The organism is Ruegeria sp. BC5 (assembly GCF_056539205.1).
This window is the reverse complement of sequence record NZ_JBQFUN010000002.1, coordinates 173,015-288,357: the sequence shown is the minus strand read 5'-3', so window position 1 is coordinate 288,357 and position 115,343 is coordinate 173,015. Positions and strand designations below refer to the sequence as shown.

At 56.8% G+C, this 115,343-nt stretch carries 88 protein-coding genes and 1 tRNA gene (2 of these 89 running past the window's edge); 43 read left to right on the top strand and 46 right to left on the bottom strand.

The genetic code is table 11. The features are described from left to right. The 4 genes from ACR0LY_RS09380 to ACR0LY_RS09365 form a co-directional block, all read left to right on the top strand. A protein-coding gene (locus tag ACR0LY_RS09380) for a nucleotide sugar dehydrogenase (RefSeq protein WP_170350079.1) crosses the window boundary here: on the top strand, positions 1-236 show its final stretch. The gene continues 1,135 nt to the left of window position 1, outside the view; only the last 236 of its 1,371 coding nucleotides appear in the window; the start codon falls outside the window, past its left edge; its stop codon occupies positions 234-236. Between the two features lie 104 nt (positions 237-340). Continuing rightward, positions 341-1,777, top strand: coding sequence for a UbiA family prenyltransferase (locus ACR0LY_RS09375; protein ID WP_170350078.1), 1,437 nt, complete (start codon positions 341-343; stop codon positions 1,775-1,777). A gap of 29 nt (positions 1,778-1,806) precedes the next feature. Further along, positions 1,807-2,163 (top strand): DMT family transporter, encoded by a 357-nt coding sequence (locus ACR0LY_RS09370; RefSeq protein WP_170350077.1) that lies wholly within the window; start codon positions 1,807-1,809, stop codon positions 2,161-2,163. Between the two features lie 348 nt (positions 2,164-2,511). Then, positions 2,512-2,715 carry a hypothetical protein gene (locus ACR0LY_RS09365; RefSeq protein WP_170350076.1) on the top strand — a complete coding sequence of 68 codons (204 nt, stop codon included), beginning with the start codon at positions 2,512-2,514 and terminating at the stop codon, positions 2,713-2,715. Between the two features lie 135 nt (positions 2,716-2,850). On the opposite strand, the gene ACR0LY_RS09360 is transcribed toward ACR0LY_RS09365, so the two are convergent. After that, positions 2,851-3,738, bottom strand: a complete 888-nt coding sequence (locus ACR0LY_RS09360; RefSeq protein WP_170350140.1) for a DMT family transporter — start codon at positions 3,736-3,738, stop codon at positions 2,851-2,853. Positions 3,739-4,091: 353 nt separating this feature from the next. Next, positions 4,092-5,195, bottom strand: a complete 1,104-nt coding sequence (locus ACR0LY_RS09355; RefSeq protein WP_170350075.1) for a Hint domain-containing protein — start codon at positions 5,193-5,195, stop codon at positions 4,092-4,094. Positions 5,196-5,630: 435 nt separating this feature from the next. Here ACR0LY_RS09355 and ACR0LY_RS09350 point away from each other — a divergent pair, with 435 nt between their 5' ends. From ACR0LY_RS09350 to ACR0LY_RS09320, 7 genes are all read left to right on the top strand, one after another. Then, on the top strand, positions 5,631-6,566 hold the full coding sequence (locus ACR0LY_RS09350) for an ABC transporter substrate-binding protein (RefSeq protein ID WP_170350074.1): 936 nt from the start codon (positions 5,631-5,633) through the stop codon (positions 6,564-6,566). Positions 6,567-6,626: 60 nt separating this feature from the next. After that, entirely contained in the window at positions 6,627-7,706 is a 1,080-nt protein-coding gene (locus ACR0LY_RS09345) for a quaternary amine ABC transporter ATP-binding protein (protein WP_170350073.1), read from the top strand. Positions 7,707-7,710: 4 nt separating this feature from the next. Beyond that, a complete protein-coding gene (locus ACR0LY_RS09340; RefSeq protein ID WP_170350072.1) occupies positions 7,711-9,774 on the top strand; it encodes an ABC transporter permease in 2,064 nt (687 codons plus the stop codon). Between the two features lie 177 nt (positions 9,775-9,951). Continuing rightward, entirely contained in the window at positions 9,952-11,157 is a 1,206-nt protein-coding gene (locus ACR0LY_RS09335; RefSeq protein ID WP_170350071.1) for a YcaO-like family protein, read from the top strand. Next, the gene (locus ACR0LY_RS09330; RefSeq protein ID WP_170350070.1) at positions 11,154-12,464 is read left to right on the top strand and encodes a TfuA-like protein; all 1,311 of its coding nucleotides are present in this window, start codon (positions 11,154-11,156) and stop codon (positions 12,462-12,464) included. Before ACR0LY_RS09335 ends, ACR0LY_RS09330 begins: the two co-directional genes overlap by 4 nt. Positions 12,465-12,506: 42 nt before the next feature. After that, positions 12,507-13,802 (top strand): gluzincin family metallopeptidase, encoded by a 1,296-nt coding sequence (locus ACR0LY_RS09325; protein ID WP_170350139.1) that lies wholly within the window; start codon positions 12,507-12,509, stop codon positions 13,800-13,802. A gap of 153 nt (positions 13,803-13,955) precedes the next feature. Further along, the gene (locus ACR0LY_RS09320; RefSeq protein WP_170350069.1) at positions 13,956-14,849 is read left to right on the top strand and encodes a hypothetical protein; all 894 of its coding nucleotides are present in this window, start codon (positions 13,956-13,958) and stop codon (positions 14,847-14,849) included. A 62-nt stretch (positions 14,850-14,911) separates the two neighbouring features. On the opposite strand, the gene ACR0LY_RS09315 is transcribed toward ACR0LY_RS09320, so the two are convergent. Together ACR0LY_RS09315 and ACR0LY_RS09310 are read right to left on the bottom strand one after the other, a co-directional pair. Further along, on the bottom strand, positions 14,912-16,687 hold the full coding sequence (locus ACR0LY_RS09315; RefSeq protein WP_170350068.1) for an adenylate/guanylate cyclase domain-containing protein: 1,776 nt from the start codon (positions 16,685-16,687) through the stop codon (positions 14,912-14,914). A gap of 86 nt (positions 16,688-16,773) precedes the next feature. Continuing rightward, positions 16,774-17,418 (bottom strand): GNAT family N-acetyltransferase, encoded by a 645-nt coding sequence (locus tag ACR0LY_RS09310; protein WP_170350067.1) that lies wholly within the window; start codon positions 17,416-17,418, stop codon positions 16,774-16,776. A 288-nt stretch (positions 17,419-17,706) separates the two neighbouring features. On the opposite strand from ACR0LY_RS09310, the gene ACR0LY_RS09305 reads away from it, so the two are divergent. Beyond that, positions 17,707-18,549 carry a fumarylacetoacetate hydrolase family protein gene (locus ACR0LY_RS09305; RefSeq protein ID WP_170350066.1) on the top strand — a complete coding sequence of 281 codons (843 nt, stop codon included), beginning with the start codon at positions 17,707-17,709 and terminating at the stop codon, positions 18,547-18,549. A gap of 6 nt (positions 18,550-18,555) precedes the next feature. Here the strand turns inward: ACR0LY_RS09305 and phnY are convergent, their stop codons facing one another. Beyond that, the gene (gene phnY / locus ACR0LY_RS09300) at positions 18,556-20,004 is read right to left on the bottom strand and encodes a phosphonoacetaldehyde dehydrogenase (RefSeq protein ID WP_170350065.1); all 1,449 of its coding nucleotides are present in this window, start codon (positions 20,002-20,004) and stop codon (positions 18,556-18,558) included. A gap of 231 nt (positions 20,005-20,235) precedes the next feature. Here phnY and ACR0LY_RS09295 point away from each other — a divergent pair, with 231 nt between their 5' ends. Then, positions 20,236-20,910 (top strand): GntR family transcriptional regulator, encoded by a 675-nt coding sequence (locus tag ACR0LY_RS09295; protein ID WP_170350064.1) that lies wholly within the window; start codon positions 20,236-20,238, stop codon positions 20,908-20,910. Between the two features lie 6 nt (positions 20,911-20,916). Here the strand turns inward: ACR0LY_RS09295 and ACR0LY_RS09290 are convergent, their stop codons facing one another. The 7 genes from ACR0LY_RS09290 to ACR0LY_RS09260 all read right to left on the bottom strand — a co-directional run bounded on the left by ACR0LY_RS09290 (position 20,917) and on the right by ACR0LY_RS09260 (position 28,732). After that, positions 20,917-21,873, bottom strand: coding sequence for an ABC transporter ATP-binding protein (locus ACR0LY_RS09290; RefSeq protein WP_170350063.1), 957 nt, complete (start codon positions 21,871-21,873; stop codon positions 20,917-20,919). Next, positions 21,870-22,847, bottom strand: a complete 978-nt coding sequence (locus tag ACR0LY_RS09285; RefSeq protein ID WP_170350062.1) for an ABC transporter ATP-binding protein — start codon at positions 22,845-22,847, stop codon at positions 21,870-21,872. The genes ACR0LY_RS09290 and ACR0LY_RS09285 overlap by 4 nt, the downstream gene beginning before the upstream one ends. A gap of 4 nt (positions 22,848-22,851) precedes the next feature. Further along, positions 22,852-23,754, bottom strand: coding sequence for an ABC transporter permease subunit (locus ACR0LY_RS09280; protein WP_170350061.1), 903 nt, complete (start codon positions 23,752-23,754; stop codon positions 22,852-22,854). Continuing rightward, positions 23,754-24,761, bottom strand: coding sequence for an ABC transporter permease subunit (locus ACR0LY_RS09275; protein ID WP_170350060.1), 1,008 nt, complete (start codon positions 24,759-24,761; stop codon positions 23,754-23,756). Before ACR0LY_RS09275 ends, ACR0LY_RS09280 begins: the two co-directional genes overlap by 1 nt. Then, positions 24,761-25,855, bottom strand: a complete 1,095-nt coding sequence (locus tag ACR0LY_RS09270; RefSeq protein WP_170350059.1) for a M24 family metallopeptidase — start codon at positions 25,853-25,855, stop codon at positions 24,761-24,763. Before ACR0LY_RS09270 ends, ACR0LY_RS09275 begins: the two co-directional genes overlap by 1 nt. 69 nt (positions 25,856-25,924) lie before the next feature. Next, the gene (locus ACR0LY_RS09265) at positions 25,925-27,508 is read right to left on the bottom strand and encodes an ABC transporter substrate-binding protein (RefSeq protein WP_170350058.1); all 1,584 of its coding nucleotides are present in this window, start codon (positions 27,506-27,508) and stop codon (positions 25,925-25,927) included. A gap of 303 nt (positions 27,509-27,811) precedes the next feature. Beyond that, positions 27,812-28,732, bottom strand: coding sequence for a LysR family transcriptional regulator (locus tag ACR0LY_RS09260; RefSeq protein WP_170350057.1), 921 nt, complete (start codon positions 28,730-28,732; stop codon positions 27,812-27,814). Between the two features lie 340 nt (positions 28,733-29,072). On the opposite strand from ACR0LY_RS09260, the gene ACR0LY_RS09255 reads away from it, so the two are divergent. From ACR0LY_RS09255 to ACR0LY_RS09245, 3 genes are all read left to right on the top strand, one after another. Then, positions 29,073-32,276: a beta strand repeat-containing protein gene (locus tag ACR0LY_RS09255; RefSeq protein WP_170350056.1), complete on the top strand. Its 3,204-nt coding sequence runs from the start codon at positions 29,073-29,075 to the stop codon at positions 32,274-32,276. 61 nt (positions 32,277-32,337) lie between these two features. After that, positions 32,338-34,080: a type I secretion system permease/ATPase gene (locus ACR0LY_RS09250; protein WP_170350055.1), complete on the top strand. Its 1,743-nt coding sequence runs from the start codon at positions 32,338-32,340 to the stop codon at positions 34,078-34,080. Then, positions 34,077-35,447, top strand: a complete 1,371-nt coding sequence (locus ACR0LY_RS09245; RefSeq protein WP_170350054.1) for an HlyD family type I secretion periplasmic adaptor subunit — start codon at positions 34,077-34,079, stop codon at positions 35,445-35,447. The genes ACR0LY_RS09250 and ACR0LY_RS09245 overlap by 4 nt, the downstream gene beginning before the upstream one ends. An 86-nt stretch (positions 35,448-35,533) precedes the next feature. On the opposite strand, the gene ACR0LY_RS09240 is transcribed toward ACR0LY_RS09245, so the two are convergent. Beyond that, entirely contained in the window at positions 35,534-36,151 is a 618-nt protein-coding gene (locus ACR0LY_RS09240) for a TetR/AcrR family transcriptional regulator (protein WP_170350053.1), read from the bottom strand. Positions 36,152-36,333: 182 nt separating this feature from the next. Here ACR0LY_RS09240 and ACR0LY_RS09235 point away from each other — a divergent pair, with 182 nt between their 5' ends. The 5 genes from ACR0LY_RS09235 to ACR0LY_RS09215 all read left to right on the top strand — a co-directional run bounded on the left by ACR0LY_RS09235 (position 36,334) and on the right by ACR0LY_RS09215 (position 40,877). After that, positions 36,334-37,263 carry an AEC family transporter gene (locus ACR0LY_RS09235; protein WP_170350052.1) on the top strand — a complete coding sequence of 310 codons (930 nt, stop codon included), beginning with the start codon at positions 36,334-36,336 and terminating at the stop codon, positions 37,261-37,263. Positions 37,264-37,364: 101 nt separating this feature from the next. Then, the gene (gene fghA / locus ACR0LY_RS09230) at positions 37,365-38,198 is read left to right on the top strand and encodes an S-formylglutathione hydrolase (protein ID WP_170350051.1); all 834 of its coding nucleotides are present in this window, start codon (positions 37,365-37,367) and stop codon (positions 38,196-38,198) included. Between the two features lie 3 nt (positions 38,199-38,201). Continuing rightward, positions 38,202-39,659 (top strand): Si-specific NAD(P)(+) transhydrogenase, encoded by a 1,458-nt coding sequence (gene sthA, locus ACR0LY_RS09225; RefSeq protein ID WP_170350050.1) that lies wholly within the window; start codon positions 38,202-38,204, stop codon positions 39,657-39,659. Next, entirely contained in the window at positions 39,656-40,111 is a 456-nt protein-coding gene (locus ACR0LY_RS09220; RefSeq protein ID WP_170350049.1) for a YaiI/YqxD family protein, read from the top strand. Before sthA ends, ACR0LY_RS09220 begins: the two co-directional genes overlap by 4 nt. 145 nt (positions 40,112-40,256) lie before the next feature. Next, the gene (locus tag ACR0LY_RS09215) at positions 40,257-40,877 is read left to right on the top strand and encodes an HAD family hydrolase (protein ID WP_170350048.1); all 621 of its coding nucleotides are present in this window, start codon (positions 40,257-40,259) and stop codon (positions 40,875-40,877) included. Between the two features lies 1 nt (position 40,878). On the opposite strand, the gene ACR0LY_RS09210 is transcribed toward ACR0LY_RS09215, so the two are convergent. Then, on the bottom strand, positions 40,879-42,120 hold the full coding sequence (locus ACR0LY_RS09210; RefSeq protein ID WP_170350047.1) for an MFS transporter: 1,242 nt from the start codon (positions 42,118-42,120) through the stop codon (positions 40,879-40,881). A gap of 150 nt (positions 42,121-42,270) precedes the next feature. Between ACR0LY_RS09210 and zapE the strand changes: the two genes are divergently transcribed. Then, on the top strand, positions 42,271-43,329 hold the full coding sequence (gene zapE / locus ACR0LY_RS09205) for a cell division protein ZapE (RefSeq protein ID WP_170350046.1): 1,059 nt from the start codon (positions 42,271-42,273) through the stop codon (positions 43,327-43,329). Between the two features lie 78 nt (positions 43,330-43,407). On the opposite strand, the gene ACR0LY_RS09200 is transcribed toward zapE, so the two are convergent. Genes ACR0LY_RS09200 through ACR0LY_RS09185 form a run of 4 tightly spaced genes read right to left on the bottom strand, consistent with a single transcriptional unit; the run spans position 43,408 to position 49,660 of the window. Continuing rightward, entirely contained in the window at positions 43,408-44,682 is a 1,275-nt protein-coding gene (locus ACR0LY_RS09200; RefSeq protein WP_170350045.1) for a bifunctional folylpolyglutamate synthase/dihydrofolate synthase, read from the bottom strand. Further along, positions 44,679-45,611 (bottom strand): acetyl-CoA carboxylase, carboxyltransferase subunit beta, encoded by a 933-nt coding sequence (gene accD / locus ACR0LY_RS09195; protein ID WP_170350044.1) that lies wholly within the window; start codon positions 45,609-45,611, stop codon positions 44,679-44,681. Before accD ends, ACR0LY_RS09200 begins: the two co-directional genes overlap by 4 nt. Before the next feature lie 58 nt (positions 45,612-45,669). Beyond that, positions 45,670-46,560 (bottom strand): CPBP family intramembrane glutamic endopeptidase, encoded by an 891-nt coding sequence (locus ACR0LY_RS09190; RefSeq protein ID WP_170350043.1) that lies wholly within the window; start codon positions 46,558-46,560, stop codon positions 45,670-45,672. Continuing rightward, the gene (locus ACR0LY_RS09185; RefSeq protein ID WP_170350042.1) at positions 46,553-49,660 is read right to left on the bottom strand and encodes an ABC transporter transmembrane domain-containing protein; all 3,108 of its coding nucleotides are present in this window, start codon (positions 49,658-49,660) and stop codon (positions 46,553-46,555) included. The genes ACR0LY_RS09190 and ACR0LY_RS09185 overlap by 8 nt, the downstream gene beginning before the upstream one ends. A gap of 241 nt (positions 49,661-49,901) precedes the next feature. Between ACR0LY_RS09185 and ACR0LY_RS09180 the strand changes: the two genes are divergently transcribed. The 3 genes from ACR0LY_RS09180 (at position 49,902) to ACR0LY_RS09170 (ending at position 52,634) form a co-directional block, all read left to right on the top strand. Continuing rightward, positions 49,902-50,663, top strand: coding sequence for a DUF6478 family protein (locus ACR0LY_RS09180; RefSeq protein ID WP_170350041.1), 762 nt, complete (start codon positions 49,902-49,904; stop codon positions 50,661-50,663). Positions 50,664-50,674: 11 nt separating this feature from the next. Next, on the top strand, positions 50,675-51,028 hold the full coding sequence (locus ACR0LY_RS09175) for a hypothetical protein (protein ID WP_170350040.1): 354 nt from the start codon (positions 50,675-50,677) through the stop codon (positions 51,026-51,028). A 79-nt stretch (positions 51,029-51,107) separates the two neighbouring features. Further along, positions 51,108-52,634: an MFS transporter gene (locus ACR0LY_RS09170; RefSeq protein WP_170350039.1), complete on the top strand. Its 1,527-nt coding sequence runs from the start codon at positions 51,108-51,110 to the stop codon at positions 52,632-52,634. 43 nt (positions 52,635-52,677) lie between these two features. Here ACR0LY_RS09170 and ACR0LY_RS09165 read toward each other — a convergent pair whose 3' ends face one another. From ACR0LY_RS09165 to ACR0LY_RS09135, 7 genes are all read right to left on the bottom strand, one after another. Continuing rightward, a complete protein-coding gene (locus ACR0LY_RS09165; protein WP_170350038.1) occupies positions 52,678-54,018 on the bottom strand; it encodes a S41 family peptidase in 1,341 nt (446 codons plus the stop codon). Between the two features lie 6 nt (positions 54,019-54,024). Further along, positions 54,025-55,155 (bottom strand): murein hydrolase activator EnvC family protein, encoded by a 1,131-nt coding sequence (locus tag ACR0LY_RS09160; protein ID WP_170350037.1) that lies wholly within the window; start codon positions 55,153-55,155, stop codon positions 54,025-54,027. Further along, a complete protein-coding gene (gpmI, locus tag ACR0LY_RS09155; RefSeq protein ID WP_170350036.1) occupies positions 55,152-56,669 on the bottom strand; it encodes a 2,3-bisphosphoglycerate-independent phosphoglycerate mutase in 1,518 nt (505 codons plus the stop codon). Before gpmI ends, ACR0LY_RS09160 begins: the two co-directional genes overlap by 4 nt. 88 nt (positions 56,670-56,757) lie before the next feature. Beyond that, positions 56,758-58,446 carry a sulfatase-like hydrolase/transferase gene (locus ACR0LY_RS09150; RefSeq protein ID WP_170350035.1) on the bottom strand — a complete coding sequence of 563 codons (1,689 nt, stop codon included), beginning with the start codon at positions 58,444-58,446 and terminating at the stop codon, positions 56,758-56,760. A 64-nt stretch (positions 58,447-58,510) separates the two neighbouring features. Then, positions 58,511-58,753, bottom strand: a complete 243-nt coding sequence (gene nqrM / locus ACR0LY_RS09145) for a (Na+)-NQR maturation NqrM (RefSeq protein WP_170350034.1) — start codon at positions 58,751-58,753, stop codon at positions 58,511-58,513. Between the two features lie 15 nt (positions 58,754-58,768). After that, entirely contained in the window at positions 58,769-59,794 is a 1,026-nt protein-coding gene (locus tag ACR0LY_RS09140) for an FAD:protein FMN transferase (RefSeq protein ID WP_170350033.1), read from the bottom strand. A 66-nt stretch (positions 59,795-59,860) separates the two neighbouring features. After that, positions 59,861-60,046, bottom strand: coding sequence for a hypothetical protein (locus ACR0LY_RS09135; protein WP_170350032.1), 186 nt, complete (start codon positions 60,044-60,046; stop codon positions 59,861-59,863). Between the two features lie 125 nt (positions 60,047-60,171). Between ACR0LY_RS09135 and ACR0LY_RS09130 the strand changes: the two genes are divergently transcribed. After that, on the top strand, positions 60,172-60,696 hold the full coding sequence (locus ACR0LY_RS09130; RefSeq protein ID WP_170350031.1) for a CBS domain-containing protein: 525 nt from the start codon (positions 60,172-60,174) through the stop codon (positions 60,694-60,696). A 75-nt stretch (positions 60,697-60,771) separates the two neighbouring features. Here ACR0LY_RS09130 and nqrF read toward each other — a convergent pair whose 3' ends face one another. The 6 genes from nqrF to ACR0LY_RS09100 are packed head-to-tail and all read right to left on the bottom strand — an operon-like array spanning position 60,772 to position 66,644. Then, positions 60,772-61,995 carry an NADH:ubiquinone reductase (Na(+)-transporting) subunit F gene (gene nqrF, locus ACR0LY_RS09125; protein WP_170350030.1) on the bottom strand — a complete coding sequence of 408 codons (1,224 nt, stop codon included), beginning with the start codon at positions 61,993-61,995 and terminating at the stop codon, positions 60,772-60,774. Positions 61,996-62,005: 10 nt separating this feature from the next. Beyond that, positions 62,006-62,614: an NADH:ubiquinone reductase (Na(+)-transporting) subunit E gene (gene nqrE, locus ACR0LY_RS09120; protein WP_170350029.1), complete on the bottom strand. Its 609-nt coding sequence runs from the start codon at positions 62,612-62,614 to the stop codon at positions 62,006-62,008. Continuing rightward, positions 62,614-63,267, bottom strand: a complete 654-nt coding sequence (locus ACR0LY_RS09115; protein WP_170350028.1) for an NADH:ubiquinone reductase (Na(+)-transporting) subunit D — start codon at positions 63,265-63,267, stop codon at positions 62,614-62,616. The genes nqrE and ACR0LY_RS09115 overlap by 1 nt, the downstream gene beginning before the upstream one ends. Next, entirely contained in the window at positions 63,267-64,094 is an 828-nt protein-coding gene (locus ACR0LY_RS09110) for a Na(+)-translocating NADH-quinone reductase subunit C (protein WP_170350027.1), read from the bottom strand. The genes ACR0LY_RS09115 and ACR0LY_RS09110 overlap by 1 nt, the downstream gene beginning before the upstream one ends. Continuing rightward, entirely contained in the window at positions 64,087-65,295 is a 1,209-nt protein-coding gene (locus ACR0LY_RS09105; RefSeq protein WP_170350026.1) for an NADH:ubiquinone reductase (Na(+)-transporting) subunit B, read from the bottom strand. The genes ACR0LY_RS09110 and ACR0LY_RS09105 overlap by 8 nt, the downstream gene beginning before the upstream one ends. Positions 65,296-65,300: 5 nt before the next feature. Further along, complete coding sequence (locus ACR0LY_RS09100) at positions 65,301-66,644, bottom strand: Na(+)-translocating NADH-quinone reductase subunit A (RefSeq protein WP_170350025.1); 1,344 nt, start codon at positions 66,642-66,644, stop codon at positions 65,301-65,303. Between the two features lie 288 nt (positions 66,645-66,932). Between ACR0LY_RS09100 and ACR0LY_RS09095 the strand changes: the two genes are divergently transcribed. Then, entirely contained in the window at positions 66,933-68,048 is a 1,116-nt protein-coding gene (locus ACR0LY_RS09095) for a THUMP domain-containing class I SAM-dependent RNA methyltransferase (RefSeq protein ID WP_170350024.1), read from the top strand. Between the two features lie 114 nt (positions 68,049-68,162). Further along, positions 68,163-68,239: transfer RNA gene (locus ACR0LY_RS09090), tRNA-Pro, on the top strand. 820 nt (positions 68,240-69,059) lie between these two features. On the opposite strand, the gene ACR0LY_RS09085 is transcribed toward ACR0LY_RS09090, so the two are convergent. The 3 genes from ACR0LY_RS09085 to ACR0LY_RS09075 form a co-directional block, all read right to left on the bottom strand. Next, entirely contained in the window at positions 69,060-69,956 is an 897-nt protein-coding gene (locus ACR0LY_RS09085; RefSeq protein WP_170350023.1) for an EamA family transporter, read from the bottom strand. A 58-nt stretch (positions 69,957-70,014) separates the two neighbouring features. Next, on the bottom strand, positions 70,015-70,638 hold the full coding sequence (gene wrbA / locus ACR0LY_RS09080) for an NAD(P)H:quinone oxidoreductase (protein ID WP_170350022.1): 624 nt from the start codon (positions 70,636-70,638) through the stop codon (positions 70,015-70,017). 106 nt (positions 70,639-70,744) lie between these two features. Then, positions 70,745-71,617, bottom strand: coding sequence for a LysR family transcriptional regulator (locus ACR0LY_RS09075; protein WP_480640803.1), 873 nt, complete (start codon positions 71,615-71,617; stop codon positions 70,745-70,747). Between the two features lie 835 nt (positions 71,618-72,452). Between ACR0LY_RS09075 and ACR0LY_RS09070 the strand changes: the two genes are divergently transcribed. Continuing rightward, positions 72,453-77,570 (top strand): RecQ family ATP-dependent DNA helicase, encoded by a 5,118-nt coding sequence (locus tag ACR0LY_RS09070; RefSeq protein WP_170350020.1) that lies wholly within the window; start codon positions 72,453-72,455, stop codon positions 77,568-77,570. A gap of 242 nt (positions 77,571-77,812) precedes the next feature. On the opposite strand, the gene ACR0LY_RS09065 is transcribed toward ACR0LY_RS09070, so the two are convergent. Beyond that, positions 77,813-78,214 (bottom strand): helix-turn-helix domain-containing protein, encoded by a 402-nt coding sequence (locus ACR0LY_RS09065; RefSeq protein ID WP_170350019.1) that lies wholly within the window; start codon positions 78,212-78,214, stop codon positions 77,813-77,815. Positions 78,215-78,354: 140 nt separating this feature from the next. Further along, positions 78,355-78,843 carry an Lrp/AsnC family transcriptional regulator gene (locus ACR0LY_RS09060; RefSeq protein ID WP_174820500.1) on the bottom strand — a complete coding sequence of 163 codons (489 nt, stop codon included), beginning with the start codon at positions 78,841-78,843 and terminating at the stop codon, positions 78,355-78,357. Positions 78,844-78,925: 82 nt separating this feature from the next. Between ACR0LY_RS09060 and ACR0LY_RS09055 the strand changes: the two genes are divergently transcribed. Both ACR0LY_RS09055 and ACR0LY_RS09050 read left to right on the top strand, forming a co-directional pair. After that, entirely contained in the window at positions 78,926-80,125 is a 1,200-nt protein-coding gene (locus tag ACR0LY_RS09055; protein WP_170350018.1) for a methionine gamma-lyase, read from the top strand. 14 nt (positions 80,126-80,139) lie between these two features. Next, a complete protein-coding gene (locus ACR0LY_RS09050) occupies positions 80,140-82,512 on the top strand; it encodes a 1-deoxy-D-xylulose-5-phosphate synthase N-terminal domain-containing protein (RefSeq protein WP_170350017.1) in 2,373 nt (790 codons plus the stop codon). 291 nt (positions 82,513-82,803) lie between these two features. Here the strand turns inward: ACR0LY_RS09050 and ACR0LY_RS09045 are convergent, their stop codons facing one another. The 4 genes from ACR0LY_RS09045 to ACR0LY_RS09030 form a co-directional block, all read right to left on the bottom strand. Then, complete coding sequence (locus tag ACR0LY_RS09045) at positions 82,804-83,910, bottom strand: lyase family protein (RefSeq protein ID WP_170350016.1); 1,107 nt, start codon at positions 83,908-83,910, stop codon at positions 82,804-82,806. Then, entirely contained in the window at positions 83,903-85,417 is a 1,515-nt protein-coding gene (locus ACR0LY_RS09040) for a tripartite tricarboxylate transporter permease (protein ID WP_170350015.1), read from the bottom strand. The genes ACR0LY_RS09045 and ACR0LY_RS09040 overlap by 8 nt, the downstream gene beginning before the upstream one ends. Before the next feature lie 6 nt (positions 85,418-85,423). Next, positions 85,424-85,891: a tripartite tricarboxylate transporter TctB family protein gene (locus tag ACR0LY_RS09035; protein WP_170350014.1), complete on the bottom strand. Its 468-nt coding sequence runs from the start codon at positions 85,889-85,891 to the stop codon at positions 85,424-85,426. Positions 85,892-85,956: 65 nt separating this feature from the next. Beyond that, the gene (locus tag ACR0LY_RS09030; protein WP_170350013.1) at positions 85,957-86,916 is read right to left on the bottom strand and encodes a tripartite tricarboxylate transporter substrate binding protein; all 960 of its coding nucleotides are present in this window, start codon (positions 86,914-86,916) and stop codon (positions 85,957-85,959) included. A gap of 103 nt (positions 86,917-87,019) precedes the next feature. Between ACR0LY_RS09030 and ACR0LY_RS09025 the strand changes: the two genes are divergently transcribed. The 3 genes from ACR0LY_RS09025 (at position 87,020) to ACR0LY_RS09015 (ending at position 91,298) form a co-directional block, all read left to right on the top strand. Continuing rightward, positions 87,020-87,937 carry a LysR family transcriptional regulator gene (locus ACR0LY_RS09025; protein WP_170350012.1) on the top strand — a complete coding sequence of 306 codons (918 nt, stop codon included), beginning with the start codon at positions 87,020-87,022 and terminating at the stop codon, positions 87,935-87,937. 324 nt (positions 87,938-88,261) lie between these two features. Next, positions 88,262-89,992: a type I secretion system permease/ATPase gene (locus ACR0LY_RS09020; RefSeq protein ID WP_170350011.1), complete on the top strand. Its 1,731-nt coding sequence runs from the start codon at positions 88,262-88,264 to the stop codon at positions 89,990-89,992. After that, the gene (locus tag ACR0LY_RS09015; protein ID WP_170350010.1) at positions 89,982-91,298 is read left to right on the top strand and encodes an HlyD family type I secretion periplasmic adaptor subunit; all 1,317 of its coding nucleotides are present in this window, start codon (positions 89,982-89,984) and stop codon (positions 91,296-91,298) included. Before ACR0LY_RS09020 ends, ACR0LY_RS09015 begins: the two co-directional genes overlap by 11 nt. Before the next feature lie 12 nt (positions 91,299-91,310). On the opposite strand, the gene ACR0LY_RS09010 is transcribed toward ACR0LY_RS09015, so the two are convergent. Continuing rightward, positions 91,311-93,350: a beta-propeller fold lactonase family protein gene (locus tag ACR0LY_RS09010; RefSeq protein ID WP_170350009.1), complete on the bottom strand. Its 2,040-nt coding sequence runs from the start codon at positions 93,348-93,350 to the stop codon at positions 91,311-91,313. A gap of 156 nt (positions 93,351-93,506) precedes the next feature. Here ACR0LY_RS09010 and ACR0LY_RS09005 point away from each other — a divergent pair, with 156 nt between their 5' ends. The 5 genes from ACR0LY_RS09005 to ACR0LY_RS08985 all read left to right on the top strand — a co-directional run bounded on the left by ACR0LY_RS09005 (position 93,507) and on the right by ACR0LY_RS08985 (position 103,067). Further along, positions 93,507-97,403: a beta strand repeat-containing protein gene (locus tag ACR0LY_RS09005; RefSeq protein WP_170350008.1), complete on the top strand. Its 3,897-nt coding sequence runs from the start codon at positions 93,507-93,509 to the stop codon at positions 97,401-97,403. A gap of 56 nt (positions 97,404-97,459) precedes the next feature. Beyond that, the gene (locus ACR0LY_RS09000) at positions 97,460-98,278 is read left to right on the top strand and encodes a SapC family protein (RefSeq protein ID WP_170350007.1); all 819 of its coding nucleotides are present in this window, start codon (positions 97,460-97,462) and stop codon (positions 98,276-98,278) included. 106 nt (positions 98,279-98,384) lie between these two features. Next, positions 98,385-99,629, top strand: coding sequence for a TolC family protein (locus tag ACR0LY_RS08995; RefSeq protein ID WP_170350006.1), 1,245 nt, complete (start codon positions 98,385-98,387; stop codon positions 99,627-99,629). Further along, positions 99,626-101,773 (top strand): type I secretion system permease/ATPase, encoded by a 2,148-nt coding sequence (locus ACR0LY_RS08990; protein ID WP_170350005.1) that lies wholly within the window; start codon positions 99,626-99,628, stop codon positions 101,771-101,773. The genes ACR0LY_RS08995 and ACR0LY_RS08990 overlap by 4 nt, the downstream gene beginning before the upstream one ends. Continuing rightward, entirely contained in the window at positions 101,757-103,067 is a 1,311-nt protein-coding gene (locus ACR0LY_RS08985; protein ID WP_170350004.1) for an HlyD family type I secretion periplasmic adaptor subunit, read from the top strand. The genes ACR0LY_RS08990 and ACR0LY_RS08985 overlap by 17 nt, the downstream gene beginning before the upstream one ends. Positions 103,068-103,133: 66 nt before the next feature. Here the strand turns inward: ACR0LY_RS08985 and ACR0LY_RS08980 are convergent, their stop codons facing one another. The 4 genes from ACR0LY_RS08980 to ACR0LY_RS08965 all read right to left on the bottom strand — a co-directional run bounded on the left by ACR0LY_RS08980 (position 103,134) and on the right by ACR0LY_RS08965 (position 109,364). Next, positions 103,134-104,900, bottom strand: a complete 1,767-nt coding sequence (locus ACR0LY_RS08980; RefSeq protein WP_170350003.1) for an ABC transporter ATP-binding protein — start codon at positions 104,898-104,900, stop codon at positions 103,134-103,136. A 270-nt stretch (positions 104,901-105,170) separates the two neighbouring features. Beyond that, entirely contained in the window at positions 105,171-105,872 is a 702-nt protein-coding gene (locus ACR0LY_RS08975) for a response regulator transcription factor (RefSeq protein ID WP_170350002.1), read from the bottom strand. After that, complete coding sequence (locus ACR0LY_RS08970) at positions 105,872-107,737, bottom strand: hybrid sensor histidine kinase/response regulator (RefSeq protein WP_480640796.1); 1,866 nt, start codon at positions 107,735-107,737, stop codon at positions 105,872-105,874. Before ACR0LY_RS08970 ends, ACR0LY_RS08975 begins: the two co-directional genes overlap by 1 nt. A gap of 94 nt (positions 107,738-107,831) precedes the next feature. Continuing rightward, on the bottom strand, positions 107,832-109,364 hold the full coding sequence (locus tag ACR0LY_RS08965) for a sulfatase-like hydrolase/transferase (RefSeq protein WP_170350000.1): 1,533 nt from the start codon (positions 109,362-109,364) through the stop codon (positions 107,832-107,834). 262 nt (positions 109,365-109,626) lie between these two features. Between ACR0LY_RS08965 and ACR0LY_RS08960 the strand changes: the two genes are divergently transcribed. The 4 genes from ACR0LY_RS08960 to ACR0LY_RS08945 are packed head-to-tail and all read left to right on the top strand — an operon-like array spanning position 109,627 to position 113,537. Next, entirely contained in the window at positions 109,627-110,751 is a 1,125-nt protein-coding gene (locus ACR0LY_RS08960) for an ABC transporter permease (protein ID WP_170349999.1), read from the top strand. A 1-nt stretch (position 110,752) separates the two neighbouring features. Further along, positions 110,753-111,568 (top strand): ABC transporter ATP-binding protein, encoded by an 816-nt coding sequence (locus tag ACR0LY_RS08955; RefSeq protein ID WP_170349998.1) that lies wholly within the window; start codon positions 110,753-110,755, stop codon positions 111,566-111,568. 5 nt (positions 111,569-111,573) lie between these two features. After that, on the top strand, positions 111,574-112,890 hold the full coding sequence (locus ACR0LY_RS08950) for an MlaD family protein (RefSeq protein WP_170349997.1): 1,317 nt from the start codon (positions 111,574-111,576) through the stop codon (positions 112,888-112,890). Beyond that, entirely contained in the window at positions 112,887-113,537 is a 651-nt protein-coding gene (locus ACR0LY_RS08945) for an ABC-type transport auxiliary lipoprotein family protein (protein WP_170349996.1), read from the top strand. Before ACR0LY_RS08950 ends, ACR0LY_RS08945 begins: the two co-directional genes overlap by 4 nt. Positions 113,538-113,583: 46 nt before the next feature. Here ACR0LY_RS08945 and ACR0LY_RS08940 read toward each other — a convergent pair whose 3' ends face one another. After that, a protein-coding gene (locus tag ACR0LY_RS08940) for a vWA domain-containing protein (protein WP_170349995.1) crosses the window boundary here: on the bottom strand, positions 113,584-115,343 show its 3' portion. It continues 190 nt past the right edge of the window; only the last 1,760 of its 1,950 coding nucleotides appear in the window; its start codon lies off the right edge, out of view; its stop codon occupies positions 113,584-113,586.

The window sequence follows — 115,343 nt, the reverse complement described above, 5'->3', positions numbered from 1 at the left end:
ACCCGTATTTCCCCCGACTGCCGGAAGGCGGTGAATACCCGCAGCTTGCGGGCCGGGAGTCTGTGCCGCTGGCGGCCGAGAACCTGAGACAATATGCGGCGGTGGCCGTCATCACCGATCACAGCGCCCCGGATTACGATCTGGTCGCGCGCACGGCGACGCTGATCTTCGACACACGCAACGTCTTTGAAAAAGCAGAAATTACCGTGACAAGCGGCAAGCTCGTCAAACTCTGAACACATCAGCCCTGTGCAACGCGTCCGGCAATTTTGAAACAGAAAAAAGGTTACTAAAATTACGTACTTTCAATGAGGTAAAAATCAAAAGTAGAATTCTTGTAATGAGTGAAAAGCCCGAGAAAATTTTTGTTGATCTGGACGGGACGCTGATCAGAACTGATCTTTTTGTCGAGGCCATTCTTCAATTCCTGAAAAGGAACCCGCTTAATATCTTTCCCCTCCTTTTATGGCTGTTCAAAGGTATTCCCTACGCCAAGGAACGCATTGCCCAGGAGGTCACCCTCAGAGCCGAGACGCTGCCATACGAAACCCCGCTTCTTGAATACCTGGAACAGCAGAAAGCGGATGGCAGGCAGTTGGTTCTCGCGACAGCTTCGCACCGCATATATGCCGATAAGGTTGCCGCACATCTGGGGATATTCGAGTCCGTGCTGGCAACGGATGCAGATCACAACCTGAAAGGCGCCAACAAGCTGACCGCGATACGCGCCGCCGCCCATGGTGATGCATTTGCATATGCCGGAGACAGCGCCGCCGACAACCCAATCTGGGCCGCCTCTGCGTCGGACATATTCGTAAATGCTCCTGAATCCGAGGTGGCAACGGCGCAGGCGGCGGGCACAGCCGAGAAAGTCATCACATCACGCCCGCCGCTGTGGCGCGCCTTTCTCAAATCAATGCGGCCGCATCAATATGCAAAGAACGCCCTGATCTTTGCGCCGATCTTCACCTCTCAGCAGTATCTGCCTTTTTCATCGGTTCTTGCCTCTCTTCTGGCCTTTATCTGCTTCAGCCTCTGTGCGTCGGGTGTGTATTTCCTGAACGATCTGGTTGATCTGGCCGCTGATCGCCAGCACACAAGCAAACGGCACCGCCCTCTGCCATCGGGCGATCTGTCCCTGCATACAGGCATTGCCGGGGCCATCGCGCTGCCCGTTATCGCCTTTGCCCTCTCACTGACTTTCCTTCCACCCGTCTTTACGGTTGTGCTGATTGCCTATCTGATCATCACCATGGCCTATTCCTTCTGGCTCAAACAGATTGCAACAGCGGATGTCATGGTGCTGGCGTCGCTTTACACGCTGCGTGTCATCGCGGGGTCTGCGGCCACCGGAATTGTCCTGTCATCCTGGTTTCTGGCATTCTCGATGTTTGTCTTTGTCAGCCTCGGCTATCTGAAACGCTACATCGAAGTGGCCGCGGCACCTGAAGATGACGGCAATGTCCATGGCCGGGATTATTCCTATGCCGACAGCGAAACCATGTTCAGCCTGGGCGTGGCCAATATCACCGCAGCCGTTGTCATTCTGGCGCTTTATATCAACAGCCCCGAAGTGCAGGAGATTTACCGGACACCCGAAATCCTTTGGCTGCTGTGTCTGCTACTGCTGTACTGGGGCAACCGCATCTGGGTCGGTGCCCGGCGCGGACGGGTCGCGGACGATCCGGTCCTGTTTGCCCTGCGCGACAGGATCAGTCTTATGGTCGGTGGCGCGTTTGTTCTTGTGACCCTGGCTGCGAAATACCTGACCCTTTGATGATGGCCGCGAAAACGAAGGAGAATACTATGTCGTTATACTGGTCTGCGTTGCTATTTGCGGTCTGCGCGAACATTTGCACAAACGTCTCGTTCAAACTGGCTGTGCAACAGCTTTCAGGACCTTTCGATATTCGTGCCCTTGTGGTTTCGCCCTGGGCCTGGGCCGGGTTGATCAGTGGTTTGCTGTTGCTGAGCAGCTTTATTGTCGCCATCCGCGGCCTTGAACTGAGTATCGCCTACCCGGCCGTCACCGGATTGGCGATGGTCGGCATTCTTGTCGTCGGATATTTCTTGTTTTCCGAGACACTGAACCTGCAAAAAATCGTTGGCATCGGGCTGGTCATCGCTGGTGTTTTTGTCCTGTCACAGGTGAAACAAGCCTGAGGCCTGGTCTAAACAAGCCCGGTGCGACTGGTCCAATCCCGCAACAGATCTATATGTTGGCAAGCAAACCTTCGCACATTTTTCGAGGTCTTTTTCAGAAAGCATTGCCGCAGCACGGAATTTAAGGAATAATTGGGTCAGGCTTCTTTTGGCCTCAAAAATACGCAGTGTCGAACGAGTAGTGGGGCGTTGCCCCGTCAGGTAACAATAATCAAATTTTAACCCAAGGTGGTTCACAGTTTTGCCATGATTTAGGCGCGGAATCATCGTGGGCGCTCGCTCCAAGGCATCACTCTTGCCAGTTTGGAGGGGGACACGACCAAGGTCACAGCCGGAGGGCCGAAAGAAATGATGGGAATTTTCGGAATAGCCATCCTTGTTGGCCTATGTGCTGGCGGTTTTGCCTTATATTCCGGTTCTTCTATCCTGATGGCATTGGGGGCCTATATTCTGTTTGGCTGGCTGTTCATTCTGGCAGCTCTCATCGTGATTGGGGTGGCCAAATTGTTGCACAATCGACTCCGCAAACACGATCACGCCTATTCCGGCTAAACTCCGCTGGGCGGTTTCCATGTTGCCTAGTGTCCTGTTGCACTGAAACTTCCCTCATTCCATGTAGAAGTTATCCATATTCGAACTTCGTGTTTCTCGCGCCTGCCATTATGCGGTGAAATTCAAAGATGCGTCTCATTCCGCTTGTCTGGGCTTGCCTTTAGCGATGCGTGAAAAAAGTCGACCGTCGGTCACGGCAAAGCCCAAAGCAATGATGGCGAACCCAATCCACGCGCTCGGCTCTATCCTCTCACCAAGGAATGTCACGCCAAGACCGATAGCAAACGGTGGGATCAGCAGCGTCACCAAAAGAAGATTGGCCGCACCCGCACGCGCAAGAATTGCAAAGTAAAGAACATAGGCCAATGCCGTTGACAACGCGGCCATCCCAAAAAGCGCAGACCAAACGCCTAAAGACAAAGCAAAATTGGGGGCGCCATCCATCACAAGAACAATTGGGATCATAAGCACGGTGCTGCCAATCAGCATACCGAGCGCATTCACAAGCGGCGGTTGGCCTGAAAGAGCAGTTCTGCCCCAGACGCCGGCAAAAGCATAGGAAAGTGTGGCCCCAAGGATAGCCAACTGTGCCAGGTTGCTGGGATTGAACTCAGTCAACGCACTTGGCCCCATGATGAAGGCCACACCCAATATACCTAGCGCAGCACCTGCTATCTTCTTTGGCGTCAACGGCTCATCCTTGAGAAGCAAACCAGCCACAACTGCTGCGAACATTGCCGTCGTTGCGTTTAAAATTGACGCAAGTCCACTGTCGATCTGCGTTTGCCCCCAGAAGATCAGCGAGAATGGGATGGCATTGTTGAGCGCGCCCATAACAAGATAAGCGCCCCATATCCGAGGAGTGCGCGGCACGCTCAATCCTTTGATTATGACGATCAAGGCAAGAATAGGAACCGCCCAGATCACCCTGTGCAGCGTAATTGTCAGTGGCGGCACTTCGGTCAGGGCAACCTCGCCGAAGAAAAACGAACCGCCCCAAACGGCCGCAAGCAACAGCAGCATGGCAGTGGCCTTCAAATCCATCGATGGCATGGGCTGCGGAGTCATTTGTTGCCGGTTCCTCGTTAATGCTTCTCCCAAAAAACTAGTCCGCGCGCCCCCAACACCGCGACCCGTTTCTTGCGGAAAGCTCTCTAATAATGGTCACTCGAACAACACCGCGACTGCCAAAAAGGCGATGGATCACCTTGTTGCGCATAGCCAGGCATTTGCGAGATATCGCACGTTCGCGCTTCTACTTCTCTACACGCCTGAAATTGAGAGATATTTCGGGGGTTTTTATCCTGATCCGCAAGACGCAGAGGCTTAAATTCCCCGATCCGTGCCATTCTAAAACAGGAAATTATTCCGCCGCCTCAAGCAATCTTTCTAAGGGCACCTGGATTTTCCGTTGAACGCCCAGCGGCCATCAACGACGCCTCATAAGCTCTCAAAACCGGGCGCGCAGCCTCAAGACCCCGCCCTGATGGCAAATCAAGTTCTGGAAACAACGTCTGGATTTCCGAAACATCCTCTTCATCCAGCGCGGCTGTCCCCGCTTTGCCAAGAAGAAGGCTTTCTGACGCGACGCCATTGGCCCAGACAATCTGGTGATCATCAAAAAGCAGATGGAAATATTCGACTTCGCCACCGATGCGCACAGATATTCCGTCACCGTCAACCAGATACTTTGCTGCTGCCAAAACCTCTGGGCTGGCAAACTGCAACTCGATATCGGCGCCTTGTAACAGAAGGCGATGTTGCGGGCTGACCTCGAATGTGTCCTCGGCGCCCAAAACACCCGCGCGGATTCGGATGGGTGCGAATTTTCCAATAGCCGCCATCGTACGTCGACCGATCCAACGAATTGGTTGTGCGCCGCTATCCATGGTCAGCACCTGATCTCCCGCTTTCAGGGACTCGATGGGCCTGGGTCCGTCCGGGCAGGCAATCAACGCCCCCCGCACAAAACACAACGGATCGGAGTCTGCCCTTTCCCCGAACAGCGAGTATCCGGTATTGAAGCCGTTCGCATAGATCGGCGAGACCAATTGAATCGACTCGATCGCGCTTGCGTCGATCGCGTCCTGATCCGCGTTATCCTGAAATTCCGGTGCCCAATAGGTGTTGCCGTTGGTATCTTGAAAAACAACAGCTGTAATACTTACGGTCGAGCCATCGGTATATGTAATGACAGCATCGAATTGCATTGCTGCATCAAACGACTGCGGCGACCCACCGTCGATGCTGAACTGATCGTTCGAGACGTTGTTGTCCAGATCATAGGCCGTAGAATCCCCGCCGCTGAAACCAGACCCTGCCTCGGCGAAAGTCTGTCTACTGTCAAACAGAGGATTTCCCGCAGACCCATAGGTGCCAAGGGACGAATTCACTGCGCCGGTTGAAAGGGTTTGGTTGCCTTCAGCCGTGTCCCAGATTTGCTGGTTGCCAAGGGAAAAGACGGTAAATGTTGTCGGCATGGAAAACTCGTAAAAAACAAAAAAACGAACGTACAGCAGTCAAATAACCTTCGACTTCTTAACAATTCAAGAATTTTTATTTGTGGATCGGGTTTGGTGGTCAAAACAAATACCGAAGCGTGTCTTATTGGTATCTGGGTCGGGCTGGTCAATCATCAGCAGAGTACAGATCTTTATCGTGTAGTGATGCGCAAAAGAACCGAACCCGTGTTGCGCATCAATTACTTACGGTGCAAATCCTTGATGGTCTGTTTTCTCATGTTAGGATCGCGTTCATGCTCAGCTTGGTGCAAGTGAAGATCGCATTCGAAAGAGCTAATAAAAACACTGTTGATAGAAAGCAGTCTGTTGGGCCAAATACCTGCAACTGTACTGTTTTTCGATACAGCAAACAAAAAAGGCCAAAATGGCCAGTCCACCAACGGAGGTCACACAATGACTATTTCAAACTCTCTGAAGCCTGCTTTGCTGGCTTCAGCCGCACTGCTGTTAAGCCAGGGCGCTGCTCTGGCCGATCCCATCAAGATTGCTGTCAACGAATGGACCGGTCAGCATATCTCGGCCCATTTTGCAGGGGCGCTGTTCGAACAGCTGGGCCACGAGGTCGAGTACGTGACCGCCGGTGCCGTGCCGCAGCTGGCCGCCATTGCCGAGGGCAGCCTGCATTATCAGCCGGAACTTTGGACCAACAATGTCGGCGACATCTACCCCAAGGCCGTTGAGGCCGGGGATATCATTGTTGTTGGCGGCCTGGGGCTTGAGCCGCAGGAAGGTTGGATTTATCCGCCATACATGGCCGAAAAATGCCCGGGTCTACCGGCCTATGAGGCGCTGTATGACTGCGCGCAGGCCTTTGCCGCCGCGGATACCTTCCCGGATGGTCGTCTGATCACCTACCCGGCAGACTGGGGCACTCGGTCAGCCGACTTGGTTGAGCTGATCGATCTGCCGTTCAAGCCGGTTCCGGGCGGCTCCGAAGGGGCGATGCTGGCCGAACTGAAAAGCGCCGTGGCCGCCGAGCAGCCGATCCTGATGATGATGTGGCAGCCGCACTGGGTCTTTGCCGAAACCGATGTGAACTGGGTCGAATGGGACACGCCGCATGGCACCTGCGACGAAGCCAGCCAGAAACGCGGCGAGGCGTGCGGCTTCCAGCAGGCGACTGTCGACAAGATCGTCTCGAAAGATTTCGCGGCGACCTATCCGGATGCGATGAAGATGGTTGAGCAGATGAACCTGACCAACGACGTACAGAACGTACTGATCCTGGAAGTGGATCAGAACGGGCGCGAAGTCAAAGAAGTCGTGGCCGAGTGGATGGGCGCAAACGAAGACGTGTGGCAGCCTTGGGTTGCAGCGGCAAAACAGTAACCCGTCTCTGACCATGGTGGAGCGCGACATATGCGCTCCACCCTTTGTAAGGCTGCTAAAATGACTGCATCTTCCCCACCCAGCACCCCGAAACTGTCCTGCAAACATGTTTGGAAACTTTACGGTAAAGGGGCGGATCAACATCTGCGCAACATCGGTGTGGCAGGTCAGGACTCAAGCGAGGCCAAGGCCCTGGCTCAACACATTCGCGATGACGGCGGCATTGTCGCCTCGACCGATGTCAGCTTTGATGTCATGCCGGGCGAGATTTTTGTGATCATGGGGCTTTCAGGTTCGGGTAAGTCCACCATCGTGCGCTGCCTGTCCCGTCTGGTCGAACCCACCGCCGGGGAAATATTGCTGGATGGTGAGGATCTGCTGAAGGTCTCGGCGAAGGAACTGATAGACATTCGCCGTCACAAGATGGGGATGGTGTTCCAAAGCTTTGGCCTGATGCCGCACCTGAACGTTCTGGAAAACGTGGCCTTTCCGCTGAAGTTGCAAGGGTTGGACGACAAAGAGCGTCTGGAGCGCGCCGAGCGCGTGATCTCATTGGTCGGCCTAGAAGGGCGCGAAAGCAGCTTTCCCAGCCAATTGTCTGGCGGGCAGCAACAGCGTGTCGGCATTGCACGGTCGCTGGCTGTAGAACCAGAGGTATGGTTTCTGGACGAACCCTTCAGCGCGCTGGACCCATTGATCCGACGCCAGATGCAGGACGAGTTTCTGCGGCTACAGCAAGAGCTGCACAAATCTATCGTCTTCATAACCCATGATTTTCTTGAAGCACTGCGCATTGCCGATCGAATGGCAATCATGAAGGATGGCGCAGTGGTTCAGATCGGGCGCCCAGTCGATCTGATCCTGAACCCCGTCGACGATTATGTGCGTGAATTCACCAATGACGTCCCGTGGGAGCTGATCCTGACGGCGGGCGATGTGGCTTCGGACAACGTCCCGCCGAGCGGGATCAAAGAGGTTCCGGCCTCAACCAATGTGGCCGATCTGCTGCCCTATCTGGCCTCTCACGACAACGGGGTGGCCGTGCGCAAGGACGACAATGCGCTGGTACACATGACCAGTCAGAACGTGATTGCCGCTTTGGCCAGCGGTGTATCAGACGCCTCAGCGGTCAAGGACTGACCTAATGGATGCAGTTTCGAATAGATCGCTGGTGGTCTGGCTTGCGGTCACGGTGCTTGTGGCCATTTGCGTCGTCTTTGCCAAAAGCCTTGGGCCACTGGTCACCTATCCTGATGCACTGGTTCTGCCGGTAACCGACCCGATGAATATCGCGATGCGGTGGTTTGTGGTGACCTTCGGCTGGTTTTTCAAAGCCATTTCTTGGCTTTTGGATTGGCCCATCCTTTTGGCCAAGACGGTTCTGCATGCGGTGCCATGGGTGGCGTGGTTTACGCTGTGGGTCTATCTGGCCCTTCGTGCAGGGGGTCGGGGGCTTGCGATCTTTACTGCCGTCAGCCTTCTATACATGGTCACGTTTGGGTTCTGGACACAGTCCATGAACTCTTTCGCGCTTGTGGTTGTTTCGATTCCAATGGCGGTGGCACTGGGCTTTGCGCTGGGAACCTGGGGGTTTCTGTCTGACCGAGCCTATCGGATCATCATGCCAGTCCTGGATCTGATGCAAACCGTTCCGGCCTTTGCCTATCTGCTGCCGATCCTGCTGTTGTTCGGATTTGGCACTACGGTCGGTTTGGTCGCTTCCATCCTGTTCGCCTTTCCTCCAATGGTGCGCAATACCATCGTTGGCCTGCGCGGTGTTCCGGACGAAGTGATCGAGTCCGGCCTGATGAGCGGTGCCACCCCTTCCCAGCTATTCTGGCGCGTGCGGGTTCCAACGGCGCAGCGGCAAGTCCTGCTGGGGGTGAACCAAACGACGATGGCATCATTGTCCATGGTGATCATTGCATCGATCATCGGCGGCACAAACGATATCGGCTGGGAGGTGCTATCGACCATGCGCAAAGCGCAGTTCGGTGAAAGCCTATTGGCAGGGATCGTGATCGCGTTGATGGCCATGGTGCTGGATCGGATCACCTGGGGGTTCGCGGTGCAGTCCAGTTCAGCTAAACGCGGGGCCAAGGGCTGGATCATCTGCGCTGCGCTGTTTGGCGTTGCTTGGGCGCTGGCCATGGTTTTCCCACCCCTCAAAGACTGGCCCGAAGCGTGGGTGCTGAACCCCGCCCCGGCTATGAACGCGGGGCTTGAGTGGATCTTTGTCGAATTCCGCACCACGCTTGAAGCAATCAAACGGGTCGCACTGTTCTACCTGATGCTGCCAATCAAGATCGGGCTGTCTCAGGCCGTCAGCCCGTTTACCTGGGGTTTTGCCATGACACCCGCCGTGACCACGGGGTATGCACTGATCGTCGCGGCAATAGCTGGGTATTTCGCGTTCAAAGGCAAGCAGTTGCAAGCTCTTTGGGTGATCCTATTCGGGCTGGTCCTGTATTCCGGCCTGACCGGGCTGGCCTGGATTGCGCTTTGCGCCGTGATCCTGGCCCTGGCCTGGCAGGCCGGAGGAAAGAACCTTGCACTCTGGGCGCTGGCCGGGGTCGCTTTTTTGCTTCTGACCGGAATTTGGGAACCGTCAGTCATTTCCTTGTACCTCTGCGGCGTAGGCGTTCTGCTGTCATTTCTGTTCGGCAGCGCCATCGGCATCTGGGCGTCCGAGAATGACACTGTTTCCCGCATAGTAAGGCCCGTTATCGACACGTTGCAGACCATGCCGCTATTCGTGATCCTCATTCCCTTTGTGATGGTGTTCAAAATTGGTGAATTCACGGCTCTTCTGGCCATTATCGTCTATGCGATTGTTCCGGCGATCCGATACACCGAACATGGGCTACGTAACCTGCCGCATGACGTGATCGAGGCGGCAACAGCCATCGGAACGACGCCCCGGCAGTTGCTGTGGCAGGTGAAATTGCCACTTGCGGTGCCATCAATCATGCTGGGCCTAAACCAGACAATCATGTTCGGGATTTCAATGTTGGTGATTACCGCCCTAGTGGGCACTGACGATCTGGGCCAGCAGATTTATATCGGCCTCGGAGATGGCGATTTCGGGGTCGGGATGACTGCCGGTATCGGCATGGCCATCATCGCAATGATCGCCGACCGCATCACGCAGGGGTTCAGCCAACAGATTCAAGCACGTCTGGGCGTGAAACTGAACAACGCACTTTAATCTCCAGCGGTACGATATACTGGACACACGGCCTGACAATGTTACGCGGCAGCTCCCGAAAGGTCCAAAGGCCGCAACGGTTGACCGACAGGGTATGATCTATCATCCTGCCCCGTAACGGACTGGCCCGGCGCAATTATTTTACGTTGAGCGAAATTTTCAAATAAGGCTCTCAACATGCCCGATGGATCGCAGAAGCAATATGTGCTGGACACGCATCGGCTGCGCGACCCCGAGCACACCTTGCAAATCGTCAAACCATTTCTAAAAGGCATGGGCATCACCCGGATCGCAAACCTGACCGGTCTGGACAGGATCGGATTGCCCACTGTGATGGTCGCCCGACCCAATTCCCGGTCGGTTGCTGTGTCACTGGGCAAAGGGTTGTCACTGCGCGCAGCCGAAGCATCAGGCGTCATGGAGGCGATTGAATCCTGGCATGCTGAACGGGTGCATTTGCCTCAGCGTCTGGCCAGATATGCCGAATTGGTCCAGAACGCGACCGTTGTTGAAGTGGCGGAACTGCCGCGCGTGACCGGCGGGCATTTCGACCCGCATGCCAACATGCTGTGGGTTTTGGGTCGTGATCTGGGCACGGACAACGCATGCTGGGTCCCACTTGAGATGGTCGATACCGACTATACCACCGCGCCGGTTGGCGGTCAGGCTGCCTTTCCTCGCACGACCAACGGTCTGGCGTCGGGAAACAATGTGGCCGAGGCCAGCTGTCACGCCATCTGCGAGTTGATCGAACGGGACGCCACAACATTGTGGCATCACCGTGCGAGCGCTCCCCGCCTTGATCCAGACACTGTGGATGATCCGCGCTGTCGTCAGGCCATCGAAATGATAGCCACAGCCGGGCTTGAGATAGGGTTGTGGAACACGACTTCAGATATAGGTATTGCCAGTTTCCGCTGTGTGATTTGCGAAGGCGGCGGACAGCCCGGCCATATCGGTATTGGTGATGGTTGCCACCCAGACCGTGCGATCGCCTTGCTGCGGGCCCTGACCGAGGCGGCACAGACGCGACTTACCTATATCTCTGGCGCACGGGATGATCTGGATCCAGAGGAATTCACCGATCAGGCCAAGATGGATCGGGGGCGCTATGTGCATGACCTAATTGATAGTGTCGCAGCGGATCAAAGATTTGACGATTGTCCGTCTCATGTGACCGGGTCCTTTGACGAAGACCTGGAATTGCTGCTGCAACGGCTTGCCGCCGTGGGCATTTCACAGGTGGTGACGGTTGATCTGTCGCGGCCTGAAATTGATATCGCCGTGATCCGGGCTGTGATCCCCGGGCTGGAGGCTCCGCATGACGATCCAGATTATGTGCCCGGCCTCCGGGCACAGCGCATAGTGGATGGTTTGGCATGACGGCAGTTGTTTTTGTGGGACCTACCCTGACGTCTGACGCAGTGGCCGAACATCTGGATGCGACCATTCTGCCACCCGTTCGACAAGGCGACGTCTATCGTGTCGCGCGCGAAAAACCGACCGCAATCGGGATCATAGACGGATTTTTCGAAGGGGTTCCATCGGTATGGCACAAGGAAATCCTATGGGCGATCGAACTGGGTATTCCGGTCTTTGGCAGCGCCAGCATGGGCGCGTTGCGCGCGGCCGAGCTGGCTGATTTCGGAATGATCGGGGTTGGTCAGATCTTTCAGGACTATTACACCGATGTCCTGCAGGATGACGATGAGGTTGCCGTGCTACACAGCCCGGCCGAACTGGGGTTCCAACCTCTCAGCGAGCCGATGGTGTCGATCCGCGCAACTGTGGAGCAAGCGCAGGCTGCGGGTGTCCTGCCTACGGACACGGCGTCTGAGATGCTACATCTCGCCAAGGTCATGCACTATCGCCAGCGAATTTGGGCGGATATTATCTCTGCCGTGCAGGACTTGCCAGGAGTGGACGGTTTCGCGGATTGGCTGCCGACGGGTCGGGTCGACGCCAAGGCGGTTGACGCATGCGCCATGCTGACCCGCATGTCGGATCACTTGAATGGTACACCTTTGCCCGCGACCGAGGTGACGCGTACCGAACCAACCCTGATGTGGAAAGCCTTATGCGCAAGGGTGGATGGCGGTGAGCCGAAAGCTGATCGCGCCATTGTCGACGAATTGCGTCTGAACCCTGACTTATACGCGCAATTGAAAGATCGCGCCGCGTTGGCGCTGCTGTCGCGCGAAGATGCCTCTAGACGGGATCGTACCCCTACACGCGCTGATCTGGTCCGGAAGATGGACGATCATAGGGCGGCAACAGGCTTGTCACGGCGGTCTGACCTGATGGCGTGGATTGAGGCGAACGATCTGAACCCCGAAAGCTATGAGGCTATGCTGGCAGACGCTGCGCGGATCGACGCCACCGTTGCATCCCGCGCGAGCTATTTGGACACACAACTGCTGTCAGAATTGCGTCGCACGGGTCAATACACCCTGTTGCGGGATCGGGCCGCCAGCAAGGGACAGAACGCCATTCCGGCGGGCTCATCCGGAGTGGATCGTTTGCGGGTGCTAATGTGGTATTTTGAATCTCGTCTTGACCAACAGGTGCCTGATGATCTTGACTCCTACGCAGTGGCGCTTGGTCTGACCGGGCGCGATGCGTTTTATGACCTGATAGAAGCCGAGTTTTTATATTGCCATAAAAGTGCCGACGCCGGAGCCGCCGATTAAAGGCCGCCGGAATTGACCGGGCACGATACCGGAGGGCGTTTTGTGAACTACCCCGAACAGATCGAAGACGAAGAACCCGGCACTCGATTCCTGCTGTATCCGCAGTCGCCTTTTCTGGAACCTGATGCCCCATTGGAACTGGTCGAAATCTCTGCCCCTCAGGGCAGTATCGGCCCGGGGCCGTCCGGGCCGCGCATGTATACGGTGAACCCGGTGGGAAAAACCACGCCTTACGGTGCCATTATACCGGGGCCGAACGGTCCGGGCATGTACCTGCCACCATGGGACGGATATATCCATCCGCCGGCAATGCCGGATGAGTTCGGAAATTTCATCCATATCGACCCAACCGACCCGGCCTTTGAGGCTGCGCATCTGTATGGTTCAGCCCATTTCACAATGGATGTCTGGCAGGGGTATTTCGACCGTCAGATCCCTTGGCACTTTGCCCGGGACTTCGACCGTCTGGAACTGTCACTTCTGCCCAGCCTCGACAACGCGCATATCGGTTGGGGTTTTCTGGAAACCGGTGGCACCCATGAACACGGGAATGAATACCGCCCTTACAGCCTGAATTTCGACGTGGTCGCGCATGAAGTCGGCCATGCGATTATTTACAGTGTGATCGGAATGCCAACAGACGGAGATGCCTCGGGCGAGTATTACGGGTTTCACGAATCCGCTGCCGATCTGGTGGCTCTGCTGGCGTCATTGCACTTCGGTTCGGTGGTGGACGCGTTGCTCGAAAACACGCGGGGGAACCTCTATACTTTCAACCGCCTCAGCCGTTTTGCCGAACTGTCGGACAACGCGCAGATCCGGATTGCCGCCAATGATCGGACTATGTCGGAATTCGCCGCCGGATGGTCCAGCGAGCACGCGTTGTCCGAACCCCTGACCGGTGCGATGTTCGATGTGTTCGTCGACATCTACCACGAACGATTGCTGGTGCATGGCCTGATCTCGGCGGAAGAAGAGGACCTGTCGGACCAACTGGAAGGCACGCCAGAATACAGCCAAGTGATGCAGGGTATTTTTGACAAGCGATACGCCGAAAACCCCGAAGGGTTCCGCATCGCCCTTATTGAGGCGCGCGATTATCTGGGCACCTATCTGGCCGACGCGTGGGAGCGACTGGACGCGGATATGCTAAGCTATTTCGGTGTCGAAAAGGCTTTGCTGGCCGTGGATCAAGAGATTTCCGGCGGCGCATTTCGTCGCATCATCGAAGGCAATTTCCGCATGCGCGATATCGGCCTGACAACGGCCGGTCCTCGCGTGCCGGACCCCGATGAAGACAGTCATTCCGATTCAGTTCGCACGCAGGTGCCGGGTTAGCGCCTAAAATCCTTTATTTTTAAACGGTTTTATGGCATGCAATCTTGGGGTGATTATTGGAATGTATTTGCTCGAATTATTTGTTCGAGTCTAATTTAAAGGGGGGAGATGAGGGTTCAAACTCCGTCGATCCCATAGTTGGGAGAAAATGAGATGTCCGAATCTTTGCTCAGTTTTTCAGAAGTGTTGTTGTTTGGCCGTTTGTTGAATGATCTGAAGGTCGCAGCTTCGAAGAATGTGACGCCGGCTAAAACCGTAAAGCTTGTTGCGAAGAAAAAGGTCAAAGTGAACAAGACTTTGTCCGTCGCGGATGACACTATCGACGGTGAAGAAGTTGCGAACGACGAAAAGGTTCTGATTACCGGAAATCGTCCGAAAAAGAATGGTATCTATACTGTAAAAGTAACGAACTCCAACTATACACTAGAGGATCAGACACGGGTGAAAGAGGGCGCTCTTGTTAAGGTCGCCGATGGGGACAAATACGCAGACAGCTATTGGGAACAGACTTTGCCCACGCCGACTGGCTTCAATAAGCAAGAGTTTGTATTCCGCAAGGAACTTTCAGAAAAACTTGGAGCCAATCAGCAGCTCAAAGATCAATATGGCGATGACGCCAGATTGGCGCGTATCTATGGGTTCTCTTACGAGGGCACCTATTATGAGTTGCCGGAGCCCACTATTTTCCTGGTTCACGGAAAGGGTGAAAGCCCAACTGAAGGTAACAAACCCGGTAACCTTGCGTCCAGAGCCCCGAGTGACCCAACCCTCTCTGGCGTTGCTTCAGCTGATTATCAGATCGCCAACGACATCAAGGTGTGGGACTATGACAAGGCCGATTACACCGTCCGGATGGATGTAATGACTGGTCAGTTTGAACAGGTTCTGCTGGATATCTTTTTCGGCTTTGACAGCCCGGCCGTTGGCGGAGCCCGCGTGAGTGGCGCGCGTGTCAGCGGAGCTCGTGTCAGTGGGGCGCGCGTCAGCGGTGCCCGTGTGAGCGGAGCCAGGGTCAGCGGTGCGCGCGCACGAGGCTCAGAAGACTGACGCAGTTTTACAGTATCGGGAAAGAACACGGCAGGCCCTTGCAAAACAGGGCCTGTCTTTATTTAGAAACCTGCCTTTTTCAGGCCCCCAACAAAATGTTGCGTGTCTTCTTCTAACTTGTCCGGCTGCACTGTTTCCCAACGTGCCAGTGAAAAATTAGGATGCGCGACACGGTGCTTATCCGCGATCTGACGCGCAATGTCGGTTTCACCAAGTTGTGCATAGCTTGCTGCCAGCAAACGTTGCCCTTCTGTAGGGTTGTTCATCTTGTTTACGGCGTCGATGGCGTCTTGATACTGCCTGAGATTGAAATATGCCCCACCCAGATGCCATAAGTATTGGTCCGGGAAGTATGGATTCAACCGCATCGCCTGCTGCAGATGAGTGATTGCCGTTTCGTTGTCACCGTAGTGAGCCAGCGCGTCGGCATAATCTGAATGCATATCGGCGTCGTTGGGATTCAATGCCAACGCCCGCCTATACGACTGTAGGGCCGCGTCATGTTCCTTGCGGTATAGGTGGACATACCCCAATTCACCAAAACCGCGCGCGTCCGTGGGATCCAGTTCAATCGCCCGCTGTGCGAAAGTCAGCGCCTGATCCAGGGCTTGCGTAGGATCTTCGGACCAGGAATAGCGCCAGTCGATATTCAGCGTTCGTGACAGGGCAGCCGCAGCGCGTGCATAACCCCCATCCCGGTCAAGCGCACTCTGATAGAAGTTTTGCGCCTTCCGGTTGTCATTCCTGGTGTATTTGAAGATGTGATACTGGCCCTGCAAAACAGAGCCATAAGCCTCGAGGTCGGATGGGACCGACTGGATCATCCGCTGCTTTTCATGCGACTCGATCATCACCGCGGTTGCGGCCACGATGCACTCGGTCACCTCATCCAGAATATCGAAAATATCGTCGATATTACGATCAAACCGCTCACCCCAGATGGTGCGTTCGGTTGAGGCATCGATCAGTTCCGCCGTGATCCGAATGCGGCTGGCCGAGCGACGCACGCTGCCCCGCGCGATATACCGCACGTTGAGCTTTTGCGCGGCCTCTTTCGGTGGCATCCCCTGCGTCTTGAAGAAAAAGGACGAGTTCCGCGCGATTACGAACAGATTGCGGAACTTGGACAGGTTCATGATGATGTCGTCGGTCAGCCCTTCGGCAATCCAGCTGTCGGATTCGTCTCCGCCATTACTGCTGAAGGGCAGAACCGCCACCGAGGGTGTATCGGGACGTTCCAGAATATTTCCTGGCATATCCGGCCGCATCGTTCCAGCCATCGTGGCGCCAGCGACTTCGCTGCGGACACAATAGGTCGAGACAGGCGCAAGGATGTTCTTCAGGTGTTGCGGACCGAGAAATTCATAACCATAGCGCAGCCGGTTACAGACCTGATCATAAACGGCGGAACTGACGTAAACCCTTTCTGGCTCAGCAATTTCCTGAAGACGCGCCGCGATATTCACATTGTCGCCATGAATGCCGCGATCGTCGATCAGGATTTCGCCCAGATGGACGCCCGCGCGAAAGTTGATTCGTTGTTTTTCGGCGCGATCCTGATTGTGCTGGCTGGCAATGCGGTGCAGTTCGACGCCGAACTCCACGGCACTGGTGGCAGTTTCGAACAAAGCCAGAATACCATCGCCGCGCACCTCGACCACCCGGCCCTGAAAACGCGCGCAGGTCTCTTCAAGATGAGAAATCAACGATTTCAATGCGTTATAGGTGTCCAGCTCGTTCTCACTCATCAGGCGGGAATACCCGACGACATCGGCAAACAAGACTGCACCCAGCTTCTGCGTTATGGAAGAGTTTGGACTCGTGGTGTTCACATTCATAACTCGTATTAGGGGCTGCGTTCGAACCCTATGGTCACCTTATAGCAAAATGTGCCTCTGCGCTTGCAGAGCAATTGCACACCCCGTTAGTCACACTTATCAACCTGTGGTGGCCAAGACCAGCTTGGGCACCCGTTCTCTCCGAAAGTCACAACTGTTTCTGAGCTAATGCTTTTTGCCAGGGTCGGACGAGTATTCATCCAATCCTGACGGAGAAGTCCAACAACAATCATGTCATGAAACGTTCCGTCTGCATACCAGGCTTGCCGCATGGTACCTTCGACCTGACATCCCAGTCTTTCCACAAGGTCGCGGCTGATATGATTATCCTGCCTGTAATATGAGGTCAGCCTGTTCAAACCCAGTTGACGGAATGCAAAATCCGCCACCAGTGCCGTCGCTCTGATGGCAAGGCCCAAACGCCGAACCGATTTTTCGACAAACATGGCGATGACCGCGTCCCGGTTTACCGGGGAAATCGCCTCGAGCCCAACAATCCCCACCACTTGTCCGCTATTGGAGACGACAACGAACCAGCACTTTCCGCTGCCGCCTGACGCGCTAAATGCATCGCGCCAGACGTCTTCGGTTTGCGCAAGGTTGAACGGAATCCGCGATGTACGATCAAATCGGCCGAGGTCCTCGATATCCTGAAACCAGGGTGTGATTACCTCCAGATCTGCTTTTTCAAGTGGGCGCAGTTTGAATACGCTGTCGGACTTGTCTGACAATGGACCAACTACCTTTAACTAATATCAGAAAATATACACCCCAGAGCCTAACATACATAGGCAGCAAATACGAAATGAGAAAACAGCGGCCCGGCGATTATATACCTATGGTTGCGAAGATCAGACCCCGACGTGCCGAAGATCAACATGCCCTTGGTCGCACGATCCTGAAGTATGCCCCGCACCGGTTTGTCTATTGCACGCCCAAGGCGGCGGTGATTTGGTCACATCGAACAGCCTATTGCCGTCGTCGGCGGCTGGACCAACTGAGTTGAAAGGGAACAGGATATGAAGCTGTTACGCTATGGGCCGGTTGGCGCGGAAAAGCCCGGTATTTTGGATGAGGCCGGTAAAATCCGCGATCTGTCGGGGATTGTTGACGATGTAACTGGCGCGATGCTTGGCGATGAAAGCATGGCGCGGCTGCGTGGGCTCGACCTTGGAACATTGCCTGTCGTCGACGGTGATCCGCGGATTGGGGCATGTGTCGGGAATGTTGGTAAATTCGCCTGCATCGGCCTGAACTATGCCGATCACGCAGCCGAAAGCGGTCTGGACCTGCCCGACGAGCCGGTGGTTTTCTTCAAGGCGACCTCTGCCATCGTAGGTCCGAATGACACTGTCGAAATCCCGCGCGGTTCGGTTAAGACCGATTGGGAGGTTGAACTGGGCGTCGTCATCGGTAAGCACACCAAATATATTTCCGAAGCCGAGGCGCTTGACCACGTAGCCGGATATTGTGTGATCAACGATCTGTCCGAGCGGGATTTTCAACTCCACCGCTCGGGCCAGTGGGTCAAAGGTAAATCGGCCGACACGTTCGGCCCGATCGGACCCTGGCTGGTCACCCGGGACGAGATCGCCGATCCACAGAACCTGCAGATGTATCTTGAGGTGAACGGGCATCGCTATCAGGATGGTTCCACCAATACGATGCATTTCAGTGTGGCCACAGTCATTTCGCATCTGTCGCAGTTCATGTCACTGCAGCCGGGGGATGTGATTTCAACCGGAACACCACCGGGTGTGGGTATGGGACGGACCCCTCAGATCTATCTGAAACCCGGTGACAAGATGGAATTGGGCATCCAAGGGCTGGGCGTGCAGCGACAGGACGTAGTGCAGGGCTGAACACCCTTACTCTGGCCAGGGCAAGGAATAGGTCTTGACGTTGGTGAAGAATTTCATCGCCTCGATGACCCCTTCTTTGACCCCGTTGCCGCTGTCCTTGATGCCCCCAAAAGGCGACATTTCGATCCGGTACCCGGGCTGTTCCCAGATATTGCAGGTTCCGACATGCAGACCATTGATATAGGCAATCGCGCGGTTCAGATCGTTGGTGCAGACGCCCGAGGACAGGCCAAACGCAGTTCCGTTTGAGATTTCCATGACCTTGGTGTCATCATCCGGCACGCGGACGATGGGTATGATGGGACCGAAGGTTTCCTCCATCACCAGCTCGCTGGTGTGGGGAACCTTGTCGACGACAATCGGCGGCAAAAGCGCGCCCTGACGACCGGGATGGTAGAGAATCAACGCGCCCTCGCCTTCAGCCATGTAAACCCGTTTTTCGAACAGTTCCGCAGCCTCGGAATGGATCACGCAGCCCAGTTGCGTTTCAGGGTCCTGCGGATCGCCAAAGCGAATGGCCTTGGCTTTTTCCAGAACCAACGGCACAAATCTATCCGCCACGCTGTCCTGTACGAGAATACGTTTAATCGCCGTGCAACGCTGCCCGGAATTGCCAGTGGCCCCGGCCACGGCGATGGCTGCGGCCCGGTCCAGATCGGCCTCGCTCAGATCGTTCAAGACGATCAGGGGATCGTTGCCGCCCAACTCTAGCGCTTGCCGTTTAAACCCCGCTTTTTCAGCAATCATTTTGCCCACCGGCACCCCACCCGTGAAGGTGATGATGTCGATGTTTTCATTGGTGACCATTTCATCACCAATGTCCTGTGGCCAGCCAGTGACCACCTGGAACATTTCGGGCGGCAACCCTGCCTCGTACAGGATGTCAGCCAGTGTCAGTGCTGTCAGCGGGGTCAATTCGGTCGGTTTGCAGACCATGCAATTGTTGGTGGCAATCGACGGGGCAACCTTGTGGCTGACCATGTTCAGGGGGTGGTTGAAGGGCGTGATCGCGCTGATGGCTTTGACCGGTTCGCGTTTAGTGAAAATCTTCCGCTGCTTGCCATTATGGGTCAGATCGCACGAGAACACCTCACCATCATCCTTCAGCGCTTCGGCTGCGGCGAACTGAAATACATCCTGCGCCCGCTTGGTTTCGTAAATCGCATGCTGGTGGCAAATGCCAAGTTCCAGCGTCAGCCACTTCGCCAGATCGTCGCGTTTTTCACCGATCAATTCACCTGCGCGCTGCAGAATCTGGCTGCGTTCGTACCGGGTAAGCTTGGGGGTATAACTTGCAGCGACCTCAAAAGCCTTGCGTGCGTGTTCGGCGGTGCCTGCTGGCACCGTGCCAATAACCTCGTTGGTATAAGGGTAGTGAACGGGAACCGTAGCCTCGGTAAAAACGATCTGCCCCCCGATGCGCATGCCTTCGTTGCGAATGTCGGATGTATTCATGATCCCGTCCATTTTTCTTAAGCGCCGCTGTTGTTTCATAGATAAATACGTCAATTATCCTGTATATCGTTTCGTACCCTCAGAACGCCATTTTCGTACCAAAGAAATCCCTGCTCATGGTCCGTCAGAATCTTTGCGACAGCTAATTGTTATCCTTATTGCAAAAGGCTTGGAAATTGTTCAGGCATTTTGTATTTTGGATACAAGTTTCCAGTACCCGAGACGAAGTGAATGCCCAGAACGCGTGCGATCCCCCGACAAAGCCTGCCCGACGTCATCACCAACGATCTGCGCGAGCGGATTCTGAGCGGTGAAATCGCCGAAGGTGAAACCATTCGTCAAGAGGCACTGGCTGAGGATTACGACGTCTCGCGCATGCCGATCCGCGAGGCGCTGAAACGGCTGGATGCCGAGGGCCTCGTGCAGCTAACCAACAACCGAGGTGCTGCGGTCACATCGCATTCCCTGTCCGAAATCGGAGAGATTTTCGACCTGCGGGTCTTGCTTGAGGTGGATCTTTTCAAACGCGCCATTCAGCAGATGACTGCCGCCGATTTCAACGAATGCGATCGGATTCTGGATGCGATGGAAAAGTCCTATGATGCATATGATGTGGGCCGCTGGGGCAGCTTGAACAATGAATATCACATGGCGCTTTACGCCGCTGCCGGTCGCGGGCTGAGCAACGAAATCCTTCAGCGGGTAAACGTGCAGTCCGACCGCTATGTTCGCATGCATCTAAGTGTCATGGAGCAACGCGAACCCGCCAAGAAAGACCACCGCGAGCTATTGTCGCTGGCCCGTGCGGGTCGGGTCGATGATGCCTGTGACCTGCTGACCCGGCATATCCAGCGCACCAAGGAACAATTGCTAGCCATGATTACGGCGACGCGTAAAACCGAATAAGTGGGTTTAGTCCAACGGATGCAGGCAAGCGACCTGATGCCTGTCTCCGCTCAGCTCGGGCGGCGCGGCGCGGCATTCTTCGGTGGCCAGCCAGCACCGCTGCGCAAAGGCACAGCCCTTGGGGATATTCATTGGGGACGGCAATTCACCTTCCAGCTTGATCCGCTCTTTCCGGGCCTCAGGGTCAGCGCGGGGTGTCGTAGACAACAGAGCCTTCGAATAGGGATGACGGGGCGCGGCGAATAGCAACTCTTTTGAGGCTTTTTCAACCGCGCGGCCCAAATACATGACGATCACATCATCTGCGAAGTGTTTTACCACCGACAGGTCGTGCGAGATGAACAGATAGGCAAGGTTCAAACGCTCCTGCAACTCGACCAGCAGGTTCAGAATCTGCGATTGGATCGACACGTCCAGCGCCGAGACCGGTTCGTCCAACACAAGTACTTTGGGGTTTAGCATCAGCGCGCGGGCAATGGCGATGCGCTGGCGCTGACCGCCTGAGAACATGTGCGGATAGCGGTCGTAGTGCTCGGGGCGCAGGCCGACAAGGTCAATCATCTCACGCGCTCGGGCCTCGCGGTCGGCGGCAGACATGTCGGGGCGGTTGATGATCAGCGGTTCCTGCAGGATCTGCCCGATCCGCTGACGCGGGTTGAGCGAACCATAGGGGTCTTGAAACACGATCTGCACCGTCTCGCGCATTTGCGCCCATTTCGACGGGGTAATGTCGACCCCATCAATGGTCAGGCTGCCCGAGGTCGGTTCTTCGATCATCGTTACCACGCGCGCCAGCGTGGATTTTCCGCAGCCGGATTCTCCGACAATCGCCAGTGTTTTGCCGGGTTGCAGGTCAAAATCCACACCTGACAGAGCCTTGACCGTTGCCGGTTTCGACAGCAATCCGCCTTTGACAGAATAGAATCTGGCCAATGCGCTGGCCTGAACGATGGGGGCGGTCATGCCAGTTCTCCGGCGGTTATCTTTTCAACATAATGGCAACGGGCCTTACCGAAATCCGCGCTGTGCGGGGTTGGCGGCAGAGATCGGCAGAGGTCGTCCGCATATTGGCATCTGGGGCTGAACAGGCAGCCTTTGGGCCGGTCGAACTGACCGGGCACGACACCAGGAATAGTCGGCAACAGTTTCGAGGTCGCCCGTTCTGGCAACGCGCTCAGCAAGGCAGCCGTATAGGGGTGGCGCGGGGTGCGGAACAAGTCCTTGACTGGCTGCTCCTCGACCTTTTGACCGGCATATTGCACCTGAACCCGTTCAGCGGTTTCAGCGACCACACCCATATCGTGCGTGATCAGTACCAGCCCCATCCCTTGTTCGTCCCGCAGCCGAACCAACAGGTCCAAAATTTGCGCCTGAATGGTCACGTCCAGCGCTGTTGTCGGCTCATCTGCGATCAGCAGCTTGGGATTGCAGGCAATGGCCATGGCAATCATGACGCGCTGGTTCATCCCGCCCGACATCTGGTGCGGAAAGGTGTTCAGGCGGCTTTCGGGGGCCGGGATACCGACCTGATCAAACAGCTCGATGGCGCGCTGGTGGCGATCCCTGCGATTCAGGCCGAGGTGAATCCGCAAGGCTTCCTTGATCTGGAAGCCGACTGTGAAACAGGGGTTCAGTGACGACATCGGCTCTTGAAAGATCATGGCGATGTCTTTGCCGATGATCTTACGGCGGTCACGAGCCGAAATTTTGGTGAGGTCGATGCCTTCAAAACTCAGTTGATCGGCGGTGATCGTAGCCGTCCATGGCAGCAGGCCCATCAACGCCAGCATCGACACGGATTTACCCGAGCCGCTTTCGCCGACGATGGCCATAAGCTCACCCTTGTCGACGGACAGATCGACGCCATCCACGGCGCGGAATTTCCCTGAAGCGGTGGCGAATTCGACGGTGAGGTTTCGGATGTCCAACAGGCTCATGTCGTCAGCTCCGCTTTAGTTTCGGGTCCAGCGCGTCGCGCAGACCGTCGCCCATCAGGTTGATGGCCAGCACGGTGACCAGGATGGCCAGGCCGGGGAATGTCACAACCCACCATGCACGAAGAATGAACTCTCGCGCTTCGGCTAGCATGGTGCCCCATTCCGGCGTGGGCGGCTGTGCGCCCATGCCCAGAAAGCCAAGGGCTGCGGCGTCCAGAATGGCGGTCGAGAAGGACAGCGCCGCTTGCACGATGATCGGGGCCAGGCAATTGGGCAGCACGGTCTTAAACATCAGCCGCGCTTTGCTGGCACCTGCCACGCGGGCCGAGGTGACATAATCCTTCTGCCGTTCAGACAAGACCGAGGCACGGGTCAGACGCACGTAGTGCGGCTGAAAAACGATGGCGATGGCGATCATGGCGTTGGTCAGCGAGGGCCCGAGTATGGCGACCAGAACCAATGCCAGCAGTAGCGACGGGAAGGACAGAATGATATCCATCACCCGCATGATCATCGTATCAACCCATTTGGGTGCAAAGCCGGACAACAGACCAATGATCACACCGCCTGTCACGGCCACACAGACCACAACGATGCCGACAAAGAAGGAATAGCGGGATCCCATGATCAGGCGCGACAGCATATCCCGGCCCAATGGGTCAGTGCCCAGCGGAAAGGCCCAGCTGCCACCCTCTTGCCACGCCGGGGGCTGCAGGATGTGATTGCGGAACTGTTCCGTCGGATCGTAAGGCGCCAGCAGCGGAGCGAATGCGGCGCACAAGACAAACGCGGCAAAAACCCAAAGCCCCATAACCGCGCCGCGGTTTTCGCTGAAGTAATACCAGAACTCGCGCAATGCGCTGGGGCGGTCTTCGGTTTTGGGTGGGGTTGCGGATAGTTCAGCCATCACCGCCTCCGGATTTTGGGGTTGATGATGCCGTAGAGGACATCGACCAGCAGGTTCACCAGCATGACAATCACCGCGATCATCAACAGGCCGCCCTGCACCACCGGATAGTCACGGCGAAAAATGCTGTCGACCATCCACTTGCCGATACCCGGCCAGCTAAAGATCGTCTCGGTCAGAATCGCCCCGGCAAGCAAGGTACCGACCGACAGGCCGATCACGGTAATCACCGGGATCAGCGCATTGCGCAGCGCATGCAGCCCGTTGATCCGTGTCGGCGCCAGACCCTTGGCGCGGGCGGTGCGGATGTAATCCTCGCCCAAAACCTCAAGCATGGCCGAGCGTGTCTGACGGGCAATGACTGCCAGCGGAATGGTGCCCAGTACGATCGTCGGCAGGATTAGGTGCCTCACGGCCGACCCAAACGCTCCCGGCTGCCCAGACAGCAGGCTGTCGATCAGCATGAAACCGGTGACACTGGGGAAATAATACAGCAGGTCAATCCGACCCGAGACTGGCGTCCAGCCCAGATTGCCCGAGAACACGATGATCAGCAGCAGCGCCCACCAGAAGATCGGCATCGAATACCCGACCAGGGCTGACGACATCAGCGCCCGATCGAAGAACTTGCCCCTGTTCACCGCCGCGATCACGCCAGCAGGCAATCCCAGTGCCACCGCAAAGATCATTGCACAAAGCGACAGCTCCAGCGTGGCAGGGAACAAGGCGAAGAACTCATCCCAGACCGGCTTTTTGGTGACAAAGCTCTCGCCCAGATCGCCATGCAGGACGCCGACAAGGTAATCCCAGTATTGTTGCAGGACCGGTTTGTCGAAGCCTAGCTTCTCGACCATCTCCTGATAGCGTTCCTCGGTCATGCCGCGTTCGCCAGCCATGACGATGATGGGATCACCGGGCAGAACCCGGATGAACATGAAGGAAATCAGCGTCACGCCCAGAAATGTCGGAACGAACATGCCAAGGCGTGTGAGTAAGTAGCCAAACATCAGCGACCTATGATTGTGAGATCTTTGGGAAAGCGGGTCAGCGACCGGCAGCCATCCCGTGTAACAAGCACGTCATCTTCTATGCGAACGCCGAAATTGTCCAGATCATAAAGGCCCGGTTCGTTGGTCCAAACCATTCCGGGCAAGATTTTCTGGTCATTCCCGCGCATGATATACGGCGCCTCGTGCACGTCCCGGCCCAGACCATGTCCGGTCTTGGTGCGGATGCGGTCGGCATAAGGCGAGGCCTCAAGCACACTAATCACCGCATCGTCGATTTCGTGCGCGGTCACGCCGGGGCGGCAGGCCTCGAAACCGGCGAGATTGGCGCGCAGGACTGTATCGTAAACCGCCCTGCCCTCGTCCGAGACCTCTTTGACGAAAAAGGTCCGGGTAATATCGGCGGCAAAGCCGTGTTTGCGGGCACCGAAATCAAACAGCAGCGCATCGCCAGGTTTGATCCTGTAATCTGCTCGCGCCTTACCATGCGGCTGCGCCGAGTTATCGCCCGCGGCCACAATCGGCGCAAAAGCCAGCGAGGCAGCACCTTCTGCAAACAACGCCTGGATCAGGGCCTGTTCGATCTGAACCTCGGTCTGGCCGACACGCACATCTTCGATGACCCGCTGCAACGCCCGTTCCGAGATATCAATTGCCGCCTGCAGCGCTGCGATGTCTTCATCGGTCTTGAAGATGCGCAAGCCGGAAATTTCACGCTCGCCATCCACAATGCGCAAGTTGGGCATCGCGCGGGTCAGCGCCTTTGATACGAAAACCCGCATCACCTGACCTTCGACCGCCAGTGACGACAGAGGCATATGCGCGGCCAGCGCCGCAAAGGCTTCGTCATAGCCTGCTTGATCGCGCCAATCAAAGACAGCGCCGTCAAACCCGACCAGCGCCCATGACCCCAGCTCAAGATTTGGCACAATCGCGGCCGGGGCACCTTCGGCTGGGATCACAACCACGAAAGGCCGTTCGTGGCTCATGAAGGGTTTTCCCAAAGCGCGGGTGAAATTCGGGCCAGGCACCAGCGCCACGGCGTCTACTGACATGTCCTTTGCCAGTTGACGGTACTCGGACAAATCCGGCATTCGCGCCGACCTCCAGAAATAGAAAACCGGAGCCGCCAATTTGGGCGGCTCCGGTCAGTGAGTGGTGATTTATTCGACGCTCACGCCATAGAAGATGTGGCCACCCAGCGGATGCACCTTGTAGCCCTGCACCTTATTGCTCATCGGCATGTAAACGACCGAGTGTGCGATGGTGGCCCATGGCGCCTGCTCTTTGAAGACGACCTGAGCATCCTCATACAGCTTGGTGCGTTCAGCCTGATCGGTGGTTTGCTTGGCTTTCAGGATCAGATCTTCGAACGGTTCGTGGCACCATTGTGCCCGGTTCGATGCTTCGCGACCGTCACAGCCCAGAAGCACGGCCAGGAAGTTGTCTGGATCACCGTTGTCACCGGTCCAGCCCAGCAGAACAGCGCCATCGCGGTTCAGTTCTTTCGAGCGCGACAGATACTCGCCCCATTCATAGGACACGATCTCAACATCCACACCGACCTTAGCAAAATCCGCCTGGATCAACTCCGCCATGCGGCGTGCGTTCGGGTTGTACGGACGCTGTACCGGCATCGCCCAGATCTTCATCGACAGATCGGAAACACCTTCGGCTTCCAGCATCGCCTTGGCCGCTTCGGGATCATAGGCATCATCGGTGATGGCGTCGTTATAACCCCACATGGTTGGCGGGATCGGGTTCTTGGCCACCTGGCCTGAGCCCTGGAACACCACATCGATGATGGCGTTTTTGTCGATCGCCATGTTCAACGCCTTGCGGACGTTCGGATTGTCGAACGGCTCCATAGTGGTGTTGTAGGCCAGATAACCGACGTTTAGGCCTTCCTGCTCCATCATGTTGATGTCGCCGTCATCCTTCATCGCCTGAATGTCAGCCGGGTTCGGATACGGCATGATGTGGCATTCGCCAGCCTTCAGCTTTTGGTACCGAACCGAAGCGTCTGGAGTGATCGCAAAGATCAGGTTTTCCACGTCCGCCGGGTCTTTCCAGTAGTCCGCATTCTGCGCATAGCGGATTACGGCGTCTTTCTGATAGGCCACGAACGAGAACGGACCAGTGCCGATGGGCGCAGTGTTCAGCTTTTCAGGTGTTCCTGCTGCCATCATCGCATCGGCATATTCGGCCGACAGAATCGAGGCGAAATCCATCGCCATGTTGGCCACAAACGGCGCCTCAGGCTTGGTCAGAGTGAACTTGACCGTATAGTCATCGACCTTTTCGATGGACTCGACCAGATCTGGCATGCCCATACCCTGGAAGTATTCCCAGGTGCCGCCGGACACCTGATTGAACGGGTGACCTTCGTCCTTCTGACGCATGAACGAGAAGATCACGTCATCGGCGTTAAAGTCACGGGTCGGGGTGAATTCGTCGTTGGAATGGAACTTGACGCCCTGACGCAGTTTGAACGTGTACTCCAGACCGTCATCGCTGGCTTCGACGCTTTCGGCCAGACCGGGAATGACGTTGGTCGTTCCGGTTTCGAATTCCAGCAGGCGGTTGTAGATCGGGTGCGAAGACGCATCAAAAGTCGTCCCGGCGGTGAACAGGGCCGGATCGAACCCTTCGGGCGATCCTTCAGAGCAATACACCAGAGTGTTTGCCTGTGCCGCGGCAGCCGACAAGGCGATCGCAGCAGTTGCGGCCATCAATTTCAGTTTCATGTGGGTCTCCCAGAAATGAATTTATTCAGACATTCGCGTTGCTCTTTGTGGTCAGAGCATTCCTAGACGACTCGTGTCATCGCGATATCTCTGCCCAATGTATCCAAAATACAAAATCCATTGTCAACTGACTTGCACACGCTAATTTGAACAACCCGTTAACAAGGCGGATACCCCCACACGTTCGGCCTTTTGGGTCGTTCGGGCAAGAGGATAATCACCATGACCTAACGGCCCATGTCTTGCTACGTGACAGCGTGCCGGCCGCCATCGCAGGTCAAGATACAAGAGATCAGTTGGCGCTCAGTGCGAAAAAGTGGGCGTAACCCCGACAGGTGGCCGTTCATTGATATAGGCACCGATACGGTCCAAAAGCGGTCGGCGGGGACAGCCCGGACGCGTTGCCGCGCCCAGGTTTCGCAGATTGCCCGGGCCTTCGAACGGGACAAAGCACAAAGGCCACTTGTCCCGTTTGAACTGTTCCGCCGCCAATGCCGAGACGATGGTGCAATCATCAGAGTGGCAGATATGGCGGCAGATCGTCTCGAACCGAAGCGCACTTAGATCAAACCGCTTGCTGGCCCGGTTCGAGGGGTCTGATTCAGGCAACCGGTCTTCCAGTTCATAACCAAAACTATGGGGAAGCCGGATAAAATCATGCACCGGCACATCTTCTGGTGCGATAGATGGCAACATGCACAGCGGGTGGCCCTCGCGTACGGCCAGAAACAGGGGTTCAGACCAGATCGAGGTGAAATCCAGCGCTTCGCTGTTGTTGACCTTTGCCACCAGGGCGACGTCCAGCGTATGATCTTCAACCATTTGCAACATGTTCTGTGGCAGATCTTCAACCATGGTGACACGCATGTTGGGAAAAAGCGCGCTGAACAGCTCGGAAAAATACTGCGTCAGATAGGGGGCCAGTGTCGGGGTCATACCGATATTGAAAGGCACTGCCTCGGGGTTGCGAAACTGAGTCGCGGTATCGCGGATGTTCTGTGCGTCTTTCAGGATGCGCTCGGCAATGGCGATCACGCGATTGCCACAGGCAGTGGGGCGCACTTCGCTATTCAGGCGCAGGAACAGATCCGTTCCCAATTCCTGTTCCAGCTTCTTTACCTGATTAGACAAAGCGGGCTGCGAGACATTGCAGGCCACAGCCGCCTGACTGAACTGACCGTGTCTGGCAATGGCAAGCACATATTCCAGGTCTCTGAAATTCATGGTTTTGGGCCCGTGATCCGTTTCCCGATCCCGCTGGGGATGCCCTTTACATACGCCAACCGGCGCGCCGCTGCAGGAAATCGGCATCACAATCACTGACAAAACCGTCAATCCGCGCCATTGAATAGAAGGGCACTGCGGAGACACGCCACGTAACCAATTGAAAAGAAACGAGGCACGGTGGCCAGATATCACGCCATCCGTGACTATTTGTATTGGTTATACCGCCAATTCGAAGGATGAATTTTAGCTGCGCCGTGGTGGTGACTACCCCTTTGCTACGTGGAATGCCCAGACCAGCGGGCGGACCGCATTACGCAAACCCATGATGGAGTCCCCCATGCTGTCCCAACTTATGGAAAGCTTACGCGCACGTCTCTTAACCACGTCCACATTGGCGCAAGAGACCAGCCGCGATGGCCAAACCCTTTTGAACAACTTTTTCCAAAGCACGGTTGTCGATGACACTCCGGCCTTTGTGCTAGCCAATGATTTCTCGCGCCTGCTGAACTTTGGTGAGATAGTCACCAACAACGCGGTGGCCGCGGTGAAGGCGCAGGGTGAAGATGTCGACATCTTCAACTTTGCCTCGGGCCGGATCGAAGCAAATAACGGTCCCGAAGTTCTGGCCACCGGCGTTCAGGTGACCGGCAGCGCCGCAGTCCGAAACTTCGGAGAGATAGCCGGGGAATTTAACGGAGTGCAGTTTGCCGGGCCTGACAGCTCTGGCAGCCTGGATAATTTCCGCGGCGGCGTGATCAGTTCGGACAGTCGTGCGGTTGATATTCAGGGTCAGGGCATTGATGTGCGCAACTTTGGCGACATCATCGGCACCGGCGATCAGCGCAACGGCACGATCTATACCAACAGCACCGCCGAGGATGTTTCGATCTCGAACTTCTCAGGCGCCACGATTGATGCCGGTGACGGCAATCAGGGCGCCGGTATTTCGCTGCAAGTCGGTGATGAACTCGGAGACCGCGTGGAAACCGACGTGTTCAACGGCTTTGGCGCGACCATTCAAGGCCGCGGTCAGGCGGCGGCAAATACAGGTCTGGCCGGAGACGGCATCCGCATCGATGATGGTGCAGAAGGTGCCATTCTTGAAACCGAGATCAACAATAGCGGTCTGATTTCGACCGAAAGCAATCAAGGCACCGCCGCCGGTATTCGCATTGCCAATGGCGCAAATGCCGAAGGTGAGATTCTGAACACCTCGACCGGTGTGATCGAAGGACCTCGCAACGGTCTCTATATCGGTGAAGGCGAACATGATCTGGATGTGCTGAACTTTGGCACCATCCAATCAGGCAGCCGCGCGGTTAATATCGACGGCTCCGGCGTTGATCTGGTCAATGGCGGTGACATTCTGGGCTCTGGCGATCAGCGCAACGGCACGATCTACGCCGACGACACCGCGACTGATTTCTCGATCAACAACCTGGCAACCGGCTCAATCGATGCGGGCGAAGGCAACCAAGGCGCTGGCGTTTCACTTTCCCTGTCTGCCGAAGGCAATGGTGAGGTCGAAGTGACCAACGCAGGCTCCGTCGCCGGTCGCGGCAATGCAGGCGCTGGTCTGGGCACCGCCGGAGATGGCATCCGTCTGGAAGGCGCCCGGCTGGAAGGCGGCGGCTTTGGCCCTGCTCTGTTCACCGGAACGATCACCAACACAGGTTCGGTCTCGTCCGAAGGTGCAAATGGCACTGTCGGCGCGTTCCGCGCTGTTAACAACGTCAATTTCCAAGGCCAACTGGTCAACGAGGAAACCGGCGTCTTTTCGGGTGGTCAGAACGGTGTCTACTTTGGCACAGGCGATCATTCGGGCGGGTCCTTCGTCAACCGGGGTACTGTCACCTCGGACAGCCGCGCGCTGAATATTGACGGAGAAGGGCTCGAGGTCATCAACGAAGGTGACATTCTGGGCACCGGCAACCAGCGCAACGGTACGGTTTATGCCGATGGTACCGCCGACAACTATACCTTTACCAACACAGGTCTGGTTGACGCAGGCGAAGGCAATAACGGCTCAGCCGTCTCGTTGCAAACCGGCGATGTGTCTGGGGATGTGGTCTCGGCCGCTGTCGTCAACGAAGGCACGCTGCAAGGCCGCGGAGACGCCGCAGAGGGCAACCAGGTGGGCGATGGCTTGCGCCTGTTCACCAGCCAGGATGACGCGTCCTTTGCCGGAGTTGTCGTCAACGAAGGTCTGATCGCGGGATCCGAGGACTCGGACGCTGCGGCGGGCTTGCGCGTTGATGGCGGTCTGAACCTTGTTGGTGCCGTCCTGAACGAGGGTGAAATCCGCGGCACGGTCAACGCAATCGACGCCTCGGACGCAGGCACCGTCACCATCGTTAACGACGACGAAGGCGTGATCAACGGTGACGTTCTGCTGAGCGATAGCGACGATATCTTTGTCGATCTGGGCACTACCAATGGTGACATCGACGGCGGCGCAGGTGATGACGTTCTGATTGCCGGCGATGCCGACAATGTTCTGACCGGTGGTCTGGGCAATGACTTCATCGACGGTGGAGACGGCATCGACACGGCCGACTTCTCGGATCTGGACGTCGCGGTCGAGGTTCGTCTGGACGCCAACGGCAATGGCACCGCCACCCGCGATACCGGGTTCAACATCTCGGTCACCGATGCGGTTATCGCGGCACCGGATCAGTTCGGGTCCAACATTGCCGATGGTGCCGGTTTTGTTGAGCAGGCGGTTCAAGGCAACCTCTACTACAACATCCACACCAACCAGTTCCCGGCGGGTGAAATCCGCGGGCAGCTATCGGTCGACAGCGACGTGACCGAAAACGGTATCCGCACCGTTAGCCTGAGTGGCGGTTTGGACGCGGCGCAAGAGCCAGGGCCGCTGTCAAACAGCGAAGCGACCGGTGAGGCCACCGTTGTCATCACGCAGAACCTGAACACTGGTGAGGTCACCTATTCCAGCGAGCTGAGCGTTGTTGGCATCAGCGAAGCAGAGCTGGGCACCCCAATCCCCGGCACCGTTTCGGCGATCCATCTGCACAATGCTCCGGCGGGCGTGAACGGCCCGGTGGTGCAGGACACTCTGGTCGACGCAGGTGCAACGCTGGATGTGAATGCGACCGGCGGCACCGGTGTCCTCGGTCAGGACGTTGTCGAAAACCAGTTCGAGACCGACGTGCTGCAGTCCATTGAAAACGTCATCGGGTCCGATGATGGCGACGTGATCGTCGGCAGCGATCTGTCCAACGTGCTGAATGGCGGCGCGGGCGGAGACCTGATCTCGGGCGAAGGTGGTGATGACATTCTCATCGGCGGGCTGGGGCGAGACACGTTCTCGTTCGGTGAAGACTTCGGCAATGACGTGATCAAGGACTTTGAGATCGGTCGCGATCAGCTGCAGTTCGGCGACCTCGGCCCCGATTTCGGCGGCGCGGTGAATGTTGCGCAGGATGGCAATGACACCCTGATCACCTTTGGCAACGAAGGCTCGGTCCGTCTGGCTGGAATCAACAGCGCAGACCTAACCGAAGACGACTTCGTCGCCTAAGCGATCCACAACGGGGCGGTCTTGTGGCCGCCCCGCTTGCCAAACCGGAAAGGGCTATCCGATGTTCCAGAATTCCAATCCCGTCAAAACCGCCTGGGGATCGCTGCGCAAAGGCTTTGTTGCGGTTGCGATCTTCAGCCTGTTCCTGAACCTCTTGATGCTGGCCGGGCCGCTATACATGCTGCAGGTCTATGACCGGGTTCTGACCAGCCAGAACATAGACACATTGATCGCCTTGTCCGTGCTGCTGGCGGGGGTATTCATCGTCATTGCGTGCCTCGACCTGATGCGGATGCGCATTCTGGGCCGCCTGGCCGCCCGGTTCGAACTCAGCGTCGGCGCGCCCGTCCTGAGTGCCGCCATGCGCCGCCGGGTTCAAGGAGAAGCTGAGGCAGGCGAAAACCTGGTCGAGGATGTGAACGGGTTCCGCGAATTCATTTCCGGCACCACCCTGACCGCCTTTTTCGATGCTCCGTGGATACCCATCTATCTGATGGTTCTTTATGTGCTGCACCCGTTTCTGGGTCTGTTGGGTCTGGCCGGAGCGCTGACCTTGACATTGATGGCGCTGATCAACAACGCCCGATCCCGAGGCCCGATGCAGCAGGCCGCGCAGGCACGAGGGCGGTCGGATGCGCTGTTCAAGATCAGCGACAGGAATGCCGAACTGGTCCATGCGCTGGGTATGAAATCCGATCTGGTACGCCGCTGGACCGCGCTGCAAACTGACGCGCATCAACACAAAACCCGCGCCGCTGATCGGGTGGCCAGCTTTTCCGTATTGTCCAAGACCATACGTATGGGCCTGCAATCAGCGGTTCTGGGGATGGGTGCGGCACTGGCCGTGATCGGCGAGTCCACCGCAGGCGTCATGATTGCCGCCACGATTGTTCTGGCTCGTGCACTTGCGCCGATTGATCAGTTGATCGGGCAGTGGCGCACTTTTCTGGCTGCACGCGGGTCCTATAGCAAAATCAAACAATTGACCGAAGATTTTGCCGAGGCGCCTCCAAACCTGAACTTGCCGCGTGCGTTCAAATCGATGGACGTCCGCATCGCTCAGGCAGGCCCTCCGCTTGCGATCAATGCCACCATCCGGGCGATTGATTTCAGCCTCACGGCCGGGGACGTTCTGGCATTGATTGGCCAGAGCGGTTCGGGCAAGACCACGCTGGGCAAGATGCTTGCGGGCATCTGGCATCCGCAACGGGGCGAGGTTCTGCTGGACGGCAGCCCGATGTCGAAATGGAACCCCGAAGACTTGGGCAAACAGATCGGATACCTGCCACAGGATGTCGAGCTGTTCGATGGCACAATCCGCGAAAACATTGCCCGGTTCTCCACCGCGATCGACGATGCCGAGGTCCTGCGTGCCGCGCGCGAAGCAGGGGTTCACGAACTGGTCAGCGGTTTGCCCGACGGGTACGAAACCAGGCTTGGCCGCGGTTTTTTCCTGTCCGGCGGTCAGCGTCAGAGGCTGGCTCTGGCACGTGCGCTATACGGTGATCCGTTTGTTCTGGTTTTGGATGAACCCAACTCGGATCTGGACGCCGAGGGCGAACAGGCCCTGCGCGATGCTTTGCTGGCCGTGCAGGAACGCGGCGGGATTGCCATTGTCATGACGCATCGCCCAGCCACGCTGCAGGCGGCGAACAAGGTGATGGTGTTGCGCAATGGCAATCAAACCCAATTCGGCGACAAGCAAGACGTTCTGAAAGTCAATCGCCGCAACGTTCTGGACAAACCAACACAACCGGCACCCAGCCGGGTGGATGAAACTCAGATCACAGGAGCGGCCCAATGACTGACCTGGTCAAATACTCAGCCCCTCGAACTGCCGTGGGATTTCACGAGGCACAACTGAAAGAGATTTCTGACAGTTCCCCTGGCATCGCCCGCTATGTCCTGTTCGGCCTGTTCACCCTGGCGGTATTCGTCGGCGGCAGCGCCTATTGGGCCTTTGCCTCGAAACTCGATGGTGCCGTGGTTGCACCCGCATCCTTTGTGGTAGAGGGCCAACGCAAAACGGTCGAACATCTGGACGGCGGCATAATTCAGTCGATCCTGGTCACAGACGGCCAATTTGTGCAGGCAGGGCAGCCTCTGGTTCAGCTCGACAGCACCGAGATTAACGTGGATCTTAGCGTTCAGGGTAGCCAGTTGGGTGAGCTGTCGGTTCGCCGCGCGCGCCTGCTGGCGCAAATGAGCGGGCAGAGCCAATTTGAAGAAACCACCGCCCTGGCGGGATTCCGCGAAGGAATGGACCGCCTACATTGGGTGTCGCCCTACCTGACCCAGAAACAACTATTTGACGCCGAAGCCCGTGCCCGCCGGACCGAAGCGCAGATCAACGCGCAACGTATCGCGGGCCTACGCAACCAGGTCACGGGTCTGGACGAACAGCGCCGCGCGGCCCGGAACCAGATCAAGATCACGCGGGTTGAGTTGTCCAACTTAGAGACGCTGTTGAATAAGGGTCTGGTCGCCGTCACGCGGGTCAGCGCACGGCAGATCGAGTTGGAACGGCTGGCTGGCGTTGACGCATCATTGCGCACCCAGATCGCCCAGGCCGAAGATCAGGTGCAAGAGTTGGAGCTGTCCCTGCTCAGCCAGCAAAAACTACGCGATGAGGTCCTCGCCGGAGAGTTGGCTGTTGTTGAGGCCCAGCTTGATCTGGTTCGACCGCAATTCGCGGGCACGCTGGCACGCCTGAAGCGAACACAGGTTCTGGCCCCGACCAGCGGACGCGTTGTGAATTTGGAAGTGTCAACCAATGGCGGGGTGATCCGCCCGGGTGCGCCGATCATGGATATCGTCCCAGCCGATCAGGCCCTGATCGTCGAGGCACGGGTCAAGACCGGCGATATTGACAAGCTGCGGATCGGTCAATCCACGCGCATCCGCCTGTCGGCCTTTGCGCAAGCGGACGTGCCCGAAGCTGTGGGGCATATCTTCGACATCTCAGCCGATGCGCTTGAGGATGAACGCACCGGCGAAGCCTATTACAAGGCGCGGGTAAAGCTGAATGCCGAACAACCGCGAGACGTGGCCGCATTGGAACTGGTGCCCGGCATGCCCGCAGATTTGTTCGTCAATACCGGCGAACGCGCCGTCATAAGCTATCTGTCGCAACCCATAAGCGACCGGTTGGCCAAGACCTTTATCGAGTGATTTTAGCCGCCTGCGTCCGAGACTTGGGCGCAGGCATTTCTGAGATCGTTGTCCCGATCCAACCAGTATCAATGCGTGCTTAAGTGTCAGACGCCGTAACGCGCCATGAACATGTCCACTGCGTGCAACGCGATCTCATCAATCTCGGATTGTTTGAAATTGGTCTGGATGCCCAACGCGGCTTTGGTCCAGAAGCGAACCTTGCACAGTTCTGAGAACTGTTCGGCTGCAATCTGAACATCTTCGATAACCAATTCGCCTTTTTGAACGGCCTTTTCCAAATATTCGACCATATGACGCTGGCCATTCTGAGGTCCGGATTCGTAAAACGCCTGGCCCAATTCAGGGAACCGATCCCGCTCGGCCACGCAGATACGAAACACCTGCTGCGCGAAATCGGACACTAGAAATGCGGTTAGTTGCGTCGCCGTGATCGTCAACACTTCGCGCGCAGGTTTGGAGTCGTCGATCATCGAAATGACTCTTTCAGCCATACGCTTGCATTCGGTCTGGGCGACTTCCATGAACAGCAGACGCTTGTCGGGGAAATAGCTGTAGAGCGTCGCCTTGGAGACGCCCGCCGCCCGCGCGATGTCATCGACGCTGGCACCTTCGAACCCATCCGCCATGAAAACTTCTCGGGCTCCGCGCAAAACCTGATCGAATTTGCGGCCCGTGCGAAGGATGGCGGCTGTCTGAGTCATGAGCTCTCCTAGGGTTAGTGTTCTCCTCAAACTATAAACCGATCAGTACAGATACAACGATTCGCGTTGTCCCGTTGCGTAACGGAATGTGAATTCTGAATGTTTTGCCCCGCAAACCCGCGGCTTCCGGTCGTTGTCGTTCAAGGCTTGCTGCGCGGTCAAACGATGCTAACACTTTGGGCATGGTCGAAATATTTCTGCGCACGCTTCCGTTTTTTGCAATCATCGGCCTGGGATACTGGGCCGGGCGCAGCCGCTTTTTCACCGAAGACGCGACAGCCTATCTGACAAAGTTCGTGTTCTATTTCGCACTGTCGGCGATGCTGTTTCGCTTTGCCGCCACCCTGCCCTTTGCCGACATTTTCAACGGTCGGCTGATGGCGGGCTATCTGCTAGGAACTCTCGCCGTGTATGGTCTGGCAACTGGAGTGGCCTGGGTTCGCAGGCTTGATATTCCTACCGCGGCGGTCGAGGCCCAATGTGCCGCCATCGGAAATGTCGGCTTTCTGGGACTACCGATGCTGGCGCTGTTGTTGTCCGAGGCCGCCATTGGGCCGGTCATGCTGGTTCTGACCGTTGATCTGGTGGTGTTTTCGTCCTTGATCGTGATTTTGATCAACGCGGGGCGCGACGGACGGCTGACCCCGGCAACGTTGCGCCTGATTGGGTTGGGATTGTTGAAGAACCCAATGATCGTTTCGATTTCCGCAGGGCTTCTGTGGTCGGCTGTGCAAGTGCCGGTTCCGGCGGCACTCAATGATTTTCTAACCATTCTGGGCGGGGCGGCCACACCGGGGGCTTTGTTTGCAATTGGGGCCTCTTTGGCGTCCAAGTCCGCCGAACGCATTCAGGTTGCGGCATGGCTGAGTTTTTGCAAGTTGGTCATTCACCCGGCTTGTGTGGCCGTGGTGCTGCTGTGGTTGATGCCCGTCGATGCCTTTTCCGCCACGGTCGCAATTGCGGCAGCGGCGCTACCGGTGGCCGGAAATGTTTACATGCTGGCGGCCCACTACCGTGTGGCCCCGCACCGGGCCTCGGCAGCGATCCTGCTGTCGACTGCGGTCAGTATCCTGACCGTGCCGGTGGTCATCGCCTGGGTTGGGACGCTCTGAGCCAAAGCATTCAAAAAAACGCGCACCGAAGTCGTGCGGCCTTTACGCGGCGTCCTTGGATCGTTAGCCATAACGCGATCTAAATTTAAGGACTCTGCCAGATGGAAACCCTTTCGGAAAACGCCTGTTTCGGTGGCGTGCAGGGCGTCTACCGCCATGCGTCGTCAGCCTGCCAATGCGACATGACCTTTGGTCTGTTTCTACCTGCCGAGGCAAAGGACGGCCCGGTTCCCGTCCTGTGGTATCTGTCTGGACTGACCTGCACCCACGAAAACGCCATGACCAAGGCTGGTGCGCAGGCCTGGGCAGCCGAACAAGGCATTGCCGTTGTGTTCCCCGATACATCGCCCCGGGGTGAAGGCGTGGCCGATCACGATGACTATGATCTGGGTCAGGGCGCTGGATTCTACGTGAATGCAGCGCAAACCCCTTGGGCGCCGCATTTCAACATGTGGGACTATGTGGCCGAGGAACTGCCGAACCTGCTGGCGGAAAACTTCGCCATCGACATGGAGCGTCAGGCGATCACCGGTCATTCGATGGGCGGCCACGGGGCGCTGACGCTGGCGATGAACCTGCCGGGTCGGTTCCGGTCGGTTTCGGCCTTCGCGCCGATTTCGAACCCGACCGGCGCGGATTGGGGACGCAAACAGCTGAGCGCCTATCTGGGCGATGACGAAGCTGCCTGGGCCAAGCACGATGCCTCGCTGATGATGAAAGAGGTTGGCTTTGACGGTCCAATCCTGATCGACACCGGTGCCAGTGATCAGTTCATCGACCTTCTACGCCCCGAGGCGCTGGCGACAGCCATCGCGGAACGACGCCAGCAGGCAACCTACCGTTTACAGCCGGGCTATGATCACTCGTATTTCTTTGTATCGACCTTCATGGAAGACCACATCACCTTCCACGCCGAAGCGCTGTACGGGGACTGACGGATGAGCAAATTTGACTATGACCTGATCATCATCGGGTCAGGGCCATCAGGGCGTTCTGCGGCAATCCAGGCGGGCAAACTGAAACGTCGTGTGCTGGTGATTGACCGCAAAGACCGATTTGGCGGCGTGTCGGTTCATACCGGCACAATCCCCTCGAAAACCTTGCGCGAAACGGTGCTAAACCTGTCCGGCTGGCGCGAGCGCAGTTTTTATGGCCGGTCTTACCGGGTCAAGGATCAAATCCGCGCCGAAGACCTCAAGGCGCGTCTGCACATGACGCTGGATCACGAGGTTGACGTGCTGGAACATCAGTTCAACCGCAACCACGTGGAAACCCTGAACGGTCTGGCCAGGTTCGTCGGCCCCCATGAGATTGAGGTCGCCACTGATGCCGGTGAAACCACACGCCTGACTGCAGCCAAGTTCCTGATCGCCACCGGGACCAAAACCTACCGCCCGGATTACGTGCCCTTTAACGGCAAAACCGTGGTCGACGGCGATGACTTTCTGGAAATGGCCGAGATTCCGCGCTCGCTTGTCGTGATCGGCGCGGGGGTAATCGGCGTTGAATATGCCACGATGTTCTCGGCACTGGATGTGCGCGTGACTCTGATCGAGCCGCGCGAAACCTTCCTTGATTTCATCGACAAGCGGTTGATCCACGATTTCACCCATCAAATTCGCGAAAACGGCGTCGATCTGCGGCTGGGCTCTGCCGTGGAAAAGATCGAGGACACAGGGGATCATGTCGAAGTCACACTGGATAATGGCCGCCATGTCCGTGCTGAAATGCTGCTGTTTGCGGCCGGGCGCATGGGTGCGACCTCGGCGCTGAATTTGAACTCAGTTGGTTTGGAGACGGACCATCGCAACCGCATCAAGGTGGACCGTAAAACCTATCAGACCACTGTGCCGCATATCTATGCCACCGGCGATGTGATCGGGCACCCGTCGTTGGCCTCAACTTCGTTGCAACAGGGCCGTGTCGCGGCCTGTCATGCGTTGGACACCCCCACACTGCCAGAAAGCCCTTGGTATCCATATGGCATCTATTCGGTGCCCGAGATTTCCACCTGCGGTATGTCCGAGGAAGAATTGGAGGAACGCGGCATCCCATATGAGGTTGGTGTCGCACGATTCCGCGAAACCTCGCGCGGGCATATCATGGGGTTGGAGCATGGCATGCTGAAAATGCTGTTCTCGCTGAAAACCCGCCGGGTGCTGGGCGTGCAGATCGTTGGCGAAGGGGCGACTGAGTTAATCCATATCGCGCAGGCGGTGCTGAACCTGAAAGGCACGGTGGACTACTTCGTGCAGAACACGTTCAACTACCCGACCTTGGCCGAAGCCTACAAGATCGCCGGTCTGGACGCGTTCAACCGGATGCCGATCCCCGAAGAGTTCAAGGTGCGCAAGAAACCCGCAGAACCCGCCAAGAAACAGGCCAAGAAGGCGTGACCACCCTGTATGTCGATGGCGATGCCTGTCCTGTGAAGGCCGAAGCCGAGCGGGTGGCGACACGCCACAAGGTGCCGATGGCGTTGGTCTCGAATGGTGGGTTGCGGCCATCGGCCAATCCCCTGGTGCAGGTCGTCATCGTTGCGGAAGGCGCAGACGAGGCGGACAAGTGGATCGCCGAGCGTTGTGGGCCTGGGGATGTGGTGGTGACCTCGGATATCCCTTTGGCCGCCAAATGCGTTGAAGCCGGGGCACGCGTGCTGCGCCCAAATGGTGAAGCGTTTACGGCAGCCAATATCGGCCAGCAGCTAGCCATGCGCGATCTGATGGCCGACCTGCGGGCAGCCAATCCGCTGGGGGCTGGTGGCGGAGGCAAACCTTTTGGCAAGGCGGACCGATCGCGGTTTCTGGATGCGTTGGAACGTGAACTGCGCGCAGCGCGACGCCGGTAACTCTCCCGCCCGTTGGCGACGCATCGATGATGCGCCTTCCCCCGTTGGGCCGGGCAGCGCTGCGCGCTGCGGTTCCGACTTGAAAGTCCTGCCCGGGATTGGTTCAGTCGGGCGCAAGCAGAGATTGATTTGACAGGGGCGTAATATGCCGATTGAAGCCGTAATTTTCGACATTGGAAATGTTCTGATCGAATGGCAGCCAGAGCGTTACTATGACAAGGCCATCGGAGAAGACCGCCGCCGCGCCATGTTTGCCGAGGTTGATCTGCACGGGATGAACGATCTGGTTGATCAGGGCCACCATTTTACCGATACGATCTATGATTGGGCTGAGAAATACCCCGAATGGCGCGACGAAATCCGCTTGTGGCATGACAAGTGGATCGAATTGGCCACGCCGGAAATCCCGCATTCCGTTCGCCTGCAACGAGCTTTACGGGCCAAGGGCGTTCCAGTTTTTGCGCTCACTAATTTTGGGGTGCAGAATTTCGACTATGCCACCACGATTTATCCGTTCCTGAACGAATTTGACCGGCAATATGTCTCGGGCCGGATGAAAGCGGTCAAGCCGCACGCCCCGATTTATGAGATGGTCGAAGATGATTGTGGCCTACCGCCCAGCAGTTTGCTGTTTGCCGATGACCGGATCGACAACATCGAAACGGCACGCGCGCGGGGCTGGCAGACGCATCACTTCACTGGCCCTCAGGGCTGGGCGGAAAGGTTGGTGGCCGAAGGTCTGTTGACCCCGGACGAGGCCAAGTAGATCAGGCCGGAACCGCCGTTCCGCTGCGGTTTTCTCGAATGGGCAGGTGAACTATAGCGCTGAAGGCGCCAACGGCTACGCCAATCCACCAGACCATCGTGTAATCGCCATAGACATCATACATGCGCCCGCCCAGCCAGACGCCCATGAAACCGCCAATCTGGTGGCTGAGGAAGATGAAACCGTACAGGGTACCCATATAGCGCAGCCCGTACAGATGCGCGACAAGACCCGAGGTCAGAGGCACAGTCGCCAGCCAGAGCGAGCCCATGACAATCGAAAATACGATGACCGACATTGGTGTAATCGGCATGAGGATAAAGACCGCAGCCGCCAATGTGCGGGCGGTATAGATCGACGCCAGAAGGTATTTCTTGGGGAAGTGATTACCGGCCCAACCGGCCAGTAAGGTGCCACCAATATTCGCCAGCGCCACCAGCGAGATTGCCACAGCCCCCAGGGCCGAGGTGGTGGTGATGCCCAGCGAATGCAGCACGCCACCGGGTTGGATCGGGCTGCACATCTCGGTCACGAAGGCTGGGAAATGGGCGGTGATGAACGCCAGTTGATAGCCGCAGCTGAAGAACCCCAGAAAAATCATCGCATAAGAGGGGTCGCGGAACGCACGGCTCAGAATCTGGCTCATGCTCTCTTCCAGTTCGGCCTTGCTGACCGGTTGTGGTGCACGCATGAAAGGCAGCGTCAGCACAAGGGCTAGAATCGCAGCTGCAAAGACAAGAAACACCTGTTGCCAGGGCAGGAAGCTGAGCAACCATTCTGCCGTCGGTGCGCCAATCACCTGTCCGAAACTGCCCGCCGCCGTGACAATCGCCAAAGACATCGAGCGGTTCTTGTCGGACGACGCACGCCCGACCACCGCCAGTACGACACCAAAACCCGTGCCCGCGATGCCAAATCCAACCAGCCACGCATACATTTGATGACCAAACGGCGTTACAGACCAAGCCGACAGAACCATACCAGCCGCATAGGTCAACGCGCCAAGAATGATGGCTTTTCGGTCGCCAATCTTTTCAGCCATTGCAGCAAAGATCGGCTGTCCAATCCCCCAGGCCAGGTTCTGGATCGCGATGGCCAGCGAGAAATCGGTGCGTAGCCAACCAAACTCAGTGGCAATTGGAATCTGGAACACTCCGAACGACGCCCGCACGGCAAAGCTGACCGTGATGATAATACATCCTACGATCAGGATCGGATTCAGCAGGCGCGTAGAATGCGACATAGGGACCTCGGGGGTATCAGTTCGACGGACGGTAGCGGATTTGAACAGCTGGTCAAATCAGCAGATTTGCGGTCACGGATAAGTAAATTTGATGGGTCGTGGGAAATGGCCGCTTTTCAAGGCTCAACGTGGGCGCTATGGCTCGGTCCCATGACGGATCTGATTTCGATTTACAACGCCCGCATTGCCGAGGGCAGCCTGACCCGGGACGATGCGCAAGAGGCCGTCCTACCCCATTTCGAACGTATCCGCGCGGCGCTGTCCGCCCCGGTTAAACGCGGGTTGTTCCGCAAGGCTCCGCCCCCGCCCGAGGGGTTGTATCTTTGGGGTGGCGTGGGGCGCGGGAAATCCATGTTGATGGATATGTTTGTCGATGCGCTGGAGGATATTCCTGCGCGTCGAGTGCATTTTCATGCGTTCATGCAGGAAATTCATGCCGGCATGCACAAAGCCCGTCAGGATGGGGTCGAGGATGCCTTGGCTCCGGTGGCGAAAGAGGTCGTGAATTCGGTCAGGCTGCTTGCTTTTGACGAGATGCAGATTATCGATATCACCGATGCCATGATCGTCGGGCGTCTGTTCGACCTGCTTTATGAAGGCGGCGTTGTGGTTGTGACCACGTCAAACCGGCACCCTGACGATTTGTACAAGGACGGGCTGAATAGGCAGTTGTTCCTGCCTTTCATCGCCCGCATCAAGGAACAGCTTCAGGTGTGGGAGCTGGTATCTCCCACAGATTACCGCCAAAACCGGCTGGAGGGCGCACCGGTATACTTCACCCCAATCGGACCCGAGGCACGGCAGAACATTCGTGACGTCTGGACCGATTTGTCGGGCGGTGCGGCGGAACCGCTAGTCTTGCAGGTCAAAGGCCGGTCGGTCGAGCTGCCGGCCTTTCGGAACGGAGTTGCCCGGGCCACGTTCTACGATCTGTGTGGTCGCATGTTAGGCCCGGCGGATTACCTGGCAATTGCAGATGAGTTGAAGGTTCTGGTGCTAGAGGACATCCCGCGCTTGTCGCGCAACAACTTCAACGAAGCCAAACGGTTCGTCACATTGATTGACGCCTTGTACGAGGCCAAGGTTCGGTTGATCTGTTCCGCCGCGGCTGAGCCCGAGATGTTGTATGTCGAAGGCGAAGGGACGTTCGAGTTTGAACGCACTGCCTCGCGACTGCGGGAAATGCAGGATCAGGATTGGGGGAAATAGGGGGCTCAGCCCCCGCCGCGCTTTGCGTGGCTCTCTCGAGGTATTATTGGCCAGATGAAGCCCCTGCGGGCAGAGAATTTAGCCGTTTTCGCGCAAGATGTTTCCCGCCAGATACAGCGAGCCGCAGATCAGAACGCGGGCTTGTGAGTTTTCCCCGACAATTGCTTTCAGAGCGTCGGCAACACTGTCGGCGGTTGTGGCGGTTAGGTTGACTTTAGCCGCGGCAGCGGCCGTGTCTTCGGCACTCAGCGTTGCGGCCTCGCCAGGGATCGATACTGCGGTCAGGCTTTGGACCTGTTTCGCGAGCGGTGCGAGGTAACCCGTCACGTCTTTAGTGTTGAGCATTCCGCAGATCAAATGCGTCGGGCGCTCTGGCAGTTTGGTCAAAACATCCGCCAGTGCTACTCCAGCAGCGGTATTGTGGCCACCATCCAGCCACAGCTCAGCTTGTGGCGCAGCCTCGACCAGGGGACCGGTTTTCAGGCGCTGCATACGAGCGGGCCATTCGGCACGGGTCACTGCGGCCTCGTAGGCGTCGTCGCCCAGATCAAGGTACCGTAGAACGGCCAGCGCGGCACCAGCGTTCTGAATTTGATGCGCACCCAGCAGGTTGGGCAATGGCAGATCACGTAACCCGGTTTCGTCCTGATAGATCAGGCGCCCGTTTTCCTCATGCACATGCCAGTGCTGACCGTGGACCAGCAGCGGCGCTCCCAGGCGTGCGGCGGTGTATTCGATGACCTCTAGCGCCTCGTCCTGTTGCGGGCCGACGATACAGGGCACACTAGGTTTGATGATGCCCGCCTTTTCGGCTGCGATCTTGCCCAGCGTATCTCCCAAAAACTGTTCGTGGTCGATCGAAACTGGCGTGATCACCGTTACTGCCGGTTCGTGTATGACATTCGTGGCATCCAGACGGCCACCCAAGCCGACCTCAAGCAGCGTGTAATCTGCCTGCGTCCGTGCAAAAGCCAGCAGGGCCGCGCAGGTCGTGATCTCAAAATAAGTGATGTTTTCGCCATCATTGGCGGCGTAGCATTCATCCAGAACGGCGGTCAAAGCGGGTTCCGAAATCAGCTCTCCGGCCAATCGGATGCGTTCGTGAAACCGCGCGAGGTGGGGCGAGGTATAGGCGTGGACTGACAGCCCCGCGCCCTCCAACCCGGCACGGATCATCGCCTGGGTCGAGCCCTTGCCATTGGTTCCGGCGATATGGATCACCGGTGGCAGCTTGACCTGCGGATTGTCCAAAGCTGCCAGCAAACGCCAGACACGATCCAAGGTCAGGTCAATGATCTTGGGATGCAGCGCCATCATCCGGTCGAGGATGACGTCAGATGTCGGGCTGGTCATTCTTCGACCGTTTCCTCGGCTGGGGTTTCGGCCTTGGCCTCTTCGGGCTGAGGCGCGGGAAGATCGCCTTTGACCGCTGGCGGCTGGTTCATCAGCATCCGGGTAATGGTGATCAGTTCCTCACGCATCTCGGTCCGTTTGGTCACACGGTCCAACATGCCATGATCCAGCAGGTATTCCGCGCGCTGGAACCCTTCGGGCAGTTTTTCACGGATGGTCTGTTCAATCACGCGCGGCCCTGCAAAACAGATCAGCGCATTGGGTTCCGAAATATGGACATCGCCCAGCATCGCGTAAGATGCGGTCACGCCACCGGTAGTGGGATGAGTCAGCACGACAATATAGGGCAGGTTCGCCTCTTTCAGCATCTCAACGGCCACGGTTGTACGCGGCATCTGCATCAGGCTGAGGATACCTTCTTGCATCCGTGCGCCACCAGCGGCTGAGAACAGAACCAACGGGCGCTTCAATTTTACCGCCTCTTGTGCGGCGGCGATGATGGCGTTGCCGACATACATGCCCATCGATCCACCCATGAACGAGAAGTCCTGTGCGGCAGCCACAATCGGGGTGCGCCCGATTTCGCCCCGAGCAACCAGCATTGCCTCAGACTCGCCGGTCTTTTTCTGGGCTGCTTTCATGCGATCCGGGTATTTCTTCTGGTCCCGGAATTGCAGCGGGTCAGCTGTTGGTGCGGGAACTTCGACCTCGGTGAAAATACCACCGTCAAACAGGTGTGCGAAACGGTCCCGCGGGGTGATCGCCATGTGGTGATCACATTGGGTGCATACATTCTGGTTTTCCGCAAGCTCGCGGTGGAACAGCATCGTGCCGCATTCATCGCACTTGTGCCAAAGGTTTTCGGGCACTTCCCGGCGCGAGAAGATCGAATTGATCCGGGGACGGACGTAGTTTGTGATCCAGTTCATGTCGGAACCTTGTTTTGCGGCATTGACGTCAAATAAGACGCAACGGAAAGAAATGCAATCAACGCCTGAGCGCAAGACGTGCAGTTAACCAGCTGACAGTCATTACCGCAAAATCAACGAACAGCCATTGCCGTAACGAGCCGGTTTCGGACATGTCGTAAGGCAGCAGATACAATGCCAACCCGCTTAACGTTTCAGGCAGCGAAATGAACAGAAGCGCGACCGCATTGTTCAGAAAATGCAATGCAATAGCAGGTCCTAATGTTCCCGACCTTGCGGTCAAATCCGCCGCCAGCAGGCCGAAAATACACGCCCAAATGGCCACCAGAAGGGCATTCTCGCCGGTGACACCGGGCGCATAATGCCCTGCTGCGAACAGTACCGAAGGTACTCCCATCCAGATCGCCGGAGATCGGAATCTAGCCGCCAAGCATTGCTGGATATAGCCGCGAAACAGCACTTCTTCGGCGCTGGTCTGAATCAGGACCGCAATCACCGACACTGGCAGCAAAAGCAACCATGTGGACAGGGCCAGGTTTTGCGTCAGCGTCTCACCCATACCATAGGGTGGCAGGGCCGCCATGATCAGGCCCAGAATCACCAAGGCACGCAGGACCATCCAGAATTGTTGCAATAACAGGCGGCGCGGGCCAAGGATCGCGGCCAGAGACCGGTGCTGCATTTGACGGGCGGCGATAGCCACGCCCAGCGTCAGGAAACCGAAACTCAGCAGCAGAATCAAAGCGGCCGACGTTGAGGTTCCGTGCAAGAGACCCTGCGCCTGATCTGGTTGAAGCAATTGCCCGATAAAGGCAAACAACACTGCGTTCAACGTCACATAGAGAACAAGGACAATACCCAGACCCGCCGCGAGGCGCCACAGTTCGGGCCGGGCGCGTGCGTCGCCCACAAGCCCCTCATGGGCGGCATATGCGTGAGGGTCAGGCATTGTTGCCAGAGCTTTCACCTTCGATGGATTGTGGGATTTCAGGGAACACCTCAGATGCGTGTTGGATGGTGTTGATCCTTGTGGACAACGTGGTCAGATACCCGGCAACGGTTTGCAGCAACTGAACCGCGACCGACGCATCGCTTTCGATCACAGCGCGCAATTCCTCTGCTCCGATGCGCAGGAACGTACAATCTGTGGCCGCTGTCAGATCCAATTGACGGACATCGCCGGTGATAATTGACAGATCGCCGATCAACCGACCGGGTTCAATGATCGATATAGTGCGCGTGCCACCGCTTTCATCGGTCCAGTCCAGATTGGCCTGCCCCTTGATGCACAGATACGCCGCGTCGGGTGCTTGCCCACGGGAAAAGATCATCTGCCCCGACGCAGCCTCGTACCATTGTGCCGAAAAGGCCAGCAGCCGCTGATTGCGCGCATCCAGCCCCGAAAACAGCTCGGTCGAGGATATGATCTGCAGCTTGCGACTCAGATCAGCCGAGGCCCCGTCTTCGTGGTGGGTTTGGGTGCGCGAGACACCGTCAATCCGACCATCCTTGATCTCGATGAACAAGTCATAGGCCTCAGGGTGCGCAAAATGATCCTCCATGAAGATCATGATCGATTCGGGCAACAATTCGCGCAGCCGCAGACGTGTGCGCAGACGGCTTTGGGAATCGTGGCTGGCCAATGCCTTGTCGAGGATCAGGATATCGGGACGTTTGATCCCCGCGCGGGAAAACGCCGCGCGCTCTTGAAACACGGTTGGCAGGTTGTTTCCGCCCAGCCCGGTCGGTAGATCGTACAAAGTCGACGCAGCCCGACGGCGCAGACCAGCCTCGTTCACGGCCTGAGCAACGACATCTTCGATCTCATCGGCATGGGCTCCGGCCATCAGGGACACCCGGCCATAAATCGCATTCTCCATCACCGTCAGGCGCGGGATGTAGCTGTCGGGCGACAGAGGCACGAACATACCATCCAGCGCCCCACGCAGCCGTTCGGCCTGATCCTTGCGGATTGACAGAATCTTGTCCTTGTATTCCTCGGGGAAGTCCGGGCCAATCTGCTCAGCCGTCAGCAGGAACGGCAGCGTCAGCAGCAAAGCGCGCTCATCCTCGGAAATTCCGTTGTCTCCTCTCGACTTACGCCGATCCTTGATGTCGAGCAGACGGTGATACATGTCCTTGGACATCCCCAGACGCAGGAACAGCGGGTGATCGGTGCCGTCGCGGCCAAAGGCCTGATCCAATGTTTCCATCACGGCGCTGGCCATGGACATGGCGTCATCGGCAAGATCATGCATCCCAAGCATGTTCTTGAACCGCCGATCATCCGCCATAGACTCGGGCGTGATATCCCGAGACGGAGTCGCATAGAGCAGGTTACCCCCCAAAGGAACAGCCGGGTTAAAACGATCCGGGTCGAACCGATAAACGTGTTGGTCCAGCCCTTTTTCCTGCAGCTTTTCCGCAATCGTCCCCCGCAGGTTGACCACGTCCTGCGCCAGATCAGGATGCAAAATGGGATCAAATTGTGTGCGCAGGGTACGGCGCAGCATAAGTTCGTCAGTACCCATCGCTTCGACCAGTTGGAACCACCAGGCGCGAATGTCATCAACATCGTCCAGCCCGGCAAGCCCCGGATCAATCCATTCATCCGTCAGCGAATCCGTCGGATTTCCAGCGCGGGCAGCTTCGATTTGCCAGCGAGTCGGCGCCACGGCGGCATCGGCCTCATGCTGAGGATGCGGACGCAGGGGCATTAACAGATTGTCGCCCAGCGTGCCGTCGAACAGATAGGGCCGCGAATAGGCATAGCCGATCCGGGCCGCAATCACGACCTGATGCAGGTCTTTCAGATTGTGACCCGCCATGATCACGTCGCCCTGCACCGGCAGGACTTCGCGGGTCAGGACCTGCGCCAGCGCATTTCGTTCCGCGGCATGGGTCGATTGGATGGCGACCCGCGCACCCTTGGGAATGGTCAGGTCGATATCTTCCAGAATGGTCTTGCCGTCATCATCGCGCACGGTGACGTTTCGCAACTCGATATCGCCCGTCAGATGCGGAATAGTCTCGGGCTCACCCACGAACAGATTTTCAGGGATCATGTTTGAAGGCGCAAAGCGTTCGGTCACGACCTCCCACCGCAGGGACATGTCCTGTACCTGATTGTAATAGGTCAGCAGGTCCTTCCACGGGCCGCTCAGATCCTTATAGGCCCCAAGTGCAGCAACCAGCGCCCCGACTGTCACCTCACCCGTGATCGCCAGATAGCCGCCTACCGAATAGAACAGGAACGGCGTCATCTGCGTGATCAGATTGTTGAGGAACTTCATGAAGAACTTTTTGTTGTAGATCTTGAACCGGATCTCGAACAAAAGCCCCAAACGATGACTGAACTGCGCCTGCCGATACCGCCAGCCGCCATTGGTGCGCAGATCGCTGATCCCAGCCGCACTTTCGCCAATTTCTGAACTGAGGTTGCGGACCTCTTGAATACGTTCCTTGTTCAGCAGGTTGATCTGGCGTTGCAACTTTGGAATCAGCCAGGCCTGTAGAGGGATTAGAGCCACACTGGCAAGGCCGAACCAGACGCTCTGCATGAACAGGAAGGTGACGATGGTCATCATCTGCCCGAACTGGAACACCGGCTGCGCGATCGCGTCGCCCATCAGGCCACCCATCGGTTCGGCCTCAGAGGTGATCATCGACACCAGCTCACCCTGACTGGTGGTGGCGAAATAGGATTTCGGAAACCGCATGGTGCGATGGATCAAAGTGAACCGCAAACGGCGCAACATACGTTCAGCAAGGATGCCCTTCATCGTGTTGATGCGCATTTTCATCAACCCGCTGGCAATCACGGTTGCCAAAAAGGCGAAACACAGGATCAGCAAATACTGCACCTGCGTTACCGAGAATCCCAGGATCGTTACCGTATTACTTGGCGCGCCAATGGCCCCGTTGATAATCTGCTTGGGCAACTCAAGCGAGGCATAGAGGAACGGGAATGACAGAACCGTCAGAAACAGCAGCACAAGCTGTTGTTTTTTCGAATGTTTCCATATGAAAGCGAATAGAGTGGGTTCCATGCCCCGGCCTTGCCTCAAATCTATTGGATGCGTTTTCGGATGATCCACTGCAATCAGGTATCAGACGGTACGCACTGATCTTTACGATTGCAAGAATGGCTGGGCTAACAGGTTTCAAATCGATTGCCCATCCGCCCCATCAGTCACAAATTCGCGAGATTTGCCCCTCAGTATCGTTTATTCTCCTTTAAACCCTGCGTTGTCTTTGACTAAACAGGGTCACACTCTGAATGATGGGGCCATGGGCAGACTTCTGGATCGCTATATTCAACGCCGCGCCGTCGAACGCTGGCGTCAGGCCCTGCGTGGCGCACCTGCTGCACCTGAACCGCAACTGCGGCAACAGCGCGATGATGCGCGCAAGCTGCGCACGCATCTGCAGATGCTGATTCATGAGGCCGACAGCCGTCTGGCCCGACCTCGAATTGGGTCGACCCAATTCCCCAAACCCCTTGGCACCGATTGGTGCTGGCGACCGGATCTGTGGCGCGGGCCATTGGCGCGTCCGGGTGTGGCCTCGGCTGCCCGTAAGGCACAGATGGACCGGCAGGTGACCTTGTTCCACGACTGTTCGCTGGCCGAAATAGCAATGCGGCAGACCCGGAATTCCCGCGACAAGGATCTGGCCGCATATGGGATGACAGTCGAGGTGTTCGGGTTTTCGGGCTCTTTCCTGTCCCTGTCTGTGGAATTGCCGTACGAGGCTGCTCAGGGCCTGACCAAACAGCATCTCATGCGTGTGGATACCCTGATCGAGGCCGAGCAGCCGCTTGAGATATTCGCCCGTCTCAACATCCAGCACGGACCCAACGCTGAACAGGTTCTGCGCAAGCTGGACCTGTCTGCAAGCTCCTGCTCAGTCGATTTCGATCTGGCACATTTGCCCTTGAATGAGTCGCGGATCGAGAAGATCTGGCTGGACCTGATCTTTGAAAACCCGCAGATGAACCGCGTTTCCCTGCGCGATCTGACCTTCTGCCGCCACCATCGCGCCGATTTGTAAGAGGTCCGGCCATGACGCAACCGACATTGACACCCATCCGGTTCGAGAACGGCCTCTGGCAGGGTCACCTGCAGGCCGAGGTGACTGTTGAGGTTCTGTACCTGGGCGAACCTTTGGAAGACGTACGCGTGACACCAGCAGATGACGGATGGGCACTGACTGTCCCTGTACCCGTGAAGGCACTGTCCGATGGCGTGCATTGCTTTGTCATCGTGGACGCAGGCACGTCCGAAAAACTTGGCGATTTTACCATTATCGCAGGCGCCCCGGCAGCGGATGATCTTCGCGCTGAGGTCGAGCTGCTGCGCGCGGAACTGGATATGCTGAAACGGGCATTTCGGCGGGCGCAGAGCGTGGGCGAATAGCCCGTATAGGGCCAAGTCCCTATCTTTTCATCAGAATCCCGTGCATCCTTGAGCGACCCGCAGCAACTTGGGCAAGCTCATGGACCGCAGCAGCATCATTAAACTCATCGCGCTGATGGTGACGGGGTTCGGGATCGGCATCGACTTTACCGGCGCGTTGATCCTGGTTCCGGCTATCGAAAACGGTTTCGACGCCGATATCACCAGCACCCAATGGGTTTTGAACATCTATGCCCTGTTCTTTGCCATGACGATGGTCGCCGGAGGGCGGCTTGGCGACATGTACGGGCACCGCAAGATGATGCTGATCGGCCTGTCGATCTTTATGTTTTCCTCAGTCATGTGTTTTGTATCGCCTAGCCTGGATTTTCTGATTGTCTCACGCGCATTACAGGGGATCGGCGCGGGATGTGTCTGGCCCTGCACGCTGGCCTATGGCGCCACCAAAGTCTCGCGCCCCGAACATCGCGCCATGATCATGGGGCTTATTCTGGCAGGCGTCACATGCGGTAACGTCATTGGCCCGCTGATCAGCGGTACGGTCGTGAACCTTGGGGATTGGCGGCTGTTTTTCCTTGCAAACGTTGTGTTTGCGACCATTTCAATGGTCACCGCCCTGGTGTTGATGGAGCGCGAAACCCAGCACAAAAAAGGCGAACACATCGATGTCGCAGGTATGGGTGTACTGTCTGTGGCTGTCCTGCTGTTGCTTTATGGGTTGGACGTGGGTGCAGATTGGGGCTGGACCTCATCGCCGTTGCTGATGCTGTTCTTCGTCTGCGCTGTTTTGTTCGTCTTGTTCCCACAAGTGGAAAAACGCGTGAAAGAACCCCTGTTGCTGCCCCAGATGATGGCGAACAGAGAGTTTCGCATCACGCTGGGCCTGAACATGTTCAATGTCTCAGCAGCGTTCGTAGGGTTGATGTATTTCCCCCAATACATGCAAAAGGTATTGGGCTGGTCGACGTTGCAATCTGCATTCGGGTTGGCCCCGCTTACTGTTCTGCTTGCCGTGGGGTCCATCTTGTCGGGCAAACTGTACAACGATTTCGGTCCCAAACGGCTTTTGTTCTGGGGTTACCTGTGCGCCACTATCGGTGCGGCCAGTGTTGTCGTGTTGCCCGCAGGGTTGGGCTATTTTCAGATTCTGCCCGGTATGGCGATGATTGGGTTGGGGGCCACGCTGACGGTTGGCCCATCAGGCACCGCTGCGGTTTGCGCGGTGAAACCGGAACGGGCCGGGTTGGTCGGTGGGCTGAGTTTCATGACTCACCTCGTCTATGGTGCCATCTCGGTGGCCTGCGCGACCGCGATCATGTATCTGGCCAGTCTGCGTAGCCTGGGCGAACGTCTGGCGACCGCCGGGATTGATATGTCGGAATCCGATCAGCGAGCCATCAACGGTGGGACGCTGACTACATCCTCTGCACGCGCGATCATGGACAAACTGAGCACGGCCGAAGCCGAAAAGGTCAAAACCGCCATCACCGCAGCGTTTGACACCGGCATGAACATGGCGTTCATTTTCGCCACTGTGTCAGTATCTGTCGGCGTCTTATTGGCGATGTTGCTGGATGAGGAAAAGCTGCACAAAGTGGAAAGCTGATCCACCAAAGAAGAAGGGCCGCCTGTCTGGCGGCCCCGTTTGTTTACTGCGACGGCCCGTTCGGGTTGAAGGCCGACAAACCTTTGAGGATATCGATAGCATAGGCCATTTGATAATCTTCTTCCCGTAGCTCGGCTGTGGCTTCGGCCCGGGCTCGGTCTTCCTCGATCTGACGAATCTCATCTTCGCTGAGGCTGTCATTGTTCAGGCTGCCGCGCAGGTCGGCTTCGGACCGGGCGGGACGGTTCGAATCTTCCTCTTCCGAATCCGGCACCGGGCGCGGTTGCTCGACAATGATGTCGGGGCTGACGCCAAGCGCCTGGATCGAACGACCCGACGGTGTGTAATACCGCGACGTAGTCAGGCGCATGGCCCCGTCGCCACGCAGCGGCATGACCGTCTGAACAGAACCTTTGCCAAAGCTTTTGGTGCCGACCACGATGGCGCGGCGGTGATCCTGCAAGGCACCGGCAACAATCTCGGACGCCGAGGCCGAACCCCCATTGATCAGAACCACAATCGGCTTGCCTTCGGCCAGATCGCCTGGGGTTGCGTTGAACCGCTCACCCTCGCCCGGATCGCGGCCACGGGTAGACACGATCTCACCCTCGTTCAGGAAGGCATCGGAAACCTTGATCGCCTGCGTCAGCAGACCGCCCGGGTTGTTGCGCAGGTCCAGAACAAAGCCATTGACCTTTTCGATGCCACCAGCCTCTTCGATCTGTTCGTTCAGCCCTTCCTGAAGGTTGGGGAAGGTCTGGTCGTTAAAGGTGGTCACTCGCAGCACGACGCTGGTGCCTTCGGTGCGGGCACGCACAGCGGTCAGCTTGATCGTGTCGCGAATGATCGTGACGTCAAAGGGTTCCTGTTCCCCTTCGCGCACGACCGTAATCACGATTTCCGAACCCACAGGTCCGCGCATCAGATCCACCGCCTTGTCCAGCGTCAGGCCCAGAATGCTTTCGCCATCGACATGGGTGATGAAGTCCCCAGCCTCGATCCCAGCCGCATCCGCCGGGGTGTCATCGATCGGAGAGACGACTTTCACAAAGCCCTCTTCCTGCGTGACTTCGATACCCAGCCCGCCAAATTCGCCGCGTGTCTGCACGCGCATCTGTTCGGCATCGTCAGGCGACAGATAGCTGGAATGCGGGTCCAGCGATGTCAGCATGCCATCAATCGCGGCTTCGATCAGCTCCTCGGGCTCAACCTCTTCAACATATTGCGCACGTATGCGTTCGAAAATGTCCCCGAACAGATCAAGCTGCTCATAGACGCTGGCCTTGTTCTCAGCCTCTTGTGCCAACAGGGGTCCTGCGATCTGAGTAGTTGCGAGTATGCCTGCCACGGTTCCGGCCAAACCGGCCATCACAAATTTCTTCATATGTATTTATCCATCCTTGCTGGTCCGAAACCACGATTCCGGGTCCACGGGGCTGTTATCCTGTCTTACCTCTATATAGAGCGTTTCTGACCGATCAGTTCCAGTGCCATCACTGCTTGTTGACAAAATAGCGCCGATTTCGGGCGTTTCACCAGGCATCAAGCCGACCGGAGTGCCCTCGGGGATCACCTGACCGGGGTTGCCGTAGACCTCTTGCAGCCCCGAAAATACGAATAAAAGACCGGGTTGAGGCTCTAGGATGACCAGATTCCCCAAATCCAGCAGTGGCCCGCGATAACGTATCGTAGCCGCGGTAGGCGATGTCACAATCGCGCGTGGACGTGTGCCCAGCACCACACCCGGGCGCTTGACCCCTGCTGCATCCGTGTCACCAGCGCGGTGCAGCACAACACCCTGAGCGGGCAAGGCAACTTCACCCTTGCGCTGTGAAATATCCGCGTTGGTTTCAGCAATCTCCCCTTCTGAGATTTCCGACAGTCCGCTGGCAAACCCTTCCAGCGTTTCTGTGGACGAGATCAGGATCGCCGTTCGAACCGGATCTTCGACAAAACGCACCGGCAAATCGGTCCGATCTGCTATGGCGGTACTGAGCTTCGTGCGCGCGGTCTGCACACCGGTCAGGCCTTCGGTCAGAGTATCAGCGGCGCTTTGTTGTAGCTGCCGCAGGGTTTGGACCTCTTGCAGGTCGTGGGCCAGTTCTTGCGCGTGAGCGTTCAAACCTGGCGTGACCTCGGACAGCATCATACCTGCGCGGGCCGATCCCAACGGGCCAGAGGGGTGCAGCATCAAAACCGGCGGCGCGGTTGTTTCGATGGTTTGCAACACGCCCAGCAACTGCGCGATTTCATCCTCGCGGCTGCGCAATTCAGTGGTCAACTGTGCCTCGCGCGTGGCGGCGCGGCGCAGGCCCTCGCGCATGGCGGTCAGACCGGCCTCATAGGCCTGAATGGTTTCGGTCAGGGCACGCACGCGGTCACGGGCGCTGTCGGCCTCAGTCAAGGCAACGGATGCGTCTTCCAGCATTTGCACCGCATTCAGCGCCGCTGTGGACGGGTCGGTCTGGGCGTGGACCGGCGTCGCAAACAGCACTGCCCAAAGAAGCGCGCGCAAGGTCATAACAACAGACTCTTGCCGGTCATTTCGGGTGGCTGTTCAAGGCCCATCAACTGCAACAGGGTCGGTGCCAGATCGGACAGACGCCCATTGCGCAACGTGGAACCTTCCGGCCCACCCACCAGCGCCACGGGAACGGGATTCAAGGTATGCGCGGTGTGCGGTCCGCCGGTTTCGGGATCCACCATCATTTCACAGTTGCCGTGGTCGGCAGTGATGATCATCGCACCACCTGCCTTTTTCAGCGCGGCAACCACCTGTGCCAGGCCCTGGTCCACCGCCTCGCAGGCTTTGATTGCGGCTTTCAGATCACCGGTGTGACCCACCATATCCGGGTTGGCATAATTGGTGACGATCAGGTCGTACCCGGCCTCGATCGCCTCGACAAACTTGGCGGTAACTTGGGCCGAGGACATTTCGGGCTGCAAATCATATGTCGCCACTTTGGGCGATTTCGGCATATAACGATCTTCGCCCACTTCGGGCGTTTCTTTGCCACCGTTGAGGAAAAACGTAACATGCGGGTATTTCTCGGTCTCGGCGAGGCGGAACTGACGCAGCCCCTGTTTAGCGACCCATTCGCCCAGCGTGTTCACGATATCGCGCTTTGGGAACACGGTTGTCATGAAGGCATTGTGACCGTCCGAGTATTCCACCATACCCAATAGCGCAGACAGGTGCGGGCGCGGACCAGTGTCGAAATCAGCAAAATCCGGCTCGCCAATCGCGCGTAGAATCTCGCGCGCCCGATCAGCGCGGAAGTTGAGGCAGAAAACACCATCGCCATCACTTACGCCGCCATAGCCTTGTAGAACCGTCGGCACAATGAACTCGTCGGTTTCCGACTGGTTATAGGCGTGATCAATCGCGCCATGCGCTGTGGCCGCAGTCCGCCCCTGCCCCTTGATCATCGCCTCAAAGGCCTCACTGACGCGTTCCCAGCGGTTGTCGCGGTCCATCGCGAAATAGCGCCCGCTGACAGTCACAACGCGCGCACCTTCGGGCAGTCGGTCCTCAAGCTCGGCAATGTAGGTGAAAGCCGATTTCGGGGCCACATCGCGCCCATCCGTGATCGCGTGCAGCGCGACAGGAACGCCCGCATCGGTGATGGCTTTGGCCGCTGCGATGATGTGGTTCAGATGCCCATGCACCCCGCCATCCGAAACCAGCCCCATCAGATGCGCTGTACCACTCGCGGCCTTCACCTTGGCGATGAAGGTCTGCAGGGCGTTGTTGTCGAAGAATGAGCCATCTTCGATCGCCAGATCAATCTGACCCAGATCCATGGCCACGATGCGGCCCGCGCCAATATTGGTATGGCCGACCTCGGAATTGCCCATCTGACCGCTGGGCAGGCCAACATCGGGCCCGTGCGTTATCAAAGTGGCATGCGGCCCGTTGGCCATGATTGCGTCGAACGTAGGGGTATTGGCCAGATACGGCGCGTTGGCTTTAGCGTCCTCGGACAGGCCCCACCCATCGAGAATGCACAGGACAACGGGTTTGGGGGCGGTCATTATAGCTCTCCGGATTTCTGCTCTTGGTCGATCTTTTACCGCCTGACCATCGGCGGGTGAACCGCCTTTTGGCCTGTGGTGGGCAGATTTAATGCCGGGGCGGTTTTTCCTTGCCGATATATTCGGTGAATGGCCGAGCCTTGCGCCCCCGGTACTTGACGGTCAAATCCAGCGGAGCATCGTTTTCGTCATAGACCCCGACAACAACACCCCTGCCGCGGCTTTTGGTCCGCATATCGATCAGTTGTTGTTTCGAACGCGTGGTCCGTTGCGAGGCGCGGCGCGTCCACGCGAAAAGGTAATCGTACATACGGTCGATAATTTCGGCATGATCCGCGCTTTCACCAAGATCAATCAACTCGTCCGGGTCGTATTCCAGATCAAACAGGATCGGCCGGTGGTCACCTTCACAATGGATCAGCTTCCACTTTTTGTCGGCAATCATGAACATCACCGCATCCCGGACCGAGGCGTTCAGCGTATCGGCAATCGGTGAGGCCGAATAATCATATTCACAGATCACCACATCGCGCGCGGTCTCTTCCTGCTGCCCGTATAGGATCGGCAGCAAGGAATGCCCTTCGAGGATGTGCAAAGGCGCATCGCCCCCCGCAACCTCCACAAAAGTCGGGGCAAGGTCGATGGATTCGACCAGCGCATCACTGACAGTGCCGCGCGTGGCGTCGGCCTCGGGTGACGGGTCGTAGATGATCAGGGGCACTTTGGTCGAGGCATCGTGGAAGAAGGTCTTCTCCCCCATCCAGTGATCGCCTAGAAAATCCCCATGGTCCGAAGTCAACACGATCATCGTATCGTCCATCCGGCCGGTTTTCTCCATCCAGTCGAACAGGCGGCCCATCTGGTCATCGGCCTGTTTGATCAGGCCCATATAGGCGGGGATCACCGCCTCGCGCACATCCTGGCGCGAGAATGTCTGGCCGATCTTCGTGTCCATAAAGGCCCGCAGCACCGGGTGCGCTTTTTGGCGCTCGACCTCGGATCGCACCACAGGCAGCACATGTTCGGGACCATACATCGAGGCATAGGGCTCGGGCACGATATAAGGCCAATGCGGCTTGATGAAGCTCAGGTGACAACACCATGGGCCGTCCTGCGATTGCATAAAGTCTATTCCGCGACCCGTCAGATACGGGGTTTCGCTGTCTTCTTCGGCTATATTGGCGGGTTCGGGGGAATTCTTCAGGAACCAGCCCGACAGGACGTTGCCATCCGCATCTAGCCCCGAGTTGGCAAAGTCGTGCCAGGGGTTGTCGCTCTCATATCCCTTGGCGCTGAGGTATTTGTTGTATTCCCTGGCCCCGTCCGGATCGTAAAACCCGTCCGGCCCCTCGGGACGCATCCCATCATCGCGTTCAAACACGTCAAAGCCGCATTCTGCCACGCGGGCACCGATCAGGCTGTCGGGTTCCAGCCCCAGCCGTGCCATGCCTTCGGCATCCGCACGCATATGGGTTTTGCCGACCAGCCAGCACCCCATCCCGGCCTTGCGAAGATGATCGCCCATCGTCATCTCGCCCACTTTCAACGGGATGCCATTCCAGGACGCACCATGCGAATGCACATAGCGCCCGGTATAGGTCGACATGCGTGAACTACCGCAAATGGGGGACTGGATAAAAGCCCGGTCAAACCGCACACCCCGCGCGGCCAAACGATCAATGTTCGGAGTGTGCAGATGCGGATGGCCGTAGCAACTCAGGTAATCCCAGCGCAGCTGGTCGAACATGATGAACAGAATGTTTTTGGCTTTGGCCAACGCGGCACCTCCCCGATAGTCAGGGACTTAGTTAGCCAATTCCCGGCCCGCAGCGAAGCGTAATTTACGCTTCGGCCTGCCGCTCCATCTGTTCCAGCATCTTCTTGGCGCGTTTGCACTGCAACTGATCACGCAACGGGCTGTCAGGATCAATGTCCTTGTGGCAGACCACACATTTGTCCGCGCCCGAGATCGCGTTCAGGCCACCACAACTGCCTTTGATGGTTTTGCCCATCAGCATAACACCCAACGACATACCTACCATCACAAGGGCAAGCAGAATAAAGGCCAGAATAAAGGTGCTCATTGTGGTACCTACCAGTCAGTTGGTCTCAAGCGCGTCTTTGAACGCGGTGCTGTGTACCGTGATATAGGCTTCTTCGCCACCCGTCACATCCCGCGAGATGAAATACACAGCAAGTTTATGTTCTTCGGCCAGCTCAAGGCCCTTTTCCTGCCCCAGCGCCAGCATCGCAGTTGCCCATGCATCCGCCATCATAGCGTTTTCAGCCAGAACAGTCACCGATGTTGTCCGATGCGTGATAGGGCGCCCGGTTGTTGGATCGATGATATGCGAATACCGCACACCGTCTTGTTCAAAGAAATTTTTGTAATCGCCCGAGCTGGCCATGCCCAGATCGCTGACCGACACAATCAGCTGATAGGTCTGCGCTCCCGCTTGTGGTTTTTCGATACCGATGCGCCAGGCCTCGCCCTTGTCGTTCTGCCCCATGGTGACCAGATCGCCACCGATCTCGACCAGATAATCTTCAATCCCGGCGTCGCGCAGGGTCTTGGCCACCGCGTCGATACCATAACCCTTGGCAATAGCGGACAGGTTGATCCCAACACCGGGTTCAGATTTGGTCAGCGTTCCCGCCTTGGCATCCAGAGTTAGCAAACGCCCCTGCCCGACGCCGTTGAGTGCTTTCAGAATTTCGACATCCGAAGGCACCGGGTCTTCCGGCTTGCGGGGCCCAAAGCCCCACAGTTCGATCAAAGGTCCAAGGGTGACATCAAAGGTGCCGCCGGTTTTTTCATGCACATCATTCGCGGCGGCCATCACCTGTGCAAATTCTGCGGAAACCTGCACCGGTTCGGTGCTTGTCGCGGCGGAAAAGGTCGAGACCTCGGAGTTCGGGTCCCAGTTGGACATCTTGGCGTTAACGTCTGCCAGAGTTTCTTCGACCGCCACAGCCAGCGCGTTTTCGTCCAGGTCCTGGCCAATTGCGGTGATGTTGAAGGTTGTTCCCATCGTTTCGCCCGATAGGCGAACCACCTCTGGCTCTTTGTCGAACAGACAGCCGGACAGCAAAGTGACGACGGCCAAAACTGGCACAAGACGCATGGGGCGATCTCCTGGAAAATCAGTGTCCGGCATATGCCAGCCACCCCCGCCAGAGTCAAATCGACTTCACAGTTTCAGCGGCAAAAAGCCCAGTACCAAAAGGCCAATTCCCGCCGGCACACCAAACAGCCAGGCCCGTTTCTGCCATCCCAGCGGCTGCTGTTTCCACGTCTTGCGGAAATTATGGCCGCACACGACCACTATAAAGAAAATCAAGGCAGCCACCGGCGGGGTAAGATACAGGTCGTTCAAAGGCTTAAGCGTCCTTTTTTTGATGGGGGTTTCTGCCGATCAGCACAATTGCACCCTATACAGGTCGTTTAGCTGCGCTAAGGTAAAAGGGAAAGACTTTGCAAGAACCATGAAGGAGATTGCCCATGGCCCCGACCTCTTACCAAGCCCCCAAGCGCGGCGACAAGGCTGACAAGACCACGTACAGCCAATCGACGGAATCGAACTTGTCGCATGCGCAGACAACTGTGGCCAAGCTGATGGATGGTAAAGGGGATGCGGTGTTTTCGGTCCGCCCGAACGATACGATCCATTCAGTGGTCAATACGCTGAAGGAAAAGCGGATTGGGGCGGTGCTGGTGACCGACCAGAACGGCACATTGCAAGGCATCCTGTCCGAGCGCGACATCGTACGGCGCATGGCGGATACGCCCGGCCAGACGTTGCCTCAAGCGGTCGAGGATCTGATGACGCGCGAGGTCAAGACTTGTTCGCCGGACGATCTGCTGGATGATGTTCTTAAAACCATGACCGACGGTCGGTTCCGCCACATGCCAGTGCTTCGCGATGGCAACCTGTGCGGCGTGATCACAATTGGAGACGTTGTGCATTTCCGTCTCAAAGAGCTGGAATACGAGGCGCTTCGCATGAAGCAGATGATCGTCGGCTAATGGCTTTGATCTAGAAGGCCAGCAACCTTGCGGCTTTAAAAAAAACCGGCGCTGAATGCGCCGGTTTTTCGTTTCTTACCCGCCGAAATCGTCGAGCATAATGTCTTCGCGGTCCACACCCAGATCCAGCAGCATGTTGATGACCGACTGGTTCATGATTGGCGGGCCACACATGTAGAACTCACAATCTTCGGGCGCGGGGTGGTTTTTGAGGTATTCCTCGAACAGCACATTGTGGATGAAGCCGGTATAGCCTTTCCAGTCATCCTCGGGCTGCGCGTCGGACAGGGCCACGTGCCATTCGAAATTGTCGAACTCTTCGGCCAGCGTGTCGAAATCCTCGACAAAGAACATCTCTTTCTTGGACCGCGCACCGTACCAGAAACTGATCTTGCGGTTGCGGTTCTCAAGACGCTTGAGTTGATCAAAGATGTGGCTGCGCATCGGGGCCATACCGGCACCACCACCGATGAAAACCATTTCTTTTTCGGTCTCACGTGCGAAGAATTCGCCGAACGGACCCGAAATGGTGACTTTGTCGCCTGGTTTCAGATTGAAGATGTACGACGACATCTGACCCGCCGGAATACCTTCGGAACCCGGAGGCGGTGAAGCAACCCGGACGTTCAGCATGATCATGCCTTTCTCATCCGGATAGTTGGCCATCGAATAGGCGCGCTCGATCGGTTCATTTACCACAGATTCGTACTGCCACAGATTGAAGCGATCCCAATCCTCGCGGTATTCCTCTTCGACGTCGAAATCGGTGTATTTCAACTGGTGCGCGGGGGCTTCGATCTGGATGTAACCACCGGCCCGGAAATTTACATCCTCACCCTCGGGCAGGTCCAGCGTCAGCGCCTTGATGAAGGTCGCCACGTTCTCGTTCGACCGAACGGTGCATTCCCATTTCTTGACGCCAAAGACCTCTTCGGGGACTTCGATATCCATGTCCTGTTTGACCGCAACCTGACAGGACAAACGATCGCCGCATGCGGCCTCACGCTTGGTGATGTGACTTTCTTCGGTCGGCAGGATCGACCCGCCGCCAGAATGCACCTTGACCCGGCATTGCGCGCAGGTGCCGCCACCGCCGCAGGCCGACGGGACAAAGAGCTTTTCAGCCGCCAGCGTTTGCAGCAACTTGCCGCCTGCGGGCACCGAAATGGTTTTTTCGCCATTGATAGTGATGTTCACATCACCGGTGGATACAAGTCTGGAGCGTGCCGCCAGAATGATCGTTACCAGCGCGATAACGATCAGGGTAAAGAGGACGACGCCAAGGCTAAAAGTTTCCATTCGTCCCTCCTTAAAGTTTCACGCCCGAGAAGGACATAAAGGCCAGCGCCATCAGTCCTGCGGTGATGAAGGTGATCCCCAGACCCTGCAGGCCGTCAGGAATATCCGAATACTTCAGCTTTTCCCGAACCCCTGCCATCGCGGTGATCGCCAGCGCCCAGCCAAAGCCCGAAGACAGACCATAGGTCGCGGCTTCGGCAAAGTTATAGTCGCGTTCCACCATGAACAGCGAACCACCCAGAATTGCGCAGTTCACCGTGATCAGCGGCAGGAAGATCCCCAGCGCGTTGTAGAGTGGCGGAAAGTACTTATCCAAGATCATCTCTAGGATCTGCACCATCGCCGCGATCACACCGATATACGAGATAAGGCCAAGAAAGGTCAGGTCCACATCCGGGAACCCGGCCCAGGCCAGCGCGCCCGGTTTCAGCAGATAAGTCAGCAGCAGGTTGTTGGTGGGCACGGTGATCGCCTGAACCAGCATCACCGAAATGCCCAGACCCAGCGCGGTCGAAATCTTCTTGGAAACGGCGATGAAGGTACACATCCCCAGGAAGAAGCTTAGCGCAAGGTTTTCGACAAAGATGGCCTTTACGGCCAATGAAATCAGACCTTCCATTAGTGGGCCTCTACCTGCTGAATTTTGTATTCACGTTCTTCCACCTGGCTCGGCTTCCACGTGCGGAAGGCCCAGATGATCAGACCGATGATGAAGAACGCCGATGGCGGCAGCAGCAGCATGCCGTTGGGCACGTACCAGCCACCATTGTTGACGGTTTGCAGAATGGTCACGCCAAACAGCGACCCCGCCCCGAACAATTCGCGGAAGAAACCGACCAGCAGCAGGATCAGGCCATAGCCCATCCCGTTGCCCAATCCATCGATGAACGATGCGACCGGAGGGTTCTTCATCGCAAACGCCTCGGCGCGGCCCATCACGATACAGTTGGTGATGATCAGACCGACAAACACCGACAGGGTTTTCGAAATCTCAAAGGCATAGGCCTTGAGAACCTGATCCACCAAGATCACCAGCGAGGCGATGATCACCATCTGCACAATGATCCGGATCGAGCTGGGGATCTGGTTGCGCAGGCACGAGATAAAGAAGGACGAGAACGATGTCACGAAAGTCACCGCCAGTGCCATCACGAACGACACCTGCAGTGAAGAGGTCACCGCCAAAGCCGAACAGATGCCAAGCACCTGCAGGGTGATCGGGTTGTTGTCGACAAGCGGGTCGACCAGCATTTCTTTCTTGGTCTGGGACATCAGATCTCTCCTGCTTGCAGTTTGGCCAGGAACGGAGCGAAGCCCGCATCACCCATCCAGAATTTCACCAGGTTATCGACACCAACCGAGGTCAGTGTGGCACCGGCCAGCGCGTCGACGTAAAAGTCGGGGCCAGCTGCTGGTTGCGATTTCGCAACGCTAATCTGCAGATCACCCGCGTCATCACGCAGTTTCTTGCCGCTCCACAACGCCTTCCAGCGCGGGTTGTCCACCTCGGCCCCAAGGCCCGGAGTTTCACCATGCTGATAGAATTGCAGGCCGAAGATATCGTTGCCGTTGTTTTCCAGCGCGATAAAACCATAGAGCGTGGACCACAGACCATAGCCGTGCAGCGGCAGGATCACCTTATCCAGATCACCCGCATCATCACGCAGCAGGTAAATCACACGATACTTAGCTTTGCGGCCGATCCCGGCCGGGTCGTCGTCCAGAGCAACGCTCAACTCAGGATCACTTGCGGCTGCGATGTCGTCAAAGGTGGCCGGATCAAACTGGTCATCGACGAATTCGCCGGTGGACAGTTCCACAACATGCGGCTCAAACGCGGCGAAGGCTTCGGTCACGTCGGCGCCGGGTTCATAAACACCCGCGACCTGCAGGACGTTGATCTGCTTGTCCTTCAGCTTGTTCGCTTCTTGCACGGGGCGCAGGCTTACAGCAGCCGAGGACACGACCATCGAGGCGACAAGGCAGACAGCGACGGCGATAAAGATCGTTTTGCCGACCGAATCCGGCGAGGCTGCCAGGAACTTGGCAATCGCCCCCTTGGGTGCCTCGTTATTGTCTGGGGATTGCGTATCAGACATGGCGACGCGCCCTCCGTTTGATGTTGGCCTGAACGACGAAATAATCGATCAGCGGTGCAAAGACGTTGCCGAACAGAATGGCCAGCATCATGCCTTCGGGGAAAGCCGGGTTAATCACACGGATCATCACAACCATGACACCGATCAGCGCGCCATAGATGTAGCGGCCCAGATTGGTGTGGCTGGCCGAAACCGGTTCGGTGACCATGAAGGCCAGACCAAAGGCATAGCCACCAACGACCAGGTGCCAGTACCACGGCATTGCAAACATCGGGTTAGTGTCCGAACCGATCAGGTTCAGCAGCAGGGAAAAGACGATCATGCCCCCCAGACAGCCAACGATCAGGCGGAAGTTCGCAATACGTGTCACCAACAGGAAGCCCAGGCCAATCAGACAGGCCAGTGTGGAAGTTTCGCCAAAGCTGCCCTGCATGAAGCCCATGAAGGCATTCCACCAGGTCAGACCTTCGGCTGCCAGCGCCTGATAGCCTTCGGATGCTGAAACCGACAGCGCAGTTGCACCTGAAAAACCGTCAACTGGGGTCCAGACTGTGTCACCCGACATATTCGCCGGATAGGCGAAATACAGGAAGGCACGCCCGACCAGCGCAGGATTAAGAAAGTTCTTACCGGTGCCGCCAAACACCTCTTTGCCGATGACCACACCGAAGATGATGCCTAGAGCCACCTGCCACAGCGGGGCGGATGCGGGCATGATCAGCGTGTAAAGCATTGAGGTTACGAGGAAACCTTCATTGACTTCGTGCCCACGCACGGTGGCGAAGATCACCTCGAAAATACCGCCTGCAACCAGTGTGACGATGTAAATCGGCAAGAAGTACATCAATCCGTGCATCACGTTGGCGAAGATGCTGGACGGGTCCAGCGAGATGCCAAATGCCTGCAGGATGGCGATACGCCAGCCAGTTGCCGCATCCGGGCCAAGGGCTGCAATTGCACTGTTGGCTTGATAACCGGTATTCCACATCCCCCACAGGATACAGGGGATCGTCGCGATCACGACATAAGTCATGATCCGCTTCATATCTATGTAGGACCGCGCGTGCGGTGCGACGGTGGTAACGGTTTTCGGAGTGTAGATAAAGCTTTCTACCATCTCGTAGATGGGGAAATACTTCTCGTACTTGCCGCCTTTGGTAAAGTTCGGCTCGATCCGATCGAAGAAGCTGCGCAAACCCATTTGGATCAGCCCTCCTTTTCAATCTTGGTCAGGCAGTCGCGCAGCGCCAGCCCGTATTCATATTTTGCCGGACAGGCAAAGCCGACAAGGCCCAGATCCTCTTCGTCCAACTCCATCGCACCCAACGCCTGGGCACTGTCAGTATCCATCACCAGCAAGGCGCGCAACAACTGTGTTGGCAGATAATCCTGCGGCATCAGCCGCTCAAATACACCCGTCGGCACCATCGCGCGGCGACCGCCGTTCAGGTTGCTGGTGAACTTAAAAAGCTTGTGCGAAAACGCCGAGCCCAGGACCGGTTGAACTGAGTATTTCGACGGCATCGGACGAATCCAACCCATCGGAATCTGGTCGTGATCTTCGCGGATGATGCTGATCTGACGCGCGAAACGTCCCAGATACGCGGTTGGTCCTTCAGCCTGAGTACCTGACAGGATCGACCCCGAAATGATGCGCGGAGTGCCATCCACGTCGATCTCGTCGTTGGTCAAATCGTCGGTCGAAGCACCCATGACGGTGCGGATCAGACGCGGCTGACGCGCGCCCGGGCCGCTGAGTGCGATCACGATGTTCGGATCCAGATGACCGGACTGCATCAAGCGACCAATGGCGATCACGTCCTGATAACCGATGGTCCAGACCTGCTTGTCCCCCTCCAGGGGTTCAAGGAAATGAATATGCGTCCCGGCCAATCCGGCGGGATGCGGGCCCGAGAAAGCCGCAGCTTCGACCCCCGGCACTTCCGCGCCCGGAATGGCGTCGCCTTCCTTGTGGCACAGATAGGTCTTGCCTTCGGTCAGCTTGGTGATTGCGGCCAAACCGGCTGCAAAGGCCTCACCGGCATCGGCAATGATTACGGCCGCGTCTGCCGCCAACGGTTCACTGTCCATGGCGGTGACGAAAATCGCGGCCGGAGTGGTACCCGGCATCGGCAATTTCGAATAGGGCCGGGTACGGAAGGCGGTCCAAAGACCAGCCGCGCACAGCTTTTCCGTCACGCCTTCGGCACTGTCCGCATTGCCCACACCCGAGAAATCAATCCCTGTATCGTTCGGGTCCGAAACCTCGATCACGACGCTCTGCAATACACGGCGCGCACCGCGATTGATTGCCACGATCTTCCCGCTAAGCGGGGCGACCATCATCGCCTCGGGCGCATCCTTGTGGCAGAACAACGGCGTACCGCGCTGAACCGCGTCACCTTCCTGCACCAGCATGCGCGGTTTCAGGCCCAGGTAATCCCCGCCCAACACCCCAACGGTTTTAAATTCAGGTCCCGGCTGGATGGTTTGATCCGGCGCGCCTTGCACCGGCAGCTCCAACCCTTTTTTCAGTTTGAAAGTTTGCATGTTGCTACTGTCTTCCAAGCCTCTTTATCTGCGCCGGTTAGACCAACACTTTAACAGTGTCGGACAATAACGCAGGATTTTTTAACAGTCGTCGCAAAAGCGTCGAAATGCGTCCAAATTCCGCGGGCGTAATTCCGATTTGGGCTCCTTTACGCGGGGATGATGCTAAAAGCAAACCCGTTGCCGCCAAAATCACACAATGATTTTCACTTTCCTTTGAAATGTTTCCATTTTAGCGCCCAAAAATTGCTGGTCGCGCCCAGTGCCCTTCCAGTGTAAGCACGCCCAATGGAACAGACGCGCGAATTTGAGATTTTTCTGGTTGCCGCCCCCGGGCTTGAGGCGCCTTTGCAGGCCGAAGCCGTCGAAAAGGGATTCGCAGATGCCAAAATTGTACCCGGCGGGATAAGCTGCCATTGCGGTTGGCCCGAGGTTTGGCGAGCAAACCTGTGTCTGCGCGGTGCCAACAAAGTACTGGTCCGGATGGGCACATTTCCGGCAGTACATTTGGCGCAGCTCGACAAGCGGGCACGCAAGTTCCCCTGGTCCGATTTTCTGCGCACCGACATCCCGGTCAAGGTTGAGGCTACAAGCCGGAAATCCCGCATCTATCATGCCGGGGCCGCCCGCCAAAGGGTCGAGCGGGCGATCTCCGAAACGCTGGCTGCGCCCATTTCATCCGACGCCGGGCTGCGCGTGTTGCTGCGCATCGAAAAAGACATTTGCACCTTCTCGGTCGACACCTCAGGAGAACCCTTGCACAAACGTGGCCACAAACCGGCGGTGGCAAAAGCCCCGATGCGCGAAACCATGGCTGCAATGTTTCTGCGAGAATGTGGTTTTGATGGATCTGAGCCTGTTTTGGACCCAATGTGTGGCTCAGGCACGTTCGTCATAGAAGCAGCCGAGATCGCAGCCGGGCTGAACCCAGGCCGATCCCGCCGTTTTGCCTTCGAAGACCTGCACGGATTCGATTCGCGCGCTTGGGCCGAACTGCGCAAAGACGGACCGCCGGTAAACTTGGACACTGTCTTTTACGGCTCGGACCGGAATGCCGGGGCCGCCGAGGCCGCCGCCACCAATGCCGATCGAGCTGGGGTTGCCGCACACACCCGGTTTCAGTGCCGGTCGGTCAGTGACATCAAGCCGCCACCGGGCTCCACGGGTCTGGTCATCGTCAACCCGCCCTATGGTGCAAGAATCGGGGACGAGAAACGCCTACGCTCTCTGTACGGCAGCCTGGGCAAGGTTCTGATGTCGCGGTTCAGCGGCTGGCGGGTGGGTATCGTGACCAGCAATCAATCACTAGCCCGGGCCACGCGCTTGCCTTTGCTCCCTGCCGGGCCAGTCGTCGATCACGGTGGCACGAAAATCCGGCTGTACCGCACAGATCCCCTACCCTAATTGCTAAAGCAGCGGTGGCGCAAAGGACAGTTTCTGCTGGGCACGAAATCCTGCATTTGGTCCCATAATCCCCTTGCACATCCGATTCCTCGGGTATAGATCACCCGCCACGGTCGGAGTGTAGCTCAGCCTGGTAGAGCACTGTCTTCGGGAGGCAGGGGTCGGAGGTTCGAATCCTCTCACTCCGACCAGTAAAACTAGGCGCCCAAGGGCGCCTTTGTTGTTTGTAAGTCAGTAATCCGAGGTTCGTTGAACCTGAGCATTAGTCGAACTCCAACGCACTGGCAGCCTTTCGTAGATCTAAGCCCGATGCACATTGCAACCGTCTTTCTGTGCCATTTCGTCATACGGCTGGCGGCAACCACTTGGGGCGTCCGATGCTTTCCACCGGGGAGCGATCCAAAGTGATCTTTCCTGCACCTTCCAGATAGGTGACTCGCTGCCCGGTCATTTTCCCGGCGCCGGCGTTTCTTGTTGGTCTTGTATGAGATGTCAAAGAACATAGGCATCGAATCGCGTTGTTCTTGGCTGACTGCTTGCTGCTGCCGTAACAACTTCTTAAAAATACCAAAATTCAGCCTCGCCCATAAGGTGATTTCCAGGGCGAAATGCACTTTTATCTTGAGCGCGAGAGTTTTGCGTTTGGCACACGGGGCCAGTAGATATGTATAGAACACGCGCGCAATGCCGTAGCCTCCTATGCACATCAACAGGCCGGCTGGGACGTTCACTGGCAGCGTCCAACGCAGTTTTCGACGCAAGACAGCACTGATGTTATAACGCACGCCCTGAGCGCCCTCAGCACTTAGCGAGTACGGCCACAATGTGACCATTGCGACAGGAGGTTTGGACCGTCCGGATGCTGCGGACCCAGAACCCATCCCCTTAATCATCCGTGGGGAAACCTAGGACTTCGATATTCCAGGGATCTGACGAACGGGCTTGAGCGAGGCGCTGAGCCATTCCTCGCCCACTTGCGTGATCGGACCCATTGTTTGCGCCTCAAACCCATCAGACAGATTCAGCTGCTGCTGATCTCCATTTTCTCAAATCCGAATTGTCCCTTCGACTCACGCTCTGGCCGACCACAACAGAGCCAATAACTATGACTGCTCCTATCGACTGAGTGAGGCTAAGCGTTTGTCCCAAGTATACCCAGCCGAGCACGACAGCTGTAACAGGACTCATCATGCCGAGCATCGAAACTGCACTGGGCTCCAGGCGCGCTATGCCGCGAAACCAAAGAGCATAGGTTGCTGCAGCACCGATCAACCCAAGCCAAATAAGGCCTGCGACATTTGTTGCGCTGAGCACAGGTAGAGGCGGCTCAAGGAACAGTGCGACTGGCAGCAGTATCAAACCACCGGCTGTTAATTGCCACGCTGTGAAACTCAGCGCCGAGACCGGAGGTTGCCATTTCCGACTGAGAACAGTGCCAGCAGCCATTGACGCGGCTCCTCCCAAACCCGCTGCTATACCGATCCAATCAAGATGTGCTTCTGGTCCGATCAGCAGCAGAGACACACCCATTACGCCAGTTGCAGCGGCTCCAAGTGCGCCAAGTCGGATTGGAGTTCCAAGCCATCCCCACGCCATCAAAATCACGATCATTGCTTGCAACGATCCTAGGGTGGCGGCCACACCACCAGGTAACCGATAGGCAGCAACGAAGAGGAGCACCCAGAACAGAGCGAAATTGAGGCTGCCTAAGACGAAAGTTCGACCGAGCCATTCGCGTGGTGGGACGCAGCGCGTCACTGCAAGCAACAACAAGCCGGCTGGCAGAGCTCGTAACGCCGCTAGGGTAATCGGGTAGCCAGCCGGGAGCGCTTCCGTAGTTACCAGATAAGTGCTTCCCCATATCGCTGGAGCGAGTGAAGTGAGAAGAATATCGGTTGAGCGTGACATGGAGTGTCTCCCGTCTGAAGCGTTTGAGAATTAGAGTGAGACGTCAGAGGCGCGAGAGTTACGCTGCTTCCGCTTGCAGGTTTGATCCAGCGAGGCATGCTGTAATCCTTGCAACATGAGCACCCTGGAACCGCGCTCCGGCTAGGTCGGTTTCGGTAGGTGTGCGGGAACCATCAGCACCGGCGATCGTTCCGGCACCATATGGTGCGCCGCCAATGATATCTTCTGATGTAGTCTGGCCAGCAAATGTGTAGGGCATTCCGGCAATCAGCATCCCAAAGTGTTGAAGAGGGACTTGCGTTGTCAGAAGGGTGGCCTCGTGCCCGCCATGTTGCGAACCTGTTGATGCAAAGACCGCTCCGACCTTACCAACCAGTGCATTCCTGGCCCAAAGCCCTCCGGCTTGGTCAAGGAAGGACTTCATTTGGCCAGCCATCATGCCAAATCGGGTCGGTGTTCCAATGATGATTGCATCATAGTTTTCCAGATCTGTCGGCAAGGCGGCAGGTGTATCATCTACGACATAGCCAGCCTGCTGCCGGACCTCTTCAGGCACGGTTTCAGGCACACGCCGAATGTCAACTTCAGTGCCGGGAACACTTCTGGCGCCTTCAGCTTCGGCATCGGCCAATGTGCGGACGTGGCCATAGCTTGAATAGTAGAGAACGAGAATACGTGACATAGGATACCTCTCAGGGCTGTGACTTGTTCCCTGAGAGAATGGAATTTGTTGCGCCGCCAATTAAGGCGCGCTCTTTGACATCACTCTTTACCTGTATTGAATAATGTCAGGACCTGAGAGCCAGGCGCAGATGATCAAGAAAGGCTGTAACCTTTGCGTCCATTCCCAAGCGAGATGCTGTAACGGCGAATACTTCTGGCGCAGGCAGTTCGTGGTCAGGAAGAACTCGCACCAAGGCCCCGCTGGCTTCGGGAGCATCAGAGACGAACTCGGGCAATGTTCCGATGCCTTGCCCCGCTATCAGCATATCCCGCAAAACGAGGCTGTTGCCGACGCGCACGCGCGGATCAAGCTCTAATGTTGTGACACCTTCGGCGGCCGAGAGCTTCCAGCTCGTCAAATGATCAGCAAGCAAAAAGCCAATGATCGCGTGGTTTTTTTTTAGATCCGCCGGCTGGGTCGGTGTCCCGCATCGCTCCAAATAGTCAGGAGACGCAAAAATCCGCTGTCGCATCACGCCGATCCGTCGCGCAACAAGGGCCGAGTCCGGCATCGCGGCTCGGATTCGTATCGACAGATCGAACCCGCCCTCGACCATATCGATCACCTTGTCGTCCATCGAAAGAGTAAATCGCAGATCTGGATAGGCTTCTAAGAATTCTGGAAGCATCGGTGCGATAACGGTTTGGCCGAATGAACTTGACGCATTCACCCGAAGGTGCCCACGCACCGCTTTTGAACCTTCCCTGATGGTCTGTTCCGTTTTTTCGACCGCGTCGAGAATCCCAATTGCATCTTGGTAATAGAGACTGCCGGTGTCAGTCAGTGACATGGATCGGGTCGTTCTGGTGAGGAGGACGGTTCCCAGACTTTCTTCCAGAAGCTTGATTTCTCTGCTGAGAAGCGCAGGAGAGACACCAAGGTCTTCCGCCGCACGGGCAAAGCTACCGCGTTCAACGATGCGGCGAAAAGCTTGCATGACTGACAGTTTGTCCAAGATATCACCCTTCGAAAAAGCTGCTTTTGACGTGTTACGCGATAGATCGGGTCTATGACATGCCCAAAATCACATTCTTTCAGGTTGAGCTGAGCCAGTTCAATTCTGTTTGCGGAGCATCCATCACACCTGTGAACTAGAGCTCGGGAACATTTTTCGGTTCTGAGAGCTCCTCGCTACGATCTCCCCATCACCAGCCTCTTGTTTAGACAACCAGCTTTTAGGACGAAACTAGCACTACTTTGTATATCTAGACCCAGTCAGCCTCTACGCGGTGCAGCTCACTATTCACGACTATTCCCCCACTATTAGCAATCGTCGGTTTCTTCTCTCTGGAGTAGCTCAGGACACTGCCTGGCATAGACCTGTGCTTACGCTCTCAATGTGTTCATCTCTCAGGAGCGTTGTGAGAAGGCCTGAGTTACGTCCGTTCTCTTATGTGTGTCTGGGTCGTCTGGTCTGTGTTTCGTCGCTGAACGCGCTTTTCTGGCCTGTCTTCAGATATGTGTTTTCCAAGATCCGTTGTTTTTTGGGTTTGTCTGGATCAAAGGTTTACATTTTGGTCTGAAAAACTGGTTTTGAGCCGAAATCTGTCAACTTAGTGTAAACCTTTGGCCTGATTTTGGGGTGTTTTTGAGGTCGAAAAGTTTACATTCCGTCGATCCCGAGAGTTCGGATGTAAACTTTTTTCAACCTTTTGCAACCATTGAGGTTGCGAGGAATCCACATTGCGAAGAGCAATTTGAAACGCACCTTTTCTTTTGTCTGTAATCCGGTAGCTATCAAGAAGACACTGAAAGAGAAAATTTGGCGAGCAATGATAACGAACGGTCACGTGGACATTTCGCGCTTTCTTGAGCGCTGTGTTTCGATTGACCTGGAAGTGGATCCTAAGTCCGCTCGGATATTCGCATTCGCTGCCACAACGAACGATGATTCCCGACCCGCTCTAGTTGAAAAAAGCAGCTCCGCCTCAGCACTGTCGCACCTCGACACATATTGTAAAGGTTTCGACAGTATCATCGGCCACAACATCTTGCACCACGACCTGCCTCACCTGGCCGCTGCTGCGCCTCGCTTTGCCGCCTTGGCAGAGGCACCAATCGACACACTCTGGCTCAATCCTTTGGCCTTCCCGCGCAACCCCTATCACCATTTAGTCAAACACTATCACGACGGACGGTTGCAATCGGGTCATGTCAACGATCCCGAAAAGGATGCACGTCTAGTCTTCGACGTTCTGCAAAACCAGATCGAGGCGTTCGCCAAGCTAAACACCGCGACCCCAGATGCGCTGGCAGCCTATCATTTCCTTGCCACACGCCCCCCACGCAGCGGAGGGTTTGACGCACTTTTTACTGCTGTGCGTGGCATTAGCAGACCCAATGAACAAGAGGCTTTTGACGCCGTTCGCCGCCTTTTGGCTGGACAGGTCTGTTTGCATCGGCTTGAACAGACTCTTAGTCGGATGGAAAATCCTAACCTCGCCTGGCCCATGGCCTATGCCTTGTCGTGGATTTCGGTGGCTGGCGGCGACAGTGTCATGCCACCCTGGGTCCGAATGCAGTTCCGCGAGGCTTCACTGATTGTGCGCCACTTGCGAGAGGCCGCCTGTAACGATGCCGCCTGCCAGTGGTGTGTCGAAAACAACGATCCTAAACGCGCGCTTGATCGCTGGTTTGGCTTTCCTTCTTTCAGACCCGAACCCGTGGACGAATTCGGTCAACCCTTGCAGGAACGCATTGTGGCTGAGGCGATGGCAGGAAAAAGCGTTCTGGGCATTCTTCCGACCGGAACTGGCAAGTCAGTCTGCTATCAGATTCCAGCCCTTTCGCGGTTCGACAAGACCGGTGCGCTGACCGTCGTCATCTCGCCGCTTGTCGCACTCATGGCCGATCAGCTGCAGGGTCTGGCGAGAGCCGGGATATCCTCGGCCGTCACTATCAACGGTCTGCTGTCGCTGCCGGAAAGGCATGAGGCACTGGACAAAGTGCGCATGGGCGATGCTGCGATCCTGCTGATTTCACCCGAACAACTCCGCAGTACAGCGGTTCGAAGTGTGCTGACTCAACGAGAGATCGGCCTCTGGGTGCTGGACGAGGCACATTGCATTTCAAAATGGGGCCACGATTTTCGACCAGACTACCGTTATGTGAGCCGGTTCATAAAGGAAAACTCAGGCGATGCCCCAGCTCCGATCCTTTGCTTGACAGCCACCGCCAAGCCAGAAGTCGTGCGCGACATAAGGGAGCATTTCAAAACTCGATTGGGCCTGGACTTGGCCCTGCTTGATGGGGGTGCGTCGCGCTCGAACCTTTCCTTCGAGGTGCGCGAAACGCAACGCGCCACTAAACTGTCCGATATTTTGAACGCAATCGAACAGGGATTGCCGGCCTCAGGTGCCTCGGGTGCCGTAGTCTATTGCGCGACCCGCGGCGCGACGGAACGCGTGGCTGAATTTCTCAAGCAACAAGGCGTGAGCGCAGAGCGGTTCCACGCCGGCCTATCGCCTGAAGAAAAGCGCGAGATTCAGGAAGAGTTCCGCGTGGGCGAATTGCGGGTGATTGCAGCCACCAACGCCTTTGGCATGGGGATCGACAAGCCCGACATCCGCCTTGTGGTGCACGGTGATGTGCCAGGTTCGTTGGAAAACTACCTGCAAGAGGCAGGCCGTGCCGGACGCGACCGAGACCCGGCCAACTGTGTGCTGTTGTTCAACACCGAAGATGTCGAGCGTCAATTCAGCCTTTCGGCCCGTTCCCGCCTTGCCCGGCATGAGATCGGAGCAATCCTAAATGCTCTCCGGCGGTTGGATGGGCGCACCCGGGACGAAGGAAAGATAGTCGCGACGCCCGGCGAGATCGTCCGCGAGGAAAAGGACCACGAATTTGTGCGCGACAGCGCGACCGATGATACACGCGTCAAAACCGCCATCGCCTGGCTTGAAGAGGCGAGCCTTCTACGGCGCGAAGAAAACAACGTGCAGGTTTTCCCCGCCTCGCTGCGTGTGCGCAGTCTGGAAGCGGCAGCCGCGATATTGGATGGTCCTGATATCACCGGCACGCGGCGTAAGCAGCTTCTGGATATCGTGCGCCACATCGTCAACTCTCCGGCGGACAAGGGCGTTTCCACCGACGAATTGGCCGGGGTAAGCGGGCTTTCGACCACCGCGTTGCGCAAAGCGCTGTCTGATCTTGAAGCATTTGGCATTGCCAGCGATGATACCAATATCACCATCTTCGTTCATTGCGGTGTCGCTGATGCCTCGCAGGCGCGACTAGAACAGGCCGCGCGGCTCGAGGAGAATCTTGTCGCTCTGATGCGCGAAATGGCCCCCGATGCCGAGCATGCAGAGCCAATCCCATTCAACCCTTCTGATGCCTGTAATGAACTGCGACAGCTGGGCCATGGCGAGGTGCGTCCGGATCTGGTCGAGACCCTGCTGCGCGGCATGGCACAGGATGGACGCGACATGGAGGGGGGGCGCGGCAACATCTCTTTACGCAAATCAGCACATGGTAGCATCCTTGTGCGGTTGCAGCGGTCTTGGGACGTGACAGCTCAAACCGCCGAGTTGCGCCGTCAGGGTGCACAGCGCTTGCTGACACATCTTCTGACCCTTGTGCCCAAAGGCATACGTGGCAAGGACCTTCAGGTCGAAACCACGCTGGGTGCAATGCTGTCCTCTATCACCGGCGATAGCCTTTTACGGAACGCCGTGAAGGACCCAAATCGCCTAATGGATCGCGCCTTGCTGTGGCAACATGAACAACAGGTTCTGACGCTAGGCCGAGGGCTGTCCGTTTTCCGCCCCGCCATGACAATGCATCTCAGACCCAAGGGTGGTGGTTTTACTGTCAAGCACTTCGCTCCGCTTGAGGAGCACTATACCGAACAAACGATCCAGACCCATGTAATGGCTGCTTACGCGGAAAAGGGGCTGGAGAACATCGAAACAGCGCATCGGCTGGCCGACGACTATTTCGTGCTGGAACAGGACGCATTCATGCGCCGATGGATGCCTGGGCGCGGGACAGAATTTCGACGTCAGGCAACTGGGGCCACCTACAAAGCCATCGTCGAAGATCTGGGAAACCCGGTGCAGCAACAGATTGTGCGCGACGACCGCGAACAAACCAACGTGCTGGTGCTGGCAGGGCCGGGCTCGGGCAAAACGCGTGTTTTGGTCCACCGCATAGCCTATCTTCTTCGTATCAAACGTGAGGACCCGCGCGGCATTCTTGTGCTGGCTTACAACCGCCACGCGGCAGCAGAAATACGTGAACGCTTGCGTCGATTGGTTGGCGATGATGCGGCAGTTGTTACCATCTCGACAGTTCACTCGTTAGCTATGCGGCTGGTCGGCGCCAGTTTTGTGGGCGCGCAAACAACCGACACGCCTGATTTCAAGGGCCTTTTGACACAGGCTGCGGCCCTGCTGCGCGGCGATGGTTTGAGCAGGCATGAAGCCGAGGCGCTGCGTGACACGCTGATTCAGGGCTATCGCTGGATTCTGGTCGATGAATATCAGGATATCGGCCCCGATGAATACGCGCTGATTGCTGCCGTGGCAGGGCGCACTCTGGACGATCCGGATCTGCGGCTCAGTCTCTTCGCGGTGGGCGATGACGACCAGAATATTTATGCCTTTTCCGGCGCCTCGATCCGCTACATTCGTCAATTTGAGCAGGACTACAACGCAAAACCGGTTTTCCTGACTGAAAACTATCGTTCTACCGGCCACATTATCAGCACCGCCAACGCAGTGATCGCGGGGGCCGTCGCGCGTATGAAACTGGGCCATGATATCAGCGTAGATCATGCTCGGACAAAGGCTGACCCAGGTGGGCCGCTGACCAAATTGGACCCAGTCGCGCAAGGTCGCGTGCAAATCCTGGAATGTCCCTCAGGGAATGACTCGCAGGCCATGGCCGCATTGGAGGAACTAATCCGGCTGTCTCGACTGGACCCTGATTGGACGTGGTCACGCGCCGCTATTATCTCGCGCGATTGGCGTAAGCTGATACCCGTGCGCGATTTTGCCGAAAACTTCGGTATACCGGTTGAAATGGCAAACGAAAACATGCCCAGTCTCTGGCGCATGCGCGAGATGCAGTCGTTTGTCAAAGCCCTGCGCGAGACACCTACTGAGCTATATACTCTGGAACGGCTGACCAACCTTCTCAACACCATTTCCACTTCACGCTGGACAGATCGGATTGGCGAGGGGCTGGGTCTTCTGGCACGCGAAGTGGGCGCGCGTAGCCTGCCCGTTCCCGACATCATCGAATGGTTCGCGGAATGGGCACGCGACAGTTGGGGCGAACAGCGGGGGTTGAAACTGCTGACCGCACACCGCGCAAAAGGATTGGAATTTGACGATGTGGTCATTCTGGATGGCGGATGGGAACGCCCATCGCGATCCGAGGATCAGGACGCCCCCCGCCGCCTGTTCTATGTTGCCATGACCCGTGCCCGCCGCAGCCTTGTAGTAATGAGCAACGACAATCATGAATACTTGCCAACAGGAGCACCTTCGGTTCTGACCCGTCGCGTTACGCCTGACATGATAGCATTGCCCGGTCCCCGCCGCTTTTTTCGGGCAGCTGAGGCGAGGATGGTTGATCTGTCCTATGCTGGACGCCAGCGCCCGGGTCACGCCTCTCTCATCGCTATCCAAGAGGCCCGCGTCGGCGATACTGTAACGTTGGTAAAGGATGGCGACTTTTGGTTGCTACGCGACGAAAAAGGGCGTGTGCTTGGCCGTATGTCCAAATCCTTTTCTGCACCTCCAAACACCAAATTTGAGCGCGGAGAAATCGCAGCTATCCTTTCATGGCGAAAAGAAGACTCTGGGGAAGCATTCCACCACACGCTCCGCCGCGATGCATGGGAGGTGGTTTTGCCGGAGCTCGTGTTTGTGTCCGTCAACTAGGACTTCACCCAAAAAATTTTACGTCTTCAGAGGGATCCGGCGAAGCTCAGAACTTCAACCATTCCTCACCGCCGTCACGCCATGCATTTTCATCAAGCTCTCCGAGAGCTCGCGTATGCGCCGCAATAGCTGCACTCGCCGTAGGGTCGGCTCAGGATCACTTCCGTTGCTCACGTCACGGAGGAACCGCAACCAGGCGCGCTCATTCAATGTCAGGACATCTCTCTGGTCATACATGGCTCTTACCTCCCGAAGATAGTCTTGATCGTCGTCTCTGACCGGCTGGTCGGCCGAGGATCGGTGTTGTTGGAGGCCTTGCGTATTGCTTTCAGCCAGCCAAGTTCATTCGACGTGACAGGTTCTCCGAACACCTCGACAACTGCCTCAGCTGCAGTCAGGCCGATCGACTGCTCAATTGCGAGGCGCATAAGGTAGGCAGCGTCGCATTCCAAAGCTTTCGCCAAGGCCGGGACGCGATCCAGTGCCACCTTGGAACTACCCTGTTTAATTATTGTGATCATGTTCGGGCTTACATATCCCACCTGCGCTGCGATCTCGGCCTGGCTCTTGGTTGGTTTCAGTTCCAGCACCCTGCGTTCGACATACTTGGCCATCCGGGTTTCTTCATACGGTTTTTTGGTCATCGCAATCTTCTCAAAAGTGACGCAGCACGTGCTGCATGTTTTCTCTATAGCGATGATGACAATGGGAAGTTGCGACAGGAAAAAATCAATCAGAGTAAATGTTTAGCCATTTGGTAATAACCCATTCTAAGGCGGCCCATCTATCCGGGCGGAAAAACAGAAGTCTTTTTTACTGTTCCATAGACAAAGCTGGTATCGATCGAGGCTATCCCACCGATCGGATGAATTCGGTGGCGAATAAATTCCTCGTAGGCCTCGAGATCCGATACCAAAACCCGCAATTGGTAGTCCATTGCCCCGGTCAGCACATGGCATTCAAGAACTTCATCGATCATCCGAACGCGTTTCTCGAAGTTCTGAACGTCCGTTTCGTTGTGTCGCTCCAACCTGATGCGCACGAAGACGGTAATGGCCATCCCATACGCGGCAGCGTCAACGTCGGCGCTGTATCCCTTTATCACTCCGTTGGCTTCAAGGTTTTTGACCCGGCGCAAACACGGTGACGGAGACAAGTTCACCTCATCGGCAAGATCCTGGTTCGTCATGCGCCCGTCACGTTGCAGCGCTCGAATGATTTGCCTGTCCTTAGCGTCCACTTCGCCCTCATCCTTAGCAGAATCTGCCAACATTTACCCTTATGTTGGCATACTTTGAAATCATTAGCCCGAACTCAAGGCGCAAACTAGCTTCAACATGATTCAGGAGCTTGTAATGACTCGTTCAACCGGATTTGCCACCCGCGCCATTCACCACGCTTATAACCCTCTGGAAAATGACGGCGCGCTGACACCACCGCTGCATTTGACGTCCACGTTTACCTTTGAAACCGCAGAGGCTGGTGGAGAGATGTTCGCCGGCGAGCGTGAAGGTCATATCTACAGCCGTATTTCAAACCCCACATGCGACCTTCTTGAACAACGCATTGCCGTGCTTGAGGGGGCCGAGGCCGGTCTGGCACTCTCAAGCGGCATGGGGGCGATCACGGCAGTGCTTTGGACCCTGCTGTCGCCAGGTGACGAAGTCATCGTGGACAAAACGCTCTATGGCTGCACCTTCGCCTTTATGCGCCATGGTTTGGCGAAATGGGGGGTTACGATCACACATGTAGACATGACAGACCCTGAAAACCTTAAAGCGGCCGTTTCCGGCAAAACCCGCGTTGTCTATTTCGAAACTCCGGCCAATCCGAACATGCGCTTGGTGGACATCGCCGCCAGCGCCGCAATTGCGCATTCGGTCGGTGCAACGGTCGTCGTCGATAACACTTATGCCAGCCCGTATCTGACCCGCCCGATCGAGCGCGGCGCAGATATCGTTCTACACTCCGCTACCAAATACCTTGGCGGGCATGGCGATGTGGTTGCCGGCCTGGTTGTAGGTGCCGCCGAACAGATCGCTGAGATCCGCCTTGTCGGGATGAAGGACATGACCGGCGCGGTAATGGCCCCTTTCAACGCGATGCTGATACTGCGTGGTCTGAAGACACTGAACCTGCGTCTGGATCGTCACTGTGCATCCGCCAAGGTCGTCGCAGGTTTCCTCGAAGCACATCCTGCCGTCGGCGAGGTTTATTTCCCCGGGCTTGAGAGTTTCGCCCAGCATGATGTCGCACAGCGCCAGATGTCCCAACCCGGCGCAATGATAGCGTTTGAAATCAAGTTCGGCCTGTCTGGTGGGATTGATTTCATGAACCGTCTGAACATGATCCAGCGCGCGGTGTCCCTGGGCGACGCGGAAACCCTGATCCAGCACCCCGCATCCATGACGCATTCGACGTATACCCCGGAAGAGCGGGCCGAGCATGGGATCAGCGATGGCCTGATCCGCCTGTCCGTCGGGCTGGAGGATGTCGAGGACATCCTTGCAGACCTAGAGCAAGCTTTGCCTTACCCTGCTCGCAGCGCCGCCTAAACCCGGAGACCAACATGCACATCGATCCCACCCAACTGAAGATCGTCGAACAGCGCCTGTTGTGGTTGTCTCATTGGATGATCCACCATGCCAACCATGTCCGACCAAAGGTGGATGGGATCAAAATCGGTGGCCATCAGGCTTCGTCTGCTTCGATGGTATCGATCATGACCGCGCTCTACTTCTCGGCCCTACGCCCTGAGGACCGGGTCGCAGTCAAACCCCATGCGTCGCCAGTATTTCACGCGATGCAGTATCTCATGGGTAATCAGACCCGTGAGAAGATGGAGAATTTCCGCGGATTTGGCGGTGTGCAAAGTTATCCAAGCCGGACAAAGGATATTGATGATGTTGATTTCTCGACCGGGTCTGTGGGTTTAGGTGTCGCGATCACCTCGTTTGCCTCGATCATTCAAGACTACATCAAGGCCAAAAGCTGGGGTTCAGACGCGCCAATGGGTCGTATTGTAGCCCTGGTAGGCGACGCCGAACTGGATGAAGGCAACGTCTATGAGGCATTACAAGAAGGCTGGAAAAACGACCTACGAAACACGTGGTGGATCATCGATTACAACCGACAGTCGCTGGACGGTATCGTCCGGGAAGGACTGTTTGAACGGATCGAGAAAATCTTCGATGCATTCAGTTGGGATGTCGTGCGTGTTAAATATGGGGTTCTTCAACGCGCGGCCTTTGAAGAGCCCGGCGGCGACCGCCTGCGTGATTGGATCGACGCTTGCCCCAACCAGGATTACTCCGCTTTGACTTTCATGGGTGGTGCGAATTGGCGACAGCGCCTCATGGACGATCTGGGGGATCAGGGCGATGTGACTGCTTTGATCGAACGGCGCACGGATGCAGAGCTCGCAGCCCTTATGGAGAACCTCGGCGGCAACTGCGTCGAGACCATGGCCCAAACATTTGCCGACATCGATCATGATCGCCCAACATGTTTCCTGGCCTACACAGTCAAAGGATGGGGCACCCCCATTGCAGGCCACAAGGACAATCACGGCGGGCTGATGAACAATAGCCAGTTCGCCGCGTGGCAGTCGCATATGGGTGTGCCGAAGGGCGAAGAATGGGAGCCGCTTGCAACAGTGCAGAACCCAGAAAAGCTCAAGGATTTCCTTGCAAATACGCCTTTCTTCGCCAAAGGTCCGCGCCGCTATTTTGATGATAAGTTGGATGTGCCGCCAATCGGGATCGACACCAGTCGCGAAATCTCGACCCAGATGGCGTTTGGCAAGATCCTTGACGATCTGTCCAAAGGCAACAGCCCATTGGCCGAGCGCATAGTGACAACCTCGCCAGATGTGACAGGCACGACAAGCCTTGGTCCTTGGGTGAACAGGCGCAAGCTATTTGCCCGAGCCGAGCAAGCCGACGCCTTCATAGAACACCGGATCCCATCAACCGCAAAATGGGAATTCACGCCGGAAGGGCAGCATATCGAGCTTGGTATCGCCGAAATGAATCTCATGTTGATTCTTGGGGCGGCGGGTCTGTCGCATTCCCTGTTCGGCAAGCGACTGATCCCAATTGGCACCGTCTATGACCCCTTTGTCAGCCGCGGCCTCGATGCGCTGAATTACGCCTGTTATCAGGACGCGCGTTTCATTCTGGTTGGCACACCATCGGGAATCACTCTCGCCCCCGAAGGTGGAGCACACCAATCCGTTGGAACACCGCTCATCGGGATGAGCCAAGACGGGCTGGCGGCTTTTGAACCCGCCTTCGCCGACGAGCTGGCAGTAATCATGGAGTGGGCCTTTGACTACATGCAACGCGACGGCGAAGGGCAACCGGATGAGCGCACCTGGCTGCGCGATGAAACCGGAGGGTCCGTCTACCTGCGCCTGACCACCAACTCGATTGAACAGCCCGGAAAACGTGTTGACGTCGAGTTCCGCCAAGGTGCCATTGATGGGGCCTATTGGTTACGAAAACCCGGGCCCAATTGCGAAGTTGTAGTCGCCTATCAAGGAGCAGTCGCGCCAGAGGCAATCAAAGCCGCCGGTATGATTGGTGAAGGTCGTCGCGACATTGGTGTATTGGCCGTGACATCCGCAGATCGCCTGAATGCCGGATGGACCGCCGCGCAACGAGCGCGTTCTCGCGGTAACCAAGCGGCGCGCTCCCACATCGAAACCCTGATGTCCGACCTTCCGCCACACTGCAAGCTCGTCACCGTTATCGATGGTCATCCTGCAACTCTCTCCTGGCTTGGGGCGGTGCTTGGACATCAGACTATCCCCATGGGCGTCGAGCATTTTGGTCAGACCGGAACGATCGGCGATCTATATCGCCATCACTGTATTGACGCAGACGCTATCCTGGAGAAAGTGAATGGCCTGACACATGGCAGGACCCTTCACCGTGCATAATTGGGTTGGATTTGGGCAATAATGTAGAGAGCAAACCAGCACTGAACATAGACCAAGATAACTATTGGGCCATGTAGAGAGTGCTCTTAGGTTCAATGAACCTGCCGAACCCGAACTTGGCTGGTTTGATTGGAGAAGACGCCAAGGAAACAGGGCTCCTTTGGCAAAAAATCAATAACTTGGCTCTCTGCACCTGTCTTCGGGAGGCAGGGGTCGGAGGTTCGAATCCTCTCACTCCGACCAATATCACCTAACAGACTAACAAATCTAAACGGTGCAACCGCGTCTCTATTAAAGATGCGTTTGCTGTTCGGCAATAAGTTTGGCCGAGAGCGATCTGCTCATCGCGTCCGTATCAAAAACCAAGTTTTTTAACATCCGTTCCAACCACTGCAATGCGCCCGAGGTCAGAAGAAACGTCTCGGGCACCGTCACCCATTCAGCAATCCAAACGCCACCGGATCGTTCGTGTTCATGCAGGGTCAGTTCGCCTATTTGCTCGGCGCGTTGGCGCCCAAGGCGGGCTACGGCTTCGCCGAATTCCGATGCACGTTGGTTTCGTTTGTGGGCCATCGCGGAAGACGCGCCTTGACCAGGTTCCTGAACCTCAAGGAATTCTCCGATGTCAGACGACGACAACTGATTGACGTTATGTGCAATTTTACAAAGCGTCCCGCACAGCACACCTAGGGCAGTGATGATGTCAGCCACCCCGTCCCGCGCATTCTGCCAATGAGGCTCGACCACATTCAGTCCAAGAGATGCGGCGATACCTTGTTTGATGCGCTGACCGGTCCCGTTTTCATAGCCACGCAAATCGCCAACAGGTCCACCAATCTGGACATTCAACCCACGTCCTGACGCATCTTTCAGCGCCTGTGAACGACGTTCAAGTTCCGATCGCCAAACCAAAAGCTTTGTGGCCAGCTGAATCGGCACTGCGAATTGCCCGTTTGTGCGACCCATCATCATTGTGTCGGGATGAGAAGAAATATGATGATCAATGGCCGCGATAACGCCATCCAGAGCGTCTTGAACAAACTCTAGCCCCAGCTTCATCTGCAAAGCCATCGCAGTATCCATAATGTCCTGTGTGGTAGCACGGAAATGCACATAGGCGGCGTATTCCGGAAGGAGGGTGCGCATCTGTTTAACCAATCCGAAAATCGGGCGACCGACAAACATCATTTCCTCTTGCAGATCGGGCTTGTTAAGATCGCAGATTGACAGGGAATTTATTGCCTTCGCCGCCTCAGCTGGGATCACGTTGGCCATTGCCTGATGCTCGGCTAGCACCTGCTCCACGCGCAACCAGGCCGAGATGACTGTATGTTCCGACCAGATGGACCGCATGTCGGCGCTGGAAAAACAATCCCGGTAGATACCATAATCAAGCATCTCCAAGCCCTCCTTGTGCGATCCGGCGCTCTTTGACGATGCCGCGAATTCGGAATGCCATCGCCGCTAGCCCGACCAGCAGGAACGCAAGCGCGATGGGGCGCTCCACAAAGACCAACGCCCCACCTTCGGACATCAGCAACGACTGGCGAAAGGTTTCTTCCGCGCCTTTGGCCAACACAAAAGAGATGACGAATGCGGCAACATTGAAATCAAATTTGCGCATCAGCCAACCGGCGAAACCTGCAACTGTCATGACGGTCACATCAAACATCGACCCACGTGCGGAATAGGCAGCCACAAACGAGGTCAGAAAGATCAGCGGATAAAGAACATTGGTCGGTATCTTCAGGATCAACCGCGCAACCTGCGTAGCCCCGAAATAGCCGATCAGACCGTAGGCAAAAATGCCAAGCATTCCACAGGCGAACAGTTTATAGACCAGTTCCTTATCCGTAAGGAACAGGGTCGGGCCAACCTGAATGCCGTGGATCAGGAAAACACCCAGCAGGATTGCACCGATGGTTGAACCCGGAATACCAAGCGTCAACAGAGGTGCCATTGATGGGCCGGAAACCGCGTTATTGGCGGCCTCGGGCGCGGCCACGCCTTCCAGCGCGCCCTTGCCCCACATTTCCGGGTTTTTGGCGCGGCGCTTGCCTTCACCGTATGAGATGAACGCGGCAATGGCTGAACCCAGTCCAGGCAGAACACCGATGCCCGCACCGATGAACCCGCCTCGGAAAGCGTGCGGCAGGCAGGGTTTGTACTCTTCCCATGTCAGAGTGTTTCCGTCCGCCGTGCTTTCGTTCTCTTTGGTGTCACCCGTGGCTTTGCGCCGGGTTTCAAGCTGTGCAAAGACCTCACCCAGAACGAATACGCCGATCATCAGCGGCACAAGACCGATGCCGTTGGACAGCTCGAATGAGCCGAACGTATAGCGTTCTTCGCTTGAAATCGGATCCAGTCCGACCATTGCAATCAGGATGCCCATCAGCGCCGACGCCAAACCTTTGACGATGGAGTTTCCGATGACCGATCCAATCACCACAAAGGCTGCAAAATAGATGGCGAAGGTTTCCGGCGGGCCCAGTTTCAGGGCAATGGCCGCAATGAAACCGACGCCAATGACCAATAGAATGTCACCCATCAAATCCCCGATGATCGATGAGATTGTCGCCACCTTCATCGCTTTGCCCGCCTTGCCGGCGCGTGCCAGCGGATAGCCGTCAATCTGGGTCGCCGCGCTGGCCGCAGTACCGGGCGTATTGAACAGGATCGCCGCAATCGACCCGCCATAGCGGCCGGATTTTCCGATCACATAAAGAAAGGCGAGCGCAAAAATCGGCGACATGTAAAAGGTAATGGGCAACAGCATGGCAATCGCAGCCGATGCCGTGAGGCCGGGCGTGGCACCCACGATCATGCCAACAACCGCAGCAAGGACAATTGCAAACAGCAGCGTGGGGTCTGTGATAACCGAAAGAAGTGCGGGAAAGATTTCCATAGTGGATTACCCCTGAATCCAGCTCAGCAGATCGAAAACCTCGCCATAGGGAGGGTAGACGCCGAGCAGGACAAAAAAGATGAGATGGAAGATCAGCGGGCAAAGGATGACAGACAAGGTCAGCCCGATCCGGCTGCGCACACCGAAAAAGTAGAGGACAAGTGGTGCGACAATGGCCGTTGGCAGTAAGTAACCGAACCAGCGGAAGGATTGTTGATAGATCAGAGCAATGATGAACAGGCCAATGATCTGCAAGGCCGCGCCATTATCTTGTGCGTAGCTCGCTCCACCCGTCGTCTGACGTGCTGCACCCGCCAGCATAAGGCCCGAGAGAAACAGCAGGGCAACTGCGGCAGAGAACGGCACAATCCCGGCCCATGTATCCCCTGGAGATGCCGCAGGCACCTGCCAGGCGCCCCAGATGGCAAAAATCGAAATGAGGGCAAGCACCAGACCTTCTGCATAGGCACGCATGACGATCCTCTTTATTTTCCGTCGTTAGAATTGGGCCGGGGGATGATCCGCCGGCCCCAGGAGCTTTAGTTGGTCAGGCTTTCAACCAAGGGGGTGGCGTCTTCTTTCATCGCCGAAAGCGCCGCCTTGGCCTCCGCACCGCTCTGATAGACCGGGCCGGTCCCGCGTGAGGCGAGAAGTTCGGCGAATTCCGGCTTGGCAGCGATCTGTTCGAGCGCGGCCTCCATCGCGGCGACCACCTCTGCAGGCGTCCCTTTCGGAGCAAACACGATTACTGGCGAGGATACTGCAGCAAATGGAATACCCAGCTCCCCAAAAGCGGGCACCTCATTCATAATGCCGTCACGCTCCTGACTGTTGACCGCCAGCGCGCGCAGTTGTTCTTCAAAACCTGCCAGTTGCTGAACTCCAAGGAAGCCGAAATCAGCCTGTTCACCGATCAACGCGGCACGGGTCGGCCCGCCCCCTTTGAACGGCACATCCTGAGCTTCGATACCGTTATTGGCCAAAAAACCCATGCCGCCAACGTGATGGAAACCACCGCGGCCCGAATGAGCCCACCGCAATTGGCCGGGGTTGGCCTTAGCGGCATCGATCACATCCTGAACGGATTGAAAGGGGCTGTTGACCGGAACCATTAGCGAAGTCTGCAACTGGCCTACCTGTGCAACGAAGTCAAAGCTTTCCAATGCGTCGATATCGGTATCGCGGGTCATGGTCGACAGCAGGAACGACCCCCCCGACGTCATCATCATAGTGTACCCGTCAGGACGCGCGCCAACGACTGCATTGGCACCGTTCAAACCACCCGAACCGGGTTTATTCACAACTACCACAGGCACGTCCAGAATACCTTCGGCAGCGGCCGAGATAGCGCGCGCATAAGCATCTGTGCCGCCACCCGCCTTGTAGGGGACAACAAGGTTGATCGGGCGTTTCGGCCAATCCGCGGCAAAGCTTGCTGTAGCTGTGGCGGTGACGGCAACTGCCGCGATGGCAACACCAAGAAGAGTTCTGCGTTTCATGAGTAACCTCCCAATTTCACTTGGGATCAAATTACGCGATTTCTTCAATTGTAAAAAATGCAAAGGTGTTATCTACTCTTGCAAATTATGAAAGAGTAGAAGGATGAATATCAAAGCCCTACGCGCGTTTCGCGCTACTTTGTCCGAAGGATCCCTTGTCGCCGCCTCTGAGATCCTCCATCTCAGCCAACCTGCTGTCAGCCGTTTGATCACCGGGCTTGAGGCCGAGCTGAAATTGACGCTTTTTGATCGCGGTGGCCGCAACCTGACGCCGACGCCGGAAGGGTTGGCCTTTTACAAAGAGGCCGGCAGGATTCTGGACAATCTTGACGAAGTTCCGCGCATCGCAGCCGAGATCAAAGCGGGGCGCACCGAAACGCTCCGCATTGTGACGATGCCCCGGATTGCACAATCCCTGTCCGCGCCTGCGGTGGCACGGTTCATGCAAGAGAACCCCAGCACCAATGTAAACCTGGATGTCCGGGCAAGACGCGAGGCGGGAAAATGGCTGGCCGGGCGGGAATACGATATTGGAATTGGGGCGTTGCCCGTCGATCATCCCGGCATCGTCTCCAAACCCCTCTTCCGAGTAAAAGCGCAGGCGGTTTTGCCCGCAGGCCATCCGCTTTCATCCCGAAGTCATTTGACGGCGGACGATCTTGCCGGGGAACCCGTTATACGTCTGATGCATGGTCTGCTGTTGCGGGATCAACTGGACGACTTCTTTCGTTCCGCCGGTGTGACGCCCAGACAAACCTGCGAAGTCGCCGCCTCGCAGCTGGCTTGCGCGCTGGTGGCAGAGGGCGCGGGTATCACGATCGCGGATGAATTGGTGGCCGCTCAGGTCGCGTCCGCAAACCTTACGCTTGTTCCCGTGGCCCCAGAGCGGTGGATGACCTTTGGGCTGCTCTATCCGGTTTCCGAAACAGGGTCTAAAACTCTGCCGCTGTTCGAAAAGGCCTTGTTCGACGTCGTCAACGAATTGGCACAGCAGAGTGAGACGCTTGAACCCACCAATTAGAGCAACCTCAGGAACCGGACATTGGCGACAAAGGGTCGTCCGATATGCGAAATGCGCGGCGGTATCTTGACGGTCCGATTGCCGCGGGGTCTCAAGTAGCTCGGTCCTTTAGCGGCGCGGCAACTGAACCCAGTATGGTATCGGCATGAGCGTATGCGCGCCCACCAGCGTTCCTTTGCCTTGACTGCAAGTAGCTTTTCGCCGATCCACCAATTCTCGCATTTTCTCCGTTGTGCCATAGTTTAAGATGCGGCCCATCGCCACCACTCTGGTCCGGCAGAGAATCAGTTACTAAAGGCCCTGTACGTGAATATTGAAAACCGCATGACACTGCCGCCTCGCCATGAGTTGCGAAATGTGCGCAATCGGGGCATTACTTTCCTGGCCCTGGCGTTTCTGTTCAGCATCTTCGTTAACCTTCTGATGCTGACCGGGCCTTTGTTCATGCTGCAGGTTTACGATCGGGTCCTGGGCTCGCGCGCTGTGGAAACGCTGACAGCACTGTTTTTGCTGGTAGCCCTGCTATATGGCCTTATGGCGATGCTGGATTTTGCCCGCGGCAGAATCGTGGCTAGATTCGGTGCCCGGTTCCAGTCTGAACTGGATGAACGTGTGTTCGACGCCACCCTGCGCCGATCACTTTTTCCACAAGCACGGTCCGCTCCGGCCACGGCATTGCGCGATCTTGAGTCGATTCAGAACCTGTGTGCCTCGCCCGTTCTATTGGCGGTGATGGATATTCCGTGGACACCAGTATTTCTGGCAGCAATCTTCTTGTTTCACCCGTTGCTAGGCTGGTTGGCCGTGGCGGGCGGGAGTTTGCTTATCCTGATCGCCTTGTTGAACCAGTGGCTAACCCACAGCAAGGTGGCTTCAGCACAAAGGGCGTCGGCCCAGGCCAACGCGTTTTCCGAACACGCAAGACAAGCGGCCGAAGTGGTGCGATCGCAAGGCATGCAAGAGGACATAACCCAACGCTGGCAGCGGCAGCGCACCAATGCCCTGCGTCAGACCATTGCCGCCAGTGACTGGACAGGCAGCTTTACCTCGCTGACCAAATCACTGCGGTTGTTTTTGCAATCGGCCATGCTGGCGCTTGGCGCCTGGCTGGTGCTACGCAACGAACTGACGCCAGGGGCGATGATTGCCGGCTCTATCTTGTTGGGGCGGGCGCTGGCACCCGTTGAGCAGGCGGTTGGCCAATGGGGTATGGTTGAACGGGCCCGCACGGCCTGGAGTTCGCTTAACCGGTTTCTGGATGCGACCCCACCTGAAAAACCTCGCACCAAACTGCCTGTGCCCGAGGCCCGGCTGACCGCAAAAAGCCTAACTGTCATTCCTCCGGGTGCAGACAAGCCGACGCTGCGCAATGTCGCTTTGCGGCTAGAACCAGGTAAAGCGCTTGGCGTCATCGGTAAAAGCGGCTCGGGGAAATCGACGCTGGCCAAAGCCCTTTTGGGCCTGTGGCAACCTGCCGCCGGGGAAATACGGTTGGGTGGTGCAACACTGGATCAATATGATCCCGACGATCTGGGCCAGCATATTGGTTACCTGCCGCAGGAAGTTACTCTGTTCAACGGATCCGTGGCTGAAAACATTGCCCGCATGTCGGAAAATCCCGACCCTGACGCGGTTGTAGCCGCAGCAAAAATGGCCAACGCGCATGATCTGATCCTGTCATTGAGCAAAGGATATGACACATTTCTGGAAGGCAATGACAGCCAATTGTCGGGCGGGCAAAAGCAACGTATCGCACTGGCCCGCGCCCTTTACGGCAACCCGGTTCTGTTGATTCTGGATGAGCCGAACTCGGCCCTGGATGCCGATGGGACCGAGGCGCTGAACGCCGCTGTTCGAGGTCTGAAAGAGGCCGGAAAATCAACCATCATCATGACCCACCGCCCTCAGGCAATTTCGGAATGTGACGATCTGGCCGTTGTCGAAAACGGGCAAGTTGTGAAATCCGGCACTCGGGATGAGGTGCTGGGTGCAATGGTACAAAACGCTGGCGCCATCAAACGCGGCCTCAGTCAGGTGAAAAAAGATGCAGGATAAGACGGGTAAAGACACGCGCCCGGTGTGGCACATCACGATACCAGCCTTGGTCGGTTTTGTGGCCTTGCTGATTTTGGTTGGCGGGCTTGGCATCTGGTCCGTGCAGACCCGACTGGCCGGGGCGATCATATCGCAAGGAACCATCGAGGTTCAAAGTAGCCGACAGGTAGTGGAACATCCTGATGGTGGCGTTGTGGGCGAGATTTTCGTACGCGACGGTGACGAAGTCGCTGACGGAGATATGCTGGTCCGATTAGATGATACGTTTTTGTCTTCGGAGAGAACCATCGTTGAATCTCAGCTTTTCGAACTGTTGGCGCGTAGAGCCCGATTGGTGGCAGAACGCGACGGTGGCGATGCCCCAGCCTTGGCAGCTCTGCTTGAAGAGATTCAAAAGCAGGATGATATCGACGCTGAACTGATTGCCGGTCAGCAACGATTGTTCGAGGCCCGTCTGGAAACACTGGACCAACAGACCCAACAATTGGGCAAACAGCGGGTTCAGATCGACAGTGAAATCGAAGGAACCGAGGCACAGCTAGTGTCCTTGCGTCGCCAGGTGGAACTGATTCAAAACGAGCTGAAGGACCAACAAGACCTGTTACAACGCGGTTTGACTCAGGCCAGCCGCGTGTCCGCCTTGCAGCGGGAAGAGGCCAGCCTGACGGGTGAGATTGGTAGGCTCGAAGCTGCTGTGGCTCGCCTGAAAGGTCAGATTTCAGCAACCGAGATTGAGATTGTCGAATTGACGGCCACGCGGCGGGAAGAGGCTATTACCGAACTGCGGGACGTTCAGACGCAGATCGCTGAGTTGGCTGAGCGACGTCTTTCTCTGGAAGAACGGCTATCAAGGTTGGACATTCGCGCACCCGTTGCAGGTACGGTCTATGGCAGTCAGGTTTTCGCCCTGCAATCGGTGATTCAACCAGCCGAGCCTATGATGTATATTGTACCCCAAGACACGCCGTTGCTGGTGGCAGCGCGCGTTGATGCGATCCACGTAGATCAATTGCATATTGGGCAACCAGTGGCGTTACGGTTCACGGCTTTCAATCAACGAGAGACGCCTGAGATTGACGGGCGGGTAGTCACCGTCTCGGCGGATACATTCACTGATGACGTAACTGGTCAGACCTTCTACCGCGCCGAGGTCGCCCCTGAAGACAATCAGATCGAGCGGTTGAATGGGCAAGCCCTGTTACCGGGCATGCCGGTGGAAACCATGATCAAGACCGACGAAAGAACCCCTTTGTCCTATATGGTCAAACCCATGGCCGACTATTTCAACCGGGCTTTCCGTGAATAATGGGCTGCGGTTTCAGACCGGTTCGAGGTTGCCCAGAAGGATCGAGGTCATATCGGTGCTAATCACATTGTCGACCACAGTGACATCGACACCGGTTTCATAACTGACATTGTTCTCGGTAATCCCGGACAGGTCTGCGTCATCATCAAGGAAAACCCATTCCGCTTCATGCGCGGTGGGCAGACCTACGGCTATTTGCAAGATGGCCAGCGCATCCAACGCATTGACCATTCCGTCCTGTGTAATATCGGCCGCGATCAGGTTCTCGGGCGTGGCCGGACCCCAGGTCGGGTCTAACCCGACCGACATGCGCAAGACCTGCAACGCATCCAGCGCCGTGATCTCATAGCTGGCCGTCGAATAGGTCTTGATGATATCCAACTCCCCCTCGAATGTGCCTGACGGCAAATCCAGATCGAACCGCCCCTCGTCATCCGCCCTGACGCTGATGGTTCCGCCACCATCCGGTGTAAATCGAATCTCAGCGTCCGACAGGCCAGGATTCGCGGTTTCGGAGTTTACAGTCACAGTGCCCTGCACCCCATCCGAGCTGCCAGGATCCAACCCACCAAAATCGCCAAAATCGACAGGGATATGATCCGGCCCGCCAAAGCCCGCGCCAAACACTTCAGCGCTGGTCAGGGGCCCTCCGGTTGAAGAGTTGATCACGATGACCTCATCGAGAAATTTGATCTGCGCCCCCTGCGCCGTGGCTGTGAACATCAGTTGCCCCGGCGTGCGCAGCAGCGGATAGTCGAATAAATCCAACCGGTCGGTTCCGGCCTGAAAGCCGTTAATTGTTGTGGGGTCACTGCCGTATTGCATAACAAAGATATCCGCGCCGGCACCCCCATGCATGGTTGTTGCGCCGATACCTGCGATCAGAATGTCGTCACCTGCGCCACCCATCAGGGTTGTTTCGAGGATACTGCCGCTGAGCATGTCATTCTGCGCAGTTCCCGTCACCGTACCAAAGCCATCGCGCACGATGCCCAAATCCGCAATCGAAACGCTGAGTTGCGTCAAGCCTTCATCCTGTTGCGCGCCGACAAGAATCTGAAGCTCGTCCCCGACATGGGCAACACTCAATGTTTCGACATTCTGCAACCCGCTGTGAATAGTGTCGGCAAAGCTGTTCTGATGCACCAATTGCCCGCCAGGTGTCAGCGTGAAAAGGGAAACGCCATCATCGCCGCCACCAGCAACAACAAACACATGCCCGTCAGCCTCGATCACGGCTAAATCCTGAACCGTTTCGAACCGTGTATGCAAGGAATCCAAAACATGATCCGTGGGGATCAATCGCCCGTCACCCGCTAACTCCATAACGCTCAGCGAGTTGCTGCCTGCCCCTGCCACAATGACCCAGGATTGGCCATAGGCTTGCACCACTTCGACCGCCGTCGGTGAAGCAATCCCTAAAGTCGCTAGCGCGTCGCTGTTGTCGACCACTGTCAGCACACCGGTGTTTTGATCGACATTGTAGGTGCTGATCGTGCCGGTGGTCGCGTCGGCTGCAATCACGAAATGATCAGCCCCGGCTTGCAGAACTTGCATCGAATCAGCCTGCCCCGCGATCGACGCCGACAGGCTCAATGTGCCGTCCCCGTTCACGGTATAGGTTGCAATCTGCCCTGTCGATTCGTGCGCGATGGTCAGGATATCGCCGAACTGCACTAGGGCCGAGATATCTCCGCCGCCGGTCAGTGTCCCCGTTTCCTGAAGCGGGCCTAAGGTTCCATCTGGGTTCAGGTCATACCCGATCAATCCAGTCGCCGTACGTACATCCAGAACAAGTTGATCGTCTCCGGCCAGCGTTACAGGCATACCGATATCGCCAACCTGAAACGTGATCGTGCCACTAAAAAATTCGGTGTCTTGCAATTGCGGCAGCGCACCTTCGACCAGCTTCCAAACCGCGATACCGCCGCCCGGACCGGTCACGCTGTACAGGTACGTGACGTCATTAAGCGTTTTTAAAGCCGTATGGCCGATACCTGAATCGAGCGCTGCGCTCCCCGTTGCAACCACTCCTTCGAACTGAAGCATCATATCCAATCACCCCACGCCATACCCGGCACCGATTACAGGATGATCCAATGCCCAGTCCGAAACCAAAGCTGGAATGTGGAGAAAACGAGGAGTTCGGCTTCAGTTTAACTCAATTTTTTCTGGTCCGACCGCATGAGTCACCGAAGAGAAAGACAGATGAACAAAACCTGGATTCTTCGAACGGGTGCGGAAACCACATGTGAGGGCAAGATGACCAAAGAACCTGAATCCAAGATCAACCCGGCCGATGCTCAGCCTGATACCGAACGCAAGCGACACATCCGCCAGTGGATTGACGGCAAGATGCGCCGTTGGGCCGGACGTGGCATTGTTGGCGGGCTCGGGTCAACGATCCTCGCGCTGCCCGCCCTGGCGCAGGCCACAATCGAAGAGCTTTATGCGTTCCAATTCGCGGAAACGATTCCTGGCGTAAGATCCGTCAAGCTGTTGGACAATGGCGACGTTCTTTTGAAATTGGCCGATGGTCGCAAGATGGTTGTCGCCGCCGAAAACGTACAGGTGCTTGATAGTGGCGCAATCATGATCGCCGAAGACGCCGTGTCCGAGATTGCCCAGTTCAGCCTGGCAGAGGCCGGAGGCGCTGCAGCGGCAGGAGGTCTTAGCGGCGCAACCGCGGCGCTGGGTGGTCTTGGTTTGGCGGGTGCTGCAGCCGCTGCCGGGGGTGGCGGCGGCGGTGGCGGAGACGACGATACCGCGCCGTCACCCGCACCTGCGCCTGCACCGACACCCAGCTATCCGGTTCTCAACTTGGCAGGTTCGCAGGGCGATATGCTAAGCACGGCACGCACTGGACTGACTGCACCAGAGGGTACTGAAACTGTCGAAGTGACAATCGGATCGCTCACCAAAACCGTAACCCCCGAAGATGACGGAAGCTGGAGCCTTTCGCTGACTCCTGCCGAGGCCGCAACCTTGCCACAGGGCGTGCAAACCGTAACGGTCCGCAATCTCGACGCCGAGGGCGCGGAATTGTCAGCAGAAACAGTGACATTTGCCGTGGATACCATCCCACCGACCCTGACCATTACAGGGTTTTCGGACGGGGCGGTGATGAATGCCTCGGAACAGACCACTGATCTCAACGTAGTCGGGACAACGAACGCCCAGGATGGGCAAACCGTAGTCGTCACGATCAACGGACAACCCTTCACCGGTACTGTTGCTGGCGGACAATGGAGCGTATCGGTCCCTGCCGCCAATCTGGCGACCCTGCCGGACGGTGCCACGATTGCGGTCACCGCAGATGTCAACGATCAGGCAGGTAACTCGGCAACACAAGCCGATGCCAGCTTTGATACAGACTTTACCGCTCCGACGATTACTCTGGACCCTGTTGCCGGCGGGTCTATCGAATTGATCGATGTCAGCGCCGACCTGACCCTGACAGGGTCAACCACAGCTGTCGACGGTCAGACGGTTTCCGTCACACTTGACGGTCAAACATATTCAACCACGGCCACGGGTGGCGCATGGAGCGTAACAGTCCCAAGCGCCGATCTGACCGGGCTATCGACGGGTGTTCCGGCAACCGTCAATGTCACGGTCAGCGATGCCGCCGGCAACATTTCGGTCCCGGCTTCGGCTTCTGTTCCTGTTGATTTGACGGGCCCGTCTATCTCCGTTTCTCCGCTATCCGTTGGCGGGGTTCTCAACGCGGTCGAGGTTGGGTCCGATCTGACAATCTCGGGATCGACGGCCAATGTTGAAGACGGCCAGCAGGTCACCGTTACCTTGAACGGCCAAACCTATACAGACACGGTCTCGGGCGGGAGTTGGAGCGTGACAGTTCCGGCCGCTGACCTGGCATCCCTGGCTGACGGAGGAAGCTTTGCGGTGACTGCTGACGTTTCCGATACCGATGGGCTGGCAGCACCTCAAGCCAGTGTACCTCTTGCCAAAGATGCAACCGCCCCGACCCTGTCCATTGACAGTTTTTCGGATGGCGCTGTTCTGAACGCAACCGAGCAGGGAACAGACTTGACCATCAACGGTTCGACCACGGCCGAAGATGGTCAGCTCGTGACGGTTTCGATGAACGGTCAGACCTATACCGGGGCGGCCTCGGGTGGCGCATGGTCTGTCACTGTTCCTGCGGCGGATCTTGCCGCCTTGTCTGACGGTGTCACCATTCCGGTCACGGCAGACGTGTCCGACACGGCGGGAAATCCGGCGATCCAGGCCAGCAACAGCTTTGATACAGACTTTACCGCCCCTTCGATCAGCGTCACAGGCCTGTCGGATGGCGCCGTCATGAATGCCGTGGAACAAGGCACAGACCTGACTGTCAGCGGTACCTCTGACGCCGCAGACGGCACGGTTGTCACGGTCGAAATCGCCCGACCCGACGGAACCGTGGATGTCACGGGCACCGCTACGGTCAATAGCGGCAGTTGGAGCTATACAGCCTCGGCTGCAGATCTTAGCGCATTGCAGGATGGCGTATCATATGATGTCGATGCTTCGGTAACCGACGCGGCAGGCAACAGCGCGCAGGACACCACAAGCTTTGCCACTGATTTCACTGTTCCGACAGTGACTCTCGACCCCTTGCCGGTTGGAACCGAATTGGACGTGACCGAGCAAGGCAGCGACCTCACGATCTCGGGCACGACCAGTGCCGAGGATGGGCAAACCGTTTCCGTCAGCCTGAATGGCCAAACGTATACCGGTACCGCGTCGGGTGGTTTCTGGTTTGCAACCGTTCCTTCCGCTGATCTGGCGGCCCTTGCAGACAGTACGGGCTATCCGATTTCAGCCAGTGTAGCCGATCAGGCCGGAAACCCGGCCACCTCGGCGACCATCACATTGACCACTGACCTTCGGCCCGTATTGACCATAAACCCTGTCGGTTCAAACGGCGCTGTGTCGTTGGCCGACGCGCAGGCGTCAGGTGTAACCGTATCGGGCACATCTGCCGGACTAAGTGCAGGTCAGGCGGTGGACGTCACCCTGAACGGCAGCCCCGTCGGTTCTGCGACGGTCGCCGCAGATGGAAGCTGGTCTCTAGCTGTTCCTGCCTCGAATTTCTCGGGGATTAACGCAGGTGACGACCTTGATTTTGCAGCGGACGCAACTGTTTCCGGTGGTCCTTATCCCCTAACCGCAAACGATGACAATACGGCCCATGAACCAGCCGCTTACGTCATTACACAGGCCGGAATCAGCGGGAACACCGTGACATTCGAGATCTATGCAGATGCTGATCGGGATATCTCAAGCGGTCTTGCAATGACGGCAGAACTGGGCTTTGACCCATCCGTCGTAACCTTCGACACTGGGTCGGATGTTGGCAACGGGGCATTCGATTTCTTCGTGTCCAACCCGATCGGAGGGAACGTGATCCGCTTTGCCGGTGCAGCAACCACCTTCACGGATCTGAACCAGCCTCTGGTTACATTCGAGATGACCGTTGTTGACCCAAATCAGCCCATCGAGTTGACGATCACGACCCCGGATGGTGGTCCAAGCGTTTACCAGATTGGCACCAGCGGCGACGACACCTTGGTAGCCTCTGATTTGGATAATTTTATCCGCGGTCAAGACGGTGATGATGCGATTGACGTTTCGGACGCTGGGCGCGACGTCATCCTATTCGAGCCTGATCCAGCCGCAAACGGCGTCGATACAGTGACAGGCTTTTCAATTGGAACCGCGACCGAAGTGTCTGATGCTGTGATGTTCAGCGGCCTAAGCTTCGGAACACTTCGCGGAGATGGCACCGATGTCGAGACACTGGCCGTCGGTGACGCCATCGGCGCAGATACCGGGGTCGTCGGTCTGACTACGGTATTGGGCGACCTGTCTGAGAACACGATCGAAACTGCAGTTGAAAGCCTGACCGGGATTCAAACTGGCGACGAGATTTACGTGATGGCGACGGATGGGACCGACAGTGTGCTGGTCAAAGTCGACTATACCGCCCCGAACTCTGCAACGGTTGAAACCGTGGCGCAATTCTCCGGATTGGATGACCTAAGCGGTCTGAGTGCGGACAACATCCTGCACACCGACCCCACCGGGGCCACAGCCTGAACAGAAATTCGGCTGCCGCCGTTTCTGGCGGCGGTCACTCAAATCACGGGGTAAAAATGGCGCAGAATGGCCTGGTTCCAGTCACCTTTTCCCGGCATGGGCGGCGTTACTGGACACGTTTCATGTCTTACCAATTCGCGGCCAATCGCGCTGAATGCGCAATTGTCTTTCAAGAAGCTCAACAAGCGGCCGCCACTTTTCCCATTTTGTTCAAGAAAACAGCCAGAGGTTATGAGCCAACCGGTATATTGTCCGTTCTCAAAGATAGGCCTACTCCATTTGTATCGCAGGCGGGCCGGTGGCTTGCCGCCTATGTGCCCTCTGCTTTACGTTGCTATCCTTTTCAGGCCGCACCCACCGGTCGCAAAAAGGCAGATCAGGCACCTCTGTTTCAATTAAATGTGGATGAATCCTCTGGGTTGCTAAGCGACGACCCAAAGGACGAAGCATTTTTTGACAATACCGGAGCCGTTTCACCTGCTTTGCGTGAGGTGAAAATCTTTCTTCAAGCCCGCGCTGCGGCCTGTGAGGCAACCCTGGCCCTGTGTCAGATCATCGATAGTCTTGGGTTGTTCGAATTAATTGCGTCACATGATGGGATACCCCTGCCGCCGGACAAGTTTGGGGTGTCAGTCCAGCGGCTCAAGACTTTGTCGCAGGTTGAAAAGCTGAAACTGGTCGATTCGGGTGCTCTTTTCTTGATCCACGCGCATCAGATTTCACTGTCACATTGCGGGTGGTTATCCCGGGCTCATCAACAGCTTGCACAGCAAAACCCGCAAGAAAAATACACGGAAAATTCAGATATTTCCGGTTTCCTCTATGCCATGGCCAACGCTCAGAATGACGACTTTCTTGGAACCAGTGGGGTGTGAAACACCTATGCCAATACATGATCGCAAAGTAAAATTTGCAGCTTTAATCTGTCTCGCCGCGTTGTCTTCGGCTTGCACGCCCGCACCCGAACTGACGGGGGTTGAAATGTCGCTTTCCCGTGGCTCAGTGGGCGCGGGCGCGAACGCTCCTTCACCGCGGCTTGCGCAAAGTGCATTTGGTCAAAAGGTCCGGGTCGCTGTCGAATCCAACCCCGACTTGGCGCAGAGCGCAACTCGACTTGAAGTCGCTGCTGCCAATGAGGACGCCGCCAAAGGGGCGTTCTTACCGCAAGTGTCCATCGGCGTAAACGCACGATCCGAGCGCATTGAATCGGATATTGCTGACGTTACCCCCTATTTGCGAATTTCGCAGCTAGTCTATGACGGCGGCGCGGCCTCGAATGACCTGGCTGCCGCAAAAGCCCGCGTGCTTCAAAGCCGGGGCGACCAGTTGCAAACCGCAGCGGCAATCGCGCTTTCGGCAATCGAGGCCTATGTTGTGGTTCTTGACAGGCGGAAAATCCTGGGCATATCGGAACAGAACGTGTCGGCTCACGAAGAAATGCTTCGCCAAATAGCCGAGCGAACCGCGCAGGGTGTAGGTTCAAATGCGGATGTTCTGGCGGCCCGCTCTCGCATGGCTGACGCGCAGACAAGATTGGCGGATGCTGAGGCCAGACTAGATCGTGCGGATGCTCAGTTTCGCGAATTTTTCGGCTCTGCCCCCGGGGTATTGCCCCCTCCGGTTGCGGCCCCAAAACTGTCGAGAACTGATGCTCAGATCGTGATGGACAGCCCACAGGTTCGGCGGGCGGATGCAGCGCTGCTATCCGCAAAGGCCGAGCAGGCTGCTGCTCAATCCCGGCGCCAGCCTGGCGTTCAGGTTGCAGCCTTTGCTGATCGGGATGATAGGAATGACGCGAATTTCGGCGTCGACCTGTCATTCAATTACGAGATCGACAGCACAGGACAGCGCCGCGCTGCAATTGCGGCGGCAGAGGCACAGGTCAAAGAGGCTGAATTCACACGAGAATCTGTAATCCGGGACATACGGCGAGAGTTGGAATTTGTTCGCTCGGATCAGCAAGCTGGCGCAGTGCGGCTGCAGGCCGCCCGCATCGCAGTGCAGGCCAACGCCGACAGTGTCTCAGCAGCACGCGAGCAATTCACAATAGGACGGCGCAGTCTGATCGAAATCCTGGACGCGCAACGAGATTATGTGAACGCTCAGGAAAGATTGATCCTGGCTGAGCAGAATTTTTTCCTGACCAACTATGCCGCGCTCAGCCTCACTGGTGACATTCTGGACCTTCTGGGGATTTCATCGGCCAAGTGGGGTGAGGGTCTATGACACAACTGCTGCCAATTTCACGAGACCCCGAGCTTACGCCTTTGGAAAAATGCCTGTTGCACGTCGCGGCTCAATTGGATCGGCCGATGACAAGCGCCACTTTGTATGCCGCGCAATCAGGAACGACCGGGGAACTTACCCTCCGTGACGCTATCGAAGTGGCACAAAGGGCTGGTTTGCAGGCCGGATACGGCAAACGAAAGCTGCGGGATTTCGACACCCAACTGGCACCAGCGCTTTTGCTGTTGCAAGACAATAAAGCCGTTGTTTACCACGGTCGTTCGCCCGATGGGCATCTTTTGATTTTCGACCCTGAGCTTGGGGCTGATATCGGTGAAGTGTCAGAAGATAAGTTGAGGCACATTTACACCGGATATGCCCTTCTGTTTCGCCGCAATTATCGCGACGAAGTATCAAACAGCGATTCCTCATATTCCGGGCACTGGTTCTGGTCGGCAATGGCCGCAAACCGATGGTCTTACACACAGGTTATTCTGGCGGCAGCGCTCGCCAATCTGCTTGGCCTTTCAACGTCGATCTTCATCATGGTGGTTTATGACCGCGTTCTACCCAACGAAGCGACTGAATCCCTGATTGCGCTGACCGCTGGCGTCGGCCTCGCACTAGGCTTCGATTTCATCCTAAAGCTGTTGCGCGCCGGGTTCATTGATCGCGCCGGGCAAAAGGCCGACATGCTGATGGGGCGTCGTGTGTTTGATCAGGTTCTGAACATCCGAATGAAATCGCGTACAGGCTCGACTGGCGCCATGGCCAGCACAGTTCGTGAGTTCGAAACTCTACGCGAGTTCTTTACTTCGGCCACGCTGGTTGCGCTGGTTGATCTGCCGTTTATCGCGCTGTTCATCTTTGTCATCCATCTGGTGGGTGGACCGCTGGCGCTTATCCCGGCCCTCGCGGTTCCAATTGTGTTGCTTGCGGGAATTGCCGTTCAACCAGTGTTGGCACGCCTGGCAGAGAAAAGCTTTTCAGACGGGCAATCCAAGCAATCCGTTCTGGTGGAAACGGTTTCAGGGCTTGAGACCATCAAAACCACCGCAGCGGCCAGGCAAATGCGAACCCGTTGGGAAAATGCGATAGAACGACAATCGTCACACGGCGCGCGAAGCCGAACGGTGACGCAGTTTGCCCTGAATCTGACCGGTTTCACCCAACAGGCTGCACAGGTATTGATCGTCTTCTATGGCGTGTTTCTGATCACCGACGGTCAGGCCAGCATGGGGGCGTTGGTTGCCTCGGTCATGCTAACGGGGCGCGCTTTGGCCCCGTTGGGACAGCTTGCCCAAACCTTGACCCGCGTCAACCAGGCCCGAAGCGCTTACCGCAGTTTGGATGCCTTGATGCAGGCCGAAAGCGAAAGGCCACAAGGACGCAATTGGGTAAGTCGAAACGGTTTCGAAGGCCGGATCTGCTTCAAGGATGTTCACTTCGCCTATCCCGATCAGACCGAGGACACTTTGGCCGGCGTGTCATTTTCAATTGAACCGGGTGAGAAGGTCGCGATTTTGGGGCCAATCGGCTCGGGTAAAAGTACTGTGGCCCGGCTGTTGCTTGGACTTTACCAGCCGCGCTCGGGGTCGGTTCTGCTGGACGGGGCAGATATCCGGCAGATCGACCCTGGTGATCTGCGTCGAAACGTCGGGTCGATCCTACAGGATATCTGGCTGTTTTCTGGCACGGTACGCGAGAACATAAACAGCGGCACCGTCAGGCCACGCGATCAGGACTTGATCCATGCTGGGAAGGTGGCTGGGGTCGAAGATTTTATTGCCCATACCCCCAATGGATACGACCTGAAACTGGCGGAACGGGGCGAAGGTTTGTCCGGTGGTCAGCGGCAAGCCATTGCTTTGGCCAGGGCACTGGTCGGACGACCTCCGGTCCTGTTGCTGGATGAACCGACCAGCGCGATGGATGTAAAAACCGAGGCCGAAGTGATCCGTCGCCTGAAACAGGCAACGCAGGACACAACGATGGTCATCGTCACGCATCGCACCAGCCTTCTGGAGCTGGTGGATCGGGTCATTGTGATCGAAGGCGGGCGCGTGGGCGCAGACGGCCCGAAAAGCTTGCTGGCCCAACACGTCCGCAAAACACGGAGGCACCTGAATGTCGCGGCATCCTGATCTGGCCACACTCGCGCGTGAAATACGTGGACGCTCACCTCTACGTGGATCTCTGCTTTTGTTGGTGATTACGTCCTGTCTCATCGTGCTTGGACTGTGGGCGCATCTCACCGTATTGGACGACGTGACGCGCGTTGACGGTCGGATCGTGCCTTCGGCTGACATTCAGGTGATCGAAGCCACTGAACCCGGCGTATTGCAATCCCTGAAAATTCGGGAAGGGCAAGTGGTTGAAAAAGGAACGCTGCTGATGGAGTTCGAAACCACCCAGATCGACAGTCAGCTAAACCAGGAACAACAGCGTGCATTCGGGCTGATGGCGCGCACCCAACGTTTGCAGGCAGAAATTGACGGGACCGAACTGAGGTTTTCGCCGAACCTGATCAAAGGGTCCCCCGAGGTCGTGCATTCGGAAACCGCGCTGTATCAGGGGCGCCAATCCGAATTGCGTGCTGAAATCGCAATTCTTGAAAGGCAGCGTCAGCAACGCCAACAGGAATACGAGGAAGAGCTGGTGGATCGTGTGACAGCAGATCAGACGCTTAAGTTGCTGGCCGAAGAACGCGCGATGATGCAGCCACTGGTGGAAAAGAAAATGGAGCCAGCCACAACGCTTTTATCGCTCCGCCGTGGTGAGGCCGAATGGGAAGGCCGCAGAACGCGGGCCGTGGCCGCGACCAACAGGCTGAAAACTGGTCTAGACGAAATAGACGACCGCATCCGCGCAACGCGCAGCCGGTTTCGCAGCGCCGCGCTGACTGATCTGGCGCTGGCGACCACAGAGCTTGCGGCGTTACAACCCATTCTGCCAGCACTGCGCAACCGGGCCGACAGAGCACAGGTGCGATCGCCGGTTCGGGGTATCGTGAACCGGGTGCATCGCAGCACAATCGGGGGATTGGCCCGCAGTGGAGAGGAATTGATTGAAATTGTGCCCTTGAACGACACCTTGCTTGTCGAAGCCTATGTGCGGCCAGAGGACATTGCCTTTCTTCACTCAGGGCAGCCGGTCAAGGTCAAGATCACAGCCTATGACTTTGCCCGTTATGGGGCTTTGAACGGTCAAATCACGCGCATCGGTGCAGACACGATCACGCGGTCCGAACGTAATGACGAAGAAGTTTTTGTCGTAGAAATTGAGACCAGCAACTCGATGCTGGATGCCAATGGTCTGGCCGTTGAAATCATCCCCGGCATGATTGCCGAGGTTGACATTCTGTCGGGCAAAAAGACGGTGCTGGAATACCTTCTGCAACCTGTGGTCAAAGTCAAAGACAGGGCACTGCGCGAATAGGTCAAAACGGGTTAAGCCCGGTTGTAGGTCCACGTTACTGACCAGATCCTACAGAAGGGGCGGCTGTCAGGACACCGGTTGTTTGAACTGCTTATCAAACAATTTCCGGAACACCCCATCGTTCCCGACCAGAGTTTCCAAGTTGCCTTCCTCAATAACCTCACCGTCCTGAATGACAATGATCTTGTCCGCTTCCAACACGGTAGACAGCCTGTGGGCGATGACAATCGTTGTGACATTCTCGGTCAGCTTGTCCAGCGCGGTTTTCACAAGGGTTTCAGATTCTGCATCAAGGGCACTGGTGGCTTCGTCCAGCAACAAGATTTCAGACTTTCGCAGAATTGCTCGTGCAATGGCCAACCTCTGTTTTTGCCCGCCAGACAAAAACGCGCCATTCTCACCCACTTGCGTGTCATAGCCGAATTGCATCTTGCTGATAAATTCATGTGCATGGGCGGCCCGCGCGGCTTCGGTCACCTCTTCGTCGGTTGCCTCGGGACGCGCAAATCTGAGGTTCTCCATAATCGAAGCGGAAAACAGGAACGTTTCCTGACCAACATACGAGATCTTTTGGCGCAATGAGGCAAAGCTTGCCCCCTGTAGATCCTGCCCGTCTATTTCAACCGTTCCGCTATCAGGATCATAAAAACGCATGATCAGGCCAAAGATAGTAGATTTTCCGCCACCGGACTGACCAACAAGAGCCGTTGTCTTTCCAGCCTCAAATGTCACGTTCATATCCGAAATGACATTGGGGTTTCCCTTGTATCCAAAACTGAGATCCCTTAGCCGAATTTCACCCGGTCCAGATTCCAGCGGTTTGGCATCGGGGCTTTCCCGCATGGGCTCTTCTTCGTCCAGCAAATCAAACATCAGACCGATCGGAACCAGCGCCGTTTCAATGACAACGCGCATCTTCGACAAACGTTTTGCCGGCTCGTATGCCATCAACAGCGCCGTGATGAACGACATCAGCTGACCTGCGGTGGTTGGGCTGCTTCCTGCGATACCTATGGTGCTAATCACCAGAACCCCGGCTATGGCAAGGCCCGCCAGAAATTCCATCAGCGGGCTGGCTACCGATTGCAGTTTCGAAATCGAGTTCGCCCGTTTTTCAACCGATCTGATCGCCCCATTCATCCGTCCGACCATATGATCTTCGAGAGCAAAGACCTTGATGATAGTTATGCCACCGGAGGTTTCCTGAAGAACCTTGATGATCTCGGACAGCGCCGCCATCTCGGACTGCATGATCGAGCGAACGCGCTTGAGCAGGAAACGAACACTCACCAAGGCAACCGGGCCCACGACAAAGAACAGCACTGACAATAAAGGCTGCTGATAGACCATTACGAAAACCAGACCGATCAATGTCAGTAAGTCTCGCACAAAGCTGGTGACAACGACGTTGACCAGCCGTCTGGCCGCCTGAGCCCCCTGCGTCACGCGCATCAAAAGGCCCGAGGATTCGTTTCTGGAGAAAAAGCCCACACCGCGCTTGATCAGCTTGGCGTAAAGACGCTCTTGTTGAACAGCGATGATGCGGTTTCCGGCCCGGGCCAAAAACACTGCCTGTACATAAGATGCAGCCGCCTTGCCGAAAAACAGCGCAATTACAGCCCCGGCAACCAGAAAGACCTGCGAGCGCATCTCAGGCTCGGTCATGGTGTTGACGATGTTTTCCATCATCCACGCGGTACCGGCAGTGGTTGCAGCAACCACAACCATGGCCATCATCGCGATCCCATACAACCAGCCCTGGCTGCGCAGGCTTTCGCCCAGCAAACGGCCGATGTGACCGGATTGCCATTTGGCCAAGGTTTTTTTGATCATTCTACTCTCCAAAACCCTTAGCTGTTCCGATACCCGGCAGCGTCATGGTCTTAACCCGCATTGCACCGGCAACCCCCGGACAGGATGGTGTTAGTTATGCGCGACTGCGCCAAGAATCCATAGCCCGTGCGCAGATAATAAAAGCTATGTGTTCCAGCTGACATCAGGTTTAGGATTTTGTCCTATTTTTCGTGTAACGAAGTGGTTTTGCTAAAATATTCACAACATGAGCTCCAGTATAAGACCGCCTTTCAGCTATTGATAGGCGCTTTACCGCCATTCGACGTCCCCCAGAAAAATGTAACCTGCGCCATAGATCGTCTTTATCAGGCGCGGGTTTTTCGGATCTTCGCCCAGCTTGGTGCGCAACCGAGAGATGCGCACATCCATTGCCCGGTCAAAGCTGTCGCCAGCCGCACCGCCCAGTGCCTCTTGCATCTGAGATCGGCTGATCAGGCGTTTCGGGCTGTCCAAAAACAATCGCAGAACTTCCCCCTCCGCATGGCTGAACGGTGTCTCTGCGCCACTGGCATCAATCAGGACATAGCGGTCAAAATACGCAGTCCAACCATTGAACATCGCCACATCCGACTGCGAGGTCTGCTGGCGAGGGGACCGCAATCTGGCCCGAATGCGGGCCACAACCTCGGCCGGGTCGAACGGCTTGGTAATGTAATCATCCGCCCCAAGCTCTAGCCCGGTCACACGATCTTGCACCTGCGCCCGACCTGAGATGATGATCACCGCTGCCCCCTGTTCCAGTGCCAGCCGATGCACCAACGCCAACCCGTCCGTATCGGGTAGGGACAGATCAACCAGGCACACATCCGGCGTCACACGTTTCAGCGCAGCCTCGAATTCCCGCGCCCGGGCAAAACTTTGGGTGCGGAATCCGGCCTCTTCCAGCGCGTCGGTCAGAACACGTCGGATTTCGGGTTCATCATCGACAATGGTGACCAGCGGTTGAGTCATCAGGTGCCCTCGGTTCGGATCAGGGCGGACAGCTGTGCCCGCGTAAACGGTTTGCTCAGGACCGGCGCCAGTGTCAGCGCCTGCCGGTGAAGCGGGTCAGAATAGGGCAACGAGGTCATCAAAATACACGCCAAGCCTGGCTTCAACTGCGCCAACAGGTCAAGACCCGTCCCCTGCCCTTCCAGTCGGATGTCTGACAGTACCAGCGCGATATCGTCAATATCCGCCGTCAAAGCCAGGGCTTCATCGACCGAGGTTGCCTCGATCACCGAACATCCAAGATCGACCAGCATATCGCGGAACTGCCCGCGCAGATCATCATTGTCTTCGACAAGCAGGACCAGCCCATCCTGCACCGGCGGGGCTGGACGATAGGGCAAACGCATGGCCACCGCTGCGCCCGAAGGCGTGTTGCGCAGGTTCAGGTCCCCGCCTGCCAGTTTTACAGTATCATAGACCATCGGCAGACCCAGCCCCGATCCTTTGCTGCCCTTGGTCGTAAAGAAAGGGTTCAGGGCTTTCTCTAAACCTTCCTCGGAAAAACCCGGTCCGGTATCGGTGACCGCAATCTCAATCCAGATCTCTCCGATCTTATGCGCGCTGATCGTCACCTGACCAAATCCAGCACAGGCATCGCGCGCGTTCAGAACAAGGTTCAACAACGCGTCCTGCACCATGCCCGGGTCCAGCATCAGCGCCTCATCCGGCAGAGTGTTGACTACCGACAGGCCGACGCCTCGCGGCAGGGATGGCGAGGCGAGGATGCGTAAATCTTCCAACAAGCCCCGCATGTCGGTTGCTTTTGGTTGAAATGTTCGGTTGCCGGTCATATCCGCGATCCGGTTCAGCAATTGCCCGCCCCTCAGCGCGGTTTGCTGGGTCGCGGCCACAAGCTCTCGCGCGGCTTCGGACAAATCCATCTTTTCCAACCGGGACTGCATACCCAAAATGATGGTCAACAGGTTCGAGAAATCATGCGCCAACCCACTGGTCATCTGCGCCGCCATGGCCCGGCGACGTGTCTGTTGCAGGGCCACACGCGCCTGCGTTTCCTCGGTAATATCGACAGACATCACATAGACGCCCCCCTCACCATCTGGTGAAAACGACACGCGGATGCGGCGGGAATCCTGATCCTCTGTGAACTCGAACACCGACGTTTCACCGCCATAGGCTTTGAGCAGGTAAGGTTCTACACGGGTAAAGGCCGCAGCACCCAACGCGTCAGATATGTGCATATCCAGAATTTCAGAAGGTCGGCTCGGCATGACCGAGCTGAGCCGTCGGTTGGAGTAATCATACCGCCCGTCCGGATTCAGATGGGCAATATGGGCCGGCATCATCTCGGTCGTCATGCGTGTGCGGGCTTCGATCTCGGTCAGCTGACGTTTGGCCTCTTCCAGCGCGGAGTTGGTCGCCGCTAGTTTCCGGTTGGCTGCCAAAAGCTCCTCGGCGCGGTCCAGCAATTGATCCGACAGTTCCTCGGACCGGGCACGCAGCAGGGCCTCGGCCTGTTTGGTGTTGGTGATATCGGTGTAGACGGATACCCAACCGCCTGTGGGCAAAGGCGCACCTTCGACCGAAATCACGCAGCCGTTGGCGCGCACACGTTCCATGTAATGAGGCTCGAACGCCAGCGCCTGTTGAACCCGCTGAGCGACGGCATCCTCGACATCAGTAACTTCACCATATTCACCGTGCGCAACCAGATAGCGGATCGTGTCGGCGAACAGCGCTCCGGGCTGCACAAGTTCATCCGGCAGGTCGAACATATCCTGAAAACGGTGGTTGCTGACCACAAGCCGCAATTTGCTGTCGTAGATCGACAGGGCCTGACCGATCAGGTTCAGACCCGCACTGGTCATCGACTTTATCTGTTGTTCAGTTATGTCCAATTTCGCCCTCTCCGCGAACCATGCGTAGCATCGGTTTCGTCACAGGTGTATAGGACAGATTGGATCAGTACCGCGGTTTGGACTTTGCCCCATCCGGCGTGATGGAATGCAGCGACAGCGTATGGTCCATGTTACGCATCCGATGCCGCAACATTTGCCGCCCCAAACGCGCCAGGTCCACCGCATGATCGGGGTTGCTTGCAACATCCTCCAGCTCGCCCTTGCCGTCGTGATCGAAAAGCAACGGCGGCAAATCAGCAGCAAATTCGACCAAAGTGAATCGGTCGTCGCGCAGAATGCCCAAACACGAGTCGCTGTTGCCCGTGCCCAATTGCTGTTGCCACAACGTAGGGTTTTCGGGCTCCGAGAAATCAAGCTCGCTAAAAGAATAGCCGCGCCAATCCTCAGGTACTTCGCCACGCAAAAGCGGCAACAAGGACCGGCCATCCATCGCATTCGGAACCGTCTGACCAACCCATTCAAGGATCGTCGGGGTTATATCGACCGACTCGGTTGGCGCAGACACTACCTTGCCCGCCTGAGATTCATTACCCGGCACCCGTATCATCAGCGGCGTATGATAGGCCGCGTCATAGACTGTCATCTTGCCCCAGCTGTGCCGATCACCCAGCATCTCGCCGTGATCGGCGGTGATCACCAGCAGCGTATCGTCGTATTGCCCGCTGTCCTTCAGGTACTGGATAACGCGACCTACATGATGATCCACTTCGGTTGCCAGCCCCAGATAGACCGAGCGCAGCGTCTGGATATTCTCAACCGTGGGGTCAACGTGATCGAAACCCAATACGAAATCCGCCGCCGTCTGCTTGTCCATCGTCGGGCCAAAGAAGGGATGCATCGCCCGTTCCTCAGCTGCTTCAGAGCAACCCGCAGGCAGCGGCAATGACGCCGGATCGTACATGTCATTATACGGTGCCGGGGCCACCAGCGGTGGGTGTGGTCGGATATAGGTCAAATGGGCAAACCAGTTCTGGCCCTTGAGCGCGGCAAGACTGTTCAGGAATGTGTCGGTCAAAAAGGCCGTGTCGCTGTCTTCGGCCTGGTACAGGGCCGGATCATTCAGGCGCGGTGCATCTCCGGTCGGCGACACCGGTTTGTGAACGTCCCAGTAATCGTCAAAGCGGTACCCTTTCTGCATCAGATGGGATCGCCACGGGTAGGATTCCTCCAACCGCATCTCGACGATTTCATCAAACCCGGCCATCGGGTTCTCATAGGATTTCAGAACCGGGTCACCTGCGTCATGCACACGCGGATCGGCCGAGGTATCGGTATAGCCGAACAGCATGGGCAGGTAACCGGCCTTACGCATCTCGGTCGCGATATTCGGCGTATCATGCCGCAGCGGTGTGCCATTGCGGACCGAGCGGTGATTCATCGCATACTGCCCAGTCAGGATCGAGGCCCGCGAAGGCCCGCAAGGATTGGTGACCGAAAAGTGGCGGTCAAATGTCACGGCCTCATCCATAAACGCCCGCATGTTCGGCAGATCGACGTGATCCGCAAGGGCACCGTTCAGGCAATCTGCCCGCAACTGATCAATAATGATGAACAGGACATTTCCCGCGTGCTTCATGACACTTACCTTGATTCCAACGAGGCGTTTCCGCTGCAGACTGTGACTTGGTTCCGTGGTCGCGGCAAGCCGTTCATCGCGCTGATATTTGAGCACGCTTTTTTTCGTATCACGTACAAAAAACAGTCATTTAAGGGGATGGCGCACATGGCTAGCGTCAGGCGGACCCAAATTGTCACACCCCTGCTATGGTATGACGGCAAATCTGGTCACAGCGTAAAAATCCGTTGCAGCACAAAGTGGTTTCACATCACATACGACCATGACGCAGCCCATGATACATTCGGAACATGACGCCGACGGCGTCTGCCTGCGTATTTCGGGTGAAATGCTCACCAAATCTCTGGCGTCAGTAGAACAGGCTTTTGCCTCAACTCAACCCCAGGGTGGCAACGTCACGTTTGATCTGTCTCAGGTCGAGGCGCTGGATACCGGTGGCGCATGGCTGGTTGCCGATTTGGCCCGGCGAAACCGGGCCGTAGGCGCCGAGGTTCGGTTCGAAGGGTTAAGCCCGGCTCAGTCCGCCCTGTTGGACACTGTAGCCAAGAACTTACCTGACGATCCCGGTATCGAAGCGGAACACCGCAGTTTTGTTGATTGGGTCGCCAGCGTTGGTCAAGGCACAGCCGGTGCCTGGAAAGACACCCTTTCGATGCTGGGCTTTCTGGGCCTGACCCTGCATCGGTTGGCCCGCACCATTATTATGCCATGGCGGTTGCGACAGGCAGCGCTGGTATCTCAGATGGAGGAAACGGGTTTTAGGGCCATCCCGATTGTTGCCCTGATGGGGTTTTTGATCGGCGTTGTACTGGCCTTTCAGGGGGCCACTCAGCTGAAACAATTCGGGGCCGAGATTTTCGTGGTCGAACTGATCTCGATCTCGGTGCTGCGCGAGCTGGGCATCCTGCTGACGGCCATCATAGTTGCGGGCCGGTCCGGGTCGGCTTTCACCGCGTCAATCGGATCGATGAAAGTGCAGGAAGAGATCGACGCCATGCGAACGCTGGGCCTCGACCCGATCGAAGTGCTGGTGATCCCGCGCGTAGTCGCTTTGTTGATAATGTTGCCGATCCTGGGTTTCATTGCGGATATGGCCGCCCTGATCGGTGGGGGTTTGATGAGCTGGATTGATCTTGGCATCAGCCCCGGCATGTTCGTGACGCGGCTGAAGGAAAGCACCGGCATCTGGCATTTTGCCATCGGCATGATCAAAGCCCCGTTTTTTGCCGTGGTCATCGGCGTTATCGCCTGTTGGCAGGCAATGCAGGTGAAGGGATCGGCCCAGAGCGTCGGCCAAAGAACAACAGCCTCCGTTGTGCAGTCGATCTTTATGGTAATTGCACTGGACGCGCTGTTTTCGATCTTCTTCTCGGTGTTGGAGGTCTGACATGGACGGGAGCGTGCTTGAAAAGACCTCGGAAACCGGCGCTCAGCGCGAGGCAGTGATCCGCGTGCGCAATCTGACCAACCAGTTTGGAACGCAGGTGGTGCATCAGAACCTTAACCTGGACGTCTGGCGCGGTGAAGTATTGGGCATCGTTGGCGGATCGGGCACCGGCAAGTCGGTGCTGTTGCGCACGATTGTTGGGTTGAACAGACCCGCCGCAGGCAGCATCGAAGTATTGGGTGTCGACGTCCTGAACGGGCCCGAACAGGAACGTCGCCGCATCGAACGGCATTGGGGCGTGGCCTTTCAGGATGGCGCGCTGTTTTCGTCTCTGACAGTTTTGCAGAACGTCATGGCCCCGCTGCGCGAACACACCGGGCTAAGTGAAAAGCTGATGTGTGCCCTTGGCAGCCTGAAGATCAGCCTTGTAGGTCTGCCACAACTGAGCTGCGGCAAGTTTCCGTCAGAACTGTCCGGGGGTATGCGCAAACGCGCAGCCTTGGCCCGCGCACTGGCACTGGACCCCGAGATCGTGTTTCTGGACGAACCCACTGCGGGGTTGGACCCGATCGGGGCGGCGGCTTATGACGAGTTGATCGGCGAGTTGCAACACGCGCTGGGGCTGACCGTGTTTATGGTTACGCATGATCTCGATAGCCTCTATGCCATTTGCGATCGTGTCGCAGTGCTGGCCGAAAAACGCGTTCTGGTTGAAGGACGGATTGAAGAAATGACCAAAGTCGACCATCCTTGGGTGCAGGAATACTTCACCGGCCCCCGGGCGCGCGCGGCGCAAAAGAAGGGGCAGGACAGGTAGAGGCCATGGAAACCCGAGCGAATTATATCCTGATCGGCGCCTTCACCCTTGCGGGTATCCTTGGCGCATTCGGCTTTTTCCTATGGTTGGCGAAATTCGAGGTGTCGCGGCAATACGCCTATTATGATGTACTGTTCGACAACGTATCTGGCCTGTCTGCGGCAGGCGGCGTCAGCTACAATGGTCTGCCGGTCGGTCAGGTTATTTCGCTGAATCTGGACGAGGACGACCCGTCCAAGGTACGGGTCAGGCTTGAGGTCGACGCAGACATCCCCGTAACCGAAGACACAATTGCGCAGTTGCAATCACTGGGTGTCACGGGCGTTAGTTACGTGGAACTGACCGGCGGGTCCGCCAGCGGCACAAAACTGCCACAAGACAGTGTGATTAAAAGCAAGCGCAGCGCCATTCAATCGTTGTTTGAGGGCGCCCCGAAGGTGCTGGACGAGGCCGTTACCCTGCTGGAAAACCTCAATGCCGTAGTCGATGACAAGAACCGCAAATACGTCAGCGACATTCTCGACAATTTGGCTTCCGCTTCAGGCAAGTTGGAAAAGACGCTTTCGGATTTCGAAAACCTGTCGACGGACCTTGGGGGCGCCGCCAAAAAGCTTGGCGATTTCACAGATCGACTGGATCAGTTGGCCGACACCGCCGAAACGACCCTGACAACCGGCACGGATACGCTGAAAAGCGTGAAAACCGCATCGGACTCGGCAACCGCAACTCTCGACAGCGCCAAGGTCACAATCGAAACAGCGGATCGCATAATTCAGGAAGATATCCGTCCCTTCATCGAACGCGCCACAAACCTAGCCGAGAACCTGAACGGTCTGACGAGCGAGGCCGAAGTCTCGCTGGCGACTATCACCGAGACATTCTTGAATGCAAATAAAACGCTGGGGTCAATCACGGGTGCGATGGACACGGCAAAAGGCACGCTGACCTCGGCAGAACGTGCCTTTGACTCGGCCAACAAAGTCATAACCGAAGACGTCGGCACTGTAATGAACGACATCCGTACAGCCGCAAATGAGGTATCCGCGACTGTGAAGAACGTCACCCAACGTCTAGACGACATATCCGCCGATATCCTGAGCGCATCGAAATCAGCCTCGGAACTGCTGGGCACCATCGACGGTATCGTCCAGGACAACCGCCGTCAGCTGTCCGATTTCCTGCGGGTCGGTCTGCCGCAGTTCACCCGCTTCATCGAAGAATCGCAACGACTGGTCATCAGCCTGGATCGTCTGGTGGATAAGGTCGAACGTGATCCCGCGCGTTTCCTTCTTGGAACCCAAGCATCGGAGTTTCGCCAATGATTAGGCATTTACTTGTGGTTCTCGCCCTGGTGTCTCTGGGGGGATGCGCGGGGCTGGGAACGCTCAGGCAGGCATCAAAGCCTAATGATTTGTACTTGTTGACACCAAAAAGCACGTTTTCGTCTTCGTTGCCGCGCATTCAAAAACAGGTCGTGGTGCAGGAACCAACGGCCACCGCAGCCGTCAACACCGATCAGATTGCTATTCAACCCACCCCGTTGCAGGTCCAGTATCTGCCACGGGCGCGTTGGGTGGACCGCGCGCCGCTGATCGTTCAGGCGCTGCTGGTGGAAAGCTATGAAAACAGCGGCAAGGTGGCTGCCGTTGGTCGTTCGACCGTTGGATTGCGCGCGGACTACGTCATCGTTCCGGACTTGCGGGAATTTCAGGGCCTTGTGATCGCTGAGGACGACGGATCGTCAACTGTACGGGTCGAAGTTCGAATGAACATCAAGATCATCGACGAGTTCGAAGACAAGATCATCGCGTCAGATTCCTTCCGGGAATATGTGGTCGCCGCCAGCGATAAAACTCCTGATCTGGTCCGAGCGTTCGATGATGCGTTGGGCAAGACCATGCGGGATGCGGTGGAATGGAGTGTGCGCAAGATCAACACCCACGCCGCGAATAATTCTGATCGATTTTAGGGTAGGTAAACGGGCGCTCTTAGGTTTCAGCGCCCGCATACCGGTTTCATTGAGACAATGTCTGGGCCAAACGCATCAATGTGATGGCTTCGGCACGATACCCGAACGGGTCCTCACCCTTTGCCTCATTTGCAAGCGCAATCGCATCCGCATAGGACCACGAGCCTAAATATTCCCCGCCGCGCAGCAACTGCCCAAAGCCCGCAATGGCGTATGAGAATTCCACATCTTCAGTTACGGCCCCCTGCCCCGGCAGGATTGGATGCTGGATCAATTGGCTTTCTGCAACACCAGGGGATTTGTAACGCAGTTTGAAAAACCCTATTTCGTCCGATCCCTCGGACACCGCTTGTTCCGCATAGCGCAAGGGACCATTTCGGATGGCGTCCGACCCCACAGGTGTCACTTCGTAAATCGCAGTCACCGTATGACCGGCCCCGATATCGCCCGCGTCCACCTTATCGTTCGCGAAATCTTCGCGCTGCAAAGCACGGGTTTCATACCCGATCAGACGGTATTCGGCGATCTGCGCCGGGTTGAATTCGACCTGTATTTTGACGTCATTGGCAATCGGAAACAGCACGCCGGTCAGCTGATCGACCAGAACCTTGCGTGCCTCGCTTAATGTATCGATATAGGCCGCCTGCCCGTTCCCATTCTGCGCCAGCGCCTGCATGGTCGCATCGTCCAGATTTCCCCGACCAAAGCCCAGAACGCTTAGAAACGTGCCGCTGTCGCGTTTTTGGGCTATGAAATCTTTCAAAGCGTCCGGGTCCGACAGGCCAACATTGAAATCACCATCCGTGGCCAGGATAACGCGGGTGACCTCGCCATCCTCAACCATGCTTTCCGCCACCTGATAGGCCTGCTGCAACCCGGCCTGCCCGGCGGTCGAACCCCCGGCCTCCAATTGGTCCAGCGCGTTTAGGATTTTGGACCGTTCCGACGCCGCCGTCGGCTCCAGCACTTGCCCGGCGCCGCCCGCGTAAGTGACGATTGACACCTGATCTTCGGGCCGCAATTCCGATAGCATCAGGCGGAAAGATTGTTTCAGCAGCGGCAGTTTGTCGGTATTTTGCATCGAACCCGACGTGTCGATCAGAAACACTAGGTTCAGCGGTGGGCGATCTTCGATTTGCGGAAGCGCACCCTGAATGCCGATATGGACCAGCTGCGTGCCTTCGTTCCAGGGTGTTGGGGTCACCGAAATCGAAGGCCGGAACGGCACATCACTTTCGGGCGCGAGATAGCTGTAGGGGAAATAATTCACCATCTCTTCAACCCGCACCGCATCTTTCGGCGGCAACTGACCACGCATCAGCGACGACCGGACAATCGAATACGAGGCCGTGTCGACATCAATCGAGAAAGTCGAAACGGGATCTTCGGCTGTCACCTTTAGAGGGTTGGTGGCAGTGTTGGAGAAGGTCTCGGTGTTTTGATTATCACCGATGGCACCTAGTACTCTACCTCCAAGAAATGGCTCAGCGGTATTAGGTGCAATCTCAAACAAAACTGAACCATCGCTTTCGGCAGTAAACCCTTCCTGCCGTTTCGCTGTCCGTGAGACCACCACAGGGACATCTACAACCGGCTTTTCCAGCGGAGCTGCAGCTGTTTCCTCTAAAGAATCCGCTTCGAGCTCAGTAACCGAATGGGGAGCCTGCGACGTCGTGGATCGACTCTCGATTCTCGAATTCGGCTCCAGAACATAATCCCGCGTCTGCGGTAGAATCGCCACCAAGGCCACAGCAGCAATTGCGGTTGTCGCGGTCAATGCGCCGCGATGCGTCAAGACATTCAACA

Excerpts from the sequence above, each read along its gene's own strand:
- ACR0LY_RS09375 (WP_170350078.1), top strand. The coding sequence starts at position 341 with ATGAGTGAAAAGCCCGAGAAAATTTTTGTTGATCTGGACGGGACGCTG.
- ACR0LY_RS09370 (WP_170350077.1), top strand. The coding sequence starts at position 1,807 with ATGTCGTTATACTGGTCTGCGTTGCTATTTGCGGTCTGCGCGAACATT.
- ACR0LY_RS09365 (WP_170350076.1), top strand. The coding sequence starts at position 2,512 with ATGATGGGAATTTTCGGAATAGCCATCCTTGTTGGCCTATGTGCTGGC.
- ACR0LY_RS09360 (WP_170350140.1), bottom strand. The coding sequence starts at position 3,738 with ATGCTGCTGTTGCTTGCGGCCGTTTGGGGCGGTTCGTTTTTCTTCGGC.
- ACR0LY_RS09355 (WP_170350075.1), bottom strand. The coding sequence starts at position 5,195 with ATGCCGACAACATTTACCGTCTTTTCCCTTGGCAACCAGCAAATCTGG.
- ACR0LY_RS09350 (WP_170350074.1), top strand. The coding sequence starts at position 5,631 with ATGACTATTTCAAACTCTCTGAAGCCTGCTTTGCTGGCTTCAGCCGCA.
- ACR0LY_RS09345 (WP_170350073.1), top strand. The coding sequence starts at position 6,627 with ATGACTGCATCTTCCCCACCCAGCACCCCGAAACTGTCCTGCAAACAT.
- ACR0LY_RS09340 (WP_170350072.1), top strand. The coding sequence starts at position 7,711 with ATGGATGCAGTTTCGAATAGATCGCTGGTGGTCTGGCTTGCGGTCACG.
- ACR0LY_RS09335 (WP_170350071.1), top strand. The coding sequence starts at position 9,952 with ATGCCCGATGGATCGCAGAAGCAATATGTGCTGGACACGCATCGGCTG.
- ACR0LY_RS09330 (WP_170350070.1), top strand. The coding sequence starts at position 11,154 with ATGACGGCAGTTGTTTTTGTGGGACCTACCCTGACGTCTGACGCAGTG.
- ACR0LY_RS09320 (WP_170350069.1), top strand. The coding sequence starts at position 13,956 with ATGTCCGAATCTTTGCTCAGTTTTTCAGAAGTGTTGTTGTTTGGCCGT.
- ACR0LY_RS09315 (WP_170350068.1), bottom strand. The coding sequence starts at position 16,687 with ATGAATGTGAACACCACGAGTCCAAACTCTTCCATAACGCAGAAGCTG.
- ACR0LY_RS09305 (WP_170350066.1), top strand. The coding sequence starts at position 17,707 with ATGAAGCTGTTACGCTATGGGCCGGTTGGCGCGGAAAAGCCCGGTATT.
- phnY (WP_170350065.1), bottom strand. The coding sequence starts at position 20,004 with ATGAATACATCCGACATTCGCAACGAAGGCATGCGCATCGGGGGGCAG.
- ACR0LY_RS09295 (WP_170350064.1), top strand. The coding sequence starts at position 20,236 with ATGCCCAGAACGCGTGCGATCCCCCGACAAAGCCTGCCCGACGTCATC.
- ACR0LY_RS09290 (WP_170350063.1), bottom strand. The coding sequence starts at position 21,873 with ATGACCGCCCCCATCGTTCAGGCCAGCGCATTGGCCAGATTCTATTCT.
- ACR0LY_RS09285 (WP_170350062.1), bottom strand. The coding sequence starts at position 22,847 with ATGAGCCTGTTGGACATCCGAAACCTCACCGTCGAATTCGCCACCGCT.
- ACR0LY_RS09280 (WP_170350061.1), bottom strand. The coding sequence starts at position 23,754 with ATGGCTGAACTATCCGCAACCCCACCCAAAACCGAAGACCGCCCCAGC.
- ACR0LY_RS09275 (WP_170350060.1), bottom strand. The coding sequence starts at position 24,761 with ATGTTTGGCTACTTACTCACACGCCTTGGCATGTTCGTTCCGACATTT.
- ACR0LY_RS09270 (WP_170350059.1), bottom strand. The coding sequence starts at position 25,855 with ATGCCGGATTTGTCCGAGTACCGTCAACTGGCAAAGGACATGTCAGTA.
- ACR0LY_RS09265 (WP_170350058.1), bottom strand. The coding sequence starts at position 27,508 with ATGAAACTGAAATTGATGGCCGCAACTGCTGCGATCGCCTTGTCGGCT.
- ACR0LY_RS09260 (WP_170350057.1), bottom strand. The coding sequence starts at position 28,732 with ATGAATTTCAGAGACCTGGAATATGTGCTTGCCATTGCCAGACACGGT.
- ACR0LY_RS09255 (WP_170350056.1), top strand. The coding sequence starts at position 29,073 with ATGCTGTCCCAACTTATGGAAAGCTTACGCGCACGTCTCTTAACCACG.
- ACR0LY_RS09250 (WP_170350055.1), top strand. The coding sequence starts at position 32,338 with ATGTTCCAGAATTCCAATCCCGTCAAAACCGCCTGGGGATCGCTGCGC.
- ACR0LY_RS09245 (WP_170350054.1), top strand. The coding sequence starts at position 34,077 with ATGACTGACCTGGTCAAATACTCAGCCCCTCGAACTGCCGTGGGATTT.
- ACR0LY_RS09240 (WP_170350053.1), bottom strand. The coding sequence starts at position 36,151 with ATGACTCAGACAGCCGCCATCCTTCGCACGGGCCGCAAATTCGATCAG.
- ACR0LY_RS09235 (WP_170350052.1), top strand. The coding sequence starts at position 36,334 with ATGGTCGAAATATTTCTGCGCACGCTTCCGTTTTTTGCAATCATCGGC.
- fghA (WP_170350051.1), top strand. The coding sequence starts at position 37,365 with ATGGAAACCCTTTCGGAAAACGCCTGTTTCGGTGGCGTGCAGGGCGTC.
- sthA (WP_170350050.1), top strand. The coding sequence starts at position 38,202 with ATGAGCAAATTTGACTATGACCTGATCATCATCGGGTCAGGGCCATCA.
- ACR0LY_RS09215 (WP_170350048.1), top strand. The coding sequence starts at position 40,257 with ATGCCGATTGAAGCCGTAATTTTCGACATTGGAAATGTTCTGATCGAA.
- ACR0LY_RS09210 (WP_170350047.1), bottom strand. The coding sequence starts at position 42,120 with ATGTCGCATTCTACGCGCCTGCTGAATCCGATCCTGATCGTAGGATGT.
- zapE (WP_170350046.1), top strand. The coding sequence starts at position 42,271 with ATGACGGATCTGATTTCGATTTACAACGCCCGCATTGCCGAGGGCAGC.
- ACR0LY_RS09200 (WP_170350045.1), bottom strand. The coding sequence starts at position 44,682 with ATGACCAGCCCGACATCTGACGTCATCCTCGACCGGATGATGGCGCTG.
- accD (WP_170350044.1), bottom strand. The coding sequence starts at position 45,611 with ATGAACTGGATCACAAACTACGTCCGTCCCCGGATCAATTCGATCTTC.
- ACR0LY_RS09190 (WP_170350043.1), bottom strand. The coding sequence starts at position 46,560 with ATGCCTGACCCTCACGCATATGCCGCCCATGAGGGGCTTGTGGGCGAC.
- ACR0LY_RS09185 (WP_170350042.1), bottom strand. The coding sequence starts at position 49,660 with ATGGAACCCACTCTATTCGCTTTCATATGGAAACATTCGAAAAAACAA.
- ACR0LY_RS09180 (WP_170350041.1), top strand. The coding sequence starts at position 49,902 with ATGGGCAGACTTCTGGATCGCTATATTCAACGCCGCGCCGTCGAACGC.
- ACR0LY_RS09175 (WP_170350040.1), top strand. The coding sequence starts at position 50,675 with ATGACGCAACCGACATTGACACCCATCCGGTTCGAGAACGGCCTCTGG.
- ACR0LY_RS09170 (WP_170350039.1), top strand. The coding sequence starts at position 51,108 with ATGGACCGCAGCAGCATCATTAAACTCATCGCGCTGATGGTGACGGGG.
- ACR0LY_RS09165 (WP_170350038.1), bottom strand. The coding sequence starts at position 54,018 with ATGAAGAAATTTGTGATGGCCGGTTTGGCCGGAACCGTGGCAGGCATA.
- ACR0LY_RS09160 (WP_170350037.1), bottom strand. The coding sequence starts at position 55,155 with ATGACCTTGCGCGCGCTTCTTTGGGCAGTGCTGTTTGCGACGCCGGTC.
- gpmI (WP_170350036.1), bottom strand. The coding sequence starts at position 56,669 with ATGACCGCCCCCAAACCCGTTGTCCTGTGCATTCTCGATGGGTGGGGC.
- nqrM (WP_170350034.1), bottom strand. The coding sequence starts at position 58,753 with ATGAGCACCTTTATTCTGGCCTTTATTCTGCTTGCCCTTGTGATGGTA.
- ACR0LY_RS09140 (WP_170350033.1), bottom strand. The coding sequence starts at position 59,794 with ATGCGTCTTGTGCCAGTTTTGGCCGTCGTCACTTTGCTGTCCGGCTGT.
- ACR0LY_RS09130 (WP_170350031.1), top strand. The coding sequence starts at position 60,172 with ATGGCCCCGACCTCTTACCAAGCCCCCAAGCGCGGCGACAAGGCTGAC.
- nqrF (WP_170350030.1), bottom strand. The coding sequence starts at position 61,995 with ATGGAAACTTTTAGCCTTGGCGTCGTCCTCTTTACCCTGATCGTTATC.
- nqrE (WP_170350029.1), bottom strand. The coding sequence starts at position 62,614 with ATGGAAGGTCTGATTTCATTGGCCGTAAAGGCCATCTTTGTCGAAAAC.
- ACR0LY_RS09115 (WP_170350028.1), bottom strand. The coding sequence starts at position 63,267 with ATGTCCCAGACCAAGAAAGAAATGCTGGTCGACCCGCTTGTCGACAAC.
- ACR0LY_RS09110 (WP_170350027.1), bottom strand. The coding sequence starts at position 64,094 with ATGTCTGATACGCAATCCCCAGACAATAACGAGGCACCCAAGGGGGCG.
- ACR0LY_RS09105 (WP_170350026.1), bottom strand. The coding sequence starts at position 65,295 with ATGGGTTTGCGCAGCTTCTTCGATCGGATCGAGCCGAACTTTACCAAA.
- ACR0LY_RS09100 (WP_170350025.1), bottom strand. The coding sequence starts at position 66,644 with ATGCAAACTTTCAAACTGAAAAAAGGGTTGGAGCTGCCGGTGCAAGGC.
- ACR0LY_RS09095 (WP_170350024.1), top strand. The coding sequence starts at position 66,933 with ATGGAACAGACGCGCGAATTTGAGATTTTTCTGGTTGCCGCCCCCGGG.
- ACR0LY_RS09085 (WP_170350023.1), bottom strand. The coding sequence starts at position 69,956 with ATGTCACGCTCAACCGATATTCTTCTCACTTCACTCGCTCCAGCGATA.
- wrbA (WP_170350022.1), bottom strand. The coding sequence starts at position 70,638 with ATGTCACGTATTCTCGTTCTCTACTATTCAAGCTATGGCCACGTCCGC.
- ACR0LY_RS09075 (WP_480640803.1), bottom strand. The coding sequence starts at position 71,617 with ATGCAAGCTTTTCGCCGCATCGTTGAACGCGGTAGCTTTGCCCGTGCG.
- ACR0LY_RS09070 (WP_170350020.1), top strand. The coding sequence starts at position 72,453 with ATGATAACGAACGGTCACGTGGACATTTCGCGCTTTCTTGAGCGCTGT.
- ACR0LY_RS09065 (WP_170350019.1), bottom strand. The coding sequence starts at position 78,214 with ATGACCAAAAAACCGTATGAAGAAACCCGGATGGCCAAGTATGTCGAA.
- ACR0LY_RS09060 (WP_174820500.1), bottom strand. The coding sequence starts at position 78,843 with ATGTTGGCAGATTCTGCTAAGGATGAGGGCGAAGTGGACGCTAAGGAC.
- ACR0LY_RS09055 (WP_170350018.1), top strand. The coding sequence starts at position 78,926 with ATGACTCGTTCAACCGGATTTGCCACCCGCGCCATTCACCACGCTTAT.
- ACR0LY_RS09050 (WP_170350017.1), top strand. The coding sequence starts at position 80,140 with ATGCACATCGATCCCACCCAACTGAAGATCGTCGAACAGCGCCTGTTG.
- ACR0LY_RS09045 (WP_170350016.1), bottom strand. The coding sequence starts at position 83,910 with ATGCTTGATTATGGTATCTACCGGGATTGTTTTTCCAGCGCCGACATG.
- ACR0LY_RS09040 (WP_170350015.1), bottom strand. The coding sequence starts at position 85,417 with ATGGAAATCTTTCCCGCACTTCTTTCGGTTATCACAGACCCCACGCTG.
- ACR0LY_RS09035 (WP_170350014.1), bottom strand. The coding sequence starts at position 85,891 with ATGCGTGCCTATGCAGAAGGTCTGGTGCTTGCCCTCATTTCGATTTTT.
- ACR0LY_RS09030 (WP_170350013.1), bottom strand. The coding sequence starts at position 86,916 with ATGAAACGCAGAACTCTTCTTGGTGTTGCCATCGCGGCAGTTGCCGTC.
- ACR0LY_RS09025 (WP_170350012.1), top strand. The coding sequence starts at position 87,020 with ATGAATATCAAAGCCCTACGCGCGTTTCGCGCTACTTTGTCCGAAGGA.
- ACR0LY_RS09020 (WP_170350011.1), top strand. The coding sequence starts at position 88,262 with ATGACACTGCCGCCTCGCCATGAGTTGCGAAATGTGCGCAATCGGGGC.
- ACR0LY_RS09015 (WP_170350010.1), top strand. The coding sequence starts at position 89,982 with ATGCAGGATAAGACGGGTAAAGACACGCGCCCGGTGTGGCACATCACG.
- ACR0LY_RS09010 (WP_170350009.1), bottom strand. The coding sequence starts at position 93,350 with ATGATGCTTCAGTTCGAAGGAGTGGTTGCAACGGGGAGCGCAGCGCTC.
- ACR0LY_RS09005 (WP_170350008.1), top strand. The coding sequence starts at position 93,507 with ATGAACAAAACCTGGATTCTTCGAACGGGTGCGGAAACCACATGTGAG.
- ACR0LY_RS09000 (WP_170350007.1), top strand. The coding sequence starts at position 97,460 with ATGGCGCAGAATGGCCTGGTTCCAGTCACCTTTTCCCGGCATGGGCGG.
- ACR0LY_RS08995 (WP_170350006.1), top strand. The coding sequence starts at position 98,385 with ATGTCGCTTTCCCGTGGCTCAGTGGGCGCGGGCGCGAACGCTCCTTCA.
- ACR0LY_RS08990 (WP_170350005.1), top strand. The coding sequence starts at position 99,626 with ATGACACAACTGCTGCCAATTTCACGAGACCCCGAGCTTACGCCTTTG.
- ACR0LY_RS08985 (WP_170350004.1), top strand. The coding sequence starts at position 101,757 with ATGTCGCGGCATCCTGATCTGGCCACACTCGCGCGTGAAATACGTGGA.
- ACR0LY_RS08980 (WP_170350003.1), bottom strand. The coding sequence starts at position 104,900 with ATGATCAAAAAAACCTTGGCCAAATGGCAATCCGGTCACATCGGCCGT.
- ACR0LY_RS08975 (WP_170350002.1), bottom strand. The coding sequence starts at position 105,872 with ATGACTCAACCGCTGGTCACCATTGTCGATGATGAACCCGAAATCCGA.
- ACR0LY_RS08970 (WP_480640796.1), bottom strand. The coding sequence starts at position 107,737 with ATGACCAGTGCGGGTCTGAACCTGATCGGTCAGGCCCTGTCGATCTAC.
- ACR0LY_RS08965 (WP_170350000.1), bottom strand. The coding sequence starts at position 109,364 with ATGAAGCACGCGGGAAATGTCCTGTTCATCATTATTGATCAGTTGCGG.
- ACR0LY_RS08960 (WP_170349999.1), top strand. The coding sequence starts at position 109,627 with ATGACGCAGCCCATGATACATTCGGAACATGACGCCGACGGCGTCTGC.
- ACR0LY_RS08955 (WP_170349998.1), top strand. The coding sequence starts at position 110,753 with ATGGACGGGAGCGTGCTTGAAAAGACCTCGGAAACCGGCGCTCAGCGC.
- ACR0LY_RS08950 (WP_170349997.1), top strand. The coding sequence starts at position 111,574 with ATGGAAACCCGAGCGAATTATATCCTGATCGGCGCCTTCACCCTTGCG.
- ACR0LY_RS08945 (WP_170349996.1), top strand. The coding sequence starts at position 112,887 with ATGATTAGGCATTTACTTGTGGTTCTCGCCCTGGTGTCTCTGGGGGGA.